This window comes from Bacteroides fragilis NCTC 9343, assembly GCF_000025985.1.
Classification (GTDB): Bacteria; Bacteroidota; Bacteroidia; order Bacteroidales; family Bacteroidaceae; genus Bacteroides; species Bacteroides fragilis.
The window spans coordinates 4,613,477-4,728,819 of sequence record NC_003228.3 but is presented as its reverse complement, the minus strand read 5'-3'; the positions used below and the strand labels follow the sequence as shown (position 1 = coordinate 4,728,819).

103 protein-coding genes, 8 tRNA genes, 3 rRNA genes, 2 pseudogenes and 1 CRISPR repeat array (1 of these 117 cut by a window edge) are annotated in these 115,343 nt (G+C 42.8%); of the genes and pseudogenes, 109 read left to right on the top strand and 7 right to left on the bottom strand.

From position 1 onward, the window contains the following. The first annotated feature begins 107 nt into the window (after window positions 1-107). From rpsU to rpoC, 17 genes are all read left to right on the top strand, one after another. Window positions 108-299: a 30S ribosomal protein S21 gene (rpsU, locus tag BF9343_RS19545; protein ID WP_005782152.1), complete on the top strand. Its 192-nt coding sequence runs from the start codon at window positions 108-110 to the stop codon at window positions 297-299. Between the two features lie 73 nt (window positions 300-372). Then, window positions 373-1,254, top strand: a complete 882-nt coding sequence (gene xerC, locus BF9343_RS19540; protein WP_005804122.1) for a tyrosine recombinase XerC — start codon at window positions 373-375, stop codon at window positions 1,252-1,254. A 14-nt stretch (window positions 1,255-1,268) separates the two neighbouring features. Next, window positions 1,269-1,568, top strand: coding sequence for a ribosome hibernation-promoting factor, HPF/YfiA family (hpf, locus tag BF9343_RS19535; RefSeq protein ID WP_005782154.1), 300 nt, complete (start codon window positions 1,269-1,271; stop codon window positions 1,566-1,568). Window positions 1,569-1,666: 98 nt separating this feature from the next. Beyond that, window positions 1,667-1,740 (top strand) — tRNA-Thr (locus BF9343_RS19530). A gap of 74 nt (window positions 1,741-1,814) precedes the next feature. Next, window positions 1,815-1,897, top strand: a tRNA-Tyr gene (locus tag BF9343_RS19525). 31 nt (window positions 1,898-1,928) lie between these two features. Beyond that, window positions 1,929-2,001, top strand: a tRNA-Gly gene (locus BF9343_RS19520). Window positions 2,002-2,011: 10 nt separating this feature from the next. After that, window positions 2,012-2,083: transfer RNA gene (locus BF9343_RS19515), tRNA-Thr, on the top strand. A 50-nt stretch (window positions 2,084-2,133) separates the two neighbouring features. After that, window positions 2,134-3,318, top strand: coding sequence for an elongation factor Tu (tuf, locus tag BF9343_RS19510; protein ID WP_005782155.1), 1,185 nt, complete (start codon window positions 2,134-2,136; stop codon window positions 3,316-3,318). A gap of 53 nt (window positions 3,319-3,371) precedes the next feature. Then, window positions 3,372-3,444: transfer RNA gene (locus BF9343_RS19505), tRNA-Trp, on the top strand. Window positions 3,445-3,458: 14 nt separating this feature from the next. Beyond that, the gene (secE, locus tag BF9343_RS23295; protein ID WP_005782157.1) at window positions 3,459-3,650 is read left to right on the top strand and encodes a preprotein translocase subunit SecE; all 192 of its coding nucleotides are present in this window, start codon (window positions 3,459-3,461) and stop codon (window positions 3,648-3,650) included. A gap of 16 nt (window positions 3,651-3,666) precedes the next feature. Continuing rightward, window positions 3,667-4,209 carry a transcription termination/antitermination protein NusG gene (gene nusG, locus BF9343_RS19495; RefSeq protein WP_005782159.1) on the top strand — a complete coding sequence of 181 codons (543 nt, stop codon included), beginning with the start codon at window positions 3,667-3,669 and terminating at the stop codon, window positions 4,207-4,209. Between the two features lie 60 nt (window positions 4,210-4,269). Next, on the top strand, window positions 4,270-4,713 hold the full coding sequence (gene rplK, locus BF9343_RS19490) for a 50S ribosomal protein L11 (protein WP_005791514.1): 444 nt from the start codon (window positions 4,270-4,272) through the stop codon (window positions 4,711-4,713). Between the two features lie 15 nt (window positions 4,714-4,728). Continuing rightward, complete coding sequence (gene rplA / locus BF9343_RS19485; protein WP_005782161.1) at window positions 4,729-5,427, top strand: 50S ribosomal protein L1; 699 nt, start codon at window positions 4,729-4,731, stop codon at window positions 5,425-5,427. A 15-nt stretch (window positions 5,428-5,442) separates the two neighbouring features. Then, complete coding sequence (rplJ, locus tag BF9343_RS19480) at window positions 5,443-5,955, top strand: 50S ribosomal protein L10 (RefSeq protein ID WP_010993670.1); 513 nt, start codon at window positions 5,443-5,445, stop codon at window positions 5,953-5,955. A gap of 48 nt (window positions 5,956-6,003) precedes the next feature. Next, a complete protein-coding gene (rplL, locus tag BF9343_RS19475) occupies window positions 6,004-6,378 on the top strand; it encodes a 50S ribosomal protein L7/L12 (protein ID WP_005782165.1) in 375 nt (124 codons plus the stop codon). 104 nt (window positions 6,379-6,482) lie between these two features. Next, entirely contained in the window at window positions 6,483-10,295 is a 3,813-nt protein-coding gene (gene rpoB, locus BF9343_RS19470) for a DNA-directed RNA polymerase subunit beta (protein WP_005791521.1), read from the top strand. A gap of 146 nt (window positions 10,296-10,441) precedes the next feature. Next, window positions 10,442-14,725, top strand: a complete 4,284-nt coding sequence (gene rpoC, locus BF9343_RS19465) for a DNA-directed RNA polymerase subunit beta' (RefSeq protein WP_005791523.1) — start codon at window positions 10,442-10,444, stop codon at window positions 14,723-14,725. A gap of 76 nt (window positions 14,726-14,801) precedes the next feature. Here the strand turns inward: rpoC and BF9343_RS19460 are convergent, their stop codons facing one another. After that, window positions 14,802-15,938 carry an acyltransferase gene (locus BF9343_RS19460; RefSeq protein ID WP_010993669.1) on the bottom strand — a complete coding sequence of 379 codons (1,137 nt, stop codon included), beginning with the start codon at window positions 15,936-15,938 and terminating at the stop codon, window positions 14,802-14,804. 128 nt (window positions 15,939-16,066) lie between these two features. Next, on the bottom strand, window positions 16,067-16,576 hold the full coding sequence (locus BF9343_RS19455) for a hypothetical protein (RefSeq protein ID WP_005791527.1): 510 nt from the start codon (window positions 16,574-16,576) through the stop codon (window positions 16,067-16,069). Between the two features lie 191 nt (window positions 16,577-16,767). On the opposite strand from BF9343_RS19455, the gene BF9343_RS19450 reads away from it, so the two are divergent. The 38 genes from BF9343_RS19450 (at window position 16,768) to BF9343_RS19270 (ending at window position 37,504) form a co-directional block, all read left to right on the top strand. Beyond that, window positions 16,768-17,013, top strand: coding sequence for a GlsB/YeaQ/YmgE family stress response membrane protein (locus tag BF9343_RS19450; RefSeq protein WP_005791529.1), 246 nt, complete (start codon window positions 16,768-16,770; stop codon window positions 17,011-17,013). A gap of 62 nt (window positions 17,014-17,075) precedes the next feature. Further along, the gene (locus BF9343_RS19445) at window positions 17,076-17,336 is read left to right on the top strand and encodes a YtxH domain-containing protein (protein ID WP_005791531.1); all 261 of its coding nucleotides are present in this window, start codon (window positions 17,076-17,078) and stop codon (window positions 17,334-17,336) included. A 313-nt stretch (window positions 17,337-17,649) separates the two neighbouring features. Beyond that, entirely contained in the window at window positions 17,650-17,961 is a 312-nt protein-coding gene (locus BF9343_RS19440) for a DUF3467 domain-containing protein (protein WP_005791533.1), read from the top strand. Between the two features lie 247 nt (window positions 17,962-18,208). Continuing rightward, window positions 18,209-18,610, top strand: coding sequence for a 30S ribosomal protein S12 (gene rpsL / locus BF9343_RS19435; RefSeq protein WP_005675419.1), 402 nt, complete (start codon window positions 18,209-18,211; stop codon window positions 18,608-18,610). A 159-nt stretch (window positions 18,611-18,769) separates the two neighbouring features. Then, window positions 18,770-19,246, top strand: a complete 477-nt coding sequence (gene rpsG / locus BF9343_RS19430; RefSeq protein ID WP_005791536.1) for a 30S ribosomal protein S7 — start codon at window positions 18,770-18,772, stop codon at window positions 19,244-19,246. Window positions 19,247-19,299: 53 nt separating this feature from the next. Then, window positions 19,300-21,417 carry an elongation factor G gene (fusA, locus tag BF9343_RS19425; RefSeq protein WP_005791539.1) on the top strand — a complete coding sequence of 706 codons (2,118 nt, stop codon included), beginning with the start codon at window positions 19,300-19,302 and terminating at the stop codon, window positions 21,415-21,417. An 81-nt stretch (window positions 21,418-21,498) separates the two neighbouring features. Continuing rightward, the gene (rpsJ, locus tag BF9343_RS19420) at window positions 21,499-21,804 is read left to right on the top strand and encodes a 30S ribosomal protein S10 (protein ID WP_005782187.1); all 306 of its coding nucleotides are present in this window, start codon (window positions 21,499-21,501) and stop codon (window positions 21,802-21,804) included. An 18-nt stretch (window positions 21,805-21,822) separates the two neighbouring features. Further along, window positions 21,823-22,440 (top strand): 50S ribosomal protein L3, encoded by a 618-nt coding sequence (gene rplC, locus BF9343_RS19415; RefSeq protein WP_005782189.1) that lies wholly within the window; start codon window positions 21,823-21,825, stop codon window positions 22,438-22,440. Next, window positions 22,440-23,066, top strand: coding sequence for a 50S ribosomal protein L4 (gene rplD / locus BF9343_RS19410; protein WP_005782191.1), 627 nt, complete (start codon window positions 22,440-22,442; stop codon window positions 23,064-23,066). The genes rplC and rplD overlap by 1 nt, the downstream gene beginning before the upstream one ends. Window positions 23,067-23,082: 16 nt before the next feature. Beyond that, window positions 23,083-23,373 (top strand): 50S ribosomal protein L23, encoded by a 291-nt coding sequence (rplW, locus tag BF9343_RS19405; RefSeq protein ID WP_005791542.1) that lies wholly within the window; start codon window positions 23,083-23,085, stop codon window positions 23,371-23,373. Window positions 23,374-23,378: 5 nt separating this feature from the next. Continuing rightward, window positions 23,379-24,203, top strand: a complete 825-nt coding sequence (gene rplB / locus BF9343_RS19400) for a 50S ribosomal protein L2 (RefSeq protein WP_005791545.1) — start codon at window positions 23,379-23,381, stop codon at window positions 24,201-24,203. Window positions 24,204-24,223: 20 nt separating this feature from the next. Then, on the top strand, window positions 24,224-24,493 hold the full coding sequence (rpsS, locus tag BF9343_RS19395; RefSeq protein WP_005782197.1) for a 30S ribosomal protein S19: 270 nt from the start codon (window positions 24,224-24,226) through the stop codon (window positions 24,491-24,493). Window positions 24,494-24,528: 35 nt separating this feature from the next. Then, on the top strand, window positions 24,529-24,939 hold the full coding sequence (rplV, locus tag BF9343_RS19390) for a 50S ribosomal protein L22 (protein ID WP_004291236.1): 411 nt from the start codon (window positions 24,529-24,531) through the stop codon (window positions 24,937-24,939). 5 nt (window positions 24,940-24,944) lie between these two features. Further along, window positions 24,945-25,679 (top strand): 30S ribosomal protein S3, encoded by a 735-nt coding sequence (gene rpsC, locus BF9343_RS19385; RefSeq protein WP_005782201.1) that lies wholly within the window; start codon window positions 24,945-24,947, stop codon window positions 25,677-25,679. Between the two features lie 23 nt (window positions 25,680-25,702). Next, window positions 25,703-26,137: a 50S ribosomal protein L16 gene (rplP, locus tag BF9343_RS19380; RefSeq protein ID WP_005791549.1), complete on the top strand. Its 435-nt coding sequence runs from the start codon at window positions 25,703-25,705 to the stop codon at window positions 26,135-26,137. 5 nt (window positions 26,138-26,142) lie between these two features. Beyond that, the gene (gene rpmC, locus BF9343_RS19375) at window positions 26,143-26,340 is read left to right on the top strand and encodes a 50S ribosomal protein L29 (protein WP_005782204.1); all 198 of its coding nucleotides are present in this window, start codon (window positions 26,143-26,145) and stop codon (window positions 26,338-26,340) included. Continuing rightward, window positions 26,337-26,606 carry a 30S ribosomal protein S17 gene (gene rpsQ, locus BF9343_RS19370; protein WP_008770213.1) on the top strand — a complete coding sequence of 90 codons (270 nt, stop codon included), beginning with the start codon at window positions 26,337-26,339 and terminating at the stop codon, window positions 26,604-26,606. Before rpmC ends, rpsQ begins: the two co-directional genes overlap by 4 nt. Before the next feature lie 2 nt (window positions 26,607-26,608). After that, on the top strand, window positions 26,609-26,974 hold the full coding sequence (rplN, locus tag BF9343_RS19365; protein WP_004296340.1) for a 50S ribosomal protein L14: 366 nt from the start codon (window positions 26,609-26,611) through the stop codon (window positions 26,972-26,974). 20 nt (window positions 26,975-26,994) lie between these two features. Continuing rightward, window positions 26,995-27,315, top strand: coding sequence for a 50S ribosomal protein L24 (rplX, locus tag BF9343_RS19360; protein ID WP_005791554.1), 321 nt, complete (start codon window positions 26,995-26,997; stop codon window positions 27,313-27,315). Continuing rightward, complete coding sequence (rplE, locus tag BF9343_RS19355; RefSeq protein WP_005791556.1) at window positions 27,315-27,872, top strand: 50S ribosomal protein L5; 558 nt, start codon at window positions 27,315-27,317, stop codon at window positions 27,870-27,872. The genes rplX and rplE overlap by 1 nt, the downstream gene beginning before the upstream one ends. A 6-nt stretch (window positions 27,873-27,878) precedes the next feature. Beyond that, window positions 27,879-28,178 (top strand): 30S ribosomal protein S14, encoded by a 300-nt coding sequence (rpsN, locus tag BF9343_RS19350; protein WP_005791558.1) that lies wholly within the window; start codon window positions 27,879-27,881, stop codon window positions 28,176-28,178. 54 nt (window positions 28,179-28,232) lie between these two features. Next, the gene (gene rpsH, locus BF9343_RS19345; protein WP_005782213.1) at window positions 28,233-28,628 is read left to right on the top strand and encodes a 30S ribosomal protein S8; all 396 of its coding nucleotides are present in this window, start codon (window positions 28,233-28,235) and stop codon (window positions 28,626-28,628) included. Window positions 28,629-28,643: 15 nt separating this feature from the next. Continuing rightward, window positions 28,644-29,213 carry a 50S ribosomal protein L6 gene (gene rplF, locus BF9343_RS19340; RefSeq protein WP_005791561.1) on the top strand — a complete coding sequence of 190 codons (570 nt, stop codon included), beginning with the start codon at window positions 28,644-28,646 and terminating at the stop codon, window positions 29,211-29,213. A gap of 21 nt (window positions 29,214-29,234) precedes the next feature. Then, entirely contained in the window at window positions 29,235-29,579 is a 345-nt protein-coding gene (gene rplR / locus BF9343_RS19335) for a 50S ribosomal protein L18 (protein WP_005791562.1), read from the top strand. Window positions 29,580-29,584: 5 nt separating this feature from the next. Further along, the gene (rpsE, locus tag BF9343_RS19330; protein WP_005791564.1) at window positions 29,585-30,103 is read left to right on the top strand and encodes a 30S ribosomal protein S5; all 519 of its coding nucleotides are present in this window, start codon (window positions 29,585-29,587) and stop codon (window positions 30,101-30,103) included. Between the two features lie 10 nt (window positions 30,104-30,113). Then, the gene (gene rpmD, locus BF9343_RS19325; protein ID WP_004296332.1) at window positions 30,114-30,290 is read left to right on the top strand and encodes a 50S ribosomal protein L30; all 177 of its coding nucleotides are present in this window, start codon (window positions 30,114-30,116) and stop codon (window positions 30,288-30,290) included. A gap of 30 nt (window positions 30,291-30,320) precedes the next feature. Next, window positions 30,321-30,767 carry a 50S ribosomal protein L15 gene (gene rplO / locus BF9343_RS19320; RefSeq protein WP_005804135.1) on the top strand — a complete coding sequence of 149 codons (447 nt, stop codon included), beginning with the start codon at window positions 30,321-30,323 and terminating at the stop codon, window positions 30,765-30,767. 4 nt (window positions 30,768-30,771) lie between these two features. Next, window positions 30,772-32,118 carry a preprotein translocase subunit SecY gene (gene secY / locus BF9343_RS19315; protein ID WP_005782223.1) on the top strand — a complete coding sequence of 449 codons (1,347 nt, stop codon included), beginning with the start codon at window positions 30,772-30,774 and terminating at the stop codon, window positions 32,116-32,118. 14 nt (window positions 32,119-32,132) lie between these two features. Then, window positions 32,133-32,930 (top strand): type I methionyl aminopeptidase, encoded by a 798-nt coding sequence (map, locus tag BF9343_RS19310; RefSeq protein ID WP_005791569.1) that lies wholly within the window; start codon window positions 32,133-32,135, stop codon window positions 32,928-32,930. A gap of 3 nt (window positions 32,931-32,933) precedes the next feature. After that, a complete protein-coding gene (infA, locus tag BF9343_RS19305) occupies window positions 32,934-33,152 on the top strand; it encodes a translation initiation factor IF-1 (protein WP_002558052.1) in 219 nt (72 codons plus the stop codon). Between the two features lie 8 nt (window positions 33,153-33,160). Next, window positions 33,161-33,277, top strand: coding sequence for a type B 50S ribosomal protein L36 (ykgO, locus tag BF9343_RS23290; protein ID WP_002558051.1), 117 nt, complete (start codon window positions 33,161-33,163; stop codon window positions 33,275-33,277). 33 nt (window positions 33,278-33,310) lie between these two features. After that, window positions 33,311-33,691, top strand: a complete 381-nt coding sequence (rpsM, locus tag BF9343_RS19300) for a 30S ribosomal protein S13 (RefSeq protein ID WP_002558050.1) — start codon at window positions 33,311-33,313, stop codon at window positions 33,689-33,691. An 11-nt stretch (window positions 33,692-33,702) separates the two neighbouring features. Then, the gene (gene rpsK / locus BF9343_RS19295; RefSeq protein ID WP_004296327.1) at window positions 33,703-34,092 is read left to right on the top strand and encodes a 30S ribosomal protein S11; all 390 of its coding nucleotides are present in this window, start codon (window positions 33,703-33,705) and stop codon (window positions 34,090-34,092) included. A 119-nt stretch (window positions 34,093-34,211) separates the two neighbouring features. Beyond that, window positions 34,212-34,817, top strand: coding sequence for a 30S ribosomal protein S4 (rpsD, locus tag BF9343_RS19290; RefSeq protein ID WP_005791575.1), 606 nt, complete (start codon window positions 34,212-34,214; stop codon window positions 34,815-34,817). An 11-nt stretch (window positions 34,818-34,828) separates the two neighbouring features. Further along, complete coding sequence (locus BF9343_RS19285; RefSeq protein ID WP_005782229.1) at window positions 34,829-35,821, top strand: DNA-directed RNA polymerase subunit alpha; 993 nt, start codon at window positions 34,829-34,831, stop codon at window positions 35,819-35,821. Window positions 35,822-35,824: 3 nt separating this feature from the next. After that, window positions 35,825-36,310 carry a 50S ribosomal protein L17 gene (rplQ, locus tag BF9343_RS19280; protein WP_005791577.1) on the top strand — a complete coding sequence of 162 codons (486 nt, stop codon included), beginning with the start codon at window positions 35,825-35,827 and terminating at the stop codon, window positions 36,308-36,310. A gap of 138 nt (window positions 36,311-36,448) precedes the next feature. Next, window positions 36,449-36,856, top strand: a complete 408-nt coding sequence (locus BF9343_RS19275) for a hypothetical protein (RefSeq protein ID WP_010993667.1) — start codon at window positions 36,449-36,451, stop codon at window positions 36,854-36,856. A 108-nt stretch (window positions 36,857-36,964) separates the two neighbouring features. Further along, window positions 36,965-37,504 (top strand): hypothetical protein, encoded by a 540-nt coding sequence (locus BF9343_RS19270; RefSeq protein WP_005791581.1) that lies wholly within the window; start codon window positions 36,965-36,967, stop codon window positions 37,502-37,504. A gap of 31 nt (window positions 37,505-37,535) precedes the next feature. On the opposite strand, the gene BF9343_RS19265 is transcribed toward BF9343_RS19270, so the two are convergent. Next, window positions 37,536-39,350 (bottom strand): MutS-related protein, encoded by a 1,815-nt coding sequence (locus BF9343_RS19265; protein WP_005814370.1) that lies wholly within the window; start codon window positions 39,348-39,350, stop codon window positions 37,536-37,538. Window positions 39,351-39,908: 558 nt separating this feature from the next. Here BF9343_RS19265 and BF9343_RS19255 point away from each other — a divergent pair. The 14 genes from BF9343_RS19255 to BF9343_RS19190 all read left to right on the top strand — a co-directional run bounded on the left by BF9343_RS19255 (window position 39,909) and on the right by BF9343_RS19190 (window position 57,934). Next, window positions 39,909-40,541, top strand: a complete 633-nt coding sequence (locus BF9343_RS19255; RefSeq protein ID WP_005791585.1) for a DUF6563 family protein — start codon at window positions 39,909-39,911, stop codon at window positions 40,539-40,541. A 198-nt stretch (window positions 40,542-40,739) separates the two neighbouring features. Further along, a complete protein-coding gene (locus BF9343_RS19250) occupies window positions 40,740-42,725 on the top strand; it encodes a urocanate hydratase (RefSeq protein WP_005791587.1) in 1,986 nt (661 codons plus the stop codon). 68 nt (window positions 42,726-42,793) lie between these two features. Continuing rightward, window positions 42,794-43,696: a glutamate formimidoyltransferase gene (gene ftcD, locus BF9343_RS19245; protein ID WP_010993666.1), complete on the top strand. Its 903-nt coding sequence runs from the start codon at window positions 42,794-42,796 to the stop codon at window positions 43,694-43,696. A gap of 6 nt (window positions 43,697-43,702) precedes the next feature. Next, a complete protein-coding gene (gene hutI / locus BF9343_RS19240) occupies window positions 43,703-44,956 on the top strand; it encodes an imidazolonepropionase (protein WP_005797648.1) in 1,254 nt (417 codons plus the stop codon). Between the two features lie 34 nt (window positions 44,957-44,990). Next, complete coding sequence (locus BF9343_RS19235; RefSeq protein ID WP_005791594.1) at window positions 44,991-45,620, top strand: cyclodeaminase/cyclohydrolase family protein; 630 nt, start codon at window positions 44,991-44,993, stop codon at window positions 45,618-45,620. Next, window positions 45,617-47,113, top strand: coding sequence for a histidine ammonia-lyase (gene hutH / locus BF9343_RS19230; RefSeq protein WP_005797649.1), 1,497 nt, complete (start codon window positions 45,617-45,619; stop codon window positions 47,111-47,113). The genes BF9343_RS19235 and hutH overlap by 4 nt, the downstream gene beginning before the upstream one ends. 310 nt (window positions 47,114-47,423) lie before the next feature. Continuing rightward, window positions 47,424-48,068 carry a TetR/AcrR family transcriptional regulator gene (locus tag BF9343_RS19225; RefSeq protein ID WP_008661364.1) on the top strand — a complete coding sequence of 215 codons (645 nt, stop codon included), beginning with the start codon at window positions 47,424-47,426 and terminating at the stop codon, window positions 48,066-48,068. A 50-nt stretch (window positions 48,069-48,118) separates the two neighbouring features. Next, window positions 48,119-49,471 carry a TolC family protein gene (locus BF9343_RS19220; protein WP_032576421.1) on the top strand — a complete coding sequence of 451 codons (1,353 nt, stop codon included), beginning with the start codon at window positions 48,119-48,121 and terminating at the stop codon, window positions 49,469-49,471. Between the two features lie 28 nt (window positions 49,472-49,499). Beyond that, the gene (locus BF9343_RS19215; protein ID WP_005797650.1) at window positions 49,500-50,516 is read left to right on the top strand and encodes an efflux RND transporter periplasmic adaptor subunit; all 1,017 of its coding nucleotides are present in this window, start codon (window positions 49,500-49,502) and stop codon (window positions 50,514-50,516) included. Window positions 50,517-50,616: 100 nt separating this feature from the next. Next, a complete protein-coding gene (locus BF9343_RS19210; protein WP_005804147.1) occupies window positions 50,617-53,775 on the top strand; it encodes an efflux RND transporter permease subunit in 3,159 nt (1,052 codons plus the stop codon). Between the two features lie 18 nt (window positions 53,776-53,793). Then, complete coding sequence (locus tag BF9343_RS19205; RefSeq protein ID WP_005791607.1) at window positions 53,794-54,087, top strand: PG0541 family transporter-associated protein; 294 nt, start codon at window positions 53,794-53,796, stop codon at window positions 54,085-54,087. A gap of 116 nt (window positions 54,088-54,203) precedes the next feature. Next, entirely contained in the window at window positions 54,204-55,577 is a 1,374-nt protein-coding gene (locus BF9343_RS19200; RefSeq protein ID WP_005791608.1) for an SGNH/GDSL hydrolase family protein, read from the top strand. After that, window positions 55,564-56,460 carry an SGNH/GDSL hydrolase family protein gene (locus BF9343_RS19195; RefSeq protein ID WP_005791610.1) on the top strand — a complete coding sequence of 299 codons (897 nt, stop codon included), beginning with the start codon at window positions 55,564-55,566 and terminating at the stop codon, window positions 56,458-56,460. The genes BF9343_RS19200 and BF9343_RS19195 overlap by 14 nt, the downstream gene beginning before the upstream one ends. Next, window positions 56,447-57,934, top strand: coding sequence for an MBOAT family O-acyltransferase (locus BF9343_RS19190; RefSeq protein WP_041926344.1), 1,488 nt, complete (start codon window positions 56,447-56,449; stop codon window positions 57,932-57,934). The genes BF9343_RS19195 and BF9343_RS19190 overlap by 14 nt, the downstream gene beginning before the upstream one ends. A 345-nt stretch (window positions 57,935-58,279) precedes the next feature. Here BF9343_RS19190 and BF9343_RS24290 read toward each other — a convergent pair whose 3' ends face one another. Further along, the gene (locus BF9343_RS24290; RefSeq protein WP_010993660.1) at window positions 58,280-58,492 is read right to left on the bottom strand and encodes a hypothetical protein; all 213 of its coding nucleotides are present in this window, start codon (window positions 58,490-58,492) and stop codon (window positions 58,280-58,282) included. Between BF9343_RS24290 and BF9343_RS19180 the strand changes: the two genes are divergently transcribed. From BF9343_RS19180 to BF9343_RS19040, 25 genes and pseudogenes are all read left to right on the top strand, one after another. Continuing rightward, window positions 58,397-58,813 carry a transposase gene (locus BF9343_RS19180; protein WP_229091292.1) on the top strand — a complete coding sequence of 139 codons (417 nt, stop codon included), beginning with the start codon at window positions 58,397-58,399 and terminating at the stop codon, window positions 58,811-58,813. The genes BF9343_RS24290 and BF9343_RS19180 overlap by 96 nt on opposite strands. Window positions 58,814-58,890: 77 nt before the next feature. Then, window positions 58,891-63,201 (top strand): type II CRISPR RNA-guided endonuclease Cas9, encoded by a 4,311-nt coding sequence (cas9, locus tag BF9343_RS19175; RefSeq protein ID WP_009293010.1) that lies wholly within the window; start codon window positions 58,891-58,893, stop codon window positions 63,199-63,201. Window positions 63,202-63,216: 15 nt separating this feature from the next. Continuing rightward, window positions 63,217-64,116 (top strand): annotated as a pseudogene (gene rhuM / locus BF9343_RS24045) (RhuM family protein). Between the two features lie 119 nt (window positions 64,117-64,235). After that, complete coding sequence (gene cas1 / locus BF9343_RS19160) at window positions 64,236-65,168, top strand: type II CRISPR-associated endonuclease Cas1 (RefSeq protein ID WP_005791628.1); 933 nt, start codon at window positions 64,236-64,238, stop codon at window positions 65,166-65,168. Between the two features lie 3 nt (window positions 65,169-65,171). Continuing rightward, window positions 65,172-65,504: a CRISPR-associated endonuclease Cas2 gene (cas2, locus tag BF9343_RS19155; RefSeq protein WP_010993659.1), complete on the top strand. Its 333-nt coding sequence runs from the start codon at window positions 65,172-65,174 to the stop codon at window positions 65,502-65,504. A gap of 108 nt (window positions 65,505-65,612) precedes the next feature. Continuing rightward, a CRISPR array of direct repeats spans window positions 65,613-67,650; the repeat unit is 47 nt; unit sequence GCTGTTTCCAATGGTTCAAAGATACTAATTTGAAAGCAAATCACAAC. A 1,366-nt stretch (window positions 67,651-69,016) separates the two neighbouring features. Further along, a 16S ribosomal RNA gene (locus tag BF9343_RS19140) occupies window positions 69,017-70,545 on the top strand. Window positions 70,546-70,705: 160 nt separating this feature from the next. Continuing rightward, window positions 70,706-70,782: transfer RNA gene (locus BF9343_RS19135), tRNA-Ile, on the top strand. 28 nt (window positions 70,783-70,810) lie between these two features. Then, window positions 70,811-70,884 (top strand) — tRNA-Ala (locus BF9343_RS19130). Window positions 70,885-71,034: 150 nt separating this feature from the next. Next, a 23S ribosomal RNA gene (locus tag BF9343_RS19125) occupies window positions 71,035-73,921 on the top strand. Window positions 73,922-74,011: 90 nt separating this feature from the next. Further along, window positions 74,012-74,122 (top strand): 5S ribosomal RNA (gene rrf / locus BF9343_RS19120). The 16S, 23S and 5S rRNA genes sit together here with 2 tRNA genes alongside, the layout of an rRNA operon. A gap of 510 nt (window positions 74,123-74,632) precedes the next feature. Then, on the top strand, window positions 74,633-75,076 hold the full coding sequence (locus BF9343_RS19110) for a hypothetical protein (protein ID WP_008770318.1): 444 nt from the start codon (window positions 74,633-74,635) through the stop codon (window positions 75,074-75,076). Window positions 75,077-75,215: 139 nt separating this feature from the next. Further along, window positions 75,216-76,028, top strand: coding sequence for a MotA/TolQ/ExbB proton channel family protein (locus BF9343_RS19105; protein ID WP_005792006.1), 813 nt, complete (start codon window positions 75,216-75,218; stop codon window positions 76,026-76,028). A 27-nt stretch (window positions 76,029-76,055) separates the two neighbouring features. Next, the gene (locus BF9343_RS19100) at window positions 76,056-76,661 is read left to right on the top strand and encodes an ExbD/TolR family protein (RefSeq protein ID WP_005792004.1); all 606 of its coding nucleotides are present in this window, start codon (window positions 76,056-76,058) and stop codon (window positions 76,659-76,661) included. A 12-nt stretch (window positions 76,662-76,673) separates the two neighbouring features. After that, window positions 76,674-77,324: an ExbD/TolR family protein gene (locus BF9343_RS19095; protein ID WP_005792003.1), complete on the top strand. Its 651-nt coding sequence runs from the start codon at window positions 76,674-76,676 to the stop codon at window positions 77,322-77,324. 29 nt (window positions 77,325-77,353) lie between these two features. Next, window positions 77,354-78,169 (top strand): energy transducer TonB, encoded by an 816-nt coding sequence (locus BF9343_RS19090; RefSeq protein ID WP_005792001.1) that lies wholly within the window; start codon window positions 77,354-77,356, stop codon window positions 78,167-78,169. 2 nt (window positions 78,170-78,171) lie between these two features. Beyond that, window positions 78,172-79,119, top strand: a complete 948-nt coding sequence (locus BF9343_RS19085) for a PstS family phosphate ABC transporter substrate-binding protein (RefSeq protein ID WP_005791999.1) — start codon at window positions 78,172-78,174, stop codon at window positions 79,117-79,119. Between the two features lie 19 nt (window positions 79,120-79,138). After that, on the top strand, window positions 79,139-80,572 hold the full coding sequence (locus BF9343_RS19080; RefSeq protein WP_010993657.1) for a tetratricopeptide repeat protein: 1,434 nt from the start codon (window positions 79,139-79,141) through the stop codon (window positions 80,570-80,572). A 311-nt stretch (window positions 80,573-80,883) separates the two neighbouring features. Continuing rightward, a complete protein-coding gene (locus BF9343_RS19075) occupies window positions 80,884-81,738 on the top strand; it encodes an ABC transporter ATP-binding protein (RefSeq protein ID WP_025814814.1) in 855 nt (284 codons plus the stop codon). Beyond that, on the top strand, window positions 81,735-82,550 hold the full coding sequence (locus tag BF9343_RS19070; protein WP_005791993.1) for a hypothetical protein: 816 nt from the start codon (window positions 81,735-81,737) through the stop codon (window positions 82,548-82,550). The genes BF9343_RS19075 and BF9343_RS19070 overlap by 4 nt, the downstream gene beginning before the upstream one ends. Before the next feature lie 15 nt (window positions 82,551-82,565). Continuing rightward, on the top strand, window positions 82,566-82,934 hold the full coding sequence (locus BF9343_RS19065; protein WP_005804269.1) for a GntR family transcriptional regulator: 369 nt from the start codon (window positions 82,566-82,568) through the stop codon (window positions 82,932-82,934). Window positions 82,935-82,946: 12 nt separating this feature from the next. Further along, complete coding sequence (locus tag BF9343_RS19060) at window positions 82,947-83,744, top strand: hypothetical protein (protein ID WP_005791989.1); 798 nt, start codon at window positions 82,947-82,949, stop codon at window positions 83,742-83,744. Window positions 83,745-83,767: 23 nt separating this feature from the next. Continuing rightward, the gene (locus BF9343_RS19055; protein WP_041926274.1) at window positions 83,768-85,156 is read left to right on the top strand and encodes an erythromycin esterase family protein; all 1,389 of its coding nucleotides are present in this window, start codon (window positions 83,768-83,770) and stop codon (window positions 85,154-85,156) included. 35 nt (window positions 85,157-85,191) lie between these two features. Further along, complete coding sequence (locus BF9343_RS19050; protein WP_224223200.1) at window positions 85,192-86,046, top strand: ABC transporter ATP-binding protein; 855 nt, start codon at window positions 85,192-85,194, stop codon at window positions 86,044-86,046. After that, on the top strand, window positions 86,043-86,816 hold the full coding sequence (locus BF9343_RS19045; protein ID WP_005799183.1) for an ABC transporter permease: 774 nt from the start codon (window positions 86,043-86,045) through the stop codon (window positions 86,814-86,816). The genes BF9343_RS19050 and BF9343_RS19045 overlap by 4 nt, the downstream gene beginning before the upstream one ends. 132 nt (window positions 86,817-86,948) lie before the next feature. Continuing rightward, entirely contained in the window at window positions 86,949-88,472 is a 1,524-nt protein-coding gene (locus tag BF9343_RS19040; protein WP_010993655.1) for a hypothetical protein, read from the top strand. 490 nt (window positions 88,473-88,962) lie between these two features. Here the strand turns inward: BF9343_RS19040 and BF9343_RS19035 are convergent. Then, window positions 88,963-89,035: transfer RNA gene (locus BF9343_RS19035), tRNA-Met, on the bottom strand. A 238-nt stretch (window positions 89,036-89,273) separates the two neighbouring features. Between BF9343_RS19035 and BF9343_RS19030 the strand changes: the two genes are divergently transcribed. The 3 genes from BF9343_RS19030 to BF9343_RS19020 are packed head-to-tail and all read left to right on the top strand — an operon-like array spanning window position 89,274 to window position 91,303. Beyond that, window positions 89,274-89,870 (top strand): TetR/AcrR family transcriptional regulator, encoded by a 597-nt coding sequence (locus BF9343_RS19030; protein ID WP_005792010.1) that lies wholly within the window; start codon window positions 89,274-89,276, stop codon window positions 89,868-89,870. A gap of 12 nt (window positions 89,871-89,882) precedes the next feature. Then, window positions 89,883-90,629 (top strand): 3-oxoacyl-[acyl-carrier-protein] reductase, encoded by a 747-nt coding sequence (gene fabG, locus BF9343_RS19025; protein WP_005792012.1) that lies wholly within the window; start codon window positions 89,883-89,885, stop codon window positions 90,627-90,629. A gap of 8 nt (window positions 90,630-90,637) precedes the next feature. After that, a complete protein-coding gene (locus BF9343_RS19020; RefSeq protein ID WP_005792014.1) occupies window positions 90,638-91,303 on the top strand; it encodes an RluA family pseudouridine synthase in 666 nt (221 codons plus the stop codon). A gap of 148 nt (window positions 91,304-91,451) precedes the next feature. On the opposite strand, the gene BF9343_RS19015 is transcribed toward BF9343_RS19020, so the two are convergent. Together BF9343_RS19015 and BF9343_RS19010 are read right to left on the bottom strand one after the other, a co-directional pair. Further along, entirely contained in the window at window positions 91,452-91,694 is a 243-nt protein-coding gene (locus BF9343_RS19015) for a hypothetical protein (protein ID WP_005792016.1), read from the bottom strand. Between the two features lie 254 nt (window positions 91,695-91,948). Further along, window positions 91,949-93,292 carry a sigma-54-dependent transcriptional regulator gene (locus BF9343_RS19010; protein ID WP_005792018.1) on the bottom strand — a complete coding sequence of 448 codons (1,344 nt, stop codon included), beginning with the start codon at window positions 93,290-93,292 and terminating at the stop codon, window positions 91,949-91,951. Between the two features lie 93 nt (window positions 93,293-93,385). Between BF9343_RS19010 and BF9343_RS19005 the strand changes: the two genes are divergently transcribed. From BF9343_RS19005 to BF9343_RS18950, 12 genes and pseudogenes are all read left to right on the top strand, one after another. Then, window positions 93,386-94,225, top strand: coding sequence for a peptidylprolyl isomerase (locus tag BF9343_RS19005; RefSeq protein WP_005792021.1), 840 nt, complete (start codon window positions 93,386-93,388; stop codon window positions 94,223-94,225). 2 nt (window positions 94,226-94,227) lie between these two features. Then, window positions 94,228-95,490: a M16 family metallopeptidase gene (locus BF9343_RS19000; RefSeq protein ID WP_005792023.1), complete on the top strand. Its 1,263-nt coding sequence runs from the start codon at window positions 94,228-94,230 to the stop codon at window positions 95,488-95,490. Continuing rightward, window positions 95,474-96,799, top strand: coding sequence for an MATE family efflux transporter (locus BF9343_RS18995; protein WP_005804263.1), 1,326 nt, complete (start codon window positions 95,474-95,476; stop codon window positions 96,797-96,799). The genes BF9343_RS19000 and BF9343_RS18995 overlap by 17 nt, the downstream gene beginning before the upstream one ends. 3 nt (window positions 96,800-96,802) lie before the next feature. Beyond that, entirely contained in the window at window positions 96,803-99,103 is a 2,301-nt protein-coding gene (locus BF9343_RS18990; protein ID WP_005792029.1) for an ATP-binding protein, read from the top strand. A 113-nt stretch (window positions 99,104-99,216) separates the two neighbouring features. Continuing rightward, window positions 99,217-103,761, top strand: a complete 4,545-nt coding sequence (locus tag BF9343_RS18985) for a translocation/assembly module TamB domain-containing protein (RefSeq protein WP_010993654.1) — start codon at window positions 99,217-99,219, stop codon at window positions 103,759-103,761. A 27-nt stretch (window positions 103,762-103,788) separates the two neighbouring features. Further along, the gene (gene tamL / locus BF9343_RS18980; protein WP_005799192.1) at window positions 103,789-106,140 is read left to right on the top strand and encodes a translocation and assembly module lipoprotein TamL; all 2,352 of its coding nucleotides are present in this window, start codon (window positions 103,789-103,791) and stop codon (window positions 106,138-106,140) included. 126 nt (window positions 106,141-106,266) lie between these two features. Further along, window positions 106,267-107,169, top strand: coding sequence for a glycosyltransferase family protein (locus tag BF9343_RS18975; RefSeq protein ID WP_005792036.1), 903 nt, complete (start codon window positions 106,267-106,269; stop codon window positions 107,167-107,169). A gap of 805 nt (window positions 107,170-107,974) precedes the next feature. Beyond that, window positions 107,975-108,994, top strand: a pseudogene (locus BF9343_RS18970) (TonB-dependent receptor); the annotation flags it as partial. 227 nt (window positions 108,995-109,221) lie between these two features. After that, window positions 109,222-111,177 carry an ABC-F family ATP-binding cassette domain-containing protein gene (locus BF9343_RS18965; RefSeq protein ID WP_005799194.1) on the top strand — a complete coding sequence of 652 codons (1,956 nt, stop codon included), beginning with the start codon at window positions 109,222-109,224 and terminating at the stop codon, window positions 111,175-111,177. A gap of 15 nt (window positions 111,178-111,192) precedes the next feature. Beyond that, complete coding sequence (locus tag BF9343_RS18960; protein WP_010993651.1) at window positions 111,193-113,226, top strand: M13 family metallopeptidase; 2,034 nt, start codon at window positions 111,193-111,195, stop codon at window positions 113,224-113,226. A gap of 151 nt (window positions 113,227-113,377) precedes the next feature. Next, window positions 113,378-114,901 carry a bifunctional phosphoribosylaminoimidazolecarboxamide formyltransferase/IMP cyclohydrolase gene (gene purH / locus BF9343_RS18955; protein WP_005792044.1) on the top strand — a complete coding sequence of 508 codons (1,524 nt, stop codon included), beginning with the start codon at window positions 113,378-113,380 and terminating at the stop codon, window positions 114,899-114,901. Between the two features lie 74 nt (window positions 114,902-114,975). Then, window positions 114,976-115,343: the beginning of a rod shape-determining protein gene (locus tag BF9343_RS18950; RefSeq protein ID WP_005792050.1), read on the top strand. The gene runs 655 nt beyond the window's last position; 368 of the gene's 1,023 nt are visible here — the first part of the coding sequence; the start codon lies at window positions 114,976-114,978; its stop codon lies beyond the right edge, outside the window.

Genomic DNA, 115,343 nt, shown 5'->3' with positions numbered 1-115,343 from the left:
TTGAGAAATAATTGCCGAAAGTTTTGTGAATAAAGAAAGTATGTGTAATTTTGCGGCGCAATTTGACTGCGGAAATTTTAAACCATAACATATTTAATAATAACAAAATGATTGTAGTACCTGTAAAAGAAGGCGAAAACATTGAAAAAGCGCTGAAGAAGTTTAAGAGAAAATTTGAAAAAACTGGCATCGTTAAAGAGTTGAGAAGCAGACAACAGTTTGATAAACCGTCTGTAACTAAAAGACTTAAGAAAGAACGTGCAGTTTACGTGCAAAAACTTCAGCAAGTAGAAGATTAATAATTCGTAATTTCCTTTGAATTATTGAATTCTTTTCATACATTCGTTGCAGAATTATAGATGTAGCGATATTATGTTAACAGATTCTTTTCTTGATTATCTCCGGTACGAGCGGAATTATTCTGAGAAAACCGTACTGGCTTACGGCGAGGATATTTCGCAGTTGCGGGAGTTTGCTCAGGAAAGGATGGAGAAGTTTGATCCGGCGGAGGTGAAGCCAGAACTGGTTCGTGAGTGGATTGTTTCACTGATGGATCAGGGGTATACTTCAACTTCGGTAAACCGTAAGCTAAGTTCTCTCCGGTCATTTTATAAATATCTTCTCAGACAGGGAGAGGTGAGCGTCGATCCATTGCGTAAAATAACAGGACCGAAAAATAAAAAGCCACTTCCCTCTTTCTTGAAAGAGAGTGAAATGAATAAATTGCTGGATGATACAGATTTTGGTGAAGGGTTTAAAGGTTGTCGGGATCGTCTGATTATTGAGATGTTTTATGCTACGGGCATGCGTCTCTCTGAGTTGATCGGTCTGGATGATAAGGATGTGGATTTCTCTGCTTCTCTTCTGAAAGTAACGGGGAAGAGGAATAAGCAGCGTTTGATACCTTTTGGCGATGAGTTGAAAGAGACGATGCTTGAGTATGTTGATATAAGAAACGAAATGATTTCCGGAAGGTCGGATGCCTTTTTTGTAAGAGAGAATGGTGAGCGGCTTTATAAGAATCTGGTCTATAATTTAGTGAAACGGAACCTTTCGAAGGTGGTAACGCTTAAAAAGCGTAGTCCTCACGTGTTGAGACATACTTTTGCCACAACGATGCTGAATAATGATGCGGAGTTGGGTGCGGTGAAAGAGCTTTTGGGTCACAGTAGTCTGGCGACTACGGAGATTTATACGCATACCACTTTTGAAGAACTTAAAAAAGTGTATAAACAAGCTCATCCACGAGCCTAAAAAAGGAGGTAAGTATGGAAATTAGAATTCAATCGATTCACTTTGATGCAACGGAACAATTGCAGGCTTTCATTCAGAAGAAAGTGTCTAAGTTGGAAAAATATTACGAAGATATAAAGAAAGTGGAGGTGTCATTAAAGGTAGTTAAACCAGAAACTGCGGAGAATAAAGAAGCCGGCATTACGGTGCTGGTTCCGAATAATGATTTTCATGCAAGTAAAATATGCGATACTTTTGAGGAAGCAGTCGACTTGTGTGTGGAAGCATTGGAAAAACAGTTGGTTAAATACAAGGAAAAGCAACGAAATAAATAAAAATATCGCAAATATTTTGCGGGAAAGAAATAAATAACTAAATTTGCAGCCGTTTCGCTCGCGTTAGGACGTGACGGTTGCATTTTTTAAGTAAAAACGCCTCTTTAGCTCAGTTGGCCAGAGCACGTGATTTGTAATCTCGGGGTCGTTGGTTCGAATCCGACAAGAGGCTCAAGAAAAAGAAGAACCTAAATAAGTGGAATCGGGAGTTTTATTATCTATTTCAATGTTTGGGTTTCGTATAAAGGGCAAATACCAGAGTGGCCAAATGGGGCAGACTGTAAATCTGCTGGCTTACGCCTTCGGTGGTTCGAATCCATCTTTGCCCACAAAGAAGACAGAGTGAAAACTTTGGCAAATGCGGAAGTAGCTCAGTTGATAGAGCATTAGCCTTCCAAGCTGAGGGTCGCGGGTTTGAGCCCCGTCTTCCGCTCTCTTTTTTCGCTGTTATAGCTCAGTGGTAGAGCACTTCCTTGGTAAGGAAGAGGTCCCGGGTTCAAATCCCGGTAACAGCTCTGTAAGATGTAAATGCTGATTATTAATCAAATAAATAACAAGTAAAGCTATGGCTAAAGAGAAATTTGAACGTACCAAACCGCACGTAAACATTGGTACAATCGGTCACGTTGACCACGGTAAAACCACTTTGACTGCTGCTATCACTACTGTGTTGGCAAAGAAAGGTCTTTCTGAACTTCGTTCTTTCGATTCTATCGATAATGCTCCTGAAGAAAAAGAAAGAGGTATTACTATCAATACTTCACACGTTGAGTATGAAACTGCTAACCGTCACTACGCACACGTTGACTGTCCGGGTCACGCTGACTACGTAAAGAACATGGTTACTGGTGCTGCTCAGATGGACGGTGCTATCATTGTAGTTGCTGCTACTGATGGTCCGATGCCTCAGACTCGTGAGCACATCCTTTTGGCTCGTCAGGTAAACGTTCCGAAGCTGGTTGTATTCATGAACAAGTGCGATATGGTTGAAGATGCTGAGATGTTGGAACTTGTTGAAATGGAAATGAGAGAATTGCTTTCATTCTATGATTTCGACGGTGACAATACTCCGATCATTCAGGGTTCTGCTCTTGGTGCATTGAACGGCGTAGAAAAATGGGAAGACAAAGTAATGGAACTGATGGAAGCTGTTGATACTTGGATTCCACTGCCTCCGCGCGATGTTGATAAACCTTTCTTGATGCCGGTAGAAGACGTGTTCTCTATCACAGGTCGTGGTACTGTAGCTACAGGTCGTATCGAAACTGGTGTTATCCATGTAGGTGATGAAATCGAAATCCTCGGTTTGGGTGAAGATAAGAAATCAGTTGTAACAGGTGTTGAAATGTTCCGCAAACTTCTGGATCAGGGTGAAGCTGGTGACAACGTAGGTCTGTTGCTTCGTGGTGTTGACAAGAACGAAATCAAACGTGGTATGGTTCTTTGTAAACCGGGTCAGATTAAACCTCACTCTAAATTCAAAGCAGAGGTTTATATCCTGAAGAAAGAAGAAGGTGGTCGTCACACTCCATTCCATAACAAATATCGTCCTCAGTTCTATCTGCGTACTATGGACTGTACAGGTGAAATCACTCTTCCGGAAGGAACTGAAATGGTAATGCCGGGTGATAACGTAACTATCACTGTAGAGTTGATCTATCCGGTTGCACTGAACATCGGTCTTCGTTTCGCTATCCGCGAAGGTGGACGTACAGTAGGTGCTGGTCAGATTACTGAAATTATCGACTAAAACCAAATATTAATCAGTTCCCGGTAGTAATATCGGGAACTGATTATGTACAAACGGGAGTAGCTCAGTTGGTAGAGCACCGGTCTCCAAAACCGGGTGTCGGGAGTTCGAGCCTCTCCTCCCGTGCTAATATTTATGAAATGAAAAAAGTAGTAGCTTATATTAAAGAATCTTACGACGAACTTGTTCATAAAGTGTCGTGGCCTACGTATTCAGAACTAACTAACAGTGCGGTAGTTGTTTTATATGCTTCCCTGCTTATCGCATTGGTAGTGTTCGCGATGGACTTCTGTTTCCAGAATTTTATGGAAAAAATAATTTATCCACATTAAAAAGAGAGGAATTACGATGTCTGAGATTGAAAAGAAATGGTACGTTTTGCGTGCTATTAGCGGAAAAGAAGCTAAGGTGAAAGAGTATCTTGAAGCTGATATTAAAAACAGCGACCTTGGCGAATATGTGTCTCAGGTATTGATTCCTACCGAAAAGGTATATCAGGTTCGCAATGGTAAGAAAATTGTGAAAGAAAGAAGTTATCTTCCTGGTTACGTTTTGGTGGAGGCTGCTTTGGTTGGTGAGGTTTCTCACCATCTGAGAAATACTCCTAATGTGATAGGTTTCTTGGGAGGTTCCGATAAACCGGTTCCCCTCAGACAGTCGGAAGTGAATCGTATACTTGGTACAGTGGATGAACTGCAAGAAACGGGTGAAGACTTAAATGTTCCGTATATTGTAGGCGAAACTGTAAAGGTTACTTTTGGTCCTTTTAGCGGATTCAGTGGCATCATTGAAGAAGTTAATAGTGAAAAAAAGAAACTGAAGGTCATGGTAAAGATATTCGGGCGCAAGACGCCGCTTGAATTAGGCTTTATGCAAGTGGAAAAGGAATAACGCAGAATTGTTACGCTGTAGTTGTCCTTCGTTTAATGTTATATATAAATTAATAAAAAAATGGCTAAAGAAGTTGCTGGACTAATCAAATTACAGATTAAAGGAGGCGCGGCAAACCCATCACCTCCCGTTGGACCTGCATTAGGTTCTAAGGGAATCAACATCATGGAGTTTTGCAAGCAATTCAACGCCAGAACCCAAGACAAAGCAGGTAAGATTTTACCTGTTATCATTACTTACTACGCAGATAAGTCTTTCGATTTTGTAATCAAGACTCCTCCCGTTGCCATTCAGTTGCTTGAAGTGGCTAAGGTAAAGAGTGGTTCTGCTGAGCCTAACCGTAAGAAAGTTGCCGAGATTACTTGGGAACAGGTTCGTACGATTGCTCAGGACAAAATGGTTGACTTGAACTGTTTTACTGTGGAAGCTGCCATGAGAATGGTTGCAGGTACAGCTAGAAGTATGGGTATCGCTGTAAAAGGGGAGTTCCCGGTTAATAATTAATAAACTTCAATTGTAATGGGTAAACTGACAAAAAATCAAAAGTTAGCTGCAGGAAAAATTGAAGCAGGGAAAGCATACTCACTGAAAGAAGCTGCATCTTTGGTAAAGGAAATCACTTTTACTAAGTTTGATGCTTCATTAGATATTGATGTACGTTTAGGTGTTGATCCACGTAAAGCAAACCAAATGGTGAGAGGTGTCGTTTCACTTCCTCACGGTACTGGAAAGCAAGTACGTGTATTGGTACTTTGTACACCGGATGCTGAAGCTGCTGCAAAAGAAGCTGGTGCTGACTATGTTGGTCTTGACGAATATATTGAAAAGATCAAAGGTGGATGGACTGATATTGATGTGATTATCACTATGCCATCTATCATGGGTAAAATTGGTGCACTCGGTCGTGTACTCGGTCCTCGTGGATTGATGCCGAACCCGAAGAGTGGTACCGTAACTATGGATGTTGCTAAAGCTGTAAGAGAAGTAAAACAAGGCAAGATTGACTTCAAAGTTGATAAGAGCGGTATTGTTCATACTTCAATTGGTAAGGTTTCATTCACTGCAGAGCAGATTCGCGACAACGCGAAAGAATTCATCTCTACATTGAATAAGTTGAAACCGACTGCAGCCAAGGGTACATATATTAAGAGTATTTATCTTTCTAGTACAATGAGTGCGGGTATCAAAATTGACCCGAAATCAGTAGAGGAAATCTAATAAAACAGAGTAACAATGAGAAAGGAAGATAAAAATACGATTATTGAGCAGATTGCTGCTACAGTACAGGAATATAGTCACTTCTATTTGGTAGATACAACAGCTATGAATGCTGCTGCAACAAGTGAATTGAGAAGAGCTTGTTTCAAGGCTGACATCAAATTGATGGTAGTCAAGAATACATTGCTTCATAAAGCACTTGAAAGCATTGAAGGTGATTTCTCTCCTCTTTACGATTCTTTGAAAGGTACAACAGCTGTGATGTTTTGCAATGTTGCAAACGCACCTGCTAAACTGATCAAGGATAAATCTAAAGATGGTATTCCGGGACTGAAAGCCGCATACGCAGAAGAAAGCTTCTATGTTGGTGCTGACCAGTTGGATGCTCTCGTAGCTATTAAGAGTAAGAATGAAGTTATTGCCGATATCGTTGCCCTGTTGCAATCACCGGCCAAGAATGTTATTTCTGCTCTTCAATCAGGTGGCAACACCCTTCACGGAGTTCTCAAAACTCTTGGTGAAAGATAATTATAACACATTTTATTTAGTAAATTAAACATTAAAATCATACAAAAAATGGCAGATTTGAAAGCTTTTGCAGAACAATTAGTTAACTTGACAGTAAAAGAAGTTAATGAACTTGCAACTATCCTTAAAGAAGAATATGGTATTGAACCTGCTGCTGCAGCTGTAGCTGTTGCTGCTGGTCCTGCAGCTGGTGCTGCTGCCGCAGAAGAAAAATCTTCTTTCGACGTAGTATTGAAGAGCGCTGGTGCAGCTAAACTTCAGGTTGTTAAGGCCGTTAAAGAAGCTTGTGGTCTTGGCTTGAAAGAAGCTAAGGACATGGTAGACGGTGCTCCTAGTGTAGTAAAAGAAGGTTTGGCTAAAGACGAAGCAGAATCATTGAAGAAAACATTGGAAGAAGCTGGAGCTGAAGTTGAACTTAAATAACATTAGCCTGGTTATCAGGTAATTCGGTTAAGAATCCTTCACAAGAGGATTCTTAACCTTTTTGTGTATATATTTAAAATTAAGTTCTCCAAATTCATTGACAGATGTCTTCAAATACTGTAAATCAAAGAGTTAATTTTGCTTCGACTAAGAATCCGCTTGAATATCCGGATTTCCTGGAAGTACAATTGAAGTCATTCCAAGACTTTCTACAACTAGATACCCCACCTGAGAAGCGTAAAAAAGAGGGATTGTATAAAGTATTTGCCGAAAACTTCCCAATTGCCGACACAAGAAACAATTTTGTTCTTGAGTTTCTGGACTATTATATTGATCCGCCGCGCTATACCATTGATGATTGTATAGAGCGTGGGCTCACATATAGTGTTCCATTGAAAGCGAAACTCAAGCTTTACTGTACAGACCCCGATCATGAGGATTTCGATACAGTGATTCAAGATGTGTTCCTTGGTCCTATACCTTACATGACTGACAAGGCAACTTTTGTCATCAATGGTGCTGAGCGTGTAGTTGTGTCGCAGCTTCACCGTTCTCCGGGCGTATTCTTCGGTCAGAGTGTACATGCTAATGGTACAAAGTTGTACTCAGCCCGTATCATCCCGTTTAAGGGATCATGGATTGAGTTCGCTACCGATATTAACAACGTAATGTACGCTTATATTGATCGTAAGAAGAAATTGCCTGTTACTACGCTGTTAAGAGCTATCGGCTTTGAGAACGACAAGGACATTCTTGAGATTTTTAACCTGGCTGAAGATGTGAAGGTTAATAAGACTAATCTCAAGAAGGTAGTAGGTCGTAAACTGGCTGCGCGTGTCTTGAAAACCTGGATTGAAGATTTCGTTGATGAAGATACCGGTGAAGTTGTTTCTATTGAACGTAATGAAGTCATTATCGACCGTGAAACAGTAATCGAACCGGAACATATAGATGAAATAATTGACTCGGGCGTTCAAAACATCCTTATTCACAAGGAAGAACCGAACCAGTCCGACTACTCTATTATATATAATACCCTTCAGAAGGACCCGAGTAACTCGGAAAAGGAGGCTGTGCTTTATATCTACCGTCAGTTGCGTAATGCAGACCCTGCCGATGATGCCAGTGCCCGTGAAGTTATTAATAACCTGTTCTTCTCTGAAAAACGGTATGACCTTGGTGATGTAGGTCGTTATAGAATCAATAAGAAATTGAACCTGACGACAGACATGGACGTGCGTGTCCTCACTAAAGAAGATATTATCGAGATCATCAAATATCTGATTGAGCTGATTAACTCAAAAGCAGATGTAGATGATATCGACCACTTGAGCAACCGTCGCGTACGTACTGTAGGCGAACAGTTGTCCAATCAGTTCGCTGTCGGTTTGGCACGTATGTCACGTACCATCCGCGAACGAATGAACGTTCGTGACAATGAGGTGTTTACTCCGATTGACTTGATCAATGCGAAGACTATTTCTTCTGTGATCAATTCATTCTTCGGAACTAACGCATTGTCACAGTTTATGGACCAGACAAACCCGTTGGCTGAAATCACTCACAAACGTCGTATGTCTGCTCTTGGTCCTGGTGGTTTGTCTCGTGAACGTGCCGGATTTGAGGTTCGTGACGTTCACTATACACACTACGGACGCCTTTGTCCGATTGAAACACCGGAAGGTCCGAATATCGGTTTGATTTCGTCACTTTGTGTGTTTGCCAAGATCAATGATCTCGGCTTTATTGAAACTCCTTACCGTAAGGTAGATAACGGAAAGGTAGATCTGTCTGAGAACGGACTCGTTTACCTGACGGCTGAGGAAGAAGAAGCTAAGATCATAGCACAGGGTAATGCTCCGTTGAATGATGACGGTACATTTATCCGTAATAAGGTTAAGTCTCGTCAGGATGCCGATTATCCGGTTGTAGAACCTTCGGAAGTAGAGTTGATGGACGTTGCTCCTCAACAGATTGCTTCTATCGCTGCATCTTTGATTCCCTTCCTTGAACATGATGACGCTAACCGTGCGTTGATGGGATCGAACATGATGCGCCAGGCTGTTCCTTTGCTGAGAAGTGAAGCTCCAATCGTAGGTACAGGTATTGAACGCCAGTTGGTACGTGATTCACGTACTCAGATTGCTGCCGAAGGTGATGGAGTGATTGATTTTGTAGATGCTACTACTATTCGTATTCTATACGATCGTACAGAAGATGAAGAGTTTGTAAGTTTTGAGCCGGCATTAAAAGAATATAGAATACCGAAGTTCCGTAAAACGAACCAGAATATGACAATCGACCTTCGGCCAACTTGCAATAAAGGTGATCGTGTGACGAAAGGTCAGATTCTGACAGAAGGTTATTCTACTGAAAATGGAGAACTCGCTTTGGGTAAGAATCTGTTGGTTGCTTACATGCCTTGGAAAGGTTATAATTACGAGGATGCTATCGTGTTGAATGAACGTGTGGTTCGTGAAGACTTGCTGACTTCAGTACACGTAGAAGAGTATTCACTCGAAGTTCGTGAAACCAAGCGAGGAATGGAAGAGTTGACTTCTGATATTCCTAACGTGAGTGAGGAAGCCACTAAGGATTTGGACGAGAATGGTATCGTACGTGTCGGTGCACGTATTCAGCCGGGTGATATATTGATTGGTAAGATTACACCGAAAGGTGAATCTGATCCTTCTCCGGAAGAAAAATTGCTTCGTGCTATCTTTGGTGATAAAGCCGGTGATGTGAAAGATGCTTCTTTGAAAGCATCTCCTTCTCTGAAGGGGGTAATTATTGATAAGAAACTGTTCTCACGTGTCATCAAGAATCGTAGTTCTAAGTTGGCTGATAAGGCGTTGCTTCCGAAAATTGACGATGAATTTGAGTCTAAGGTAGCTGACTTGAAACGTATCTTGGTAAAGAAATTGATGGTATTGACAGAAGGAAAGGTATCTCAGGGCGTGAAAGACTACTTGGGAGCTGAAGTCATAGCTAAAGGCTCTAAGTTTAGTGCTTCTGACTTCGATTCACTTGATTTCACTGCGATTCAGCTGAGCGACTGGACCAATGATGATCATGCGAATGGTATGATTCGTGACTTGATCCTGAACTTTATCAAGAAGTACAAAGAACTTGATGCTGAACTGAAGCGTAAAAAGTTCGCTATCACAATTGGTGATGAACTGCCTGCAGGTATCATTCAGATGGCGAAAGTATATATTGCTAAAAAACGTAAGATTGGTGTAGGTGATAAGATGGCCGGACGTCACGGTAATAAAGGTATTGTGTCACGTGTTGTTCGTCAAGAAGACATGCCGTTCCTTGAAGATGGAACTCCGGTAGACATTGTATTGAACCCGTTGGGTGTGCCTTCTCGTATGAATATCGGTCAGATTTTTGAGGCTGTTCTCGGACGTGCCGGAAAGAATTTGGGTGTGAAGTTCGCTACGCCGATTTTTGACGGTGCAACTTTGGATGACTTGAACGAGTGGACAGACAAAGCCGGTCTACCACGCTATTGCAAAACTTATCTTTGTGATGGTGGTACAGGCGAACGCTTTGACCAACCAGCAACCGTAGGTGTTACCTATATGTTGAAACTCGGTCACATGGTTGAAGACAAGATGCACGCACGTTCTATCGGACCATACTCATTGATTACTCAGCAACCTCTTGGTGGTAAAGCTCAGTTTGGTGGTCAGCGTTTCGGAGAGATGGAGGTTTGGGCACTCGAAGGTTTCGGTGCATCGCATATTCTCCAGGAGATTCTGACAATCAAGTCGGACGACGTTGTTGGACGTTCTAAGGCTTACGAAGCCATTGTAAAGGGCGAACCCATGCCACAGCCGGGTATTCCGGAATCTCTGAACGTGTTGTTGCACGAATTAAGAGGATTGGGCCTGAGCATCAATTTGGAATAATGAACTAATGTGCCAATATGCCAATGTATCGATCAAGGTACATTGGCTGTGGCATTTCATAATTAGCATATTTTCTTATTGGCACATTGGCATCAGCCAATCGGCACATTATTTAGTTAATTAGCATATTATATAATTATAAAAGTATGGCTTTTAGAAAAGAAAATAAGATCAAGAGCAATTTCTCGAAAATCTCTATCGGTTTGGCTTCTCCGGAAGAAATCCTTGAGAATTCGAGTGGTGAAGTATTAAAGCCTGAAACCATCAACTATCGTACATACAAACCTGAGCGTGACGGTTTGTTCTGCGAGCGTATCTTCGGCCCGATCAAAGACTACGAATGCCATTGCGGTAAATATAAACGCATCCGTTATAAAGGTATTGTCTGCGACCGTTGTGGTGTAGAAGTTACTGAAAAGAAAGTACGTCGCGAACGTATGGGACATATCCAGCTTGTCGTGCCTGTAGCTCACATCTGGTATTTCCGTTCGCTGCCTAATAAGATCGGTTATTTGTTGGGACTCCCCACCAAGAAACTCGATTCTATCATTTACTACGAACGCTATGTTGTCATTCAGCCGGGTGTGAAAGCTGAAGACGGTATCGCCGAATTTGATCTGTTGTCAGAAGAAGAATACTTGGATATTCTTGATACTCTTCCTAAAGATAATCAGTATCTGGAAGATACAGACCCCAACAAGTTTATTGCTAAAATGGGAGCCGAAGCGATCTATGATCTGCTTGCCCGTCTCGATCTTGATGCATTATCCTATGAGTTGCGTCACCGTGCCGGAAATGATGCTTCGCAACAGCGTAAGAATGAGGCTTTGAAGCGTCTTCAGGTGGTAGAATCATTCCGTGCATCACGTGGACGGAATAAACCTGAATGGATGATTGTACGTATTGTACCGGTAATTCCGCCCGAACTTCGTCCGTTGGTTCCGTTGGATGGAGGGCGTTTCGCTACATCCGATTTGAACGATCTTTATCGTCGTGTGATTATCCGTAACAATCGTTTGAAACGATTGATTGAGATTAAGGCTCCCGAGGTGATTCTCCGTAACGAGAAACGTATGCTTCAGGAATCTGTCGATTCACTGTTTGATAATTCACGTAAATCCAGTGCAGTTAAGACTGATGCCAACCGCCCGTTGAAGTCTTTGTCTGACAGCCTGAAAGGTAAGCAAGGACGTTTCCGTCAAAACTTGCTGGGTAAACGCGTTGACTATTCGGCCCGTTCGGTAATTGTTGTTGGCCCGGAGTTGAGAATGCATGAATGTGGTATTCCTAAACTGATGGCTGCCGAACTGTACAAGCCGTTCATTATCCGTAAGTTGATCGAGCGAGGTATCGTAAAGACTGTGAAGTCTGCTAAGAAGATCGTGGACCGTAAGGAGCCGGTGATCTGGGATATTCTTGAACACGTAATGAAAGGTCATCCAGTATTGTTGAACCGTGCTCCGACACTTCACCGTTTGGGTATTCAGGCTTTCCAGCCTAAGATGATCGAAGGTAAAGCTATCCAATTGCATCCGTTGGCATGTACAGCGTTCAATGCCGACTTTGATGGTGACCAGATGGCTGTTCACTTGCCTTTGAGCAATGAGGCAGTACTTGAAGCACAAATGTTGATGCTGGCTTCTCACAATATTCTGAATCCTGCAAATGGTGCTCCTATTACCGTTCCTTCACAGGATATGGTGCTTGGTTTGTACTATATCACCAAACTCCGTAAAGGCGCAAAAGGTGAAGGACTCACATTCTATGGCCCCGAAGAAGCGTTGATAGCTTACAATGAAGGCAAAGTAGATATTCATGCTCCGGTGAAGGTTATCGTAAAAGACCTTGACGAAAATGGAAATATCGTTGATGTAATGCGTGAGACTTCAGTAGGTCGTGTGATTGTGAACGAAATAGTTCCGCCTGAAGTCGGATACATCAATACTATTATTTCAAAGAAATCATTGCGTGACATTATTAGTGCTGTAATCAAAGCTTGTGGTGTTGCTCGGACTGCTGACTTCCTTGATGGAATTAAAAATTTAGGCTACAAGATGGCTTTTCAGGGTGGTCTGTCATTCAACTTGGGTGATATCATTATCCCGAAAGAGAAAGAGACACTCGTTCAGAGAGGTTATGAAGAGGTAGAGCAGGTGATCAATAACTATAATATGGGTTTCATCACCAATAATGAACGTTACAACCAGGTAATTGATATCTGGACACATGTAAACTCTGAATTGTCTAATATCTTGATGAAGACTATTTCTTCAGATGATCAGGGTTTCAACTCTGTGTACATGATGCTTGATTCCGGTGCCCGTGGTTCTAAAGAGCAGATCCGTCAGCTCTCCGGTATGCGTGGTTTGATGGCAAAACCGCAGAAGGCAGGTGCTGAAGGTGGTCAGATCATCGAGAACCCTATCTTGTCTAACTTTAAAGAGGGACTTTCTGTGTTGGAGTACTTTATCTCTACTCACGGTGCCCGTAAAGGTTTGGCCGATACCGCTTTGAAGACTGCCGATGCGGGATACTTGACTCGTCGTCTGGTTGACGTTTCGCACGATGTGATTATTAATGAAGAAGACTGCGGTACGCTTCGCGGACTGGTTTGTACTGACCTCAAGAACAATGACGAAGTTATTGCTACTCTGTACGAACGTATCCTCGGACGTGTATCCGTACACGATATTATTCATCCTCAGACCGGTGAATTACTGGTTGCCGGTGGTGAAGAAATTACAGAAGATATCGCCAAGAAGATTCAGGAATCTCCGATTGAAAGCGTTGAGATTCGTTCGGTATTGACTTGCGAATCGAAGAAGGGTGTTTGTGCGAAGTGCTACGGTCGTAACCTGGCTACGAACCATATGGTTCAGAAAGGTGAGGCTGTCGGTGTAATCGCTGCCCAGTCTATCGGTGAACCAGGTACACAGTTGACATTGCGTACATTCCATGCTGGTGGTACGGCTGCCAACATTGCGGCCAATGCAAGTATTGTTGCTAAAAATAATGCCCGTTTGGAATTTGAAGAACTCCGTACGGTAGATATTGTGGACGAAACTGGTGAGGCTGCCAAAGTGGTAGTAGGTCGTTTGGCTGAGGTTCGTTTCATTGATGTCAATACAGGCATTGTACTTTCTACCCATAACGTTCCTTACGGTTCTACACTTTATGTAGCCGATGGTGAAGTGGTAGAAAAAGGTAAACTGATTGCGAAATGGGATCCATTCAACGCTGTTATCATAACCGAAGCTACCGGTAAGATTGAGTTTGAGGGTGTCATTGAAAATGTTACTTATAAGATTGAATCGGATGAAGCGACCGGACTTCGAGAAATTATTATTATTGAGTCTAAAGATAAGACTAAAGTTCCTTCGGCCCACATCCTGACCGAAGATGGTGATCTTATCCGTACATATAATTTACCTGTAGGTGGACACGTAGTGATCGAAAACGGCCAAAAGGTGAAAGCAGGTGAGGTAATCGTTAAGATTCCGCGTGCTGTGGGTAAGGCTGGTGATATTACCGGTGGTCTTCCCCGTGTTACTGAGTTGTTTGAAGCACGTAACCCGTCGAATCCTGCCGTCGTATCCGAAATCGATGGAGAGGTTACTATGGGTAAAGTGAAACGCGGTAATCGCGAAATCATCGTTACATCTAAGACCGGTGAAGTGAAGAAATACCTTGTTCCGCTGTCTAAGCAGATTCTGGTACAGGAGAATGACTACGTTCGTGCAGGTACTCCATTGTCCGATGGTGCTACGACTCCGGCTGATATTTTGGCTATTAAAGGTCCTACGGCTGTACAGGAATACATCGTGAATGAAGTTCAGGACGTATATCGTTTACAGGGTGTGAAGATCAATGATAAGCATTTTGAGATCATTGTTCGCCAGATGATGCGTAAAGTGACTATTGACGAACCGGGTGATACACGCTTCCTTGAACAGCAGGTAGTGGACAAACTCGAGTTCATGGAAGAGAACGACCGCATTTGGGGTAAGAAAGTGGTTGTAGATGCCGGAGATTCTGAAAACCTGAAAGCCGGTCAGATTGTCACAGCCCGCAAGTTGCGTGACGAAAACAGTATGCTGAAACGCCGTGACCTTAAACCGGTTGAGGTGCGTGATGCTGTTGCTGCAACTTCTACCCAGATTCTTCAGGGTATTACTCGTGCCGCATTGCAAACTTCAAGCTTCATGTCTGCCGCTTCTTTCCAGGAGACAACTAAGGTACTGAATGAGGCTGCTATCAATGGTAAGATAGATAAGTTGGAAGGTATGAAGGAGAATGTAATTTGCGGTCATTTGATTCCGGCCGGTACAGGTCTTCGCGAGTTTGACAAGATCATTGTAGGTTCTAAAGAAGAATACGATCGTATTCTGGCTAATAAGAAGACAGTGCTTGACTATAATGAAGTAGAATAATACAATTCAATTGACTATAGCTGAAAAAGAGCAATTGCCGTAAAGGTGATTGCTCTTTTTTTTAGTTTATGTTACGTTACCGGATGAAGCGATTGGTCAATTTGCTTTTTGACATTAGCCAAACGATGGCGTAACATGTCAGGAATACAATACAGGCCATACAAATAATTCGTACAGTATACGGCAGCAACTCTGTATCCAGTAAATCGTAAGCAATGAATACAAATACATAATGGCTCAGATAAATGCCGAATGCGAGTGATGCCATGTGTGATAATCTGTGGTTTGAAGGTACTTTTATCTTCTGTACGATTACAAAAACCGGGAAGGTCATCATAAATACGTTGATACCTGCAAAGTACCATACAATTTCCAGATAAGCATAATTTCCCGGGAAGTAATTTTGTGTGATGACGTACCCATAAGATGTGATCAGGTATCCTGTCAGAAACATTGGGATGGTAATACTCAATAGTTTCTTCCAACTCCATTTCAGTGGATATTTTGTGAGATAATAAGCTAGCAGAAGATATCCGATAAAACCGGAGAAATAATAAAAACTACCATAGTCATTCCAGTCACATACTCCCCATAGACCCATATTCCCGTAATTGCCCTGATAGCCTAGTGCTGGAGCGAACATTTTTACATACGGAGCAATCAGGCTGATTCCCCAAATGCCTAAGAATAATTTTAGTTCCTTCTTTGAAACTTTTTCCAACCAACCGCTGATAATAGGCATTATCAAATATAACCCAATCAACATATAAAGATACCACAACGGGACTGTGTCAAAATTGAAATTAAATATAAATGTATATAGTTTGAACCATAAAGCTTCAAGACTGTGATCTGGCATCGAGATCAGTGGATTTTGAGTATCGGGATTGATATAGTTCAGATATATGAAATACAAAACAGGCAAGACTAGTGACCAGAAAATCATTGGAGGGATCAGGCGTCCTATCCTTTTCTTATAGAACGCTGCCATGTCGGTTTGTACGGGTAATAGCAATACTCCGGTCATCATAACAAAAATGGGAACACACGGGCGCATCAGGCTTCCCAAAAACACTCCTGTTAAGAACGATTCCCGATTGGCATCAAATTGGCCGATAAATGCATCGCAACTATGCGAGAAAACAACAAAGAAACAGGCGAGTACCCTTAACAGGTCAATCCAACCTATATTCTCTTTCTTTTTTAATTCCATGATATAATTGATTTAAATGTGTTAATGTGAAAAATGTACAATCTGTGCTGCTGTCATTATTATTAAATTCATTCTATTGCCTTTACTTTGTTCAGGTTGGGTAATGTGTTCCCCCGATAGAAGCCGGTTTACTTTGGAGCGTCTTGGTTGAATGCGTCGGAAACCTTGTTTTTGTATTGTGTATACCGTTCACGGAATGATAATGGCAATCGTCTTCTATGTTTGCGGTGAAATTTCTGATATGTGTTCTGGTGAATGATTTCTCTCCACTCGGACGGTTCCATATTACTTTTATGGAGTCCGATAATTATTCTGATAGAAATGGTGTGAAATAATATATTTTTCCAAGTTGTTGCAAACTTCTCACTTGGGCTGCTATAGTGTAATGTTTCCGTGTCGAGTGTGATGCCTCCTTCATACGAAAAAGAAGTCGGGATCCTTTTTGCATTCACCGTCCGGTGAGATTGTGTGATGATTTCCCCTTCTGTGGACGAGGAGTAATTGGAATAGATTTCTTCCAGTAGTAACAGCTGTTTTTTAGTAAGCCGACAGAGCGCTCTAAGGAGCATGGGCAACAAACAGATTCCTTCGTCCGATATTTTAAATTGCTTTTTTATACTGTAATTAATATTTTTCATAGGCCTTAAGATTTTCTTTTGGACAAAGATAATCTCTTTTATCAAGTGTTACAATGTGTCTATTCGAAAAACAGATCAGATTTTACTGTTTTCAGCGTCCGGTTTATCAATAGTCGTTAATTCCCTCTTTATTTACCGAACATTCCTGTGCCTGCAGCGTTCCTATATCAAAACAATATAAATCAAGCATTATGAATTTTATCTGGTACATTTTGATAGGTATCCTTGCCGGTTATTTTGCCGGTAAGATAATGCGTGGAGGAGGATTCGGCCTTTTGGTCAATCTCTTATTAGGGATTATAGGCGGTGTGCTGGGCGGTTGGGTGTTTGCCCTTCTAGGACTGGCAGCAACCGGAATTATCGGTAGTCTGATTACTTCGGTTGTCGGCGCGATCTTATTTCTCTGGATAGCCTCCTTCTTCAGCCGCTCCCGGTGAGGGGAGTATTTCTCGCAACGAGACAGTATCGTTTATTGTGGTTATATAAAAATTAATAGTTTATGGGAAGTGGAAATGCAAAATTCCTGGTAGGACTTGGAATCGGTTCTGCCATCGGTGCGCTGGTTTATCATTTTTCGCGCACGGCGAAAGCTAAAAAACTGAAAAATGATGTGTTCAATGCTCTTCATGAAATAGAGGCTGATGCCGAACTGGCAGTAGTCGAAGCAAAAGACAAAGCCGTGAAGGCTGGTGCCAAAGTAGCCGGAAAAGTAGCTGATAAAGCGACTGAGGTGAAAGAAAAATTGACACCTAACTCTTGATAGTGAGCGGTAGATAATGAACGGTGAACGGTAAATTGGAATACACTAATTAATGTATTGAGTTTATCGTTCGCTGCTTATTGTTGATTACCGCTTTTAATATAGCCTGAGATAATTTAAAATCCATTCCTGTTTTTTCTTCAAATATCTGCTTTTTCCAGATATTGATTAAAAAATGCTTTGGATTCAAATAAAAAATTGTTTTCGTATGCCTTGCATTCTATGGAAAAGAGTGCAAGGCATTTGTCTTTACTATAAAACATAATCTGTATCTTTGTAGCAGAAGAATTAGAATCAATCAATAATAAAAGATATGGAAAATCAAAATCCCGATAATCAATTACAAATAGAATTAAAAGAGGAAGTGGCTCAAGGAACCTATGCGAATCTGGCTATCATTACACATTCAAGTTCGGAGTTTGTACTCGACTTTGTGCGTGTATTGCCCGGGTTGCCAAAAGCAGGGGTACAGTCGCGTGTGATTCTTGCTCCCGAACATGCCAAACGTTTGCAAAGGGCGCTTGAAGAAAATATAGCTAAATATGAACGTGCATTCGGTCCTATCCGATTGCAGGAAGACGGAGTGGATACTCCTCCTATATTAGATATAAAAGGAGAAGCCTGAAAATAAAAAGGGTGTAGCCATCCGGTGCGATGGGTGTAGCCATTCGAGAGGGAGGGTGTAGCCTTAATGTACGGATGGCTACACCTAAAAATCTTTCTGATGAAATGATTTTCCGGAAATAAGCTCTTAAAAATTAAAAAAAAGATGTAGTGCATTGATTATTCAAATATTATTCGTATTTTTGCAGCCCAAAATGTATAGTTACGAAATTAATATAACAATAATATAAATTAAAAAACAATTTAAAATGCCTACAATTCAGCAATTAGTAAGAAAAGGACGCGAAGTGCTGGTCGAGAAAAGTAAATCTCCGGCCTTGGATTCTTGTCCTCAAAGACGTGGCGTTTGCGTGAGAGTATATACTACTACTCCGAAAAAGCCGAACTCTGCAATGCGTAAAGTAGCTCGTGTGCGTTTGACTAACCAGAAAGAGGTGAACTCTTACATTCCGGGAGAAGGACACAACTTGCAGGAGCACTCAATCGTACTGGTTCGCGGTGGTCGTGTGAAAGACCTTCCGGGTGTACGTTACCACATCGTTCGCGGTACTCTTGATACAGCAGGTGTAGCCGGACGTACTCAGAGACGTTCTAAATACGGAGCTAAGCGTCCGAAACCGGGACAAGCAGCACCGGCTAAGAAGAAATAATCCGGAGTGATTCCGAATTCGATTTATTTTAATTAAAAGTAATAACTTTCGTTTTAGTTTGTTGGAATAAGCTATAAAGGTTGAGTAAATTCCCCGGAGGGGGAGTTGAAGACGTCAAGAAATAGACAACCAAGAACAAAAACATTATTTTTCGAACAAATGAGAAAAGCAAAACCAAAAAAACGCGTTATCCTTCCGGATCCCGTGTTCAATGACCAGAAGGTTTCTAAATTTGTAAACCATCTGATGTATGATGGAAAGAAGAACACTTCTTATGAAATCTTTTACGCTGCACTGGAAACAGTAAAAGCAAAACTTCCTAACGAAGAAAAAACTGCTCTTGAAATCTGGAAGAAAGCGTTAGATAACGTAACTCCTCAAGTTGAAGTAAAATCACGCCGTGTGGGTGGTGCAACTTTCCAGGTTCCTACCGAAATTCGCCCGGATCGTAAAGAATCAATCTCAATGAAGAACCTGATTCTGTTCGCTCGCAAGAGAGGCGGTAAATCTATGGCTGATAAATTGGCTGCTGAAATCATGGATGCATTCAATGAACAAGGCGGTGCTTTCAAACGTAAAGAAGATATGCACAGAATGGCTGAAGCTAACCGTGCATTTGCTCATTTCAGATTCTAATTACTATAAGAAATACCTATTTGATTAAAAACTTAAAGTAAAGGAAAAAGAAAATGGCAAAGAATGATTTACATTTGACTCGTAATATCGGTATCATGGCTCACATCGATGCCGGAAAGACAACAACTTCTGAACGTATCCTGTTCTACACCGGATTGACTCACAAAATCGGAGAGGTACACGATGGTGCTGCAACAATGGACTGGATGGAGCAAGAGCAGGAACGTGGTATTACTATCACTTCTGCCGCTACAACTACTCGTTGGAAGTATGCTGGTGATACTTATAAAATCAACCTGATTGACACTCCGGGACACGTGGACTTTACTGCTGAGGTAGAACGTTCACTTCGTATCCTTGATGGTGCTGTTGCTGCTTACTGTGCTGTAGGTGGTGTAGAACCTCAGTCGGAAACTGTATGGCGTCAGGCTGACAAATATAACGTACCGCGTATCGCTTACGTTAACAAAATGGACCGTTCGGGTGCTGACTTCTTTGAAGTTGTTCGCCAGATGAAGGCTGTTTTGGGTGCAAATCCGTGTCCGGTTGTTATTCCTATCGGTGCAGAAGAAAACTTCAAAGGATTGGTTGATCTGATCAAAATGAAAGCTATCTACTGGCACGATGAAACAATGGGTGCTGACTATACCATAGAAGAAATTCCTGCTAATCTCGTTGACGAAGCCAACGAATGGAGAGATAAAATGCTTGAAAAAGTAGCTGAATTTGATGATGCGTTGATGGAAAAATACTTTGATGATCCTTCTACTATTACAGAAGAAGAAGTATTGAGAGCTCTTCGCAATGCAACTGTTCAGATGGCTGTAGTTCCGATGTTGTGCGGTTCTTCATTCAAGAATAAGGGCGTACAGACTTTGCTTGACTATGTTTGTGCTTTCTTGCCTTCTCCGTTGGATGCTGAAAACGTAGTTGGTACAAACCCTGATACCGGTGCCGAAGAAGATCGTAAACCGAGCGAAGACGATAAAACTTCAGCTTTGGCATTTAAGATCGCTACTGACCCGTATGTAGGACGTTTGACTTTCTTCCGTGTATACTCTGGTAAGATTGAAGCCGGTTCTTATATCTACAACTCTCGTTCAGGTAAGAAAGAACGTGTTTCTCGTCTGTTCCAGATGCACTCAAACAAACAGAATCCGGTAGAAGTGATTGGTGCCGGTGATATTGGTGCCGGTGTAGGTTTCAAGGATATTCACACTGGTGATACACTGTGTGACGAAACAGCTCCGATCGTTCTTGAGTCAATGGACTTCCCGGAACCGGTAATCGGTATTGCTGTGGAACCGAAAACTCAGAAGGATATGGACAAACTGTCTAACGGTTTGGCTAAACTGGCTGAAGAAGACCCGACATTCACAGTGAAAACTGACGAACAGACAGGTCAGACAGTTATTTCCGGTATGGGTGAGCTTCACTTGGATATCATTATCGACCGTCTGAAACGTGAATTCAAAGTAGAATGTAACCAGGGTAAACCTCAGGTTAACTACAAAGAGGCTATCACTAAGACAGTTAACTTGCGTGAGGTTTATAAGAAACAATCTGGTGGTCGTGGTAAGTTCGCTGATATTATTGTGAACATCGGCCCGGTTGATGAAGACTTTACTCAAGGTGGTCTGCAGTTCGTTGATGAAGTGAAGGGTGGTAACATTCCTAAGGAATTCATTCCTTCAGTTCAGAAAGGTTTCCAGACTGCAATGAAGAATGGTGTGCTGGCTGGCTATCCGCTGGATTCATTGAAAGTGACTTTGGTCGATGGTTCATTCCACCCGGTTGACTCTGACCAGTTGTCTTTCGAAATCTGTGCTATCCAGGCATATAAGAATGCTTGTGCTAAGGCAGGTCCTGTATTGATGGAGCCTATCATGAAGCTGGAAGTCGTTACTCCGGAAGAAAACATGGGTGACGTTATCGGTGACTTGAACAAACGCCGTGGCCAGGTTGAAGGTATGGAGTCAAGCCGTTCAGGAGCCCGTATCGTAAAAGCAATGGTTCCGTTGGCAGAAATGTTCGGTTACGTAACCGCATTGCGTACTATCACTTCTGGTCGTGCCACTTCATCAATGGTATACTCTCATCACGCTCAGGTTTCTAGCTCTATCGCTAAAGCGGTATTGGAAGAAGTAAAAGGACGTGCTGATTTACTCTAAAATATCTTAAGCAGCAGGCTAGCGAATGACTCTTAGCCTGCCGCTTTATCTTATTTATAAATTTATTAATTAAAAGAACTAATGAGTCAGAAAATTAGAATTAAACTGAAATCTTACGACCACAACTTGGTTGACAAATCAGCTGAGAAGATCGTTAGAACAGTGAAGGCTACCGGTGCTATTGTTAGCGGACCGATTCCCCTTCCGACGCACAAGCGTATCTTTACAGTAAACCGCTCTACTTTCGTTAACAAGAAATCAAGAGAGCAGTTTGAACTTTCTTCATTCAAGAGGCTGATCGATATCTATAGCTCAACAGCTAAGACTGTAGATGCTCTGATGAAGTTAGAGTTGCCGAGTGGTGTAGAAGTAGAAATTAAAGTGTAGTATTTAAAAATTAGTGAAATGCCAGGATTATTAGGAAAAAAAATCGGAATGACATCCGTTTTCAGTGCCGATGGTAAGAATGTACCATGCACTGTTATCGAAGCAGGTCCTTGTGTTGTTACTCAGGTAAAGACCGTAGAGAAAGATGGCTATGCAGCCGTTCAGTTGGGTTTCCAGGACAAAAAGGAAAAACATACAACTAAACCGTTGATGGGTCACTTCAAAAAGGCTGGAGTAACACCGAAGAGACACTTGGCCGAGTTCAAGGAATTTGAAAACGAGTTAAATCTGGGTGATACTGTTACAGTAGAACTGTTCGACGGCGCAGACTATGTAGACGTTGTTGGTACTTCTAAAGGTAAAGGCTTCCAGGGTGTAGTTAAAAGACATGGCTTTGGTGGTGTAGGTCAATCTACTCACGGTCAGCACAACCGTGCCCGTAAACCGGGTTCTATCGGTGCTTGTTCGTATCCTGCAAAAGTGTTCAAAGGAATGCGCATGGGCGGACAAATGGGTGGCGACAGAGTTACTGTTCAAAACTTACAGGTATTAAAAGTAATCGCGGAACACAATCTTCTTTTGATCAAGGGTTCTGTACCGGGTTGCAAAGGTTCAATCGTATTAATTGAAAAATAATGGAAGTTAACGTATATAACATTAAAGGTGAAGACACTGGAAGAAAGGTTACGTTAAACGAATCTATCTTCGGAATTGAGCCCAATGACCACGCTATCTATCTGGACGTAAAGCAATTTATGGCTAACCAGCGTCAGGGTACTCACAAGTCAAAAGAGAGAAGCGAAATCAGCGGATCTACTCGTAAAATCGGTCGTCAGAAAGGTGGCGGCGGTGCTCGTCGTGGTGACATGAATTCACCGGTACTCGTAGGTGGTGGACGTGTATTTGGTCCTAAACCAAGAGACTACTACTTCAAGCTGAATAAAAAAGTTAAGACATTGGCTCGTAAGTCAGCTTTGTCGTATAAAGCTCAGGACAACGCAATCGTAGTGGTAGAAGACTTCAACTTTGAGGCTCCGAAGACTAAGGTTTTCGTTGAAATGACAAAAAATCTTAAAGTTTCTGACAAAAAACTGCTTGTAGTTTTACCAGAAGCAAATAAAAATGTATATTTGTCAGCTCGTAACATCGAAGGTGCTAACGTTCAGACTATCTCAGGATTAAATACTTACAGAGTATTGAATGCTGGGGTTGTTGTGCTTACTGAAAGCTCTTTGAAGGCTATTGACAATATCTTAATCTAAAAAGGAGGCTTAAATAATGGGAATTATTATTAAACCGTTGGTGACAGAGAAAATGACTGCAATAACTGATAAGCTGAATCGTTTCGGCTTTATTGTACGTCCTGAAGCTAATAAACTGGAAATTAAGAGTGAAGTTGAAGCCCTTTATAATGTTACGGTAGTTGATGTGAATACTGTGAAGTATGCTGGCAAAAATAAGAGCCGTTATACAAAAGCAGGTATCATCAATGGTCGTACGAACGCTTTTAAGAAAGCCATCGTGACATTGAAAGAAGGAGATACTATTGATTTTTATAGCAATATTTAATAAAAATGGCAGTACGTAAATTTAAGCCCACAACACCGGGGCAAAGACATAAGATTATTGGTACTTTCGAGGAAATTACTGCATCAGTACCAGAAAAGTCGCTTGTATATGGTAAAAAATCATCTGGCGGTCGTAACAACGAAGGTAAGATGACAATGCGCTACTTAGGTGGCGGTCATAGAAAAGTGATCAGAATTGTCGATTTCAAGAGAAATAAAGACGGTGTTCCGGCAGTTGTAAAAACGATCGAATACGATCCGAACCGTTCGGCTCGTATCGCATTGTTATTTTATGCTGATGGTGAAAAAAGATATATTATTGCTCCCAATGGATTGCAAGTTGGTGCGACTTTGATGTCGGGAGAGAACGCTGCGCCTGAGATTGGTAATGCGCTTCCGCTTCAGAATATCCCGGTCGGTACAGTAATTCACAACATTGAATTGCGTCCGGGTCAGGGTGCTGCTCTGGTTAGATCAGCAGGTAACTTCGCTCAGCTGACTTCAAGAGAAGGTAAGTATTGTGTAATCAAATTGCCTTCAGGTGAAGTAAGACAAATACTTAGCACTTGTAAAGCTACTATCGGTAGTGTTGGTAACTCAGATCATGGATTGGAAAGCTCAGGTAAGGCAGGTCGCTCTCGTTGGCAGGGCCGTCGTCCTCGCAACCGTGGTGTTGTTATGAACCCGGTTGATCACCCGATGGGTGGTGGTGAAGGACGTGCTTCCGGAGGTCACCCAAGATCTCGTAAGGGATTGTACGCTAAGGGACTTAAGACTAGAGCTCCGAAGAAACAATCGTCTAAGTACATTATTGAGAGAAGAAAAAAGTAATCTGATTAATTGAGTAAACTATGAGTCGTTCATTAAAAAAAGGTCCATATATTAACGTAAAACTCGAAAAGAAAGTGCTTGCTATGAATGAATCAGGCAAGAAAGTTGTCGTTAAGACTTGGTCCAGAGCTTCAATGATTTCGCCTGATTTTGTAGGCCATACAGTTGCAGTTCACAACGGAAATAAATTTATTCCTGTATATGTTACCGAAAATATGGTAGGTCACAAGTTGGGTGAATTCGCTCCAACTCGTACATTCAGAGGACACGCTGGTAACAAGAAAAAATAACAGGATTTATCTGAAATAATAAAGTAATAAATATAATGGGAGCAAGAAAAAAAATATCGGCTGAAAAGAGAAAAGAAGCCCTTAAAACCATGTATTTTGCTAAATTGCAAAATGTTCCTACTTCTCCTCGTAAGATGCGTCTCGTGGCTGACATGATTCGTGGGATGGAAGTGAACAGAGCACTTGGCGTTTTGAAGTTTTCTTCAAAAGAAGCAGCTGCAAGAGTGGAAAAATTGTTGCGCTCTGCAATTGCTAACTGGGAGCAGAAAAACGAACGTAAAGCTGAAAGTGGCGAATTATTCGTAACGAAGATTTTTGTTGATGGTGGTGCTACACTCAAAAGAATGAGACCGGCTCCGCAGGGAAGAGGATACAGAATTCGCAAACGTTCAAATCACGTAACATTGTTCGTTGGTTCTAAAAGTAATAACGAAGATCAAAATTAAGGTAGATGGGACAAAAAGTTAATCCAATAAGCAACCGTTTAGGAATTATCAGAGGATGGGATTCTAACTGGTATGGTGGAAATGATTACGGTGACTCTTTGCTGGAAGATAGCAAGATCCGTAAATATCTTAATGCAAGACTTGCGAAAGCAAGTGTATCAAGAATCGTAATTGAACGTACGCTGAAGCTCGTTACTATTACTGTTTGCACTGCTCGTCCGGGTATTATTATCGGTAAAGGTGGCCAGGAAGTTGATAAGTTGAAGGAAGAGTTGAAAAAGGTTACCGACAAAGATATTCAAATCAATATCTTTGAAGTGAAAAGACCGGAACTGGATGCTGTGATTGTTGCTAACAACATCGCTCGTCAGGTAGAAGGTAAAATTGCCTATCGCCGTGCCATTAAAATGGCTATCGCAAATACAATGCGTATGGGTGCGGAAGGTATCAAAATTCAGATTTCAGGACGTTTGAATGGAGCTGAAATGGCCCGTTCTGAAATGTATAAGGAAGGAAGAACTCCGTTGCACACTTTCAGAGCAGACATCGACTATTGCCATGCAGAAGCATTGACAAAAGTGGGTCTTCTCGGTATTAAAGTTTGGATCTGTAGAGGTGAAGTTTTTGGTAAGAGAGAATTAGCTCCCAACTTTACACAAAGCAAAGAGAGTGGTCGTGGAAACAATGGTGGAAACAACGGCGGCGGAAAGAACTTCAAAAGAAAGAAAAATAATCGCTAAACGAATTTGAATTTTAGGAAACTATGTTACAACCGAAAAAGACAAAATTCAGAAGACAACAAAAGGGCCGCGCTAAAGGTAATGCACAGAGAGGCAACCAGCTCGCTTTTGGATCTTTTGGTATTAAGGCTTTAGAAACTAAATGGATCACAGGCCGACAGATTGAAGCTGCTCGTATTGCAGTGACAAGATATATGCAACGTCAGGGACAGATTTGGATTCGTATTTTCCCGGATAAACCGATTACTAGAAAACCTGCTGATGTACGTATGGGTAAAGGTAAGGGTAGCCCCGAAGGATTCGTGGCTCCGGTTACACCAGGTAGAATTATTATTGAAGCTGAAGGAGTATCTTACGAGATCGCGAAAGAAGCTTTGCGTTTGGCAGCTCAGAAACTTCCGATTACTACGAAGTTTGTCGTGAGACGTGATTATGATATTCAAAATCAAAATGCGTAAGGTTTATGAAAATTGCAGAAATTAAAGAAATGTCTACTAATGATTTGGTAGAAAGAGTAGAAGCAGAAGTGGTTAATTACAACCAAATGGTTATCAATCATTCTATTTCTCCTTTGGAAAATCCTGCGCAGATCAAACAATTACGCAGGACGATTGCGCGTATGAGAACAGAGTTACGCCAAAGAGAACTTAACAATAAATGATCAGCTTGATGGAAGCAAGAAATTTAAGAAAAGAAAGAACAGGGGTTGTGCTGAGCAATAAGATGGAAAAAACCATTACCGTTGCTGCTAAGTTCAAGGAAAAACACCCTATATATGGTAAGTTCGTTAGCAAAACGAAGAAGTACCATGCTCACGATGAAAAGAATGAATGCAATGTAGGTGATACTGTACGCATCATGGAAACTCGTCCTTTGAGCAAGACTAAAAGATGGAGATTAGTAGAAATAATTGAAAGAGCTAAGTAATTATGATACAAGTAGAATCCAGACTTACAGTATGTGACAACAGTGGAGCTAAAGAAGCCCTGTGTATCCGTGTTTTGGGTGGTACAGGTCGTCGTTACGCTTCAGTGGGGGATGTTATTGTCGTTTCTGTAAAGAGCGTCATCCCTTCAAGTGATGTTAAAAAGGGTGCAGTGTCAAAAGCTTTGATCGTACGTACTAAGAAAGAGATCCGTCGTCCCGATGGTTCTTATATACGTTTTGATGATAATGCTTGCGTGTTGTTGAATAATGCAGGTGAAATTAGAGGTAGTCGTATTTTCGGTCCTGTAGCAAGAGAACTTCGTGCTACAAACATGAAAGTTGTGTCACTTGCGCCTGAGGTACTTTAATTTTGTAAAAGATTTAAGTAATGAGTAAATTACATATTAAAAAAGGCGATACAGTTTACGTAAATGCTGGTGAAGACAAAGGTAAAACTGGTCGTGTATTGAAGGTTCTTGTTAAAGAAGGACGTGCAATAGTTGAAGGTATCAATATGGTATCTAAAAGCACAAAACCAAATGCAAAGAACCCGCAGGGTGGTATAGTTAAGCAGGAAGCTCCTATCCACATTTCAAACTTGAATCCGGTTGATCCAAAAACTGGTAAAGCAACGCGTGTTGGTAGAAAAGTAAGTTCTGAGGGAACTTTAGTGCGTTATTCTAAAAAATCAGGAGAGGAGATTAAGTAATGAGTAATACTGCAAGCCTTAAGAAAGAATATGCAGAGCGCATTGCTCCTGCATTGAAGTCACAATTCCAGTATTCTTCTACAATGCAGATACCCGTACTTAAGAAGATTGTTATCAATCAGGGTTTAGGTATGGCTGTTGCTGATAAGAAGATTATCGAAGTGGCAATCAACGAAATGACAGCTATCACTGGTCAGAAGGCCGTAGCTACTATTTCGCGTAAAGATATCGCTAACTTTAAGTTGCGTAAGAAAATGCCGATCGGAGTTATGGTAACTCTGCGTCGTGAAAGAATGTACGAATTCCTGGAAAAATTGGTTCGTGTGGCTTTGCCGCGTATCCGTGACTTCAAAGGTATTGAAACTAAGTTCGATGGTAAGGGTAACTATACCCTTGGTATTCAGGAACAAATCATTTTCCCTGAAATTAATATCGATAGTATTACCAGAATTCTCGGAATGAATATTACCTTTGTAACCTCTGCGCAAACAGATGAAGAAGGTTATGCCTTATTGAAAGAATTCGGTTTACCGTTTAAAAACGCTAAAAAAGACTGATAAATTATGGCAAAGGAATCAATGAAAGCACGCGAAATAAAGCGTGCTAAATTAGTAGCCAAATATGCCGAAAAGAGAGCTGCCTTGAAGCAGATTGTGAGAACCGGAGATCCTGCTGAAGCTTTTGAAGCTGCACAGAAATTACAGGAGCTTCCTAAGAATTCTAATCCGATTCGTATGCACAATCGCTGTAAATTGACTGGTCGTCCTAAAGGATACATCCGTCAGTTCGGTGTTTCAAGAATCCAGTTCCGTGAGATGGCATCTAATGGGCTGATCCCAGGTGTTAAGAAAGCAAGCTGGTAAATATATTGTTTAAATATTGTCAGGGTAGTCCTGATTAATTTAATTATTTTTTATATGACTGATCCAATAGCAGATTATTTGACGAGGTTAAGGAACGCAATTAATGCAAAGCACAGAGTTGTAGAAGTTCCTGCTTCAAATTTGAAAAAAGAAATCACTAAGATTCTTTTTGAAAAAGGCTACATCCTTAATTATAAGTTTGTAGAAGATGGTCCTCAAGGAACTATTAAAGTTGCCTTGAAGTATGATTCTGTTAACAAAGTTAACGCAATCAAAAAACTTGAAAGAATATCTTCTCCGGGTATGCGTCAGTACACTGGTTACAAAGATATGCCGCGTGTTATTAATGGTTTGGGTATTGCTATAATATCTACTTCCAAAGGTGTAATGACAAACAAAGAAGCTGCTGAACTGAAAATCGGTGGTGAAGTATTGTGTTATGTATATTAATAGGAGGATAAAGCAATGTCAAGAATAGGAAAATTACCCATTAGTATTCCCGCTGGAGTAACAGTTACTCTGAAAGATGATGTGGTTACCGTAAAAGGACCCAAAGGTGAACTTAGCCAGTATGTGAACCCGGCTATCAATGTTGCTATTGAAGATGGACACATCACTTTAACTGAAAACGAAAATGCAATGCTGGATAATCCCAAGCAGAAACATGCATTTCACGGTTTGTATCGTTCGTTAGTACACAACATGGTTGTTGGTGTTTCTGAAGGATATAAGAAAGAATTGGAGCTTGTTGGTGTTGGTTACCGTGCTTCTAATCAAGGAAATATCATTGAATTAGCATTAGGATATACACACAATATCTTTATACAGTTGCCTCCTGAAGTCAAAGTAGAGACAAAATCAGAAAGAAATAAGAATCCTCTTATTCTTTTAGAGTCTTGTGACAAACAATTGCTTGGTCAAGTTTGCTCTAAGATACGTTCTTTCCGTAAGCCCGAACCGTATAAAGGTAAAGGTATTAAGTTTGTTGGCGAGGAAATTCGCAGAAAGTCTGGTAAATCAGCCGGTGCTAAGTAATTTACGTAAATTTGTATTATTATGACAACAAAAATAGAAAGACGAATTAAGATCAAATATAGAGTACGCAATAAAGTGTCAGGTACTGCTGCACGTCCGCGTATGAGTGTATTTAGAAGTAACAAGCAAATCTATGTCCAGATTATCGACGATTTGTCTGGTAAGACATTGGCTGCTGCCTCTTCACTGGGTATGACTGAGAAGTTGCCTAAGAAAGAAGTTGCTGCTAAAGTGGGTGAGATTATTGCGAAAAAAGCTCAGGAAGCAGGTATTACGACTGTTGTTTTCGACCGTAATGGTTACTTGTATCATGGGAGAGTAAAAGAAGTAGCTGATGCTGCTCGTAACGGTGGACTTAAATTTTAATCATTATGGCAGGAGTTAATAATAGAGTTAAGATTACTAACGATATAGAACTGAAAGACAGATTAGTTGCTATTAATCGTGTTACTAAAGTAACCAAAGGTGGTAGAACTTTTAGTTTCTCTGCAATTGTAGTTGTAGGTAACGAAGAAGGTATTATCGGTTGGGGACTTGGTAAAGCTGGTGAAGTAACAGCAGCTATCGCTAAAGGTGTTGAATCGGCTAAGAAAAATCTGACAAGAGTGCCTGTACTGAAAGGTACTGTTCCTCACGAACAGTCAGCTAAGTTTGGTGGTGCTGAAGTATTCATCAAACCTGCTTCTCACGGTACTGGTGTTGTAGCCGGTGGTGCTATGCGTGCCGTATTGGAAAGTGTTGGTGTAACTGACGTTTTGGCTAAATCAAAAGGATCTTCAAATCCGCATAACCTTGTAAAAGCCACTATCATGGCTTTAGGCGAGATGCGTGATGCAAGAATGATTGCTCAGAACAGAGGAATTAGTGTTGAAAAAGTATTTAGAGGATAAGGAGGGAGATATGTCAACTATAAAGATCAAACAAGTTAAAAGTAGAATTGGTGCTCCGGCTGATCAGAAAAGAACTCTTGATGCACTGGGACTTCGCAAATTGAACCGTGTGGTTGAACACGAAAGCACTCCTTCAATTCTTGGAATGGTAGATAAGGTTAAACACTTGGTTGCCATTGTTAAGTAATTATTTGTTGAATATAAAACGAATTACAATATGAACTTAAGTAATTTAAAACCTGCAGAAGGCTCTACTAAAACAAGAAAAAGAATCGGACGTGGTCCGGGTTCTGGCTTAGGAGGTACTTCTACAAGAGGTCATAAAGGTGCTAAATCAAGATCTGGATACTCTAAGAAAATCGGTTTTGAAGGTGGTCAGATGCCTCTTCAACGTCGAGTACCTAAATTTGGTTTTAAGAACATCAATAGAATTGAATATAAAGCTATTAACTTAGAAACAATCCAGAAATTAGCTGAAGCTAAGAAGTTGGAAAAAGTAGGTGTTAATGACTTTATTGAAGCTGGATTCATTTCTTCAAGCCAGTTGGTTAAAGTATTAGGTAACGGAACTTTGACTGCTAAGTTGAGTGTAGAAGCTCATGCATTCTCTAAGAGTGCAGTTGCTGCTATCGAGGCTGCTGGTGGAAATGTAGTAAAACTCTGATTCAATGAGAAAAGCTATTGAAACATTAAAGAATATATGGAAAATTGAGGATCTGAGACAACGGATCCTCATTACCATATTGTTTGTGGCGATTTACCGTTTCGGTTCGTACGTCGTGCTTCCTGGAATCAACCCGGGTATGCTGACACAATTGCATCAACAAACAAGCGAGGGCCTTTTAGCCTTGTTAAACATGTTCTCAGGAGGAGCATTTTCTAATGCATCTATTTTCGCATTAGGAATTATGCCTTATATCTCTGCATCAATCGTTATCCAGTTGCTGGGAATCGCTGTGCCGTATTTTCAGAAACTTCAGCGAGAGGGAGAAAGTGGCAGAAGAAAGATGAATCAATATACTCGTTATTTGACGATTGCTATTTTGTTGGTTCAGGCCCCTTCTTATTTGCTCAATCTTAAAATGCAGGCTGGACCTTCCTTAAATGCTTCATTAGATTGGACTCTGTTCATGGTTACTTCTACCATTATTTTGGCAGCTGGAAGTATGTTTATCCTGTGGCTTGGTGAAAGAATCACAGATAAAGGTATTGGTAATGGTATTTCATTTATTATCTTGATTGGTATTATCGCTCGTCTTCCTCAGTCATTATTCCAGGAGTTGATTTCCCGTATGACCGACAAGACTGGTGGTTTGATCATGTTCTTATTTGAAATAGTATTCCTGCTGATCGTAATTGCCGGAGCTATTCTTTTGGTACAAGGTACAAGAAAAATTCCTGTACAGTATGCAAAGAGAATCGTTGGTAATAAACAGTATGGCGGTGCAAGACAGTACATTCCTTTGAAAGTGAATGCTGCCGGTGTAATGCCTATCATTTTCGCCCAGGCAATTATGTTTATTCCGATCACTTTCATTGGTTTTTCTAACACTAACAATGTGAGTGGTTTCGTTCATGCATTTACTGACCATACGAGTTTCTGGTATAATTTTGTTTTTGCAGTAATGATTATCTTATTTACGTACTTCTATACTGCGATTACCATTAACCCGACTCAAATGGCCGAGGATATGAAGAGAAATAATGGTTTCATTCCGGGAATTAAGCCAGGTAAGAAAACTGCTGAGTATATCGATGATATCATGTCACGTATTACTTTGCCGGGTTCTTTCTTTTTGGCTTTCATTGCTATCATGCCCGCATTTGCCGGTATCTTTGGTGTGAAGGCTGAGTTTGCTCAATTCTTCGGTGGTACGTCTCTGTTAATTCTTGTAGGTGTTGTTTTGGATACACTGCAACAAGTCGAAAGTCATTTGTTGATGAGACATTATGATGGTTTGTTGAAGTCTGGTCGTATCAAAGGACGCACCGGTAGTAGTGTAGCTGCATATTAATTCTTTGAGTAGAAATGATATTTCTTAAAACTGAAGATGAAATAGAGCTGCTCCGTCAGAGTAACTTACTTGTTGGTAGAACGTTGGCTGAAGTTGCCAAGCTTGTGAAACCGGGAGTTACCACTAAAGAGCTGGATAAGGTAGCGGAAGAGTTTATCAGAGATCATGGTGCTGTTCCTACCTTTAAAGGTTTTCCCAATCAATATGGAGATCCGTTTCCTGCTTCTTTATGCACATCGGTTAATGAACAGGTAGTGCATGGCATTCCGGGAGATATCGTGTTGAAAGACGGTGATATTGTATCGGTCGACTGTGGTACCTACATGAATGGTTTCTGTGGTGATTCAGCTTATACCTTTTGCGTTGGTGAAGTGGACGAAGAAGTTCGTCAGTTGTTGAAGGTAACTAAAGAGGCGTTGTATATTGGCATTCAAAATGCTGTGCAGGGAAAAAGAATCGGTGATATCGGATATGCTATTCAGCAATATTGTGAGTCCCATTCTTATGGTGTTGTGCGTGAATTTGTCGGTCATGGTATTGGTAAAGACATGCACGAAGACCCTCAGGTACCGAATTATGGTAAAAGAGGATACGGAACACTTTTAAAGAAAGGTCTTTGCATTGCGATTGAACCGATGATTACGCAAGGTGACCGACAAGTTATTATGGAACGTGACGGATGGACAGTGAGAACCAGAGATCGGAAATGTGCCGCACACTTTGAACATACCATTGCGGTAGGTGCAGGCGAGGCTGATATTCTGTCATCATTTAAATTCATAGAAGAAGTTTTAGGAGATAAAGCGATATAATATATGGCAAAGCAATCTGCAATAGAACAAGATGGAGTTATAGTTGAAGCATTGTCTAATGCAATGTTTCGTGTTGAATTAGAAAACGGACATGAGATTACTGCTCATATTTCTGGTAAGATGAGAATGCATTACATTAAAATCCTACCGGGTGATAAAGTCAGAGTCGAAATGTCTCCTTACGACTTATCGAAAGGAAGAATTGTATTTAGATATAAATAAAATAAGATATGAAAGTAAGAGCATCATTAAAGAAACGTACGCCAGAATGTAAGATCGTTAGACGTAATGGCCGTTTGTATGTTATTAACAAGAAAAATCCTAAGTATAAACAACGTCAAGGATAATTTATTATTTTTGCAAAAAAAATAATTTAGTATATGGCTATAAGAATAGTTGGTGTAGATTTACCTCAAAATAAGAGAGGTGAGATTGCGTTGACCTATGTATATGGAATAGGTCGTAGTAGTTCAGCAAAAATTTTAGATAAAGCTGGTGTAGACAAAGATCTGAAGGTGAAAGACTGGACAGATGATCAGGCTGCAAAGATTCGTGAGATCATCGGTGCAGAGTATAAGGTTGAAGGTGATCTTCGTTCTGAAGTACAATTGAACATTAAGCGATTAATGGATATTGGTTGCTACCGTGGTGTACGTCACCGTATTGGTCTGCCTGTAAGAGGTCAGAGCACTAAGAACAATGCGCGTACTCGTAAGGGTAGAAAGAAAACCGTTGCAAATAAGAAAAAAGCTACTAAATAATAATTGTTGATATGGCAAAAAAAACAGTCGCAGCTAAGAAGAGAAATGTTAAGGTAGATGCTAATGGACAATTGCATGTTCATTCATCTTTCAACAATATTATTGTTTCTCTTGCAAATAGTGAAGGGCAGATTATCTCTTGGTCGTCTGCAGGAAAGATGGGATTTAGAGGTTCTAAAAAGAATACTCCTTATGCAGCTCAGATGGCTGCCCAGGATTGTGCTAAAATTGCATTCGATCTTGGCCTGAGAAAGGTAAAAGCATATGTTAAAGGTCCGGGTAACGGTCGTGAATCTGCTATTAGAACGATTCATGGTGCCGGTATTGAAGTTACAGAAATCATTGACGTAACTCCGCTTCCGCATAACGGTTGTCGTCCTCCGAAAAGACGTAGAGTTTAAGATTTACCTTTAATAAAAATGATACTTGATTTTGTTTTTGGATTGCATTAATTTCTTCTCTGTAATCGCGGCTGCAACAAATTGAGTTCATGAATAAACAATTAAATATTTAAAAAGAAATGGCTAGATATACTGGACCAAAATCAAGAATAGCCCGTAAATTCGGTGAAGGTATCTTTGGAGCTGATAAAGTTTTGTCGAAGAAAAACTATCCTCCCGGACAGCACGGAAATTCAAGAAAAAGAAAAACTTCTGAATATGGTATTCAGCTTCGTGAGAAACAGAAAGCTAAATATACTTATGGAGTATTAGAAAAACAATTCCGCAACTTGTTCGAAAAGGCAGCTACAGCTAAAGGTATTACCGGTGAGGTACTTCTCCAGATGCTTGAAGGTCGTCTTGACAACATCGTGTTCCGTTTGGGGATTGCTCCTACGCGTGCAGCAGCTCGTCAGTTGGTAGGCCACAAACACATTACAGTTGATGGACAGGTAGTAAACATTCCTTCATACGCAGTTAAACCGGGTCAGTTGATTGGCGTTCGTGAAAGATCTAAATCTTTGGAAGTAATTGCTAATTCTCTCGCTGGTTTCAATCACAGCAAATATGCTTGGTTGGAATGGGATGAAGCTTCAAAGGTGGGCAAATTGCTGCACATTCCTGAAAGAGCAGACATTCCTGAAAACATTAAAGAGCATTTGATTGTTGAATTGTATTCTAAATAATAATTAATTTCATGGCGATATTAGCATTTCAAAAACCTGATAAAGTATTAATGTTGGAAGCGGATGCCAAATTCGGTAAATTCGAATTTCGTCCCTTGGAACCCGGTTTTGGTATTACCGTTGGTAATGCTTTGCGCCGTATCCTCCTTTCTTCATTAGAAGGTTTTGCTATCACCACTATCCGTATAGAAGGTGTTGAGCACGAATTTTCTAGTGTTCCTGGAGTAAAAGAGGATGTTACCAACATTATCTTGAATCTGAAACAAGTGAGATTCAAGCAAGTAGTTGAAGAATTCGAGAGCGAAAAGGTGAGCATCACTATCGAGAATTCTAGTGAATTTAAAGCAGGTGACATAGGTAAGTATTTGACTGGATTTGAAGTGTTAAATCCGGAATTAGTTATTTGTCATTTAGATTCTAAAGCAACTATGCAGATTGACATTACAATTAACAAAGGTCGTGGATATGTCCCCGCTGACGAAAACCGCGAATATTGTACCGATGTTAATGTAATTCCAATCGATTCAATCTATACGCCGATACGTAATGTTAAGTATGCTGTAGAAAACTTCCGTGTAGAGCAGAAGACTGACTACGAGAAACTGGTACTTGAAATTACTACCGACGGTTCCATTCACCCGAAAGAAGCGCTGAAAGAAGCTGCTAAAATTCTGATTTATCACTTTATGTTATTCTCTGACGAAAAAATTACTCTTGAAAGTAATGACGTTGACGGTAATGAAGAGTTTGATGAAGAAGTACTGCATATGCGTCAGCTGTTGAAAACTAAACTTGTCGATATGGATCTGTCAGTACGTGCCCTCAATTGCTTGAAGGCTGCTGATGTTGAAACATTGGGCGATTTGGTACAGTTCAACAAAACTGACTTGCTGAAATTCAGAAACTTCGGAAAGAAATCGCTTACCGAGCTTGATGATTTGCTGGAAAGTCTGAATCTGTCGTTTGGAACCGATATTTCTAAATATAAATTAGATAAAGAATAAAAAATGAGACATAATAAGAAATTCAATCATTTAGGTCGTACTGCTTCTCACAGAAGTGCTATGTTATCTAACATGGCTTGTTCTTTGATCAAGCACAAAAGAATCACTACGACTGTAGCAAAGGCGAAAGCTCTGAAGAAATTCGTTGAGCCTTTGATCACAAAGTCTAAAGAAGACACTACAAACTCTCGTCGTGTTGTATTTAGCAACTTGCAGGATAAACTCGCTGTAACAGAATTGTTCAAGGAAATCTCTGTGAAGATTGCTGACCGTCCGGGTGGTTATACTCGTATCATCAAGACTGGAAACCGTCTGGGTGACAACGCTGAAATGTGCTTCATCGAACTCGTTGACTACAACGAAAACATGGCTAAAGAGAAAGTTGCTAAGAAAGCAACTCGTACTCGTCGTTCAAAGAAAACTACTGAAGCTGCTCCTGCTGCCGAAGTACCTGCAACTGAAGAACCGAAAGCTGAATCAGCAGAATAATTCAACTATTATTCTTATAGATATAAAAAAGGCTGCTCTGAAAAGAGTGGCCTTTTTTGTTGATTTTACTAAAGATACATTAAAAACATTTGAAGGTGAACAGTCGGACTGAATAATCTGTTATATTTGCAGGCAGATATGGCAAAGTTCATTAAAATTATATTGTTCATGTTGTTTGCTGTGGCACTTCATAGTGTAGCTAACGACTATTTCGCAGAAAAACAGGCGGAACAAGATATCTATATGGCTATGTCAACAATGAAAGGGGATACGCACGAAACACTCAGCAGTCCCCAGACACCCTATTTCCCTGATGCCGAATTGGCCGGGACCGGTATTCAGACGCATCAGATCGCAATGTCGCGCATACAGCGTATACAGGCGGCCGAATCTATTTTTTCTTTAAAAGCCCTTGCTCAAAGGTTGGCAGACCGTGATGCTGTTTTATCTCAGCATTGGGGGAAGCTTTATGAAACCACTACTTCTTATTGTTGTCATCCTGTAAGCGAATACTATGTTTTCGCTCTAAGGCGTATTATTGTATAGGAGTTTAACTTATTAGTTCTATTATTATTTTATGTTGCCGTGCCTGTTAGTTATAGGTGTGGTAGTATTTATCAGCTATTATTTACTAATAATTTAAACTTCAATATTATGACAACCCAAGCTATCGATGCAACAATTTTTGCATCTTCACACCCAGATATTGCAAAACGCACCAGTGTTTCCGGACTTATCTTCTCTTGCATTATGTTATTGGCAGGAGTGATTGCATTTGTTTCTACTTTTGAGATGGAAGACCGTTCATCGACTATCAGTATGGGACTTATGGTACTAGGCACTGCCTTGTTTTTGATTGGCGTTTTCCGGTTGTTCTGGAAATCCAAGGAGATTGTTTACTTGCCGACGGGCAGTGTTGCTAAAGAGCAAAGTATCTTTTTTGATTTGAAACATCTGGATGAATTGACAGACATGGTGAAGTCGGGTGATTTCTCTATGCAATCGACTGCCAAAGGTGGTACAAGTGGAAATCTGCGTTTAGATGTAATGCTGTCCGAAGACAGAAAGTTTGCCGCCGTACAATTGTTCCAATTTGTACCCTATACTTATAACCCGGTTACATCCGTACGTTATTTCACGAATGGTGAAGCAGCTTCTATTGCCGCTTTCCTGACTAAGACAAAAGGACACTGATTCTAATTCAAGCTTCAATACGAAATGGGGATTAGTCGTCGATGACGGCTATTCCCATTTTTTTCATCAGGAAGCAGGCATTCATATTCTGCGCAATTCCATCTCTGAGCTTGTAGGAGAAAGTCAGTTCGTTGTTAGTGATGTCCGCTTCGAAACAATAGTTGTGGATATCTTTGGGGAATAGATCGATAAGAGAGCCTAGCAGGAGATCGTGAGTGGCAATAATGCCGTTCGCCTGTAAAGCCATGAATTGTTTGATCAGTGCGAAGGAGCCCTTTTGTTTATCCATCGAATTCGTTCCTTTCAGAATTTCGTCGAGTATGATGAACAGTTCCTCGCCGGAGTTCAGTTTATCAATAATGAGTTTCAGTCGTTTCAGTTCTGCAAAGAAATACGATTCATTGTCTGCCAATGAGTCGGTCGTGCGCAGGCTGGTGACGAGTTGTGCCGGATATAGCTTCATCTTCTCTGCCCAGACAGGGGCTCCGATACATGCCAGCAGATAGCTTACTCCTATGGTACGTAGATAGGTGCTTTTCCCTGCCATATTCGCACCTGTTATGATGATGAAGAAAGGACGCTTTGCGATCCGGATATCATTGCGTACACATTTATTTCGATTCATCAATGGATGACCCAATGCTTCGGCCTCCACGCAAAATGGTTTGGATGCAATTTCGGGGAACACATATCCGGGATGATTATACGCAAAACAGGCCAGCGAACAGTAAGCATCTATTTCGCCAATGGCTTCAAGCCAATCCGGCAGGTGGGCTACATAGTTTTCCTTCCAGGCTTCTATCTTCATGACTTGCCGCAATTCCCAGAAAAATAGTCCGTTCAGGACAAATTGCATTAACATATTGTTTCGTTGGTCCAGTGCATTCATGAGTTCGGTGAGGCGTTTTACGGCTTGTGAAGCCGTTTGTTTTTCACCTCCCACCAATTCCTTGATTTCCTTTAATGCGCTGCATCGCATTTTTTTCTCCTCAATAATGTGAATGAGTCGTGCATAGGTTGTCAGTATCAGCATCTTTTTACCGTAAACAGACTGCATCCGGCTAATACCTTTTGAGAATGAAGAACTGAACAATCCTATACTTGCGAAGACGATTCCCCATGTGGTGAATGAGATGATTCCGGCTATGGCCAGCCCGATGCAGACAGCATTGGCGGTGGGGATAAGGATAGCCAAAGTTCGGAAATACCATTTCTTCCGATAATATTCCGGACTCGAAGCCCAGTTCCTGATTTCTTCTTCGTCAGCAGTTTTACCTTTATGCAGCAATCCGAGTACACGGAAATGCTGGCGCATTTCTAACTCCGGAGCCAGTTCCCGTACTGCTTCCTGTCGTTTCTCTATCTCCGCTTTGCTCTTCAGGTGCATATTCATCCATTCTGCCAGTCTTTTTTTACCGGGTTGCGTGGCAGTCCGGTTTATGTACTGAAAGAGTGAATGTTCTCCAAATACGTCCAGGTCATAAGTATAAAGATGTGATGGATTGATAAACTCCTCCCCATTATCGAAAGCTGACGTATCGTATGTAAGGGCTTGTAATTCCTGTCGGTTGATTTCTATCTTCTTTTCAAGGTAATCTTTCTGATGAAACAACCGGTTGTGCAGTTTCACCAATAATATGAAGGGGATGAAGGTGATAGCCGCGATACCGCCGATCACCAGCCTGCCCTCGTCCCAGAAATAAATGATACCTGCAATTCCTGCCGCGAAAAGTATCAGTCGGAGTGTACCGATACGGTAAATGTGTTGTTTTACCTTTGCCAGCTTCGATTCCGATTCGAGAATAATCCGTTGATAAGTGTCTATGATGAGATTTAGTTGTTCCATATTTCCTTGATTGTTTGACCCGCAAAAATAATATATTTAGCGTGAGTACGGCGCTCTCTTGGCATGAGCTTGTTTTTGTCAAGAGCAGATTTACTTATTATTAACGTTGGAGCCGGTTTCCGCTTTCCTTTCAGGTACATTTCCCGTCTCTTCCGGAGATTCTTCATATTCTTCTTGGTATATCTCCGGATATCCCGGTCTTTTCTTGCCGAAGCTGCCGGGTAGAGAGTTTGCAGAGCTGGGATCCGAGTGAAATAGAGCCGCTGTTTCGTTTCGGCAGAGCCTTGCTTTAGGGCAAACGGAGCCTGAACTCATCTTTAGCTCCGTCTGTTATGGGGAGGTTGGTAAAGTGATTCCATAAAAAAGGGAGCAATAGCCTCCCTTTTTCATTCCTAATATAAATTGAACGTACTTTATGATTCTGATAGTAAAGATACGACATTGGAGAGCAAAAGTCAAGTGTTTTCTCCTTTTTCTTAAACTTTTCTTCTGAAAACTTGCTCCGATTCGTTAAAAGGTGTACCTTTCCGCCATGAAAGTCTTTAATAGGATGCGTTTATGAAGAAATTGTGTTTCCTGCTGTTGATGAGTTGGGTAGTGATGGATGTTACTGCGCAGAATGTCGTATATTCCAATCTGAAAGGGCTGCTCGCTTGTGAAGGAGATACGGTTGCCTCGCTGAAAGTGGAGAAACGTACAAAGAATCATATTCTGATGACCGGTGGTGCCGACTATAAGATCAGTGCTGGTCCGGATGATTCCATGTGCAAATACCTGAAGTCCCGCTGTTATGCCGTGCAGGCGGACACTTCCCTTTATGTGAATTGCAAGAGATTACGCTATAAGAAGTTTCGTTTCGGAGGTTGGTATGCTCCCGCCCTGCGCATTGGAGACCATATTTATTTTAGTGCCATTCCTTTAGGTTCCGTAGCTGCCGGCAGCGATGCCACGATGGATGTGATGCTGGGTGGTCAATTCGGCGATGCGATTGCTGCTTCCGCTTTAATATCCAAACGGGTATATTATGAAATAGATCCTGAAACCAATAAGGTAGGATTTGTCGGAAAAGAGCGGATGGAAGAACTGCTTGGGGGGCATCCTGATTGGAAAGCCGCCTATCTGAATGAAAATAGCGAGTCTGCCAAAGTTACCGACAAATATCTGCGACTGCTGAAGGCGGAAGAGAAGTAGCGTTTCGATCAGCAGCAGGGACTGCTGTCTTGCCACTATACAACCCTAACAGGCGGCTACTCATTTGCTTCTTTTTATTATTCTAACCTTTTGATAATAAATCTGCTGAAATCTTGGTAGATTCCCACCTTTTTTCTATATTGCGAAGAGTTATCAAATTGTAGAGCTGACAGTTTGTAATCCTTAATTCCTCTTATTATGAAAATGACTCTCAGCAATCAGTTACCTGAATATCCGGTATTCGCCGAAGGTATTCGCCGGGCGCCCGACCGTGGATATACCCTTTCGCCGGCACAGACCGTCACGGCCTTAAAAAATGCATTGCGTTATATCCCTGTGGAACTGCACAGAAAACTGGCTCCTGAATTTCTGGAGGAGTTGCGGACCCGGGGACGAATCTATGGGTACCGTTTTCGTCCGGCAGGCGACCTCAAAGCCAAACCCGTCGACGAATATCAGGGGAACTGCATTGAAGGCAAGGCCTTTCAGGTGATGATCGACAATAATCTTTGTTTTGATATCGCTCTCTATCCTTATGAACTCGTCACTTATGGCGAGACCGGGCAGGTATGTCAGAACTGGATGCAATACCGGTTGATAAAACAATACCTCGAACTCCTGACGCGTGAACAGACGCTTGTTATCGAATCGGGACATCCGTTAGGGCTTTTCCATTCCCGTCCCGATGCCCCTCGGGTCATTATCACCAATTCAATGATGGTAGGCATGTTCGACAATCAGCATGACTGGCATGAGGCAGCCCAGATGGGAGTCGCCAACTATGGCCAGATGACAGCCGGCGGATGGATGTACATTGGTCCGCAGGGTATTGTGCATGGCACATTCAATACTCTGCTGAATGCCGGCCGGCTCAAGCTAGGCATCCCTCAAGATAAGAACTTGAGTGGACATTTGTTCGTTTCCTCCGGTTTGGGTGGTATGAGCGGTGCCCAACCCAAGGCGGCCGAAATAGCCGGTGCTGCTTCGATTATAGCCGAAGTGGACCGCTCGCGTATTGAAACTCGTTACAAGCAAGGGTGGGTGGAGCATGTCACGACTGATCTCCATACCGCTTTCCGGATGGCACTGAGCGCTGCTGAACGGCATGAATCCTGTTCGGTGGCCTATCATGGCAATGTAGTAGATCTGCTTGAATATGCCGTTCAGGAAGATATTCCTATTGAACTTTTATCCGATCAGACCTCCTGTCACGCTGTTTACGAAGGTGGGTATTGTCCTGCCGGAGTTACTTTCGAAGAACGTACCCGGTTGTTGCATGAATCTCCCGAAGCGTTTCGTCAGTTGGTAGACGAATCCCTCCATCGTCATTTTGCAGTGATCAAGAAACTTGTTTCCCGCGGAACTTATTTTTTCGATTACGGCAACTCGTTTATGAAAGCTGTCTATGATGCCGGAGTCAAAGAGATTTCACGAAACGGAACCGATGAAAAAGACGGCTTTATCTGGCCGAGTTATGTGGAAGATATTATGGGGCCGGAGCTTTTCGACTATGGTTACGGTCCATTCCGTTGGGTATGTCTCAGTGGTAACCCCGAAGATCTTGCCAGAACGGACCGTGCTGCGATGGAATGTATCGATGTGAAACGTCGCGGACAGGATCTGGACAATTATAACTGGATACGGGATGCCGGCAAGAACCGGTTGGTGGTGGGTACACAGGCCCGTATATTGTATCAGGATGCTGTCGGTCGTTTGAAGATAGCTCTCCGGTTTAACCAAATGGTGCGTGACGGAGAAGTCGGGCCTATTATGCTGGGACGCGATCATCACGATGTGAGTGGTACGGATTCACCCTTCCGTGAAACCTCTAATATCAAAGATGGCAGCAATGTAATGGCCGATATGGCCGTACAGTGTTTTGCCGGGAATTGTGCCCGGGGCATGAGCCTGGTAGCTTTGCACAACGGAGGCGGAGTTGGCATTGGCAAAGCTATCAACGGAGGTTTCGGTATGGTGTGTGACGGGAGCCTGAGAGTAGACGAAATCCTTCGTTCTTCTATGCTTTGGGATGTGATGGGGGGAGTGGCCCGCCGTTCGTGGGCCCGCAATGAACATGCGATGGAAACCAGCGAAGCGTTCAATCTGTCACATGGTGATGCCTACCACATCACGCTGCCTTATCTGGCAGATGAAGAGTTGATAAAGAGAATAGTTGCGGAATAATGAGAATAAAAATAAATCTTGATCTGTAAGAATCCGTGTAATCTGTGGTGCCCTTAAAACGATGTAGTATGAACTGGAATAAAATAGTAGAATGCGTCCCCAACTTCAGTGAAGGGCGGGATCTGGAAAAGATAGATCGTATTGTCGCTCCGTTCCGTGCCCGGTCTGGGGTGAAATTGCTCGATTATAGCAATGATGAAGATCACAACCGACTGGTAGTAACCCTTATCGGCGAGCCGGAAGCTCTGCGTGATGCTGTTATCGAGGCTATTGGAGTGGCTGTGGAATTGATAGATCTTAATCACCACCGGGGGCAGCATCCCCGCATGGGGGCCGTTGATGTAGTGCCCTTTATTCCCATTAAAAACGTGACGATGGACGAAGCCGTCTCTCTTTCCCGGGAGATAGGAGAGAAGGTAGCCGGGCTTTATCACCTTCCTGTCTTCCTTTATGAGAAATCGGCGACAGCCCCTCATCGTGAAAATCTGGCAGCTGTTCGCAAAGGAGAGTTCGAAGGGATGGCCGAGAAGATGAAACTGCCCGAATGGCATCCCGATTACGGTCCTGCCGGATGCCATCCTACAGCCGGGGTAGTCGCTATCGGTGCCCGTATGCCGCTGGTGGCTTATAATATCAATCTGAGTACTGATAATCTTGAAATTGCAACCAAGATAGCCAAAAATATCCGTCATATCAATGGTGGTTTGCGTTATGTCAAAGCGATGGGGGTAGAACTGAAGGAACGGAACATTACCCAGGTGTCTATCAACATTACCGACTATACCCGTACGGCACTTTATCGTGCTTTCGAGTTGGTGCGCATCGAAGCCCGTCGCTATGGAGTGACCATTCTCGGTAGCGAAATCGTAGGGCTCGTCCCGATGGAAGCACTGATCGATACTGCTTCCTACTACCTCGGTCTGGAGAATTTCTCCATGCGGCAAGTGCTTGAATCACGTATAATGGAATAGAGAATCATGAGTGAGAACTTAATTATATTCAATGCCAAAGTAGTGACTCCGCTCGGCTTTTCGGCTCGGAAAGGGAAAGAGATGGCGGAACTGCGAATTTTGGAGAAAGCGACAGTCGAAGTTGTAGATGGGATCATTACCTATGTCGGTCCCAACCGGGGTGAAGTGCGTGATGGATATTATCATCACTTCTGGCATTACAATGCTCGTGGGAAGTGTCTCTTGCCGGGTTTTGTCGATTCACATACCCATTTCGTATTTGGGGGAGAGCGGGCCGAAGAATTTTCGTGGCGCCTCAAAGGGGAGAGTTATATGTCTATCATGCAACGTGGCGGCGGTATAGCCAGTACAGTACAGGCTACCCGTGAACTCTCTTTCATTCATTTGCGCTCTAAGGCAGAAGGACTCCTCAAGAAGATGACAGCCATGGGAATTACGACCGTCGAAGGCAAGAGCGGATACGGTCTGAACCGCGAAACGGAATTGTTGCAACTCAAGGTGATGCGCAGCCTGAATAAAGATGAGGGTGTACGGGTGGATATTGTGCCTACTTTCCTGGGTGCACATGCGTTGCCTGACGAATATAAAGAGCGTCCTGATGATTATATTGACTTCCTGATCCGTGAGTTACTTCCGGTGATTCAGCGGGATTCACTGGCTGAATTTTGTGATGTGTTCTGCGAAGAAGGCGTTTTCTCCATCGAACAGTCACGTCGTTTGCTTACAGCTGCCGGAGATTATGGTCTCTTACCAAAACTTCATGCCGACGAGATTGTCCCTTTGGGAGGTGCCGAACTGGCTGCCGAATTGGGAGCTGTATCTGCCGACCATCTGCTTCATGCTTCCGATGCCGGTATCGAAGCCATGGCGCGTAAGGGAGTGGTTGCCACACTCCTCCCGCTCACAGCGTTTGCCTTGAAGGAGCCTTATGCACGGGGACGCGACATGATTGATGCCGGATGTGCCGTAGCCCTGGCTACCGACCTGAATCCGGGCAGTTGTTTCTCCGGTTCCATTCCACTGACGTTTGCCTTAGCCTGCATTCACATGCAGCTCACTGTAGAAGAAGCAATTACGGCCCTTACCCTGAATGGGGCGGCTGCACTCAACCGTGCCGACTCTATCGGCAGTATCGAAGTGGGTAAAAAAGGCGACTTCGTAGTGCTCGACTCCGATAATTACCATATTCTTCCCTATTATGTCGGGATGAATTGTGTAAATACGACTATCAAAGGCGGAATGCTTTATCCGTCTGTCTGAATTGAGATATAAACCCGATAATACTTGAAGAATTATGTTAGCAGAATTGACCGTAAAAGAATTTTTAGATAAAGTAGCCGGTAGTGATCCTGTACCCGGAGGCGGCAGTGTGGCTGCTCTTAACGGTGCGGTGGCCTCGGCGCTGACTGCAATGGTGGCCGGACTTACCATCGGGAAGAAAGGATACGAAGAACATGAAGAGTTGATGAAGCATATTTCCCGTCTGAGCATCCGGCAGCAGGAGCTTTTTGTTGAATACATTGACCGTGATTCCGAGGCATACGACCATGTTTTCGGTTGTTTCAAGTTACCCAAATCTACAGATGAAGAAAAGGCCGCTCGTAGTGCTGCTATCCAGGAGGCCACTCGTTTTGCGGCCCTCGTTCCGATGCAGGTGGCGCGCAATGCCTGTGAGCTGATGGAGATCATAGCTGATGTAGCGCGTTTAGGCAATCAGAATGCCATTACGGACGCATGTGTAGCCATGATGGCTGCCCGTTCGGCAGTATTGGGCGCTTTGCTGAACGTCCGCATCAATCTGGGTTCGCTCAAGGATAAAACCTTTGTTGACGAGCTGAAGCGGGAAGCCGACCATTTGGAACAATTGGCATGCATGCGTGAGAAAGAATTACTTGAAGTTGTCAACCAAGAACTGAACCAATGAACAATGTTTATTATGTAGGCTCCGGTGAACTGACTTTCAGTATCATCGAACGCATCATTAACGAAAACCTGAAACTTGAACTGGCTCCCGAAGCCGAACAGCGCATCCGGAAATGCCGTGATTATCTCGACCGGAAAATTGCGGCTTCCACCGAGCCGCTGTATGGCATCACTACCGGTTTCGGTTCGTTGTGCAGTAAAAACATATCGTCCGATGAACTCAACACCTTGCAAGAGAATCTTGTGAAAAGCCATGCGTGCAGTGTGGGTGAGGAGTTACGCCCGGTCATTATCAAGCTGATGCTGTTGCTTAAAGCCCATGCTCTTTCCCTGGGTCACAGCGGGGTACAGGTCATCACCGTACAGCGCATTCTCGACTTTTTCAATAACGACGTAATGCCTATTGTCTACGATCGCGGATCCTTGGGGGCTTCGGGTGATCTGGCGCCGTTGGCCAACCTCTTTTTGCCTTTGATTGGAGTTGGCGATGTTTATTATAAAGGTAAAAAGCGGGAAGCCATCAGTGTGCTCGACGAGTTTGGTTGGGAGCCTGTGAGATTGATGAGTAAGGAGGGACTTGCTTTGCTGAATGGTACCCAGTTCATGAGTGCCAACGGAGTTTTTGCATTGCTCAAAGCCCGGAGGCTTTCAAAGAAGGCAGATATGATTGCTGCCCTTTCACTTGAAGCGTTCGATGGGCGCATCGATCCTTTTATGGAGTGTATTCAGCAGATTCGTCCCCATCCTGGTCAGATTGAGACGGGAGAGATATTTCGTCGCCTGCTGCATGGAAGTGAGCTGATAGCCCGTACCAAAGAACATGTACAGGACCCTTACTCTTTTCGTTGTATTCCTCAGGTGCATGGGGCAACGAAAGATGCCATCCGGTACGTCTCTTCTGTTTTGTTGACTGAGATAAATTCAGTGACGGACAATCCGACCATTTTCCCGGATGAAGATCAGATCATATCCGGCGGCAACTTTCACGGACAACCGCTGGCCCTCTCTTTCGATTTTCTTGCCATCGCAATGGCCGAACTGGGCAACATTTCCGAGCGGCGTGTAGCCCAGTTAATTATGGGGTTGCGTGGTCTTCCAGAATTTTTGGTCGCCAATCCGGGACTTAATTCCGGTTTTATGATTCCTCAGTACGCTGCTGCCTCTATGGTCAGCCAGAATAAGATGTACTGCTATGCGGCCTCGAGTGATTCAATAGTCTCTTCCAACGGTCAGGAAGATCATGTTAGCATGGGAGCCAATGCCGCTACCAAACTTTTCCGGATCATGGATAATCTGGAGCACATCCTTGCCATCGAGTTGATGAATGCTGCGCAGGGAATTGAGTTTCGTCGTCCGGCAAAAACTTCTCCCATCCTTGAGCGCTATCTGGCTGCATATCGTAAAGAGGTTCCGTTTGTAAAGGATGATATCGTGATGTACAAAGAAATTCATAAAACGGTAGCTTTTCTCAATCGGACCAGATCCGAGTATTAGTAGAGTCTTCTTTGTCATTCCTCTCACTTCTTCATTCATCGAAGTATATCCGCTGTTTATCGATTTTTCTCTTCCGATGGGCGGGAATACCTTTATAAGGGTATTTCCTCGCCCTATCTTTGTATCCTCATTCTCTGTTAACACTTGTTTTGATATTTGTTTCGGAAGTTATAATATTTATCAAATATGTGTGCTTAAATCAGGAAACTGAATTAACTCGTCGAGTTTTCTGCTTATCTTTGTTCAGTTTTTCGTTTTTATTGGACGAAAACGCTGATAATCGATAGTCTAACAACAAAAGAACGGGTTAATGATTGAGAATGCGAAAGAGAACTCACAAAGAGTAGAATTGAAAGACAGAATTATTGAGACAGCTTCGGAGGCTTTTACTACACATGGTATCAAGAGTATAACGATGGACGACATAGCCGCGTCCTTGGGTATATCAAAACGTACACTTTACGAAGTGTTTCAGGATAAAGAGAGCTTGCTGACCCAGTGTATTTTAAAACGTCAGGAAGAGATGAATGCTTTTCTGGCAGAGACCTTGGCCAACTCAAAGAATGTTCTTGAAGTCATTCTTGTGTGTTATCAGCGGAGCATTGAGACATTCCATCGGACTAACAAGCGTTTTTTTGAAGATATAAAGAAGTATCCGAAAGTACACAGTCTGCTGAAGAACTATCGGGAGCGGGACTCGGACAGTACGATCGAATTTTTTAAGATGGGCATTAAACAGGGCATATTCAGGGATGATGTCAATTTTGCCATTGTCAACCTGCTGGTTCACGAACAGCTCGACTTATTGATGAATACGGATATTTGCAACAAATACTCCTTCCTTGAGGTTTACGAAGCGATTATGTTTACCTACATCCGGGGAATCTCGACAGAGAAAGGGGCAAAGGTATTGGAAGATTTTATAACGGAATATAGAAAACAAAGGATACACTAAGACAGGGAATAAAGAGATTCCCAAAGAAGATAAACAACTAAAATTATTGTATGAACAAAATGAAATGTTTCTTAAGCAAAAAGATGCTTTTGGCGGTGGTTGTACTGCTCTCGGTGGGTTATGTACAGGCACAGGAGGCAAAGGACATCGTGCTACTGACGCTTGACAAAGCACTGGAAATTGCATTGAGCGAAAACCCCACAATGAAAGTGGCCGGCCAAGAGATTCAGCTGAAAAAAGAGGCTAAGAAGGAGGCATACGGCGGACTATTTCCGGAGGTTTCATTGACGGGTTCTTACTCGCGGACACTAAAAAAACAGACAATGGTGATGGACTTTGGCGGAGAATCGCAGACCATCCAGGTAGGTTCGGACAACTCGTATAACGGAGGACTCAATGTGAGTCTCCCTGTATTTGCTCCGACGCTTTACAAGAGTATCAATCTGACCAAGACAGATGTGGAACTGGCTGTTGAAAAAGCACGCTCGTCGAAACTAGACTTGGTGAATCAGGTGACCAAGGCATATTATCAGTTGTTGTTGGCCCAGGACAGCTACAAAGTGCTCCTGCAGAGTTATGCGCAGGCAGAAGCCAACTATGAAGTGGTGAAAGCCAAATATGAGCAGGGAACGGTTAGCGAGTATGATAAGATACGCGCCGACGTACAGGTGCGTAGCCTGAAACCCTCGGTAGTATCTGCCGGTAACGGAGTGAATCTTGCCCGCTTGCAGTTGCAGGTACTGATGGGTATGGATACGGAGGTGGAAATTGCTGCCGATGGTAATCTGAAGGACTATGAAATGGTGATGTTCCGTCGTCAGATGGAAAGCAACCAGTTGAATCTGAATAACAACAGCGATTTGAAGCAGTTGGACTTAAATGCCGACTTGTTGAAGAAAACACTGGCTGTGCAGCGAACCAATTTCATGCCGACATTGGCTGCATCGTTCAACTATTCGTATACATCGCTGAATAATGACTTCAAGATGTCGCATTACAAGTGGTTCCCATATTCTACTGTCGGTCTGAGTCTGAGTATCCCTTTGTTTAAGGCAAGTAACTTTACGAAGGTAAAGCAAACTAAGATCCAGATGCAGCAACTGGCCGAGAACCGCATCAACGTATATCGCCAACTCACCATGCAAGCCACCAGTTATCTGGATAATATGGCTGCAAGTACCGAGCAGGTAGTCAGCAACAAAGAAGGAATCGTACAGGCGGAAAAAGGACGTTTGATAGCCCAAAAACGTTATGAAGTAGGTAAAGGGACTATCCTTGAATTGAACGATTCGGAAGTGGCGCTGACACAGGCCCAGTTGACTTACAACCAGTCTATCTACGACTATTTGGTTGCTAAGGCTGATCTCGATCAGGTATTGGGAAGAGAAGAAGTAACAGAGTAACTAAACACACAACAATTAAAATTTGAATATGAAAAGATGTTTCCAATTAGTAGCCCTGCTCGCCGTTGTGCTATTGGGCTCGTGCACTGGAGGAAAAGACAAAAGTGCTGCTGAAAAAACAGAGGAAAAGCCAAAAGTGAAATTGGCCGATGTGACAGCACGCCCGGTAGAACAGATACAGGAATACACGGCAACCGTAGAAGCTGAAGTGAAGAATAACATTGCTCCGTCATCACCGGTGCGTATTGATAAAATCTTTGTGGAAGTGGGCGATCATGTGTCCAAAGGCCAGAAACTAGTGCAGATGGATGCTGCCAACTTGAAACAGACTAAGCTGCAACTGGACAATCAGGAAGTGGAATTCAATCGTATCGATGAACTGTATAAGGTAGGTGGTGCTTCAAAATCGGAATGGGATGCTGCAAAGATGGCCTATGACGTGAAGAAAACTGCTTATCAGAACTTGTTGGAAAATACTTCTCTGCTGAGTCCTATCAGTGGGGTGGTAACTGCCCGCAATTACGATAGCGGCGATATGTATAGCGGTGGTAATCCGGTGCTGACCGTTGAAAAGATTACTCCGGTCAAACTTTTGATCAATGTATCCGAGGTTTACTTCACCAAGGTGAAGAAAGGTGCTCCCGTGAATGTGAAGCTCGATGTCTACGGTGATGAGGCTTTCGAAGGCAAGATCAGCTTGATTTATCCGACGATCGATCCGTCTACCCGTACATTCCAGGTGGAGATTCAATTGCCTAACCAGAATCAGAAAGTACGTCCGGGAATGTTTGCCCGTGCCAGCCTGAATTTTGGTACGGAAGAGAACGTCGTTGTTCCCGATTTGGCTATTGTGAAGCAAGCTGGTGCCGGCGACCGTTATGTGTATGTATACAAGGATGGAAAAGTGACATACAACAAAGTGGAACTGGGACGCCGCATGGGTACCGAGTATGAATTGAAATCCGGTGTACCCAATAATTCTCAGGTAGTCATTGCCGGTCAGACCCGATTGATCAACGGCACTGAGGTAGAGGTAGAAAAATAATGAATCAATGTAACCGTATGTTGTGTACAGCTTTATAAGTTGAAAGCTATACAATCCGATGACATACGGCGCATTATCCACATTTTAATAATTAGCAAAAATGAGTTTATACGAAGGAGCGGTAAAAAAACCGATTATGACCTCCCTCTGCTTCCTTGCAGTGGTGATTTTTGGTCTCTTCTCTTTGTCAAAATTACCTATCGACTTGTATCCGGACATCGATACAAATACGATTATGGTAATGACCGCCTATCCCGGAGCCAGTGCTTCGGATATAGAGAACAACGTGACTCGTCCGTTGGAGAATACGCTGAATGCTGTCAGTAACCTGAAGCATATCACCTCCCGTTCGTCTGAAAATATGTCTCTGATTACATTGGAGTTTGAATACGGTAATGATATCGACGTACTGACTAATGATGTGCGTGACAAGTTGGATATGGTCAGCTCGCAGCTTCCGGATGATGTGGAGAATCCCATCATCTTTAAGTTTAGCACCGACATGATTCCGATTGTGTTGCTGTCGGTACAGGCCAATGAAAGTCAGTCGGCACTTTATAAAATCCTGGACGATCGCGTTGTGAACCCGTTAGCACGTATTCCCGGTGTGGGTACGGTATCCATCAGTGGTGCTCCCCAACGTGAGATCCAGGTATATTGCGACCCCGGCAAACTGGAAGCCTATAATCTGACTATCGAAACAATCAGTTCGATTATCGGAGCCGAGAATAAGAATATTCCGGGCGGTAACTTCGATATCGGTAATGAGACCTATTCGTTGCGTGTCGAAGGAGAGTTTGACGATTCGCGACAATTGGAAGATGTTGTGGTGGGTAGCTACAATGGAGCGAATGTCTATCTGCGCGATGTGGCCCGCGTGGTCGATACCGTGGAGGAGCGTGCTCAGGAAACATATAATAATGGGGTAAAAGGAGCCATGATTGTGGTGCAGAAACAGTCGGGTGCCAACTCTGTGGATATTTCAAAGAAAGTGGCCGAGGCTTTACCGAAGTTGCAGAAGAATTTGCCGAGCGACGTGAAGCTCGGAGTGATTGTCGATACATCCGACAACATTCTCAACACCATCGACAGTTTGGCCGAAACCGTACTGTACGCCCTTTTGTTTGTAGTTATCGTGGTGTTCCTCTTCTTGGGACGCTGGCGTGCCACATTGATTATTTGTATTACTATTCCGCTTTCACTGATCGCCTCGTTTATTTACCTGGCAGTCACCGGAAATACAATTAATATTATCTCGCTTTCATCTCTCTCTATTGCCATCGGTATGGTGGTGGACGATGCGATTGTGGTACTCGAAAATGTGACTACCCATATCGAGCGCGGTTCTGATCCGAAACAGGCTGCCGTGCACGGAACGAATGAGGTGGCTATTTCCGTAATTGCCTCTACACTGACCATGATTGCAGTGTTCTTCCCACTGACAATGGTAAGCGGTATGTCGGGGGTGATGTTTAAGCAGTTGGGTTGGATGATGTGTGCCATCATGTTCATCTCTACAGTAGCTGCTTTGTCACTGACACCGATGCTCTGTTCGCAATTGTTACGTTTGCAGAAGAAACAGTCTAAGACTTTCAAACTTCTTTTCGGTCCTATTGAGAAAGGTTTGGATGCTCTGGATACAGGCTATGCCCGCATGTTGAATTGGGCGGTTCGCCATCGTCCGATTGTCATCTTCGGTTGTATCGTGTTCTTTGTGGTCAGCTTGTTCTGTGCCAAGAGTATCGGAACCGAGTTCTTCCCGGCACAGGATAATGCCCGTATCGCGGTTCAGTTGGAGTTGCCTATCGGAACACGCAAGGAGCTGGCACAGGAGGTCTCAGAGAAACTGACTAACCAGTGGCTCAATAAATACAAAGGTGTAATGACCGTATGTAACTATACCGTAGGTCAGGCCGACTCAGACAATACCTGGGCCTCTATGCAGGACAATGGTTCCCACATCATTTCGTTCAATATCAGTCTGGTCGATCCGGGAGATCGTGACATCAGCCTTGAACAAGTCTGCGACGAGATGCGTGAGGACCTGAAGAAATATCCGGAGTTCAGCAAAGCACAGGTGATCCTGGGTGGTAGCAACACGGGTATGTCTGCTCAGGCAAGTGCCGACTTCGAGGTATATGGTTATAGTATGGAAGAAACCGACAGTGTAGCTGCACGTTTGAAACGTGAACTGCTGAATGTGAAAGGTGTATCGGAAGTAAACATCAGCCGTAGTGATTATCAGCCGGAGTATCAGGTAGACTTCGATCGTGAGAAGCTGGCTTTGCACGGACTGAACCTGGCAACTGCCGGTAACTATCTGCGCAACCGTATCAATGGTGCCATTGCCTCCAAGTATCGTGAGGATGGAGACGAATACGATATCAAAGTGCGTTATGCACCGGAGTATCGTACCAGTATTGAAAGTATCGAGAACATTCTTATTTATAACAGTCGTGGCGAAGCCGTACGTGTGAAAGAGTTGGGTAAAGTTGTCGAGCGCTTTGCTCCTCCTACTATCGAACGTAAAGACCGCGAACGTATTGTGACCGTTTCGGCCGTTATCTCGGGCGAAGCGTTGGGTAATGTAGTGAATGCGGGTAATGCTATCATCGATAAGATGGATATTCCGTCGAACGTAACGATTCAGGTAGCCGGTTCGTACGAAGACCAGCAAGATTCGTTCCGCGACCTGGGTACGCTGGCTATTCTTATTGTGGTACTGGTGTTTATTGTGATGGCAGCACAGTTCGAATCATTGACTTATCCATTCATCATCATGTTCTCACTGCCGTTTGCCTTCAGTGGAGTGTTGATGGCCCTTTTCTTTACAAAGAGCACGCTGAGTGTAATGAGCCTCTTGGGAGCCATCATGTTGATCGGTATCGTTGTAAAGAATGGTATTGTACTTATCGACTACATCACTCTTTGCCGCGAACGTGGACTGGCTGTGCTCAACTCTGTCGTAACAGCAGGGAAGAGCCGTCTTCGTCCGGTATTGATGACCACTGCTACTACAGTTCTCGGTATGATCCCGATGGCAATTGGTGGTGGACAGGGTTCGGAGATGTGGAGCCCGATGGCGATTGCCGTAATCGGTGGTCTGACTGTTTCCACTATTCTGACTTTGGTCCTGATTCCTACTTTGTACTGCGTCTTTGCCGGTACAGGTATCAAGCATCAGCGTAAGGTATTGAGACGGAAACGTGAGCTGGAGGCTTACTTTGAAGAGCATAAAGATGAAATGATTAAGAAATAATAAAGAAGAAATCAAGATATGAAATCAGTATTAATCACATTCGATCAGGCTTATTACGAACGTATCATTGCTTTGCTGGACCGTTTGGGTTGTCGGGGCTTCACCTATTTGGAGCGTGTGCAGGGACGTGGTTCGAAGACCGGTGATCCGCATTTCGGCAGCCACGCCTGGCCTAGTATGTGTTCGGCCATCATAACGGTGGTGGATGACAAGAAGGTGGACCCGTTGCTGGATGCGTTGCATCGGATGGACATGCAGACAGAACAGCTCGGTCTGCGGGCTTTTGTCACTAACGTGGAGCGAAGCATTTAATCCTTTGCCTACACAGATAACATCAGAGGAGAATCTGCGTGAATTTCATGCAGATTCTCCTCTCTTTTTATGGGTTTTATCTATCTTTGCAACTTCTTATTAAATTAAGAGCGTGCATGAAAAATTATTTGAAATATTCGTTATGGCTGACATTGATCGTCCTGTTCGCATTAATTGGAATGCACTGGCTGCCTGCTATAACGATCGACGGACATACGATGAGGCGTGTCGATTTGCTGAGTGATGTCCGTATGCCTGAACCTGATAAAGATGAAGTAGTGGCAGACAGTCTGCCGCCGGTCCCGGTTGTGAAACCTGCATTTGTAGATACGTGCCGCAGCGGAATGACTTGTATCGAAGATTATAGTGACTCGACGATGCGAGGGATGACTCCTTTTTATCGTGCGCTGGACGAAATTCAGTCCAAAGGTCGCTTGGTCCGTATAGCTGTGTTCGGTGATTCCTTTATTGAGGCGGATATTTTCACAGCCGATCTGCGCGAGATGTTGCAGAAGCGTTTCGGCGGATGTGGTGTAGGCTTTGTCACCATAACTTCGATGACCAGCGGCTATCGTCCGACGGTACGTCATTCTTTTGGCGGATGGTCTAGTCATGCAGTGACCGACAGTGTTTACTTTGATAAAAAGAAACAAGGTATTTCCGGGCACTATTTTGTTCCCCGTGAAAGAGCTTACGTTGAACTTCGCGGACAAAATAAATATGCTTCTTTACTCGATACCTGCCAGATAGCATCCATCTTTTTCTATAATAAGGGCGAGGTCAATCTTTCTGTATGTGTCAACCGTGGGGAAGCTGAAGCGCGGGACTTTTCTACTACTGGTCGTTTGCAGCAGATGAAAGTGAATGGTCGTATCGGTTCGGTACGCTGGGATATCAATCGGGCAGATTCCACTTTGTTCTATGGGGTGGCAATGGACGGCACACAAGGAGTTGTTGTCGACAACTTCTCTTTGCGTGGTAGTTCAGGACTTTCCCTTCGCAGCATACCATCCAAAATGCTGCAAGAGTTTAATGCCCAGCGGCCTTATGATTTGATTATTCTGGAATATGGACTGAACGTTGCAACCGAACGCGGAAGAAACTACGACCCTTATAAGAAAGGACTTCTCACAGCCATTAACCACCTGAAAGAATGCTTTCCGCAGGCCGGTTTTCTTTTGTTGAGTGTGGGCGATCGTGACTATAAGACTGATACCGGTGAACTGCGAACAATGCCCGGAGTGAAGAATCTGATCCGCTACCAGCAGAATATAGCGGCAGAGAGTGGTATTGCTTTTTGGAACATGTTCGAGGCTATGGGAGGAGAGGGTAGTATGGCCGAGCTGGTGCATGCCAAGCCCTCTTTGGCTAATTATGATTATACACACATCAACTTCCGGGGTGGACGTCACTTGGCAGGACTACTATACGAAACATTGATTTATGGAAAAGAACAGTATGAAAGGAGAAAGGCCTATGAGGCTGAATAGATGGCTGGGGGTGTTGATCCTTTTGCTTTCCGGTGTTTGGTCGGTTCGGGCACAGGACCTTTTGCCAGCCTGTCCGCAGGTGGATAAAGGCACGAAGGCTTGTAAGCCGATGCGTGAACCGGGATCATTGGGGGATACTGTTTCGGTAAAAATTGTTTTTCCCGTAGCTTTCAAAGGTGTAGGGAGGAATGAGGTCGTGGATAGTCTTGGGATACTGGCTCCGGTGCTCGAACATTTGCGGCTGGTGCAAAACGGGAGTTCGGAAGATACTGTGCGCATTGTTCATATTGGTGACAGTCACATTCGCGGGCATATTTTTCCTCGTACTACCGGTGCCCGTCTGACCGAAACATTCGGAGCGATCTCCTATACGGATATGGGGGTGAACGGAGCCACTTGCCTGACTTTTACGCATCCCGACCGTATTGCAGCCATTGCAGCCCTGAAACCCGAACTATTAATACTTTCGTTTGGAACGAACGAAAGCCATAACCGAAAATACAATTCGAATGTACATTACCGGCAGATGGAGGAATTGCTTGAACTGTTGCATGACAGTCTGCCTGATGTTCCTATCCTGATGACTACGCCTCCGGGATCTTATGAAAGTTTCCGTCAACGTCGTCGGCGTCGCACATACGCTATTAATCCCCGAACGGTAACGGCAGTGAACACGATTCATGATTTTGCCCGCCGCCATAAACTGGTGGTGTGGGATATGTATAATGTTGTGGGCGGAAGCCTGCGCGCCTGCAAGAACTGGTCAGACGCCCAATTAATGCGTCCGGATCACGTACATTATCTGCCTGAAGGCTATACGCTTCAGGGAGAATTATTATATGAAGCCATTATTAAAGCCTATAATGAATATGTTTCCCATTGATATTGATTTCAGCCGCCTGTTGGAGGCTTTCAAATATAATCCGGATGCGCCGATGATATTCAGCAGCGGAATTTTTCTTTGGCTGTTCGCTGCGTTTATGGTAATCTATACACTGTTGCAACATCGCAATACGGCACGGATTCTGTTTGTTGCTCTTTTCTCCTATTATTTTTATTACAAGAGTAGTGGAACCTATTTTTTCCTGTTGGCCATCGTTACTGTTACCGATTTTGTGATAGCCTGGCTGATGGATCGAACCGATGTCCGCTGGAAACGTAAGTTTTGTGTGGTACTCAGTGTATCGGTCAATTTGGGATTACTCTGCTACTTTAAATATACCAATTTTCTGGGTGGGGTCATTGCCTCGCTGATGGGAGGGGAGTTTACGGCACTTGACATCTTTTTGCCTGTCGGCATCTCCTTTTTCACATTCCAGTCGTTAAGCTACACCATTGATGTCTATAGGGAAGAGATCAAACCTTTGACCAGTCTGCTGGATTATGCCTTTTATGTCTCTTTCTTTCCACAGTTGGTGGCCGGGCCCATTGTCCGGGCACGTGATTTTATTCCGCAAATTCGTAAACCGCTCTATGTGTCGCAGGAAATGTTCGGCAGGGGTATCTTTCTTATTGTGGCAGGTTTGTTCAAGAAAGCGGTTATCTCCGATTACATAAGTATTAACTTTGTTGAGCGTATTTTTGATAACCCGACACTCTATTCGGGAGTCGAGAACCTGATGGGGCTTTATGGTTATGCTTTGCAGATTTATTGTGATTTTTCAGGATATAGTGATATGGCAATCGGCATTGCTCTTTTACTTGGTTTCCATTTCAATTTGAACTTTAATTCTCCGTATAAATCAGCGTCGATCACTGAGTTCTGGAGACGTTGGCATATTTCTTTGTCGAGTTGGTTACGCGACTATCTTTATATTTCTTTGGGAGGTAACCGTCACGGGAAGTTCCGTCAATACCTCAATCTGATTATTACCATGTTCCTTGGTGGACTATGGCATGGGGCTTCATGGAATTTTGTGCTTTGGGGTACTTTTCACGGAGTGGCACTTGCTCTTCATAAAGCATGGATGTCCATTATTGGGCGTAAAAAGGGGGAGACCAGTCACGGTATTCGCCGGGTATTGGGTGTTATCATTACTTTCCACTTTGTCTGCTTTTGTTGGATTTTCTTCCGTAATGCTGACTTTCACAATTCGATGGACATGCTGAATCAGATTTTTACTGCTTTCCGTCCACAGCTTTTCCCACAACTGATAGAAGGGTATTGGCGGGTATTTGCACTGATGGCAGTTGGTTTCCTGCTCCATTTTGCTCCGGATAGTTGGGAAAATGCCGTTTGCCGTGGAGTGATCAAGCTTCCTTTCTTAGGTAAAGCTATTGTAATGGTGGCTATGATTTATCTGGTCATCCAGATGAAGAGCAGTGAGATTCAGCCGTTCATCTATTTCCAGTTCTAGTAGTTATCGCCTTTACTTCTTGAAAGTATTTTAGCTTATTTTGATCTTGTCAATATGCAGGAAAGTCCTAGTGATGTTGTTATTTATTTTGAATAGAAGAATGTTATTCCTGAGCAATATTCTGGACGGGAAACCTGCAACAAGAGATTCTATGATCTTGTCGTTGTTCAAGATTTCCCTCTTTGCAGTAAAAAAAACTCTGAATATCCGTTGTCGTCACAGGATTTTGAAGCAGAGTAATCAGTACATCAACCGTAACTGGCGTATGGTGGCTGAAGGTATCCGTATGGCACAGTATTTATTTTGCGTCTTTTTTATAAAAGAGTTATATTGATAATTATCCGGTTAGTTGTAAGTTATTGAGGATTTCGTATAACGTTGACGGTGTTCTTCCGAAGCAGTAATACCGCAATCATTAGTGGTTATCTTCACTGGGATCAGTTTACCCATGCACAGGATTAGCTGCTTTTTGAAAAGAATATCGGTGCTTACGTCTGTATTGATAAAGTTGCCCTTTCGCGCGGTGAACTCTCCATACTCAGCAACAAGGCTTCCCATGGTGGCAAAGGCAGTATTGTCGCCATAATAAGAGGTATGGATATCTATATGGTAAGCTCTGTGTTATTCAGACTGTCCCGTCGTCGTTATCAAGTGCGTGACATCAAATTGGATATGACTCCCAATATGGAGCAGATTGTTCGTAGTTGCTTTCCTACCGCCAAACGAGTTATTGACCGTTTCCACAAGAAACTGGCTTATGAAGCTGTTCTGGAGACTTTAGTAGCACAAAAAAGGACGAGGCAAATGCCCCATCCTAAATGTTTTCACAACGGAATAGTCCTTATTGTGATTTGCTTCAAATTAGTGACCCAAAGATAATGAATAATTTTTATTATCATGTTTATTTATGGAAAAATATTAATATATTTGGGGTGTTGTGATAAAATGAGTTAAGTATGAAAAGGATATTGGGATTGGATTTGGGTACTAATAGTATCGGTTGGGCATTGGTGAACGAGGCGGAAAATAAAGACGAGAGATCGTCAATTGTTAAGCTTGGTGTGAGAGTAAATCCTCTGACAGTAGATGAATTGACCAACTTCGAGAAAGGAAAGAGTATTACGACTAACGCAGATAGAACACTTAAGAGAGGAATGAGGCGTAATCTACAACGTTACAAACTTCGTCGTGAAACTTTGACGGAAGTGTTGAAAGAACACAAATTGATAACAGAAGATACAATACTTTCGGAAAATGGTAACCGAACAACTTTTGAGACATACCGATTAAGGGCGAAGGCGGTAACAGAGGAAATCTCGTTGGAAGAGTTTGCGCGTGTATTGCTCATGATTAACAAGAAACGGGGTTATAAAAGTAGCAGGAAAGCAAAGGGAGTGGAAGAAGGTACGTTGATTGACGGTATGGATATAGCTCGTGAACTTTATAACAATAACCTTACACCTGGTGAATTATGCCTGCAACTTCTTGATGCTGGTAAGAAATTTTTGCCCGATTTTTATCGTTCTGATTTGCAGAATGAACTTGACAGAATTTGGGAAAAACAAAAAGAATATTATCCGGAGATTCTTACTGATGTATTAAAAGAAGAGTTGAGAGGGAAAAAACGTGATGCTGTTTGGGCTATTTGTGCCAAATATTTCGTTTGGAAAGAAAACTATACGGAATGGAACAAAGAGAAAGGCAAAACAGAACAACAAGAAAGAGAACATAAGTTGGAAGGTATTTATAGTAAACGGAAAAGGGATGAAGCGAAAAGAGAGAATCTGCAATGGCGGGTAAATGGTTTGAAGGAAAAGTTGTCGTTGGAACAATTGGTTATTGTTTTCCAAGAAATGAATACCCAAATCAATAACTCAAGCGGTTATCTCGGCGCAATCAGTGATAGGAGTAAGGAGTTGTACTTCAATAAACAGACTGTCGGGCAGTATCAAATGGAAATGCTGGATAAGAATCCCAATGCGAGCTTGCGAAATATGGTATTCTATCGCCAAGATTATTTGGATGAGTTTAATATGCTTTGGGAAAAGCAAGCTGTATATCATAAAGAACTGACAGAGGAACTGAAAAAAGAAATCCGTGATATTATCATTTTCTATCAACGCAGACTGAAGAGTCAGAAAGGATTAATCGGTTTTTGCGAGTTTGAAAGTCGGCAGATAGAGGTAGATATAGATGGTAAGAAAAAGATTAAAACTGTAGGTAATAGGGTGATATCCCGTTCTTCTCCCTTGTTTCAAGAATTTAAAATATGGCAGATATTAAACAATATAGAAGTAACTGTTGTCGGAAAGAAAAGGAAACGAAGAAAACTGAAGGAGAATTATTCTGCTCTTTTTGAGGAACTTAACGATGCGGAACAATTAGAACTGAATGGTAGCCGTCGTTTATGTCAAGAAGAAAAAGAATTGCTTGCCCAAGAACTTTTTATTCGTGATAAGATGACGAAGTCTGAAGTTTTAAAATTGTTGTTTGATAATCCACAAGAATTGGATTTAAATTTTAAAACGATTGATGGTAATAAAACGGGATATGCGTTGTTTCAGGCCTACAGTAAAATGATTGAGATGTCTGGGCATGAACCAGTTGACTTCAAGAAACCGGTTGAGAAGGTTGTTGAGTATATAAAAGCAGTCTTTGATCTTCTTAATTGGAATACGGACATTCTAGGTTTCAACTCGAATGAAGAGTTAGACAATCAGCCTTATTACAAACTCTGGCATTTATTGTATTCTTTTGAGGGGGACAATACACCAACAGGAAACGGTCGTTTGATTCAAAAGATGACAGAACTATATGGCTTTGAAAAAGAATATGCTACTATACTAGCAAATGTTTCTTTTCAAGATGATTATGGCAGTCTGAGCGCGAAGGCTATTCATAAGATTCTACCTCATTTGAAAGAAGGTAATCGGTATGATGTGGCTTGTGTATATGCCGGATACAGGCATTCAGAATCGTCATTAACCAGGGAAGAGATAGCAAATAAGGTGTTGAAAGACAGACTTATGCTTCTTCCCAAGAATAGTTTGCACAATCCTGTGGTGGAAAAGATTCTGAATCAGATGGTAAACGTTATTAATGTCATTATAGACATTTACGGTAAACCGGATGAAATACGTGTAGAACTTGCTCGTGAGTTGAAGAAGAATGCCAAAGAGCGTGAAGAACTGACTAAATCTATTGCACAAACTACCAAAGCGCATGAGGAATATAAGACACTTTTACAGACTGAGTTTGGTTTAACCAATGTAAGCCGTACTGATATTTTGCGTTACAAACTTTACAAAGAGTTAGAGTCGTGTGGGTATAAAACACTTTATTCTAATACGTATATTTCACGAGAAAAACTGTTTAGTAAAGAATTTGATATTGAACATATCATTCCGCAAGCACGGCTTTTCGATGATAGTTTTTCTAATAAAACACTTGAAGCTCGTAGTGTAAATATTGAAAAAGGGAATAAAACAGCGTATGATTTTGTGAAAGAAAAATTTGGTGAAAGCGGAGCTGACAATAGTTTAGAACACTATTTAAATAATATCGAAGACTTGTTTAAGTCGGGGAAAATATCGAAAACAAAATACAATAAACTGAAAATGGCTGAGCAGGATATTCCTGACGGCTTTATTGAACGTGACCTACGTAATACGCAGTATATTGCCAAAAAGGCTTTGTCCATGTTGAATGAAATTTCGCATCGTGTGGTTGCTACAAGTGGATCAGTAACTGACAAGTTGCGTGAAGATTGGCAATTGATTGATGTGATGAAAGAATTGAACTGGGAAAAGTATAAGGCATTAGGTCTGGTTGAATATTTTGAAGATAGAGATGGAAGGCAAATAGGTAGAATCAAGGATTGGACGAAACGGAATGATCATCGTCATCATGCGATGGATGCGTTGACGGTAGCATTTACAAAGGATGTATTCATTCAGTATTTTAATAACAAAAATGCCAGTCTGGATCCTAATGCAAATGAGCATGCAATAAAGAACAAATATTTTCAAAATGGCAGAGCGATTGCGCCCATGCCATTGAGAGAGTTTCGCGCAGAAGCTAAAAAGCATCTGGAAAATACTTTGATTTCGATTAAAGCGAAGAACAAGGTCATTACGGGTAATATTAACAAGACAAGGAAAAAGGGTGGCGTGAACAAGAATATGCAACAGACACCACGTGGGCAGTTGCATTTAGAAACAATCTATGGTAGTGGCAAGCAATATCTGACAAAAGAAGAAAAGGTTAATGCTTCGTTTGATATGAGAAAAATTGGAACTGTAAGCAAGTCAGCTTATAGGGATGCATTGTTGAAACGTTTGTATGAAAATGATAATGATCCGAAGAAAGCGTTTGCCGGTAAGAATTCGCTGGATAAACAGCCCATATGGTTAGATAAGGAACAAATGAGGAAAGTGCCTGAAAAAGTGAAAATTGTAACACTTGAAGCGATTTATACTATACGTAAGGAAATCTCTCCTGATTTAAAAGTTGATAAGGTAATAGATGTAGGTGTCCGTAAAATACTAATTGACAGATTAAACGAGTATGGCAATGATGCAAAAAAAGCATTCTCCAATCTTGATAAAAATCCTATTTGGCTGAATAAAGAGAAAGGTATATCTATTAAGCGAGTTACAATTTCAGGAATCAGTAATGCGCAGTCATTACATGTGAAAAAGGATAAGGACGGTAAACCTATATTGGATGAGAATGGTAGAAATATTCCTGTGGATTTTGTTAATACAGGCAATAATCATCATGTGGCAGTTTATTATAGACCAGTTATAGATAAGAGGGGACAATTAGTGGTTGACGAAGCTGGCAATCCCAAGTATGAACTGGAGGAAGTTGTGGTTAGTTTCTTTGAAGCAGTGACAAGGGCAAATCTTGGTCTGCCGATTATTGACAAGGATTATAAAACGACTGAAGGCTGGCAATTCCTTTTCAGTATGAAACAAAACGAGTATTTTGTTTTTCCAAATGAAAAGACTGGATTTAATCCGAAAGAGATCGATTTACTTGATGTGGAGAATTATGGGTTGATAAGTCCTAATTTGTTTAGGGTACAGAAATTCTCTCTTAAGAATTATGTTTTTAGACACCATCTAGAAACAACAATTAAGGATACAAGTTCTATTTTGAGAGGTATTACATGGATAGATTTTCGTAGCTCAAAAGGCCTGGACACTATTGTTAAAGTCCGTGTTAATCACATCGGCCAGATAGTGTCGGTAGGAGAATATTAATATAATGAATGATTTATGGACAAAAACAATAATAATCCTCCAATTCCATCTGATTTCTTTCTCTATAAAAACAGCAATGGAGAGGTGAAAGTCGAAATCTATATTTTTAATGAGACGGTTTGGCTACCGCAAGACAAGATCGCACAATTGTTTGGAGTGGACAGAAGCATAGTAACTGAACATCTGAAGAATGTATATAAAAGCGGGGAATTATCAAAAGGGGTAACTTGTGCAATTTTTGCACAAGTTCAAATCGAAGGCACAGGGCAGGTCACAAGACAGATTGAGTTTTACAATCTCGACGCTATCTTATCCGTAGGCTACCGTGTCAACAGTATTCAAGCCACACAATTTGGAATTTGGGCGAACAGTGTGCTGAAAGAATATCTGATTAAGGGGGGTGCCATGAACGATGAGCGATTGAAGAATCCGCAAATGTTGTTTGGTAAGGATTATTTCGAAGAACAGTTAGCCCGTATTCGTGACATTCGTGGCAACGAACAACGCTTCTATCAGAAAATAACCGATATTTATTCGTAATGCAGTGCCGACTATGAAGCGGGTAGCGATGTTACTAAGAAGTTTTTTGCAATTGTTCAGAATAAGTTGCATTGGGCAATTTCCAGGCAAACGGCGGTTGAGATTATTGTTTCTCGTGTGGACGCTGATAAGCCTAATATGGCATTAACTACTTGGAAGAATGCACCCAACGGAATGATACGCAATCCGGATGTTTCTATTGCAAAGAACTATCTCAATGAAATGGAAATGGATGATTTGAACCGCATTGTTTCGATGTATTTGGATTATGCGGAGCGTCAAGCAAAAAAAAGGACAAGTGATGTACACGAGAGATTGGGTGAAAAAGTTGGACGCATTTTTGCAGTTCAACGAATAAGCCGTCCTACAACATAGCGGACGGGTGAGCTATGAGATTGCCAAGGCATTAGCGGAACAGGAATATGACAAATTCCATGTTAGACAACTTCAGAGCTACAAATTGAACTTTGACAAACTTTTAAAAGGAATGAGTCATGATTAAGAAAACACTTTATTTCGGAAATCCGGTTTATCTATCGTTACGAAATGCGCAGCTAGTTATTAAACTGCCTGATGTAGAAAAAGCAACGGTTTTGCCGGAAACGTTGAAAAAGCAGGCGGAAGTAACGAAACCTATAGAGGATATTGGAATCGTCGTGTTGGATAACAAGCAGATAACTATCACTTCCGGTGTGCTGGAGGCTTTGCTTGAGAACAACTGTTCCGTAATCACTTGTGATAGCAGGAGTATGCCAGTCGGATTAATGCTTCCTCTTTATGGAAATACTACGCAGAATGAGCGTTTTCGTAAACAATTGGATACTTCGCTTCCTTTGAAGAAACAACTCTGGCAACAAACTATTCAAGCGAAAATCAACAATCAGGCATCTGTGCTTAAAGATTGTATGGACGAGGAAGTAAAGTGTATGCGTATTTGGGCTACCAATGTGCGTAGTGGCGATCCTGACAATTTGGAAGCACGCGCTGCTGCATATTATTGGAAGTCTTTATTCTCAGATGTTGATAGTTTCACTCGGGAACGTGAGGGAATTCCTCCCAACAACTTGTTAAACTATGGATATGCCATTCTTCGTGCGGTGGTGGCGCGTGGGTTGGTAATAAGCGGGTTGCTTCCTACGTTGGGTATCCATCATCACAATCGCTACAACGCTTATTGTTTGGCGGACGATATAATGGAACCTTATCGTCCTTATGTGGATGAGTTAGTGTTTAGTTTGATACAAGAGTATGGAAAAAATGCGGAGTTGACAAAAGAGATGAAAACTCGATTACTGACTGTTCCGACATTAGAAGTGATAATTGGAGGTAAGCGCAGTCCGTTGATGGTTGCGGTAGGGCAAACTACTGCTTCACTTTATAAATGTTTCAATGGAGAGCTTCGGAGAATTTCCTATCCCGAACGATAGATTATGGATCGTTTTAATGAATATCGTATTATGTGGGTGCTTGTTCTTTTTGATTTGCCAACTGAGACTAAGAAAGAAAAAAAGGCTTATGCCGATTTCAGAAAGAATCTACAAAAGGATGGTTTTACGATGTTTCAGTTTTCCATTTATGTGCGTCATTGTGGCAGTAGTGAGAATGCAGCAGTACATATAAAAAGAGTTAAATCATTTCTCCCAGAATTTGGGCATGTCGGAATCATGTGTATTACAGATAAACAATTTGGAGATATAGAGCTTTTTTATGGAAAGAAAGTGCAAGATGTCAATACGCCGGGACAGCAATTGGAGTTGTTCTAGAATACAAAATCTCGCATTAATGCGAGATTTTGTGTTGGAAACAGTCTTCTTTTTCTTTTTTCTAATTTATTCTTAACTTGTTGAAGAACATTATGTTATGCGGAGTAAGCTGTTTCCAATGGTTCAAAGATACTAATTTGAAAGCAAATCACAACTGGTGAATGCCACACAAATGGCTAAGTCTGCTGTTTCCAATGGTTCAAAGATACTAATTTGAAAGCAAATCACAACCATTTCATTAATCACCTCTTTAAGACACTGCTGTTTCCAATGGTTCAAAGATACTAATTTGAAAGCAAATCACAACATGTGCATATTCTGCGTTATAACTAAGCAGCTGTTTCCAATGGTTCAAAGATACTAATTTGAAAGCAAATCACAACTTGAGAAATGCTAATAAAAGGTTAAAAGAGCTGTTTCCAATGGTTCAAAGATACTAATTTGAAAGCAAATCACAACTCTAATATTGTCGGTTCTGTTACTAAGTTTGCTGTTTCCAATGGTTCAAAGATACTAATTTGAAAGCAAATCACAACGCTTTTAATGAAGTGTTTAAACCGCAAGAAGCTGTTTCCAATGGTTCAAAGATACTAATTTGAAAGCAAATCACAACGATATTGTTGCTGCTCTTCGAGAGTTGGAGGCTGTTTCCAATGGTTCAAAGATACTAATTTGAAAGCAAATCACAACTAACCTGAGCAGCATAGTTTTGACCATTCGGCTGTTTCCAATGGTTCAAAGATACTAATTTGAAAGCAAATCACAACACTCAGAGATAGTGTCTGATAGTTCTGTTGCTGTTTCCAATGGTTCAAAGATACTAATTTGAAAGCAAATCACAACGTCAGTGGTAATATGCCAGTTCTTTATGCGCTGTTTCCAATGGTTCAAAGATACTAATTTGAAAGCAAATCACAACCTGTATAAGATTGAATATTCCTATCCTTAGCTGTTTCCAATGGTTCAAAGATACTAATTTGAAAGCAAATCACAACACCTGACCGTTGCACTTTCGGGTCAATTGAGCTGTTTCCAATGGTTCAAAGATACTAATTTGAAAGCAAATCACAACTTAGGATTACGAGTAAAAAGTTCAACAGTGCTGTTTCCAATGGTTCAAAGATACTAATTTGAAAGCAAATCACAACTACCCAATTGCGCAGATATTTGAATGGTTTGCTGTTTCCAATGGTTCAAAGATACTAATTTGAAAGCAAATCACAACCGGTACGCCAACTGGAATAAAGATTTGTGGGCTGTTTCCAATGGTTCAAAGATACTAATTTGAAAGCAAATCACAACTTATTCGAGAGATGCAGCGCATTGTTAAGAGCTGTTTCCAATGGTTCAAAGATACTAATTTGAAAGCAAATCACAACTTCTGCAACAATCGTACAGATTCCCAAGACGCTGTTTCCAATGGTTCAAAGATACTAATTTGAAAGCAAATCACAACTGCGGAATCCGCTTTTGACGAGGTATTTAAGCTGTTTCCAATGGTTCAAAGATACTAATTTGAAAGCAAATCACAACGTACACGCTTTTATGACTCTTACAATAACGCTGTTTCCAATGGTTCAAAGATACTAATTTGAAAGCAAATCACAACCCCGGCGATAAGGTCGAAATTTCGCAGGATGCTGTTTCCAATGGTTCAAAGATACTAATTTGAAAGCAAATCACAACAGTATTGGAATCTGATTCGTGATGGTTCTGCTGTTTCCAATGGTTCAAAGATACTAATTTGAAAGCAAATCACAACTTCGTTGCCGTTCGCTCCCCCGCCGCTATCGCTGTTTCCAATGGTTCAAAGATACTAATTTGAAAGCAAATCACAACGTGACTACCACTACTAAGGTATCCGGCAAAGCTGTTTCCAATGGTTCAAAGATACTAATTTGAAAGCAAATCACAACTCTCAGGGCATGAAGGATTGGGGTAATTGCGCTGTTTCCAATGGTTCAAAGATACTAATTTGAAAGCAAATCACAACTGATTGATCAAATAGCAGATGCCAAATCAGCTGTTTCCAATGGTTCAAAGATACTAATTTGAAAGCAAATCACAACATACTTGCTACATTTGCATATCTTCGAATCGCTGTTTCCAATGGTTCAAAGATACTAATTTGAAAGTAAATCATAACGCATCGCTTTGTCTTCATCAGATAGTATATGCTGTTTATGATGGTGTAGATAATAATTAAAAAGTACTCTACTTAGTAATTGAAAAGTATGCTACTAAGTGTATCTGATTAGACGGTTTAAATATAGTTACCATTAGAAGCTGTTTCGAATTGTGAATAACCATTTAATAGATTGTTTATCGGTTTGTTAATTGGATAATATTTTGTAATTTGTCCTTTGGTCTTTAACAGTAAGCTCCTCCCGCTTCCATTCCCAACCTTGCTTTTTAAAATTCCCTGCCCCCATACTTGCTTTAATCACAACTATCCCTTTCGGACCAGCACTTATCCCTTTTCCCAGAAAATACTCCCTTTTTCTCTATTTTCTTCATCCTCAATACTTTCTCTCCTTTTGTTTTTCCTCTTCCTATAACTTGATTTAACCCTCTGTTAAATCAAACCTTTTGTTTCCAAATAACAAGTCTTTTCGAAGCCAAAGCTTTGTTCTTTCCGCCCCTGAAATAAATGTCTCCCCAACTGCATTAACAATGTTAACGCGGTCTTCCATTCAATTCCCGTTCAGCCCTCGTTTGATTTCCCGTCCAACTCCCGTCAATTCCCTACCTGTTTTTCAGTTTATCTCTCTCCCAATCCCAATTCCTTCCGCGATATTCTTCCTCGAAACATCCCTTTTCCTCCCGCAAACACTTCTCCTTCCCCCTTTCTCGGCAAATCCCCTTTTCCCTCTCCCCTATAAATTTCCCCTATATAATATAATAATGTGTCCCTTTCCTTCCCCGACCTTTCCCTTTTCCATAATCAATTATCAGAACCTTCCTCTCCCTCAGCCCTTTACGTTTTTATTCAATTTTTTTTCAAAAAAATCCCCTTTTATATTTGTCTCTTATCTCCTAATGCCTTACTTTTGCATCCGCTTTCCAAGAGACGGACAGCATTTAATTTTGACATGTTGCAACGGCGTAGGACGTGCCTTACAGAATAACAAAAATAATTTTCTTTTTATTTGGATCATTATTATAAAAGTCGTTATCTTTGCAGTCCGATTCGCAGAGCGAGGGCCTTTGGCTGTCTTTTCTTTCCCTTTCGCACAGAGAGGCTTGGAAATAAAAGGCGGGCATTGAAAAAAAACTTCCCAAAACATTTGGCAGTTTAAAATAAACCCCTTACCTTTGCACCCGCTTTTGAAACGAAGCAGAATTTAAAAAGAAGAGTTCTTTGAAACATTGATAAACAATACAAGTAGTACAAGTCAAATTTAGAACCGTCAATACTTATTATATAGGTATATAAAAATGACCGTCAATAAATTTTCGACATCCTGAACAGAGCTAATATCATCCCTTATGGGATATATAACAATACTTTTACAATGAAGAGTTTGATCCTGGCTCAGGATGAACGCTAGCTACAGGCTTAACACATGCAAGTCGAGGGGCATCAGGAAGAAAGCTTGCTTTCTTTGCTGGCGACCGGCGCACGGGTGAGTAACACGTATCCAACCTGCCCTTTACTCGGGGATAGCCTTTCGAAAGAAAGATTAATACCCGATAGCATAATGATTCCGCATGGTTTCATTATTAAAGGATTCCGGTAAAGGATGGGGATGCGTTCCATTAGGTTGTTGGTGAGGTAACGGCTCACCAAGCCTTCGATGGATAGGGGTTCTGAGAGGAAGGTCCCCCACATTGGAACTGAGACACGGTCCAAACTCCTACGGGAGGCAGCAGTGAGGAATATTGGTCAATGGGCGCTAGCCTGAACCAGCCAAGTAGCGTGAAGGATGAAGGCTCTATGGGTCGTAAACTTCTTTTATATAAGAATAAAGTGCAGTATGTATACTGTTTTGTATGTATTATATGAATAAGGATCGGCTAACTCCGTGCCAGCAGCCGCGGTAATACGGAGGATCCGAGCGTTATCCGGATTTATTGGGTTTAAAGGGAGCGTAGGTGGACTGGTAAGTCAGTTGTGAAAGTTTGCGGCTCAACCGTAAAATTGCAGTTGATACTGTCAGTCTTGAGTACAGTAGAGGTGGGCGGAATTCGTGGTGTAGCGGTGAAATGCTTAGATATCACGAAGAACTCCGATTGCGAAGGCAGCTCACTGGACTGCAACTGACACTGATGCTCGAAAGTGTGGGTATCAAACAGGATTAGATACCCTGGTAGTCCACACAGTAAACGATGAATACTCGCTGTTTGCGATATACAGTAAGCGGCCAAGCGAAAGCATTAAGTATTCCACCTGGGGAGTACGCCGGCAACGGTGAAACTCAAAGGAATTGACGGGGGCCCGCACAAGCGGAGGAACATGTGGTTTAATTCGATGATACGCGAGGAACCTTACCCGGGCTTAAATTGCAGTGGAATGATGTGGAAACATGTCAGTGAGCAATCACCGCTGTGAAGGTGCTGCATGGTTGTCGTCAGCTCGTGCCGTGAGGTGTCGGCTTAAGTGCCATAACGAGCGCAACCCTTATCTTTAGTTACTAACAGGTTATGCTGAGGACTCTAGAGAGACTGCCGTCGTAAGATGTGAGGAAGGTGGGGATGACGTCAAATCAGCACGGCCCTTACGTCCGGGGCTACACACGTGTTACAATGGGGGGTACAGAAGGCAGCTAGCGGGTGACCGTATGCTAATCCCAAAATCCTCTCTCAGTTCGGATCGAAGTCTGCAACCCGACTTCGTGAAGCTGGATTCGCTAGTAATCGCGCATCAGCCACGGCGCGGTGAATACGTTCCCGGGCCTTGTACACACCGCCCGTCAAGCCATGGGAGCCGGGGGTACCTGAAGTACGTAACCGCAAGGATCGTCCTAGGGTAAAACTGGTGACTGGGGCTAAGTCGTAACAAGGTAGCCGTACCGGAAGGTGCGGCTGGAACACCTCCTTTCTGGAGCGATGTTGAAAACGACGTTCATTGGTTCTAAAATTGTACTACTGGTACTTGTTTATTTATAGAATATAGATCAACCGTCTATAGTAATATAGATAGAGATAAACAAGAGAAATGAAAGAAGCCGAGTCTAACAAACAGACAAGGGTTTGAACTCAGTCCTATAGCTCAGTTGGTTAGAGCGCTACACTGATAATGTAGAGGTCGGCAGTTCAACTCTGCCTGGGACTACCAACAGATAGATATTTTATCTTGTATGATTGGGGGATTAGCTCAGCTGGCTAGAGCATCTGCCTTGCACGCAGAGGGTCAACGGTTCGAATCCGTTATTCTCCACTCCGATACCGCAACCTAACATGCTTGCGTGTAATCAAACGATCTTTGACATGATGTACAGAAAAAAGTAAATTTAGTAAGAGCTAAAAGTATATATCGAACCATTTGGTTCAGATCCTTTTTAAGAAAAGGAGATGAATCTGGCGATAAAAGAAAGTAAATAAGGGCGCATGGCGGATGCCTTGGCTCTCGGAGGCGATGAAGGACGTGATAAGCTGCGATAAGCTTCGGGTAGGTGCAAATGACCTTTGATCCGAAGATTTCCGAATGGGACAACCCGGCATTCTGAAGGAATGTCATCCAACTTGGTTGGAGGCTAACGCAGGGAACTGAAACATCTTAGTACCTGCAGGAAAAGAAAATAAATAATGATTCCCCTAGTAGTGGCGAGCGAACGGGGATTAGCCCAAACCACCCATGTTACGGCATGTGTGGGGTTGTAGGACCACGCTCTCGCAAGACAGTTATTGAGAAGAAACGGCTGGAAAGTCGTGCCATAGACGGTGATAGCCCGGTATTCTAAGGTAACCGAAGCGTAGTGGTATCCTGAGTAGCGCGGAGCACGAGGAATTCTGCGTGAATCAGCCGGGACCATCCGGTAAGGCTAAATACTCCCGAGAGACCGATAGCGAACCAGTACTGTGAAGGAAAGGTGAAAAGCACTTCGAATAGAAGAGTGAAATAGTCCCTGAAACCATGCGCCTACAAGCGGTCGGAGCAGCTTAAGCTGTGACGGCGTGCCTTTTGCATAATGAACCTACGAGTTACTTTTTCCGGCAAGGTTAAGCATCTTGAGATGTGGATCCGAAGCGAAAGCGAGTCTGAACAGGGCGGATAGTCGGAAGGAGTAGACGCGAAACCAAGTGATCTACCCTTGGGCAGGTTGAAGGTTAGGTAACACTAACTGGAGGACCGAACCGATAAGCGTTGAAAAGCTTCCGGATGACCTGAGGGTGGGGGTGAAAGGCTAATCAAACTTGGAGATAGCTCGTACTCCCCGAAATGCATTTAGGTGCAGCCTTGAGAGTTACTAATGTGAGGTAGAGCGACTGATAAGATGCGAGGGCTTCACCGCCTATCAAGTCTTGATAAACTCCGAATGCGCATTAGTTCTATCTCAGGAGTGAGGGCATGGGTGCTAAGGTCCATGTCCTAAAGGAGAAGAATCCAGACCATCAGCTAAGGTCCCCAAATAAACACTAAGTTGAACTAACGAAGTCAGATTGCTAAGACAGCTAGGATGTTGGCTTGGAAGCAGCCATTCATTTAAAGAGTGCGTAACAGCTCACTAGTCGAGGAGTTTGGCGTGGATAATAATCGGGCATAAGTGTTTTACCGAAGCTATGGGATCCTAATGGATCGGTAGGGGAGCATTCCACTCAGCGTTGAAGGCGAAGCGTGAGCTTTACTGGAGCGTGTGGAAAAGCAAATGTAGGTATAAGTAACGATAAAGGGGGTGAGAAACCCCCTCGCCGCAAGACTAAGGTTTCCTGATCAACGCTAATCGGATCAGGGTTAGTCGGGTCCTAAGGCTCAGCCGAACGGTGAGGCCGATGGCAGAACAGGTTAATATTCCTGTACTACCTATAAGAGTGATGTGGAGACGGAGGAGTGACAACGCCGCGGACTGACGGAATAGTCCGTTAAAGGGTGTAGATGTTGATTATCCCAGGCAAATCCGGGATAAGAGTCGAACCTGATAGTATACCAATTTCCTCGGAAAACGGTAATAGTGCGTGTAAACATACTCCCAAGAAAATCCGCTAAACTTAATCTTATAGGTACCCGTACCGTAAACGGACACACGTAGTCGGGTTGAATATACTCAGGCGCTTGAGTGAATCACGGTTAAGGAACTAGGCAAATTGACCCTGTAACTTCGGGATAAAGGGTCCCTACCCGGTGACGGGAGGGCGCAGAGAATAGGTCCAGGCAACTGTTTAACAAAAACACAGGGCTGTGCAAAATTGAAAGATCACGTATACAGCCTGACACCTGCCCGGTGCTGGAAGGTTAAGAGGAGATGTCATCGCAAGAGAAGCATTGAATTGAAGCCCCAGTAAACGGCGGCCGTAACTATAACGGTCCTAAGGTAGCGAAATTCCTTGTCGGGTAAGTTCCGACCTGCACGAATGGTGTAATGATCTGGACACTGTCTCAACCGTGAGCTCAGTGAAATTGTAGTATCGGTGAAGATGCCGATTACCCGCGATGGGACGAAAAGACCCCGTGAACCTTTACTATAGCTTAACATTGAATTTGGGTAATTGATGTGTAGGATAGGCCGGAGACTTTGAAGCAGGCACGCCAGTGTTTGTGGAGTCGCTGTTGAAATACGGCCCTTTGGTTATTTGAGTTCTAACTCGCTGATGCGAGGACACTGTTTGGTGGGTAGTTTGACTGGGGTGGTCGCCTCCAAAAGCGTAACGGAGGCTTCTAAAGGTGCCCTCACGCCGATTGGTAACCGGCGGTAGAGTGTAATGGCATAAGGGCGCTTGACTGGGAGACTTACAAGTCGATCAGGTAGGAAACTAGAGCATAGTGATCCGGTGTTTCCGTATGGAAGGGACATCGCTCAAAGGATAAAAGGTACTCCGGGGATAACAGGCTGATCCCTCCCAAGAGCTCATATCGACGGAGGGGTTTGGCACCTCGATGTCGGCTCGTCACATCCTGGGGCTGGAGAAGGTCCCAAGGGTTGGGCTGTTCGCCCATTAAAGTGGCACGCGAGCTGGGTTCAGAACGTCGTGAGACAGTTCGGTCTCTATCTATCGTGGGCGTATGAAATTTGCGTGGCTCTGACACTAGTACGAGAGGACCGTGTTGGACTGACCTCTGGTTTACCGGTTGTGCCGCCAGGTGCATTGCCGGGTATCTAAGTCGGGATTGGATAAGTGCTGAAAGCATCTAAGTACGAAGCCAGCCACAAGATTAGATTTCTTTCAGGGTCGTTGTAGACTACAACGTTGATAGGACGCAGGTGTACAGGTGGTAACATCACAGCCGAGCGTTACTAATTGCCCGATGACTTTCTTTTATCCGCCTTCAATGGTTTATATATCCGTTTAGCTTCACTATTTATATAATAGACCGCTGAATTTACTTTTGTACATTATGTCTACCTTATTCAGGTGACTATAGCATCAGGGTTCCACCTCTTCCCATTCCGAACAGAGAAGTTAAGCCTGATCACGCCGATGGTACTGCGTAACAGTGGGAGAGTAGGTAGTCGCCGTTTTTTTCAGATGGTTCATCCCCTCCGGTCGAAAGACCGGAGGGGATGACTTGTTTTATACAGGGGGGAAGGAAAGGGAGCGCCAGGCTGCCCTCCGGATAACACTTTCTTAATGGAGATGGCTATGGGAAATCCGATAGCCTTTTCTTGTCCTATATAACGGTTATTGGAAGAGGTGGGTATCTCCGCATCCCTTGGGGGCACGGAGCCTTGCAAAAGAGGCGATTCAAGCGAATGAATGGGTTTTATATAGGAAGTTTCACTGCTTTGAATAATTTGTTTTATAGGAGGCGAAGTCAAAAGAACCTTTTCCAATATACTTTTTTTTAACTTGATTAATCTTTTATATAAAAGAAAGAATCTTTTAGTTAAAACAAAAACCGATTGAGAGTGTTTTAATGATAGAGTTCAATTTTTGATAATTAAAAGATGTAAATTGTGGTGACTCTATGCAATTAGTTACTATTTTTGTCCCGAAAATCGAAAAGAGAGTTTATCAATAAAAATAGGACGATGAGAACTTCTGTAAAATTCATATTAATGTTTGTTCTGCTGATGCTATCCTTTAGCATAAGTGGAAATGCATTGAATATTACGGAATGCTCTCATAAGTCGGTTAATTCCTGCCAGGTTTCCGCATCTTCTCTGGATACTAACTATTCTTATCGCTATGGCAGTGATATCACCGGTTTTGATAAATCACAAACTCTATCTGTCTCTGATGTTGAATTGGGTTTTAAACCTGTTTCTGAAACATACTCTTCTAATAACCTCCGTCTGCGCAGAATTCTTGAAGATTCTGACCTTTTCAAAGACACCATGCGTAAGTGGTGCCTGGTAAGAGAGAATTTGTTGGTATTAGACCAAAGTAAGTCTTATTATTCGGATAAAGATCCGCATTATGCGTCTATAAGCTGCCACTACTACATTTTTGCTTTGAGACGTATTCTTATTTAATTCCTAACTTACTATACTGCTGTGTTTGACAATACAGCCTCATTTTTAGCATGAGGCAGTAGGGTTTGGCCTGTGGTGTGTCTAATCGTATTTACTTTAAATTCTTAATAACAAATTCTTTAACAAAAAAAACTTTATTATGGAAACTACTCAAAAAAAGTCAACTAAGATTGTAGGTATCAAGAATGCCGGATTGGTTATTATCTGCTGTTTTATTATAGCAGTGTGTATCTATCATTTTATTTTGGGAAATCCCACTAACTTTATGAACAATGACCCTAACAACCATCCGCTTCCGGGAAACTTTATGGGAACCATTTACAAAGGTGGTGTGATTGTGCCTGTTATCCAAACGTTATTGCTGACTGTATTGGCATTGAGCATTGAACGCTATTTTGCTCTTCGTTCAGCTTTCGGTAGAGGTTCTTTGGTTAAATTTGTATCTAACATTAAAGAGGCTTTGTCGGTAGGAGACCTTCGGAAAGCTCAGGAAATCTGTGACAAACAGCGTGGCTCTGTAGCAAACGTTGTAACTTCTACACTACGGAAGTATGAGGAAATGGAGAATGAATCTTCTCTCTCAAAAGATCAGAAACTACTTGCCATCCAAAAGGAACTGGAAGAAGCTACGGCGCTTGAACTTCCAATGATGGAACAGAATCTTCCGATCATTGGTACTATTACTACTTTGGGTACTTTGATGGGATTGCTTGGTACGGTTATCGGTATGATCCGTTCGTTTGCCGCTTTGGCTGCAGGTGGTTCTGCTGATTCAATGGCCTTGTCGCAAGGTATTTCTGAGGCTTTGATTAACACAGCTTTTGGTATTCTTACCGGTGCGTTGGCAGTTATCTCTTATAACTACTATACAAACAAAATCGATAAGTTGACTTACAGTCTCGATGAGGTCGGTTTCTCTATTGTGCAGACTTTTGCAGCTACTCATAAATAATTTAGAATCTACTAAATTCTGACAATAATGGGCAGAGCGAAAATTAAAAAGAAAAGTACGTTCATCGACATGACAGCGATGAGTGATGTTACGGTACTGTTGCTTACTTTCTTTATGCTGACCTCTACGTTTGTGAAGAAAGAGCCGGTACAAGTGACAACACCCGCTTCGGTTTCGGAAATTAAGATTCCCGAGAAAAATATTCTTCAGATATTGGTCGATCCGAACGGAAAGATATTTATGAGTATGGACAAGCAGTCCGACCTGAAAGCGGTATTGGAGAGCATGGGACAGGAATATGGTGTCACATTTACTCCGGAACAGGAAAAGAAATTCATGTTGGCCTCTACTTTCGGAGTGCCGATGAAAAACATGAAAACCTATCTCGACCTGCCGACCGACAAACAGGACGCAGTACTGAAGAACGAAGGTATTCCTTGTGATAGTCTTGATAACCAATTCAAATCATGGGTGCGTAATGCACGCGCGGTGAATTCTGATTTACGTATTGCAATCAAGGCCGATGCGGATACTCCTTATTCTGTGATTAAAAATGTTATGAATTCACTTCAGGACCTCAGAGAGAATCGGTACAACCTGATTACTTCTCTGAAAACGACTTCTGAAAACTAAAAACGAACAACTATGAGTGCTGAAGTACAAGAAAGCGGTAAAAAGAAGGGGAATAGCAAACAGAAGAAGATGACGGTTCGCGTAGACTTTACGCCTATGGTGGATATGAATATGTTGTTGATCACTTTCTTTATGCTTTGTACCTCGCTGAGTAAACCTCAGACGATGGAGATAAGCATGCCGAGCAATGATAAAAACATCACCGAAGAACAGCAAAGCAAGGTGAAAGCTTCACAGGCAATCACTCTGTTACTGGGCCCCGATGACAAACTATATTATTATGAAGGAGAACCTAATTACAAGGATTATACTTCGCTGAAAGAGACGACGTATAAACCGGATGGATTACGGGGGATACTCCTGAAGAAAAATGCGACTGCTGTCAGACAAGTCAATGATCTGAAACAGAAAAAGCTGGAACTTAAGATATCAGAGGATGAATTTACGAAGCAACTTTCTGAAATAAAGAGTGGAAAGAATACTCCTACAGTCATCATTAAGGCAATGGATAATGCATCGTATAAAAATCTGATTGACGCTCTCGATGAAATGCAAATATGTAATATTGGTAAATATGTGATAACGAACATCGCTGAAGCCGACGAGTTTCTGGTGAAGAACTTTGAAAGCAAGGGTGAACTTTCACAGAATATTGCCGACTAAAATGTAACACCAAAAAATAGAAAAGTAAAATGGCAAAAATAGATTTAACTTCTTTTGAATGGTGTGAGCTGATTTTTAAAGGCAAAAATAAAGCTTACGGTGCCTATAAAATGCGTGCCGATTCACCCAAGCGTCACAACGTGGCAATGGTCATTGTGTTGATAATAGCTTTAGTAGGTTTTAGTCTTCCGACCTTAATCAAAATGGCTACTCCGAAGCAAAAAGAGGTAATGACGGAAGTTACCACTTTGTCGCAATTGGAGGAACCGGAAGTGAAGCAGGAAGAGATGAAAAGAGTAGAGCCGGTGGCACCACCACCGCCTGCTTTGAAGAGCTCTATTAAATTTACCGCTCCGGTGATCAAGAAAGACGAAGAGGTACATGAGGATGACGAGATTAAGAGTCAGGAAGAACTTACACAAACCAAAGTCGCTATATCCATTGCCGACGTGAAGGGTAACGATGAAGCAAACGGTAAGGATATTGCCGATTTGAAGCAGGTGGTTACTCAGGCAGAGCCGGCCGAAGAACAAGTTTTCGATATGGTAGAACAGATGCCCACATTCCCCGGTGGAACTACAGAATTGATGAAGTACATCGGTGAACATCTGAAATATCCTCCCATTGCGGCTGAAAACGGTACACAGGGAAAAGTGATCTGTCGTTTTGTGATTGGTAAGGATGGCCAAGTGAGGGATGTAACCATCGCGCGTTCGTTGGATCCATATTGCGACAAGGAAGCCATTCGTGTTATCAAATCAATGCCTAAGTGGATTCCCGGAAAACAGAACGGTAAAGCCGTAGCTGTAAATTTCACAGTACCTATTGTCTTTAAACTACAGTAATTATGACTAAAAAACAATTTTGGCTGATCGGTGCGTGGTCCTTGATTGCACTATCTGCTTGTAGCTCGAAACCCAAAGACGGACTGACAGACACTTATACATCGGGTGTAATAGCTATTACTGCTGACGAAAGTTTCCAACCCATTGTTCAGGAGGAAATTGATGTGTTCGAGGGATTGTTTCCTTTGGCCGGAATTGTTCCCCGTTATACTACTGAGGTAGACGCTATCAACCAGCTCCTGAAGGACAGTGTACGTTTGGCTATCACCACGCGTACACTGACTCCGGAGGAGATGAACTCTTTTCATAGCCGGAAATTTTTTCCCCGGGAGATAAAACTGGCTACTGACGGTTTGGCTCTGATTGTCAATAGACAAAACGCCGATTCGTTGATTTCAGTGCGTGATATCCGCCGTATACTGACGGGACAGGTACAAAAGTGGAAAGAGCTCTATCCTGCGTCGGGGTTGGGTGATATCCAACTCGTCTTTGATAACAAAAACTCAAGCACGGTACGCTTTGCGGTTGACTCCATTTGTAAGGGAGCTCCTCTGTCTGATAAAGACGTAAAGGCTCTGAAAACAAATCAGCAGGTGATTGACTATGTTGCACATACACCTGATGCAATCGGAGTGATTGGAGTCAATTGGCTTGGAAACCGAAGTGATACCACTAACTTGTCTTTCCGTGATGAGATCAGAGTGATGTCTGTCAGTGCAGACGATGTGGCTACGGTAGAGAACAGTTATAAGCCTTATCAGGCTTATCTGTACTATGGTAACTATCCGTTGGCACGGCCTATTTATGTATTATTGAACGATCCCCGTAATGCACTGCCCTGGGGATTCGCTTCTTTTCTCACATCTGACAGAGGGCAGCGGATTATATTAAAGTCCGGACTCGTTCCGGCTACTCAGCCGGTTCGTATTGTGGACGTGAAAGACGAATAATAACTAAAATTGAATTACAATGAAACGATTTCAACTGTTTTTAGTAGGAGCATTTGTAGCAGCCGGTCCGCTTTTTGCGCAATCGGCAGATGCTGATTGGCACAGTGAGGTTGCCAAAGTGAAAGAACTTATTCAGGCTAATCCGGCGCAAGCTTCCGAGGAAGCCGCACAATTGCTGAAAGGTAAAAATAAAAAAAATACGGATCTTCTGATTGCCATTGGACAAGCCTATTTGGAAGCCGGTAAAGTTAATGAGGCCGAAGCCTATGCTGCTCTTGGACAGAAAGCTAACAGCAAATCTGCTGCGGTTTCGGTGCTGCAAGGTGACATTGCCGTAGCTAAGAAAGATGCCGGAAAAGCTTGTCAGTTATATGAGCAGGCTATCTATTTTGATCCTAATTATAAAGAAGCCTATCTGAAGTTCGCTGACGTATATAAGGGGGCTAGTCCGCAACTTGCTATCGAGAAGCTGGAACAACTGAAAAACCTTGATCCTTCGTGCGTGGCTGCCGATAAAAAATTGGCAGAGGTTTATTATCTGAATAATAAATTTGATAAAGCGGCCGAAGCTTATGCGCATTTTATCAATACACCGGAGGCTACGGAAGATGATTTGACGAAATACTCTTTTGCGCTCTTTTTGAACCATGATTTTGAGAAATCACTTCAGATAGCTTTGATGGGTTTACAGAAGAATCCGCGTGATGCTGCATTCAATCGTTTGGCTATGTATAACTATACCGACCTGAAACGCTATGATGAAGCTATGAAAGCGGCGGATGCGTTCTTTAAGGAGTCCGATAAGGCAGATTTTTCTTATCTTGATTATATGTATTTCGGCCATCTGCTCAATGCCGTGAAGAAGTATGATCAGGCAGTTGAAGCTTATATGAAAGCGATCACGCTTGATCCCGCTAAAACAGATTTGTGGCGTGAAGTTTCTTCTTCTTATGAATTGAATAATGAATTTGCAAAGGCAATAGAGGCCTATAAAAAATATAGCGAATCGTTGAGTGCCGACAAGCGTACCCCTGACGTACAGTTCCAAATAGGAAAGCTTTATTACGAAAAGGGTACGCAATCGGATACGTTAACCGTTTCGCTGGATGAGCGGAAGGCGGCTCTTGTTTCTGCCGATTCCATTTTTACTGAGATTGCTAAAGTGGCTCCGGATAGTTATCTGGGTAACTTCTGGAGAGCACGTACTAATTCCGCGTTAGACCCGGAGACCACTCAAGGGTTGGCTAAACCTTATTATGAAGAGGTGGCTGCCTTCTTGATTGATAAAAATGACCCGAGGTACAACTCTGCTTTGATTGAGTGTTATAGTTACTTGGGATATTATTATCTGGTAGCTAACAAACTTCCTGAATCTAAGGAGTATTGGAATAAAATTCTGGCTATAGACCCCGCTAATGCTACTGCTAAACGTGCATTGGATGGCATCAAATAGTAATAATTTTAGTTGTTTGTCGTGTAGGAGGAGTGGAGAGTGATTCTTAGCTCCTCCTTTTTTAGTTTCTTTCTTATCCTATATCCGCTTTGGTTTCATCTTCTACTTTTAGAGCGTTGCTATAAGTATTGGTTTTGATTTTATGATTTTCCTTTCGTATCGATAGAATATCGAATGTATAGCGCTGATAATAAGTGAAATAAGAAAATTATCTAAAAAAACATTGCCAATTCGGTTGTAATATTCATATATTTATCTGCTTTTGTGGTGTACTATTGTACTAATACACATAAACTCATAAATAAATGAAGATGATTACAGTAGAAAATCTTTCCTTTCTTTATCGTAAATCGAAGCGTGCCGTTTTGCATGACTTCTCTCTGTCACTTGAAAAGGGGCGGGTTTACGGATTACTTGGCAAAAATGGTGCAGGCAAATCTACACTACTCTATCTGATGAGTGGGCTGCTCACTCCTAAAAGTGGAAAAGTGGTCTATCATGATGTTGACGTACGCCGCCGGCTTCCCATCACTTTGCAGGATATGTTTTTGGTTCCTGAAGAATTTGATCTTCCTCCGGTTTCGCTAATTAGCTATATAGAGTTAAACAGTCCGTTTTATCCCCGTTTCAGCAAAGAGGATATGGTGAAATATCTGCACTATTTTGAAATGGATATCAATATTGATCTGGGGGCACTCTCTATGGGGCAGAAGAAAAAAGTATTCATGAGCTTTGCGCTAGCCACTAATACATCTTTGTTGTTGATGGACGAACCGACCAATGGACTTGATATTCCTGGTAAAAGTCAGTTCCGGAAGTTTATTGCTTCGGGTATGACAGATGATAAAACGATCTTGATTTCTACCCATCAGGTGCGTGACATTGATAAGGTGCTCGATCATGTGTTGATTATGGACAATAGTCGGGTATTGCTGAATGAATCTACTATGAGTATTTGCGATAAACTGTTTTTTACTGAAAGCGAAAACCGGGAGTTGTTACAGTCGTCTTTGTTTTCCACTCCCTCTATTCAAGGTAATTTTTTGCTTTTGCCTAATGAATCGGGCGAAGATTCAGAGATTAACCTGGAATTATTATTTAATGCTACCTTGGCAGTTCCCGAAAGGATTTCTGCATTGTTCCACTCTAAACAAATAGAATTATGATACGAGATACTTTTTTCAGTCAAACGCGTTTTGTGAATCTTTGCCGTAAAGAGATGGTGGAGAATTGGAAGTCCAATCTGCTTCGTGTTGCGTTGATGTATGGTGCTATGGCGGTGATAATGTTATGGAGCGGATATTTAAGTTACCGGGCAGTAGGTCAAGATACAGATAGTACCTGGGAGTTCAATCTGGTGATTTTTATGTGGGGGCTTTGTGTATTCGGTTGCTTGAGTGCTTCGTTCACAATGGAGAGGATGAAATCGAAAACCGGGCGGCTCTCTGTTCTGATGACTCCTGCTACATCGTTTGAAAAATACTTTTCCCGTTGGTTGGTATTTACGGTTGTTTTCTTAATTGTTTTTCTGATTACTTATAAACTGGCGGATTATACAAAAGTATTGGTATACTCTTTGGTTTATCCGGAAAATAACGCAATTGCGATTACTCCGTTATCTCATCTGTTTGGTGAAAATACGGATTATTATACAGTATTCAAGCATACCCATACATTTGTATTAATGATTGCAAGCTATTTCTTCTGTCAGTCTTGCTTTGTACTGGGCAGTTCTGTCTGGCCTAAGAATTCGTTTATCAAAACATTTTCTGCCGGAATGATTATATTCATTGCTTATGTATTGATTGTGGTCGGATTTGCCAAGTTGATATGGCCGGATCAAATAAGTTACAATCCGGATATGAGCGAGGAGACTGCTTTTGCTTGTCTTTCGGCAATAGCTGTTCTTTTCACTCTGACTAACTGGACACTTGCGTATTTCCGTTTCAAGGAATCTGAGATTATTAATCGAATGTAACAAACTCTTACGTTTATGAATTTTAAAGAAAGTAAAGCCATTTATCTGCAAATAGCAGATCGAATCTGTGACGAGATTCTTCTCGGACAGTATCAGGAGGAAGAACGAATTCCTTCTGTAAGGGAGTATGCAGCTATGGTGGAGGTAAATGCCAACACGGCCATGCGTTCGTTCGATTATCTTCAGTCACAAGATATCATTTACAATAAACGGGGTATTGGTTATTTTGTTTCTTCCGGCGCAAAGGAGCTGATTTTTTCACTTCGTCGGGAGACTTTTCTGAAGGATGAACTTGAGCATGTATTCCGTCAACTCTATACACTTGGAGTTTCGGATGACGAGTTGTTGACTATGTACCGTAACTTTATGATGAAACAAAAATAAAAACGAAATTTTATGAAACGTACTACATATATATTTATTGGCATACTTGTTTCGGTACTCGTGATACTGATGGCAGGTGTCGTTTATATTTCTTTCCAGAAATCAGAAACTAATTCGTATACACTCACTTTGTCGGAGAAGATACTTAGAACAGAGTTTTCCGGTATCCGTGCTGTCAAAGTGTATGCAAACGACACGCGTCGTGTGTGGTTGGACGAAGCTTGTGTGAATGTTGTTTCTTCTACAGATGGAAAAACCAGACTTTTAAGTCCGGAATCCGAATATCTGAAAATCAGTCAGAATGCAGATACATTGGTCATTTGCCTGGATTTGACAACTTATGATCTTCCTAAGCAAAAAAAGGAGTATCTTATTCCGGCCCTGCAAGCTAAAGGATTACAACTGACCATAGAAGCCGACTCTAATCTGGCTTTTGTGGCTAATGCTATTCGTGGATTACGTACGAGAATCGATAGGTTGCATGCCGACTCTTTGACTACATATATAAGAGGAGGGGAATTACGTTTGGACTCTTGTGAGATACGTGCTTTTTGTGTCGATGGAGATGGAGTGACATTTAATGCTCATCAATCAATTATTCCCCATCTCTATTTAGATTTGGATGGCGTCAGGAATTGGGGCGTTCATGAATCTGTAATTGGTACTGAACATCTGACCGGAAGTGGAGTTTATCATAATAACTTGCAGAGGGGTGAGTGTAAAAAGATGATCTGGACTCCGAAGAAAGAGGACGCCGAATTGAGATTAACTATACGGGAGAAGGGAAGTTTGATACTTCAAGAAGAATAAAAGAAGAAATTATTAATACATAATTGAAGGAAGGATGTAGTAGAGAGTATTTTAGTTTTCTTGCTGCATCCTTTTTCAGTTATTTGAAGTTGAAAGCTATGAAGAATTTTCGAGTGGCAATACGGAGGTCTTATTTATCGGTCATCCTTTTGCTTTTGGCATTGGTATGCTATCTTTTGTATCCTTTGGAAATACCGGCTCTTTCTTCAGAATCGGCTATAGAAATTGATCGGTATGTTCATTCCGTGCCATGTACTGTACAGATGCCGGATACCGCTACTGATTTCTTGTGCTTCTTGGATGAAGAGTTAAAAAACAAGCAAATCTTATTGTTAGGTGAGCAGTTGCATCAGGATGGAGCCACCTTGCAAATGAAAACCAGGATGGTTCGTTATTTACACGAGAAATTAGGATATAATGTTATACTATATGAAACTGGCTTATATGACATGTATCTTATGAATCAGGATGGTCGTCAGCGGATGAATCCATCTAAAGCTGTATGGACATTTTGGTGGGGGAGTAATGAGACAAAATCATTATGGGAATATTATCGCTCCCATCCTTCTATTGCCTTGGATGGCTTCGACTGCCAGTTAACCAATTATGGACAAGGAAGGAAACACATGGAATCCGTTGAGAAGTATTTAAATGGTTACTCTTCTTCTCTTTCGGATTTCCCGTATGTGCAACGCTTCTTCTTGCAGATGAGTGAGTTTAATGGAAACTGGAATTATTTCGGATACCGGCTTGATAGGATGTTAAAAGACTCCATTGCTCAGGATTTTAATAAATTGGAAAATAGAATTCATGAGGAGTCAAGATATTCTATGGAAGATGGTTTGCATCAGCGTTATATTGCAGGACTGAAACTACGGTATGAGAGCATATGGAAGTATCGGAATGTCGGTGATTTAACACGAATGAACCTACGCGATTCTATTATGGCCGATAATTTGACTTGGTTGGTAGACTCGGTTTATAAAGACCAAAAAGTGATTGTATGGTGCGCTAATGTGCATGTATTCAACCGGGGGAGGATGCAGGTTGACTCGACCAGATTCACCTCTATGGGACAAAGGTTAAAAATACATTTTGGAGACCGGATGTATACAATAGCATTTACTTCGTATGCACGAAGAAACACTGACGGCGGCATACGGGATCCGCTTAGTACGTTGTCACTCGAGTATTTGCTACATCAGAGAAAAGTCGGGTTTGCTTATTTAAATTTCAATGAACTACCCGTGGATAGCAGATGGAGACAAGCGTTTATCTCGGGTTTGGATCAAGGTGCAAGTCTTTCGGAAGTTTGGAGCGAACAAATGGATATGCTATTCTATATCGACCTGAATTATGATGTATATTACGATAAAACTTTTATAAATAAAATGTATAAATGGGCAAAATAGAGATAAGAAATCTCTGTTTCCGATACGGCAAACAGATGGTACTCAATAATCTGAATCTGGATATTCCGGAAAATGCACTCTATGGATATTTAGGTAATAATGGTTCCGGAAAGACAACTACGATTCAAGTATTACTTGGCTTAGCTCGTCCTGTTAAAGGTGAGGTATTATATGATGGACAGCCATTTCGAGATCAGAGAGAAAAACAATTAAGGAAGATAGGCTTATGCCCGGGAGAACCATTCTATTATGATAATCTTACGGGGTATGAACACCTTGCGTATTTAGACCATATTTATCATTGTGGAAGGACCGCTATCAATAAAGTATTGGCAATCACGGGAATTGAGAATGCCAGAAACAAGAAGCTTCGACACTATTCCACGGGTATGATACATCGATTGGGAATGGCTATGGCTTTATTGCATGATCCGGATATACTGTTTCTGGACGAACCGCTCAATGGACTTGATCCGGAGGGGATACATTCTATAAGAGAGTTACTTTTACAGCTGCATCAAGAGGGTAAGACCGTTTTTTTATCCAGTCATTTACTTGATGAAGTAGAAAAAACTTGTACCCATGTTGGTATCCTTCAGCATGGCTGTTTATTGTATCAAGGAGATTTATCGGAATTACTAAACAGTATAGAGAAAAGAATCCATATCAGGTTGGACAAGGTGGATTTGTTACATTCGGTATGTAAAGAGGTCCAAATTGACAGCCGGATCAAGTCGGAGTCAATATTGGAAGTTATCCTTTCCAATGATACTACCTATGACAGGCTTATTGAGCTACTGGGGCAGGGCGGTTATCATATATCTGCTATTCAACCTTTGGAGAATACTTTGGAATCGGTTTATTTAAAATTAACTTCACAAACAAAATGAGGATATTAAGAGACTTACAAAATGTCATAGCATCAGAATATTATAAAACACGTCACGATGTAGCTGCAAAGTTATTTCTATTCTTCCCGGTGTTGTTGACAGTAGCTTTCATTGTGTATGATTTATGGAATCTGAGTCAGGAAGGCTATGACGGTACGAACTTGTGGATATACAATATCGGACGTACGTTATTCATGTTTTACGGTATGTTGTATCCATTAATGGCAGCCTTGTTTTGTGCGGCCTATATAGGAAAAGAGTTTAAAAATGACAATTACCTTCTCTTGTTTTTATTTCCTGTTCCCAGAGGCACTGTTTATGTAGCTAAACTTATTTACCTTCTATCAATGACATTCTTGTCAGTTCTTATCGCCTATGTTGCTTTTATGTTACCAGGCTTTATTTTGGGCGTTTGTTTACCGTCAATGGGCTTTCAAAATTTTGATGTGAGAATTTTAGTGATTTCTGTCTTCTTTCGTGTTTTTATTGGGCTATTGCCTATCCTTGTTATTCAATATGTGTTTAGTTTCTTGTTTAAGAATTATGCTTTAGCACTGGGATTTAGTTTTTTTATGACTGTGTTTTCGATGATTGCGAGTAATTGGCGTTACATTAATTTTATTCCGTATTCCTCCATTTTACATGCATACTCTTCATTTATGCAGCAAACGGTTTATTATTGGAAATCATTTGAAACCATTAATATCAGTTATTTTATAGTCTTTTCTATCGTGGGTTATATTTTATATAGGTATAAAAAATGGCGGTAGGATGATTCCTGGTAGTGAAGGGGTGAAGTTCTTTCCAGCTTACCGAAATGAATGAAGTGATTTTGTTCGGCAAGTGGTAAGAATGCTTATATTTGCAATATTCGTTCTTGTTAACCTAAAATTTACTTTACCATGATAGGATATAGAAACTTACTGATATCGTTATTTTGTAGTATGGCTGTTTCTGCTGCCGGACAGCCGCGCTTAGTAAAAAGCCTTGTGCCTGATATGCCATCGCAAGCTCCCGATTACTTTTGCACGTGGAATTTACAAGGCTATGTGGCCAGCTATAAAAGTACTGAACTGACCAGGGCTGCTATGACTGAAGATTATTTATTTGGGGACGGGCTTTATCAGAATTGGGTGGATTGTTATCCTGCAATCCGAAAAGATCTTTACTTTGTAATGGACGATTCGTGGGATATTCCTAAAGATGTGAATGATTCACCCAATCTTTATTTAGGTTGCGTAGAACTGAGTTCTGATCGTTTTCCGTCTTTTCGTGGAGATGCAGTGGAGCGTTTGAAACAATTATCGGAACAGATCAAGAGTAAAGGCTGGAAAGGTGTCGGTGGATGGATTTGTGCCCAGAAGGCAGAGACGCATGCAGCTATTCCTGAAGAGGAGTATTGGAAACAACGAATTAAAGCGGCAAATGCTGCCGGATTTGATTATTGGAAAGTTGATTGGGGGAAGGAAGACAGGAATGGGGAATGGAGAAGAAAGTTGACAGCTATCGGCAAGCGATATGCTCCCCATTTATATATAGAACATGCTTTGCGAAATGAATTTATTGAGTTTAGCGATGTTTTTCGGACCTATGATGTCGAAAATATTACGGCGCAGCCGATAACTATCCGGCGTATTTGTGATTTATTGCCTTATAAGACAGTCGAGGGAGCGAAAGGAATTATTAATTGTGAAGATGAACCTTATATTGCGGTAGGTTTGGGCTGTGCTATCGGTGTGATGCGACATCCGTTCGCAGAGACTTTGCCGGATGGGGCACAAGATTTTGTGTTTCCTCCGGTCGGACGTGATATTAAGCGGCGTCTGGATGAAGTCGTGCGTGGTGTCAGATGGCATCGGATAGCTGAGCCGTTTGCAGTGGGTTACGGGACTTTCGCCATCGACAGTGTGAAGTTAACCGATCATTGGATTCTACAGGAAAATGAGACTTGGAATAAGGGGCGTACGGTGGGTGCAGATGTAACGGCCGATGCACCGGCGCGGGTTGCTCGGAATATGAAGTTACCGGAGGTATCCGGAGCTCCTTTGTCGGTTTGTCCGTTTGTGTTGGCTTCCCGATACCCCAATGGCGCTGTAGCCGTTTCTACTATAGGCCGTAATGTAGGACGTGAGTATGTAACCGAAAAGGTTGCTGTTTCGATATCCGTCGACCGTTGGGACATACCTATCGGACTATTTGGTTATTTCAAAGAAGTGACAATGGTGTTTCCTTCTCCATTGAAAACAGGAAAGCATACGGTTTTTGCGCAGGATCTGGCCGGTGAGAATCCGGTGGACATTACTTCCAATGTTGTAATCAAGGATAATCGATTGATAATTCCGGGAGAAGTAATTAGCCGGGTAGGACTTATGAATGCTTCAGAAGGAGATTGTTCTGATCCGGGGATGGTGATAAGGGTTATGTAGTTGAAGGATACGAATCTGGTCTCTCACTAAGATTTCAAACAGATACATCATTACTCTTAACATCTTGCCTTTAAGTCTATTATAACAAATCTCGGTTTCTTTACCTCAGCACAGATACGCGGGTTCATGGGCTCGGATATGGGGGATCAGATAGAGAACATACCATTTTTTATTAAATAGTAATGAAAAACAGAATGCTCTAAACAGGATATCTGGTTAAGAAACGCCCATCTTACCATTATTAATTAGTATCTTAGCTATTGATATACTCCCAAATCAGCGGGTGGAAGATGCGGGTGGAAGATGGAAGATTGAAATTCATTTTCTGTAAGAGAGCAAGCCGATATTCCGAATTCATCATTCTTATTATAGAATCCCTCAGGAATTATGGAAGATCCCGGAATCCTGATTCCGGCTCTGCTCCTTATCTCGATATAAAATAAGAAAGGCTGATAATTAATCGATTATCAGCCTTTCTTCTTCTATTTAGTTGCGGAGGCCTGACTCGAACAGACGACCTTTGGGTTATGAGCCCAACGAGCTACCAACTGCTCCACTCCGCGATGTTTCTGTTTTGTGAGTGCAAAGGTACGGCTTTTATTTGAACTACCAAATATTTCGGCATTTATTTTTTTATAAAAGAGCTACTTTTATACTATATACTTGAGGATCAGTGCTGAACTAGATTGATTTTTTTTATCTGTTTTCACATACAATTGTTAATAATTTATTTGTTTTCTTGTGTGGACGAAAGAAAAGAATTACTTTTGCACAAATAATTCAGCAATGTGCAATTAACCTATGACCGTATCAAAGACAAAAGCCAAGTTAGTAGACGTTGCCCGTCAGCTTTTCGCAAAGATGGGAGTGGAGAATACTACAATGAATGATATCGCTCTTGCTTCTAAAAAGGGTAGACGTACGCTCTATACTTATTTTAAAAGTAAGGATGAAATCTATTTGGCTGTTGTAGAGTCTGAACTGGATATTCTGTCGGATATGATGAAGCGTGTGGCAGATAAAGATATCTCTCCTGATAAAAAGATTATAGAGATGATTTACACCCGGCTGGATGCGGTAAAGGAAGTAGTATATCGCAATGGAACCCTTCGTGCTAATTTTTTTAGAGATATTTGGCGTGTGGAAAAAGTTCGGAAGCGCTTTGATGCAAAAGAAATGCAACTATTTAAAAGCGTGCTGAAGGAAGGACAGGACAAAGGAGTGTTTCATGTAGATGATGTGGAAATGACTGCTGCATTGGTACACTATTGCGTAAAAGGTATCGAAGTGCCTTATATCCGGGGACATATAGGAGCTAATCTGGATATGGAAACCCGAAAAAGATATGTTGCCAACATCGTGTTTGGCGCACTACATAGAACAGAAATTAATCAATAATTTAAATTTAGTATGGGATTATTAGATGGAAAAACAGCCATTGTGACCGGTGCGGCTCGTGGTATTGGTAAAGCTATTGCTTTGAAATTTGCTTCTGAAGGAGCAAATATTGCATTTACAGATCTTGTTATCGATGAGAATGCACAGAATACAGCAAAAGAAATCGAAGCAATGGGTGTGAAAGCCAAAGGATATGCGTCGAATGCTGCCAATTTTGAAGATACTGCAAAAGTAGTGGAAGAGATTCATAAAGATTTCGGCCGTATCGATATTCTGGTAAACAATGCAGGTATCACTCGTGACGGATTGATGATGCGTATGAGCGAACAGCAGTGGGATATGGTTATTAATGTGAACCTGAAATCTGCTTTTAACTTTGTGCATGCGTGTACTCCGATCATGATGCGCCAGAAAGCCGGAAGCATTATTAATATGGCTTCTGTAGTGGGTGTTCACGGTAATGCCGGACAAGCTAACTATTCAGCTTCAAAAGCAGGTATGATTGGTTTGGCTAAATCTATCGCTCAGGAGCTTGGCTCTCGTGGTATCCGTGCCAATGCCATTGCTCCGGGATTCATCATTACTGACATGACAGCCGGCCTTTCGGAAGAAGTGAAAACAGAATGGGCTAAGAAGATTCCATTGCGTCGTGGCGGTACTCCTGAAGATGTGGCTAACATCGCTACTTTCCTTGCTTCTGATATGTCTTCTTATGTATCAGGTCAGGTGATTCAGGTAGATGGTGGTATGAATATGTAATATTCGGTATGACCGTCATATACGAAGACAATCATATTATAGTAGTTAACAAGACCGCTTCCGAAATCGTTCAGGGAGACAAAACGGGTGATACTCCTCTTTCAGAAACTGTCAAGCAATATCTGAAAGATAAATATCAGAAACCCGGAAATGTCTTTATCGGTGTAACCCATCGGCTGGACCGCCCCGTGAGCGGTCTTGTTATTTTTGCGAAGACCAGTAAGGCTCTTTCCCGCTTGAATGAGATGTTTAAGAACAGTGAAGTGAAAAAGACCTATTGGGCCATCGTGAAGAATTGTCCGAAGCAACCCGAAGGAGAATTGGTTCACTATCTGGTGCGTAACGAGAAGCAGAATAAAAGCTACGCTTATGATAAGGAGGTTCCCAACAGTAAAAAGGCGATTCTGAACTATAAACTTATCGGACATTCGGATCATTACTTTCTACTCGAAGTTGATCTGAAGACCGGACGTCATCATCAGATTCGTTGCCAGTTGGCAAAGATGGGATGTCCCATCAAAGGTGATTTGAAATATGGTTCTGCACGTTCCAATCCGGATGGAAGTATTTGTTTGCATGCCCGGCATGTGCGTTTTGTTCATCCGGTGTCTAAAGAATTGATTGAACTCGATGCTCCTGTACCGGATAGTAACTTATGGCATGGATTTCAATGAAAAAGAGTGATGGTTTCATTTAGATGGATCCTCAAATAATTTCAACCGGAGCACAACTTTGGTTATCTACTTTCCTATATAAACGCAAAAAAGCCATTCCCTGAATAGACGAAGTAGGAATGGCTTTTTTGTTGTAGTGTGCTTACTATTATTCGGCAAACTGTGCAAATGCTCCTGATGCTGCGACCGTTATAGCGGTTGTGTCGGCTACTTCTTTCTTAGGCTCAGTTTTTGCAGTGTCTTTGACCTCTTTCTTTGGGTCTTTTTTCACCGGATCCTGTGCCATTGTAAAGAACGATCCACAAGCAAACATAAACATAGCTACTACTAAAACTAACTTTTTCATAATTATTTTCTTGTTAAAGTTCTGATTGTCTGTTTTTAATTTCATGTTAAGGTCTAGGTTAAAACCATCACAAACAAACATAAACATTGCTACTACTATAAAACTAACTCTTTAGTTTTATCTTTCATTTGGTTAAACACTTGTATTGAGTATTTCCCAAATCTTGTGCCAAAAAGAATACGTGTGAACTAATCTGTTGATTTGTAGGTGAGTAAAAAATGAATGGAAATGGGATGCAGTGTGGAATGTTGTGGAAAATGTGGAAAAGGGTGTGGAAATATTCCACACCTTGGTGTTCTTTAGAGGTCGATTCCGTATAGTTTCAGTTTATTGTATAATGTTTTGCGGTCAATATCGAGTAATTGTGCAGCACGGCTTTTGTTGTTTCCTGTTTGTCGGAGTGCTTCCAGTATATGTTCCTTTTCGGCATCTTCATCCCGTAATGTCATTTTGGGAGTTGATAGTTGTGTTTCCAGAATTTCACTACCCAGTTCTGCAAGGCCTATGAAACTGCCTTGAGCAAGCAATGTGGCGCGTTTGATGATATTCTTCATCTGCCTTAGGTTGCCGGGCCAGTGATATTCGAGTAATGCCTTTGAAGCATTGGCATCGAAGCCGATCAGTTGCTTGTCAAGCTCTTTATTAGCCTGGTCGAGGAAGAAGTTGGCAAAAAGAAGGATGTCTCCGCCACGTTCTTTCAGAGTAGGCATGCGCAAAGTAAATTCATTGATTCGGTGGTAGAGGTCTTCGCGGAATGTACCTTTTTCGATGGCTTGTTCCAGGTTCTCGTTGGTTGCAGACACCAGACGGATATCGACAGTAATTTCTGAGTTTGAACCAACAGGGCGTATTTTACGTTCCTGTAGTGCACGAAGAAGTTGAATTTGTATTTCGTAACTCAGGTTACCGATTTCATCAAGAAAGATGGTACCCCCGTTCGCTGCTACAAAAGCACCGGTTTTATCAGAGAGAGCACCGGTGAAGGAGCCTTTGATGTGACCGAAGAACTCAGAAGCGGCCAACTCTTTGGGGATGGAGCCACAGTCGATGGCAATAAACGGTTTGTCGCTACGTTTGCTTAATTGGTGAATACGATGGGCTACATACTCTTTTCCCGTTCCACTGGCACCGTTGATCAGGACTGACATGTTGGTGGGAGCTACCAGGCTGACATAGTTATAGAGTTGTTTGGCAGCATCACTTTCTCCTTCCAGATAGGAATGAGATTCTTGTTTGGTTTTAGGGCTTTTCTCCGTGAGGGGAGTTTTGGGAAGAGGAGCTTCTTTCTTTTGAAGTGCTTCGCTCATTTTCTTAAGCAGCTCTTCGGGATTAACGGGTTTGGCAATATAGTCTTGTGCACCCAGTTTCATTGCTTGTACGGCTGATTGGATATCTGCATATCCTGTCATGATAATCAATGGGATATGGAGCTCTTTCTCACCCATCCATTTCAACAGGTGAATACCATCGTGGTCGGGAAGTCGCAAGTCGGAAAGAATCAGGTCTACCGGTTGTGCATCGATGTGCTTTTGCGCACGTGCAATGTTACTCACTGATGATACATTAAACCCTTTTTTGCCTAACCAGGTTTTTAGCATCATCCCGAACGTAATATCATCTTCAACTATCAGTATGGATCTCATGATGTTAGCTTTTGCCTCTTTTTGTGAGCTACAAAGGTAAGAGGTTTTGAGGTAAAGTCGTATATTTGCAGACTTAAATTAAATAAAAGCGTTATGAAACAGAATTTTTGGATATTATTAATTATACTGGCTTGCAGCGCAGTAGCTTGTAAGTCGGGACAAAAGAAAGATGGAAACATGGAAAAAGAAACTGTATTGAAGATTGAGACCTCTATGGGGGATATCAAAGTAAAGTTGTATAATGAGACTCCGAAACATAGAGATAATTTCATTAAACTGGCTAAAGACGGAACATATAATGGAACGTTGTTTCATCGTGTCATAAAAGACTTTATGGTGCAAGCGGGTGATCCGGAATCGAAAAATGCTCCGAAAGGTAAGATGTTGGGTTCCGGTGATGTAGGTTATACGGTTCCGGCTGAATTTGTATATCCGAAGTATTTTCATAAGAAAGGCGCTTTGTCTGCTGCCCGACAGGGAGATGAAGTGAATCCCAAGAAAGAGTCATCCGGTTGTCAATTCTATATTGTTACCGGAAAAGTGTTCAATGATTCGACACTTCTGAATATGGAACAACAGAAGAATCAGAATAAGGTAACTGAGGCTTTTAATGCTTTGGCGCAAAAACACATGAAAGAAATCTATAAAATGCGTAAGGCCAATGATCAGGACGGACTTTATGCTTTACAAGATACTCTGTTTATACAGGCTGAAGCGGAAGCTGCCAAACAACCCGATTTCCACTTTACTCCTGAGCAAATAAAAGCTTATACAACCGTCGGAGGTACTCCGCATCTGGATGGTGAATATACTGTTTTTGGCGAAGTTGTCGAGGGCATGGACATTGTTGACAAAATCCAGCAGGTAAAAACAGACCGCAGCGATCGCCCGGAAGAGGATGTGAAGATTATTAATGTTTCTGTTATTGAATAAATATGCTGCAAATCAACAGGCATATTCTGGATAATGGTTTGAGATTGGTTCATGCGCAGGACACCAGTACGCAGATGGTTGCGCTCAATATTCTCTATAATGTGGGAGCCAGAGATGAAAACCCGGAGCATACCGGGTTTGCCCATCTTTTTGAGCACCTGATGTTTGGCGGTTCTGTGAATATACCCGATTATGATGCTCCGTTACAATTGGCAGGAGGGGAAAATAATGCCTGGACCAATAATGACATTACCAATTATTACCTCACTGTACCCAGACAGAATGTGGAAACCGGATTTTGGCTTGAATCTGATAGAATGTTGAGCCTCGATTTCAGTGAACGCAGTCTGGAGGTTCAGCGGGGAGTGGTAATGGAAGAGTTTAAGCAGCGTTGCCTTAATCAGCCCTATGGTGATGTTGGGCATTTGTTGCGTCCGCTGGCTTATCGGGTTCATCCTTATCAATGGCCTACCATCGGTAAGGAGCTGTCTCACATAGCCAATGCTACATTGGAAGAGGTCAAAGATTTCTTTTTTCGTTTTTATGCACCTAATAATGCTGTTCTGGCTGTTACCGGCAATATTTCGTTTGAAGAGGCTTTACATCTCACAGAAAAGTGGTTCGGTCCTATCCCCCGCCGGGAAGTTCCTTTGAGGCAATTGCCTCCGGAGCCGGTACAAACGGAAGAACGCCGTTTGGTAGTGGAGAGAAATGTACCGCTTGATTCGCTTTTTATGGCGTACCATATGTGTGACCGCGCGGATAGCGATTATTATGCTTTTGATATCTTGTCGGATATCTTAAGTAACGGACGTTCCAGCCGTTTGAACCAGCATCTTGTGCAAGAAAAGCAATTGTTCTCGAGTATCGATGCTTATATATCGGGAACACTTGATGCCGGCTTGTTCCATATCAGTGGGAAACCGGCAGCCGGTGTGTCGTTGGAAGAAGCTGAGGCTGCGGTGCGTGAAGAGTTGAATGAACTGCAATCTGCTTTGATCCAAGAACAGGAACTCGAGAAGGTAAAGAATAAGTTTGAATCTACCCAGATATTCGGAAATATCAATTATCTGAATGTTGCCACCAATCTTGCCTGGTTCGAATTGAACGGGCGGGCTGAAGATATGGAAAAGGAGGTTGAACGCTATCGTGCCGTGACTGCCGACCGTTTGAACGCGGTGGCACAAACTGCATTCCGAGAAGAAAATGGAGTAGTACTTTATTATAAGAGTAGTAGAGGAGAGAAGGATGAGACTTATATATAAGAATCATTATAAAGCATTGTTTCTTCTTGGCCTTCCCATTGTTATCGGGCAAGTGGGGGTTATTGTGCTTGGCTTTGCCGATACCTTAATGATTGGTCATCACAGCACCAACGAACTGGGAGCAGCCTCCTTTGTCAATAACATGTTTACGCTTGCCATTATTTTCAGTACCGGATTTTCATATGGATTGACTCCTATTGTAGGGGGCTTTTATGGGACTCGTAGATTTGCGTCTGCCGGGCAGGCATTACGTTGCAGTTTGCTTGCCAATCTTTTGGTCGGTATTTTATTAACCGTAATTATGGGCATTCTCTATCTGAATGTTGAAAGATTGGGGCAACCGGAAGAGTTATTACCCTTGATCAAGCCCTATTATCTGATACTACTTGCCTCGCTGGTCTTTGTGTTGCTATTTAACGGATTCAAACAGTTTACCGATGGAATAACCGATACTAAGACAGCTATGTGGATACTTTTGGGTGGAAATGTACTGAATATCGTGGGGAACTATATCTTGATTAACGGTAAACTTGGATTTCCCGAACTTGGATTATTGGGTGCCGGAATCAGCACGTTGTTCTCACGTATTGTCATGGTGCTGGTATTTGCATTCGTGTTTTTTAGCAGCCGCCGTTTCTTACGTTATAAACTGGGATTTATTCGCTTGGGATGGTCGCGTACATTGTTCCGTCAGCTGAATGCCTTAGGATGGCCTGTAGCTTTTCAAATGGGGATGGAAACCGCTTCATTTAGCTTGAGCACAGTGATGGTAGGATGGTTGGGGACTATCGCCCTTGCCTCACATCAGGTAATGCTTACTATCTCACAGTTCACGTTTATGATGTTTTATGGGATGGGGGCGGCAGTAGCTGTGCGTGTCAGCAATTTCAAGGGTCAAAACGATATTGTTAATGTACGTCGTACTGCGTATGCCGGGGCACATATCATATTAGCTATGGGAGTTGTTCTGCTGTCTATTGTCTTCTTGTTCCGCTATCAGGTAGGAGGATGGTTTACCGACAATACCGAAGTCTCTGCGATGGTAGTTGTTCTGATGGTGCCTTTTCTGGCTTATCAGTTCGGCGATGGGATGCAAATCAATTTCGCTAATGCCCTGCGTGGTATTTCGGATGTAAAGCCTATGATGCTGATTGCTTTTATCGCCTATTTTATCATTTCTCTCCCGGCCGGATATTTCTTTGGATTTGTTATGGGCTGGGGATTACTCGGGGTCTGGATGGCTTTTCCTTTCGGACTGAGTAGTGCGGCCATTATGTTATGGTTACGTTTCAGATATAAAACAAGATAAGTTATGGCTATTCCTTCCCGTTTCACAAAAGTAAAGATCGCGGCGGGGTATACTTTGTTGCTGGTTGTGCTGCTGCTCTCCCTGTTGTTTGTACACAGGGAGATGGAGAAACTGTCTGATACGGACGATGTACAGAGTTTGCAGACGGATAGTTTGCTGCTTTTACTGAAAGAGAAAGATGAAAATACCATCCGGATGCTTCAGATCATTAATGAAGCGAACGAGAGTATGATTACTCCGGTTGAATTGGATTCCATCATTGCCGAACAAGATACAGTGATCACTCAACAGCGTGTGCAACATCGTATCATCACCAAGCGTGACTCTGTGATTACGAAACGAAAGAAAAAGGGTTTTTTCAGGAGGTTGGGCGAGGTGTTCGCTCCTTCGAAAGAAGATACGGCTGTGCTGGTAAATACAGCTGTGGAATTTGCGACCGACACCATTCTTGAACCTTACAATCCGATTGATTCACTACATCAGCGCATACGAACGGTGACCAAACGGAAGTCCAGGCCTGTGGTACGGCCCAACTACAATGCCCGTCTTCGCCGGATGAATAAGGAATTAACCACTCGTATTGACAGCATGATTACGACCTATGAGCAAGTAGTCACCCAACGTGCTATGGACAACGCATCCGAACAGCAAGAACTTCGGAACCGTTCAACTCGTACGATTGGCGGGATTGCCATTGCCGCCGTGTTGCTGTCCGCCTGCTTCCTGATTATGATCTGGCGGGATATCACCCGGAGCAATCGTTACCGGAAGGAATTGGAGGAGGCCAATAAGCGTGCGGAGGCGCTGTTGGAGGCTCGTGAAAAGTTAATGCTTGCCATCACTCATGATTTTAAAGCTCCTTTGGGGTCTATCATCGGATATACGGATTTATTGACCGGGTTGACTACGGATGAAAGACAGCGTTTCTATCTGGACAATATGAAAAGTTCCTCGCAACATCTGCTTAAACTGGTAAGTGACTTGCTCGACTTCCACCGGTTGGATCTGAATAAGGCAGAAGTCAACCGGGTTACTTTTAATCCGGCACAACTGTTTGAAGAGATACGTATTAGCTTTAAACCACTGACCGATGCCAAACATCTGACTTTAAGTTGCAGTATAGACGCCGAACTGGACGGACGCTTCATCAGTGATCCGCTCCGTATCCGGCAAATTGTAAATAATCTGCTTTCCAATGCTGTGAAATTCACAGCTAAGGGTAGCATTGCATTGAATATTACCTATCATTCGTCCAGTGTCCGCATCGAGGTGGTGGACACTGGTAAAGGTATGGCACCCGGTGACCGTGAAAAGATATTTCAGGAATTTACCCGGTTGCCGGGAGCGCAAGGTGAGGAAGGCTTTGGACTGGGGCTTTCCATTGTACACAAACTTGTGACCTTGCTCGAAGGATCGATTAGTGTTCAAAGTACCTTGGGTGAAGGGAGTCGTTTTATTGTCATTCTGCCGCTCTATCCTGTGGGGCCTGTGACAGGAGAGAAGCGGGAAGGAAATGTGTCTTCGGTTTCAACGACAGATCAAGCCGGTGAGGACGGGGTAATGGCATCTCCAAAATTAAACCGTGTTTTATTGATTGATGACGACCGGATTCAATTGGCTCTGACTGCCGCTATGCTTGAACAACAAGGCATTCAGGCTGTTTGCTGCCAACAGCCGGATGAGTTGATTGAGCAACTTCGTACGGCTACATTCGACGTGTTGCTGACTGACGTTCAAATGCCTGCCATCAATGGTTTCGATTTACTGAAACTATTGCGTGCATCCAATATACCTCAGGCGCGTACTATTCCGGTAATTGCTGTTACCGCCCGGAGTGAGATGAATGAACAGGACTTTCAGGAACACGGCTTTGCAGGATGTTTGCATAAGCCTTTTACGGTAAAGGAACTCTTGACGATTATCAGTGGTGAAGAAATGACCGGTTCGTCAGCTGAATTGACACCGGACTCCCTTAACTTTCGGGCGCTGACTGCTTTTTCCGAAGATGATCCGGAAGCTGCCTCTACCATTATTCAAACCTTTATTGAAGAAACGGAGAAGAACCGGAACCGGATGGAAAGCGCTATCCGAGCCACTGATGTGGATGGGATAGCCGGCATGGCTCACAAATTATTGCCTCTGTTTACATTGCTTGGGGCTTCCGAGGCACTTCCTCTGCTGTTATGGCTGGAGCAGCGTCGTGGCGAAGCCGTATCGGACGAAATGATACAAAAGGCGAATGAAGCTCTTCGACAGGTAGATATCGTAATGGCTGAGGCACGACGATATGCAGCAGGAGATTGACAATCGGTGATTGCCGTAAGTGTCTATTCGTATACAAAATCGTCGTCACTTTAATCTTTTTCCGGAAAATTTTGTTTCCTTTGTATCACTTTTTACATTGAGAGACAAGCTTCATGAAACGAAAATGGATCAAATGGGTAAGCTGGATTTTGCTTACCCCCCTCATACTCTTTGTGATACTGATGGTATTACTCTATATCCCTCCCGTACAGAATTTTCTGAGAAAGGAGGCTGCTGCTTATGTTTCCGAAGCAACCGGCATGCAGATCAATGTACGTCGCATCGATTTACGGTTCCCTTTAAATCTGTTGGTACGGGGAGTTGAAGTCATCCAGGCTCCCGATACATTGCTTTCACTTGAAAGCCTCAATGTACATGTGCAGGCACTTCCGCTTTTCCGTGGCAAGGTTGAGGTAGATGACATCAGCCTTCAGCAGGTAGCCGTTAATTCTGCCAACCTGATAGACGGTATGCGGCTGAAAGGTGTTCTGGGTAGCTTTAGGCTGGAGAGCCATGGAGTGGATCTACCCAATGAAATAGCCATTATAAACCGGGCCGAACTCTCTGATACTCATGTACAGTTGCTTTTGAATGATACCACTGCTACGCCTAAAGATACTACTCAAAGTGAGGTCCGCTGGAAAGTAGACCTGCGTCATTTGAAATTGAAGAATGTCTCTTTCAGCATGCAGTTACCGGCAGACAGTATGCGTTTGGCGGCTCATGTTGGAGAAGCACAAGTGAATGATGCGGAAGCCGATTTGAAGAATTTGCATTACGGGCTTCGTAGTTTTCTGGTATCGGGTACCTCGGTCAATTATGATGTGGGCACCGCGGAGCCGGCGGAAGGTTTCGATCCTTCACACATCGCTTTGCGCGATATTCGTATCGGACTCGATTCGATGTATTATCGCAGACGCAATATGAATGCTGTTATCCGTGAGTTTTCGATGAACGACCGTTCCGGATTAAGTGTCACTTCGCTTACCGGACGTGTGTTTGCCAATGATACCATTATCCAAGTGCCGAGTTTGAAACTGCTGACTCCACATTCCGAAATGGATCTTACTGCACAGACTTATTGGGAGTTGGTGAATATTCCTACTACCGGACGTCTGACTGCCCGCTTTAATGCGATGATCGGGAAACAAGACGTGTTGTTGCTGGCCGGTGGATTGCCGGATAGCTTCAAAGAGGCCTATCCCTTCCGTCCGTTGGTGATACGTGCCGGTACGGAAGGAAACCTGAAAGAGATGCAGATAACCCGGTTCAGTGCCGAGTTGCCCGGAGCTTTTTCACTTTCGGGCGGTGGAGAGTTATTGAATCTGACCGATAGCCTGGAGAGGTCCGCCATTATTGACCTGAGGATGCAGACACAGAATCTTAACTTCCTGACCGCTCTGGGCGGAACGAGGCCGGATAGTTTACTTGTTATTCCCAATCAGATGTCGTTGGTTGCGAAAGCCCGAATGAAAGGGCCTCAATATATGGCGCAACTCCTGCTGAAAGAAGGAGAGGGAATGCTGAATTTAGATGCTGCCTACAATGGAAGCACTGAGGCTTATCGGGCTGACCTGAAGGTGGACGCTTTGCAACTTCATCATTTCCTGCCCAAAGACTCGATCTACGAACTGACTACATCGGTCGCTGCTGTGGGAAGAGGGATCGATTTCACTTCTTATCGTACGACTGCCTCTTTGAAGGCCTCACTGCAATCGTTGCATTATGGGCGTTATCAGATTTCGGGAATTGAAGTGACCGGTGATGTAAAGAACGCACTTGCCACAGCCCGTTTAGTGAGTGACAACCGCTTGTTAAAGATGAATGCCAATGCCGAATATCACCTTGCCAAACCTTATATGGACGGAAAGCTTGATATGGATGTTACACAACTTGATTTGTATGAACTGGGGATTGCCCCTAAACCCCTGAAATATCCTTTAGCTTTTAATTTTACGGCAGAAGCCCGGCGCGACCGTATTTTCACTCATCTTACGGCCGGTGATATGAAGCTTAACCTTTCGGCACGTTCCAGCCTGGATAAGCTGATTAAACAGTCAGCACATTTTGCTGATGTGCTGGTCAAGCAAATAGATAAGAAAGAACTTGATCACGGGGAATTGCGAGAGGCGTTGCCGACCGCTATATTCTCGATGTCGGCCGGTAAAGAAAATCCGTTGGCCTATTATCTGGCAACGAAAGATATCGCTTTTCACGATGTGGGTGTGAAGTTTGGCACTGCTCCCGACTGGGGGATCAACGGAAAAGCCTCTATTCATGCATTGAAGATGGATACCTTGCAACTGGACACGATCTACTTTACTGTCAAGCAGGACACGACTCGCATGAGTTTGCACGGAGGGGTCATCAACGGCCCCAAGAATCCGCAGATCGTTTTTAAATCGAGCTTTGCCGGAGAAATACGCAACGATGATGCCGAACTCACGCTACGCTATGAAAATGCGAAAGGCGAAACCGGGGTACTTTTCGGTGTGAACGTCCGTCCATTGGTCGAAGGAAACGGAAAAGGCGATGGGCTTGCTTTTACGCTGATACCGGAAAATCCCATTATTGCCTTCCGAAAGTTCCACTTCGTCGATCATCACAACTGGATATACCTCCATAAAAACATGCGCTTGTACGCCAATGTCGATATGGCGGATGACGAAGACATGGGATTCAGGATAAAATCAAACCGGAGCGATACTGTATCGTTGCAGAACATTGATGTGGAGTTGCAACGCATCCGCCTGTCTGAGATCAGTGAAGTGCTTCCTTATCTGCCTGACTTGTCCGGGCTCTTCTCGGCTGAGGCTAATTACGTGCAGACAGCTACTTCCTTGCAAGTATCGGCTGAGGCTAATATTGATGAATTGACTTATGAACGTCAACGCATCGGCGACGTTGCACTCGGTGTGACCTGGCTTCCGGGTGAAAGAGGAAAACATTATATCAGTACTTATCTGACCCATGAGGGCGAGGAGATATTGATGGCTGACGGTTCGCTTCATCCTTCGGTGACCGGTAAAGACAGTATTGAGGTGAATGCCATCATGGAACATTTTCCGTTAAAGATAGCCAATGCCTTTGTACCGGATCAGGTAGTCACCCTTTCCGGCGATATGGACGGTGGGCTTCACATCACCGGTGATACAGACCGGCCGTTGGTCAACGGAGATCTGGTCTTGGACAGTGTGTCGGTCTTTGCCCGTCAGGCAGGGGCACGGTTTACGTTCGACAATCGTCCTGTACAAATCAAAAACAGCCGTTTGACTTTTGATAAGTTCGCTATATTCACTACCGGAAAGAATCCTTTCACGATTGATGGTACAGTCGATTTTCGGAATTTGACCGATCCCAGGGTTAATCTGTCCATGCTGGCAGAAAACTATATGCTGCTCAATGCTCCCCGTACAAAGGAGAGCCTGGTATATGGCAAAGTGTTTGTCGACTTCAATGCAACCGTGCGCGGACCGGTAAATGCGTTGGTGATGCGCGGCAATATGAATTTGCTGGGCAATACGGATGTCACTTATGTATTGATGGACTCGCCGCTTACCGTGCAGGACCGGTTGGGAGACCTGGTTACTTTTACTTCTTTCAGTGATACGACGACCGTACAGAAAGAAGAAGCCCCTGTTGTGTCACTTGGCGGACTCGACATGATTATGACTGTACAAATCGATCCCGGAGTCCGGTTGAAGGCCGATCTGAGTGCTGACCGTAGCAGCCGGGTAGAGTTGCAGGGAGGAGGCAATCTGAGTATGCAATATACACCGCAAGGTGATTTGTCCTTATCAGGCCGGTATACCCTTACGGGTGGTATGATGAAGTATGCACTTCCCGTGATACCCCTGAAAGAATTCAATATAAACAATGGCAGTTACGTGGAATGGACCGGTAATCCGATGGACCCGATGCTCAATCTCAAAGCTACCGAGCGCCTTCGCGCTTCCGTAGGCAGTGAGAACGGGCAATCGCGTATGGTCAACTTTGATGTGTCGATTGTAGTTAAGAACCGTTTGGATAACCTTTCACTGGCCTTTGAGATCGATGCGCCCGATGATGCGGAAGTGCAGAATCAGCTGGCTTCTATGAGTGCTGATGAACGGGGTAAACAGGCCATTGCAATGTTGGCTACCGGGCTCTATCTGGCTAATTCGGGAAGTTCCGGAGGTGGGGGACTGAATATGGGATCGGCATTGAACAGTATACTTTCCAGCCAGATCAATGCATTGGCCGGAAACCTGAAGAATGCCAGCTTCTCGATGGGAGTAGAAGACCACGATGCGGCTGATGCGGGAGGAAAACGTACCGACTACAGTTTCCGTTATTCGCAGCGTTTCTTCAATGACCGTTTCCAGATCGTACTGGGTGGTAAGGTGTCTACCGGAGCGCAGGCTACGAATGATGTCGAGTCGTTTATCGACAATATCTCTCTCGAATATCGTCTCGATACATCCGGCACCCGTTACATTCGCCTTTTCCACAATAAGAATTACGAAAGTGTGCTTGAAGGGGAGATAACGGAAACCGGTATCGGTCTGGTACTGCGTAAACGTATCGACAGATTGGGTGAGTTATTTATTTTCCGTAAAAAGAAGAAGACACTTCCTGAGACGCAAAAAGCCCCGTCTGACGGCGAAGCACATCAGTAATTGATTAACAACAGAGATTTAAACAGGATGATACGTAAAGAAACAGTTCATATAATATGGGGTACCATACAAGCCGGTCTTGTAATGTTGTTGTTGGGAGCATGTTCCACAACCAAGCACCTGCCCGAAGGGGAAATACTCTACACCGGATCGAAGACTATTGTTGAAAACGAGCCACAAGCGCCTTTGACAGAGGATGCGCTGACCGAACTTGATGCCGCACTCGATAAAGCTCCGAGTACAAAAATTTTAGGCTTTGTCCCCATCCCTTTCAAGATGTGGGCTTATAACAGTCTGGTTCGCTATAAGAAAGGTTTCGGACACTGGCTCTTCAACCGGTTTGCCGCCAATCCTCCCGTATTCATTTCTACGGTCAATCCGGAAATACGTGCCAAAGTAGGCACCAACCTGTTGCACGACTATGGCTACTTTAATGGGACGGTCCGATTCCAGACCGTGCCCGACAAGAAAGACAGCCTGAAGGCAAGTATACGCTATACGGTTGATATGAAAGACCCTTATTACATCGATACGGTTTATTACACTCGTTTCAATCCGCGTACGTTGAGAATCATGGAGAGAGGACGCAGAGGATCGTTGTTGACCCCCGGTGAACAGTTCAACGTGAGTGATCTGGATGCAGAGCGCAGCCGTATCAGTACTTTATTGCGTAATCGCGGGTATTTCTACTTTCGTCCGGACTATATGAAGTATCAGGCGGATACTCTGTTGAATCCCGGGCATGTCAGTCTCCGGTTGATACCTGTACCGGGACTTCCGGATGCGGCCCAGCGCCCGTATTATGTCGGTAAGACATCGGTCTTTTTGTACGGAAAGGGTGGAGAAGTGCCGAACAGTACACTCGAATACCGGGGACTCGATATTCATTATTATAAGAAGATGCAGGTGCGTCCGAATATGCTTTACCGTTGGTTGAATTATCAGGCTTATGTCCGCAATGATTCTTTGCGCAACTCTGCTCATAGCCGTTTATACAGCCAGTATCGGCAAACGCGTATCCAGGAACGCCTTTCGCAACTGAGTATTTTCCGCTATCTCGATCTGCAATATATCCCTCAGGACTCTACGGCAACTTGTGACACGCTGAACGTGCGTTTGCAGGCTACGTTTGATAAACCGTATGACGCGGAACTGGAATTCAACCTGACCACCAAGAGCAATAACCAGACAGGCCCCGGTGCATCTTTCGGCCTGACCCGTTACAATGTATTTGGGGGAGGAGAGACGTGGAATGTCAAGTTAAAGGGCTCTTACGAATGGCAGACCGGACAGAATAAAGGAAGTTCATTGATGAATAGTTGGGAGATGGGAGTATCTACTGCCTTGACTTTTCCCCGGGTCGTGTTCCCTTCTTTCGGAGGACGTGAGTATGACTTCCCGGCAACCACTACTTTCCGTTTGTATATCGATCAGCTTAACCGTGCCAAATACTATAAACTATTGGCGTTCGGAGGAAATGCCACTTATGACTTTCAGCCGACCCGTATCAGTCGTCACAGCCTGACACCTCTCCGGGTGACTTTCAATGTGCTGCAACACACAACGAAGGCCTTTGAGGAAATTGCTGATCAGAACAAAGCCTTGTACCGTAGTCTGCAGAATCAGTTTATTCCGGCAATGGAATATACCTATACTTTTGATAACGCGGCTTTGCGCGGAGTGCGTAATCCTATCTGGTGGCAGACTACGTTTACTTCCGCCGGTAACATAACTTCCGGTATTTATCGTATTTTCGGAAAGAAGTTCAGCCAAAGAGACAAGAAACTGTTCGGTGTTCCTTTCGCACAGTTTCTGAAGGTGAACAGTGACTTCCGTTATACCTGGAAGATCGATAAGAACCAGTCCATAGCCAGCCGTGTGGCTGGAGGAATTATCTGGGCGTATGGCAATACAAATACGGCACCTTACAGCGAGCAGTTCTATATCGGAGGTGCCAATAGTGTACGTGCTTTTACTGCACGCAGTATCGGACCGGGTGGATTCCGGCCGACAAAGACTTCGAAAGGGCTCTATCTGGACCAGACGGGAGATATCCGGATGGAAGCCAACGTGGAATATCGTTTCCGCATTTACGGTGACTTGCACGGTGCTGTCTTTCTGGATGCCGGTAACGTCTGGATGTTGCGTAAAGATGAAGAGGCACCGGAAAAGCAACTGCGTTGGAAGACTTTCGGCAAACAGATTGCGTTGGGAACAGGTGCCGGTATACGTTACGACCTCGACTTCCTGATTCTGCGTCTGGATTGTGGTGTGCCTTTGCATGATCCGTACGATACCGGCAAGAAGGGATATTACAATGTGACCGGTTCTTTCTGGAAGGGGTTGGGACTACACTTTGCCGTAGGCTATCCGTTCTAAAATAGTCGATGACGATGGGCGGCGTAAGAAAATTCTTCATACTTCGTTCTTCATTCTTCATTCTATTTTGTACTTTTGCAACGATATCTGATGAGACACATCACTAACCTTTTAATATTCACAGTTATGAAACCAACATTATTTGTGCTTGCTGCCGGCATGGGCAGCCGTTACGGAGGCTTGAAACAATTGGACGGACTGGGTCCCAACGGCGAAACTATCATGGACTATTCTATTTACGACGCCATTCGTGGTGGATTTGGTAAAGTAGTATTCGTTATCCGTAAAGATTTTGAGCAGGATTTCCGTGAAAAGATTCTGAGTAAATACGAAAATCATATTCCGGTGGAACTCGTATTCCAGGCATTGGACAACTTGCCCGAAGGCTTCACTTGCCCTGCCGACCGCGTAAAACCCTGGGGAACCAACCATGCTGTCCTGATGGGTAAAGACGTCATCAAAGAACCGTTTGCCGTTATCAATGCTGACGACTTCTACGGACGCGACAGCTTTGCTGTATTGGGTGCCGAACTGTCTCAGATGGACGGTAAAAAGAACGACTATTGTATGGTAGGTTACCGTGTAGGCAATACGCTTTCAGAAAGCGGATCTGTGGCTCGTGGCGTTTGTGAGACAAATGCGGAAGGCTATCTGACTACAGTGGTAGAACGCACTGCAATCGAGCGTATCGATGGTAAAGTATCGTTCAAGGATGAGAACGGCGAAATGCAGACAATCGGCGATAACACTCCGGTTTCAATGAATATGTGGGGATTCACTCCCGACTATTTCGCTTATTCGGAAGAGTATTTCAAAGAGTTCCTGAAAGAAAACGAAGGAAACCTGAAATCAGAATACTTCATTCCGCTGATGGTAAACAAACTGGTGAACGAAGGTACTGCCCGCGTAAAGGTTCTGGATACTACAAGCAAATGGTTCGGCGTGACTTATGCTGCCGACCGTCAGGGTGTAGTAGATAAGATTCAGGCATTGGTAGATGCAGGCGAATATCCTGATAAACTGTTCTAAAGCTAATTTGCTTATTTCTATAATGTAGATTTTGAAAGGGGCGTCTTTGCGAAGATGTCCCTTTTTTAATATCAGGCCGGATCACACCTCTTTGGTACGCTCCCTGCCGGTGAACTTTAAATCACCCTCCGGGAGTCGCGAGGGAGGAGATGGTCGGTTTGTCAATGTGTCAAATTGATAATCGTAACCCTCTGTTTCTCGTTTTTTCGGGCCACAATCCGGTAAAGTCTATAAAAACGGCCTACAGGCAAATATCCATTCATGGTTTTGATCTTGTTTCATCCCTAATGGAAATAAAAGGAAAGGAAATATGATTTTTTTGTTTCCTAATCTTTTCTTTGCGGAGCTTTTCCTGCTTTTCTGACACTTTGCAGCGGTCGGGCGGGGGGAGGCAACCAGGAGAAAATCAGTCACTCTTGTCGCCCGATTTGCATTACAATAGATGTAATCTGCCAAAACATATAGAGATATTCAGAAAAGAAGTAAACATTTTCGGGAAATGCTTACTTCTTTTCACCCGAAGACTTACTTCTTTTGGGGTAAATGCTTCCTTCTTTCCGAAAAAACAAAGGTGCAACCGGCTCAAAAGCCCGGATTTCCTGTAGAAAAAGCTTTTTACTGTACTCTGTTTCTTCTGCTTTCACCCGAATATGAAAAGGGCTTGTAAGCGAATTCTGCGATTCAGTGTCTTTTTGATGTCTATGTCTGCAAATGACTGTCAATTCTTTATGAGGAAATAAAGTGTGCAGGGCTCCGGGGCAGATGAGAAAAGGGTGAATGTCCGGTATGTGTCGGATATTTATATTCTTTATTCTCTTTCGATAAAAAGATTATGCGTCAGACGACGAGTGATGCTTCGGGCTGTTTCCGTTTCGACAGTCTTTCCTTTCCCCGGGGTACGCATTTCATTCTTCAGGCGCGTAAGAAAAAGGGAGGTACAGATGTGGCGCTGTTGGTCGATCGGGATTCCGTTCCTTCTGTACATTCTTCTCTTCCCGTTTATGCGGATTGGTTTCGTGCAGAGATGGATGAACCGGTTGTTCCCGAACAATCCGACAATGATCCTTCTCCGACCAGTGCGAATGTGTTTCAACGACCTTCTACCGCCCCTTTTTCCATGGAGCAATATTTAGACGAAGTTGTTGTTTCCACTAAAAAGATTGAGAAAAAGAAACGGTATGCAATCGAGTCTTTAATGGCTCACTCCGATTGGAATAAGACTTATCATGTGGACGAAATGACTCTTTCGCCTTATTCATCTACTAAAGATTTGTTGATTAATACTCCCGGAGTAGGGTGGGCACTCGATTCGAACTCAGGAGATTTCTTTTATATAACACGGTTGCGTGCAGGAAGAAGTTCCACTCCTCCTCCGGCTCTGTTAATGGTAGATGGGCTGGAAACTTCTTATTCCGAACTTGTCGGTATCCCTGTATCCATAGTTGAATCCATCGAGTTGGTAAAAGATGCCGCTCAGATGGCATATATCGGATCTAAAGCATCGAATGGCGCTATTTTGATTAGTACAAAATCAGGTTTAGGCACTGTTGGTAAGAAAGCATCCAATTTTAGGATAATTCGTCCCATAGGATATCAGGTGAAGCGTGAGTCTTATTCGCCTTCTTATCCGGTTGTTTATGGTGCAATAAATAACGGTGGGAATAGTTTCAGAACAATATACTGGTCACCGGATCTTCTGCTTGATAAAGCGGCTTCTCATTTGGAGTTCGGTAATCCGAAACAGGGTCGACTGACTCTTGTTGTTCAGGGAATCACACCAGATGGAAAGTTGATAAATTTGACTCGGACTTTAGGTAATGAATAATAAGTCTTTTTATCAGTATATTTAGAGTAATCGGGTGTTGTCTTTCTGTTCTGTCTCATACTGCTACATGAATGATCATTGTGAGGTAGATCATTTCATCGTGTTTTGTAGTGTATGTCTGTTTGGCTTTCAGTTTTAGAGGGGGTGTATATTTATTCCGTTTCTTTTTTCGCAGTCTGTATAAATGAGTATCTTTGCTGCCTCAATTCCCTTATTTATAGAAAGAAGTGATTTCAGTAGAAGGATTAACAGTAGAATTTAACGCCACACCATTGTTTGAGGACGTTAGTTATGTCATTAATAAAAAAGATCGAATAGCCCTGGTGGGTAAAAACGGTGCCGGGAAATCAACTATGTTGAAGATCTTGGCCGGATTGCAAAGTCCTACACGAGGTGTTATAGCTATTCCGCGTGATGTAACGATCGGCTATTTGCCACAGGTGATGATTCTTGCCGATAACCATACCGTGATGGAAGAGGCGGAATTGGCATTTGAACATATTTTTGAATTACAGGCCGACCTGGAACGCATGAATCAGGAATTGGCTGACCGAACCGATTATGATTCGGAAGAGTATCATAAACTAATAGACCGTTTCACGCATGAGAATGACCGCTTCCTGATGATGGGAGGCACTAACTTTCATGCGGAGATAGAGCGTACGCTGATAGGATTGGGATTCAGCCGGGAAGATTTTAATCGTCCGACCAGTGAGTTTTCCGGAGGATGGCGTATGAGAATCGAACTGGCCAAACTTCTGCTCAGGAAACCGGATGTGCTGCTTCTTGACGAGCCGACCAACCATTTGGACATCGAGAGTATCCAATGGCTGGAGACTTTCCTCTCTACCCGTGCCAATGCAGTGGTGCTGGTCAGCCATGACCGGGCCTTTTTAAACAATGTAACCACTCGTACCATCGAAATTACTTGTGGGCAGATATACGATTATAAAGTGAAATATGATGAGTATATCGTTTTGCGTCAGGAGCGTCGTGAGCAGCAGTTGCGTGCTTATGAGAATCAGCAGAAACAGATTGAGGATACAGAGGCGTTTATCGAGCGCTTCCGTTACAAAGCAACGAAGGCTGTGCAGGTGCAGAGCCGCATGAAGCAACTGGAAAAGATAGAACGGATTGAGGTTGACGAAGTGGATAACTCCGCATTGAGATTAAAGTTTGTCTGTTCCAGCCGTAGCGGAAACTACCCGGTGATCTGCGAAGACGTGAAAAAGGCCTATGGGGCACACGTTGTCTTCCATGATGTCAACCTGACCATTAATCGTGGTGAAAAAGTGGCCTTTGTAGGAAAGAACGGTGAAGGTAAGTCTACCCTTGTGAAGTGTATCATGAGTGAGATTGATTATGAGGGTAAACTTACACTGGGGCACAATGTGCAGATTGGATATTTTGCCCAGAACCAGGCACAGATGTTGGATGAGAATCTAACGGTCTTCGATACTATCGACCGGGTGGCAGTGGGAGATATCCGTCTGAAAATACGTGATATTCTGGGAGCCTTTATGTTTGGTGGAGAGGCATCGGATAAGAAGGTGAAAGTGCTTTCGGGAGGTGAGCGTACACGTCTGGCAATGATAAAGTTGCTTTTGGAACCTGTCAACTTCCTGATTCTCGACGAGCCTACCAATCATTTGGATATGCGTTCGAAGGATGTGCTGAAAGAGGCTATCCGAGAGTTTGACGGAACGGTGATTATAGTTAGTCATGACCGTGATTTTTTGGATGGACTTGCGACTAAAGTATATGAGTTTGGTGGTGGCGTGGTGAAAGAGCATTTGGGAGGTATCTATGATTTTCTTCAAAAGAAGAAAATAGAGAACCTGAATGAACTTCAGAAGGCGAATCCGTCATCCGCCTCGCCCGCAAACGGTAAGAAAGAGGAAGGAGCCGAAGAAGGAATATCCGAGAATAAGTTATCATACGAGGCTCAAAAAGAACTCAATAAAAAAATAAAGAAACTGGAGCGCCTGGTAGCAGACTGTGAAGCTGCTATCGAACAGACAGAGTCGGCTATTGCTATTCTTGAAGAAAAGATGGCTACGCCCGATGGTGCTTCGGACATGTCGCTATATGAACAACACCAAAAACTGAAACAGCAACTTGACCATACGGTGGAAGAGTGGGAGCGCGTTTCGATGGAGTTGGAAGAGATGAATGAAAAATAATAGTTTATTAAGTGTATGAAAGTAATTAAGTATTTACCAATTCTTGCAATCTGTTGTATGGCAACAGGATGCAACAGTAAGAAAGAGGCCGTACTTACGTCCGGCATTGACCTTGCCAACCTTGACACAACTGCCCTGCCGGGCACCAGTTTTTATCAGTATGCTTGTGGCGGATGGATGAAAAACCATCCTCTGACAGATGAGTATTCACGTTTCGGTTCATTCGATATGCTCGCCGAAAACAACCGTCAGCAGTTGCGAGGACTGATTGAAGGGCTGGCTGCCGAAAAACATGAAGCCGGCAGCATTGCACAGAAAGTCGGTGAACTTTATAATATAGCTATGGACAGCGTAAAACTGAATAAGGAAGGCGCTGCCCCCATTAAACCCGAACTGGAGAAAATAGGTGCCATCAAAGATAAAGCTGAAATCTATCCGTTGATTGTAGAAATGCAGAAGAGAGGGATGTATCCGTACTTCATTCTGTATGTCAGTGCTGATGACATGAATAGCAATGAAAATATGGTGCATACCATGCAAGGTGGCCTGGGCATGGGCGAACGGGATTATTATTTGGAGGATGATGCGCAGACGAAAGAAATTCGTGATAAATACCAGCAGCATGTAAGTAAGATGTTCCAACTGGCCGGATATGATGAAGCTACTGCCCGGAAAGCTGTGAAAGCAGTGATGAATATCGAGACTCGCCTGGCCCAGTCGGCACGTTCGCAAGTAGAATTGCGTGATCCGCATGCCAACTATAATAAGAAGACTTTGGAAGAATTGCAAAAAGAGTATCCTTCTTTTGCATGGGATGTATTTTTCTCAACTGCCGGACTGAATAACCTGAAAGAAGTTAATATTGGTCAGCCTGATGCATTGAAGGAGGTGAATGCCATCATCGATACGGTATCACTCGAGGACCAGATTTTGTACTTGCAGTGGAATCTGATCAATTCGGCTGCCAACTATCTGAGTGACGACTTTATAGCCCAGGATTTTGATTTCTATGGCCGTACCATGTCGGGTAAGAAAGAGATGCAACCTCGTTGGAAGCGTGCTGTCAGCACTGTTGATGGTTCATTGGGCGAGGCTGTCGGACAGATGTATGTAGAGAAGTATTTCCCTGCTGCGGCTAAGGAGCGTATGGTAGCGCTGGTCAAGAATTTGCAGGAATCTTTGGGAGAGCGCATCAAGGGGCTGAGCTGGATGGGTGAAGAGACCAAAGAAAAAGCACTTGAAAAACTGGCGACTTTCCATGTCAAGATCGGGTATCCGGATAAGTGGAAAGACTACTCTTCTCTGGAAATAAAGGATGATTCATATTGGGCCAACATTGAGCGTGCCAACCAGTGGAGTTACAACGAGATGATCGGCAAATATGGTAAACCGGTCGATAAGGACGAGTGGTATATGACTCCGCAGACAGTAAATGCATATTACAATCCAACGACGAATGAGATCTGTTTCCCGGCCGGTATACTTCAATATCCTTTCTTTGATATGAATGCGGATGATGCCTTCAATTATGGAGCGATTGGTGTAGTTATCGGACATGAAATGACCCATGGATTTGATGATCAGGGTCGTCAGTATGATAAGGATGGTAACTTGAAAGATTGGTGGACGGCAGAAGATGCCAAGAACTTTGAGGCTCGTGCGGCGGTGATGGCTAACTTCTTCGACAGTATTGAAGTAGCTCCCGGTGTTCATGCCAATGGAGAGTTTACTTTAGGCGAAAACATTGCCGATCACGGTGGACTTCAGGTATCATATCAGGCATTCAAAAAAGCGACGGCTGCGGCTCCGCTGAAAATTGAAAACGGATTTACACCCGAACAGCGCTTCTTCTTGTCTTATGCCAATGTGTGGGCCGGAAACATCCGTCCTGAAGAAATCCTGAAGCGTACGAAGACCGATCCGCATTCGTTGGGTAAATGGCGTGTAGATGGAGCACTGCCTCAAATCGGTGCATGGTATGAAGCTTTCAATATTACTGAAAAAGATCCGATGTACTTGCCGGTAGATAAGCGGGTGTCAATTTGGTAATAGATTGTTGCAAATAAAATAAAAGTAAAAATGGCGCTGACTCATTCAATTGTGAGTCAGCGCTTTTTTATTAATAATTCACACCTTATTTATTACGTACGATAAACAATATTTCGTAACTTTGCGCACCAAATACTTAATAAGCAAATCAATGTCTGAGTCTAAAAGAATAAAAACCGCTTTGGTATCGGTTTATCACAAAGAAGGTTTGGATGAAATCATTACCAAACTGCATGAAGAAGGAGTAGAGTTCCTGTCAACAGGCGGAACTCGTCAGTTTATTGAATCGCTGGGCTATCCCTGTAAGGCTGTCGAAGATTTGACTTCGTATCCTTCTATTTTGGGTGGTAGAGTGAAGACGCTGCATCCGAAAATATTCGGAGGAATTCTTTGCCGCCGTGGACTGGAACAAGACATCCAGCAGATTGAGAAATATGAAATCCCTGAAATCGACCTGGTTATTGTAGACCTCTATCCGTTTGAAGCGACTGTTGCTTCGGGTGCTGATGAGGCTGCTATTATCGAAAAAATTGATATAGGCGGAATCTCTTTGATTCGTGCCGCTGCCAAAAACTTCAATGACGTAATTATTGTTGCTTCACAAGCTCAATATAAACCTTTGCTCGATATGTTGATGGAGCACGGGGCCACTTCTTCTCTTGAAGAACGTCGTTGGATGGCTAAAGAGGCATTTGCCGTATCTTCACACTATGATTCGGCTATCTTCAACTATTTTGATGCTGAAGAGGGTTCTGCTTTCCGTTGCTCTGCCAATAGCCAGAAGACGTTGCGTTATGGCGAAAATCCACATCAGAAGGGATATTTCTATGGAAACCTGGATGAGATGTTCGATCAGATTCATGGAAAAGAGATCTCTTATAACAACCTGCTTGACATCAATGCCGCTGTCGATTTGATCGATGAGTTTGACGATGTCACATTTGCTATTCTGAAGCATAATAATGCTTGTGGGCTGGCTTCTCGTCCTACTGTACTCGAAGCATGGAAAGACGCGTTGGCCGGTGATCCGGTATCTGCCTTTGGGGGAGTGCTGATCACGAATGCGGTTATTGATAAAGAGACAGCGGAAGAGATCAATAAAATCTTCTTTGAAGTTGTGATTGCTCCTGATTACGATGTAGATGCACTCGAAATTCTGGGACAGAAAAAGAATCGTATCATTTTGGTTCGTAAAGAGGCTAAATTGCCGAGAAAGCAATTCCGTTCTTTATTGAATGGTGTATTGGTTCAGGACAGAGACTTGAATATTGAAACAACTGCAGACCTGAAAACGGTAACTGATAAAGCTCCGACACCGGAAGAGGTAGAAGATATGCTGTTTGCTAATAAAATAGTAAAAAACAGTAAGTCGAATGCCATTGTTTTGGCCAAAGGAAAACAATTGCTGGCAAGCGGTGTGGGACAGACTTCACGTGTGGATGCACTGAAACAAGCTATCGAAAAAGCTAAGTCGTTTGGTTTCGATTTGCAGGGTGCGGTGATGGCATCGGATGCTTTCTTCCCTTTCCCCGATTGTGTGGAAATTGCGGATAAGGAAGGTGTGACAGCTGTGATCCAGCCGGGCGGTTCGGTGAAAGACCAGTTGACATTTGACTATTGCAACGAACATGGCATGGCAATGGTTACAACGGGTATCCGCCACTTTAAGCACTAATTAAAAACTTGTTGTATGCCGGACAACCCGTTATGGGCACACTGGTATATTGACGCATTAGAAATTTATTCATTATGGGATTATTCTCTTTTACACAAGAAATAGCAATGGACCTCGGTACGGCCAATACTATCATTATTACCGGTGGTAAGATTGTAGTAGATGAGCCTTCGGTGGTGGCCCTTGACCGTCGGACAGACAAGATGATTGCTGTAGGTGAAAAGGCCAAGCTGATGCACGAAAAGACGCACGAGAATATTCGTACCATCCGCCCGTTGCGCGACGGAGTGATTGCCGACTTCTATGCTTGCGAGCAGATGATGCGCGGACTGATCAAACAGGTAAATACTCGTAACCGCCTTTTCTCTCCATCGCTTCGTATGGTGATCGGAGTGCCTTCGGGTAGTACGGAAGTTGAACTTCGTGCTGTCCGTGACTCTGC

What these genes read in the sequence shown, in the direction of transcription:
- rpsU (WP_005782152.1), top strand. Translation starts at nt 108, where the DNA reads ATGATTGTAGTACCTGTAAAAGAAGGCGAAAACATTGAAAAAGCGCTG.
- xerC (WP_005804122.1), top strand. Translation starts at nt 373, where the DNA reads ATGTTAACAGATTCTTTTCTTGATTATCTCCGGTACGAGCGGAATTAT.
- hpf (WP_005782154.1), top strand. Translation starts at nt 1,269, where the DNA reads ATGGAAATTAGAATTCAATCGATTCACTTTGATGCAACGGAACAATTG.
- tuf (WP_005782155.1), top strand. Translation starts at nt 2,134, where the DNA reads ATGGCTAAAGAGAAATTTGAACGTACCAAACCGCACGTAAACATTGGT.
- secE (WP_005782157.1), top strand. Translation starts at nt 3,459, where the DNA reads ATGAAAAAAGTAGTAGCTTATATTAAAGAATCTTACGACGAACTTGTT.
- nusG (WP_005782159.1), top strand. Translation starts at nt 3,667, where the DNA reads ATGTCTGAGATTGAAAAGAAATGGTACGTTTTGCGTGCTATTAGCGGA.
- rplK (WP_005791514.1), top strand. Translation starts at nt 4,270, where the DNA reads ATGGCTAAAGAAGTTGCTGGACTAATCAAATTACAGATTAAAGGAGGC.
- rplA (WP_005782161.1), top strand. Translation starts at nt 4,729, where the DNA reads ATGGGTAAACTGACAAAAAATCAAAAGTTAGCTGCAGGAAAAATTGAA.
- rplJ (WP_010993670.1), top strand. Translation starts at nt 5,443, where the DNA reads ATGAGAAAGGAAGATAAAAATACGATTATTGAGCAGATTGCTGCTACA.
- rplL (WP_005782165.1), top strand. Translation starts at nt 6,004, where the DNA reads ATGGCAGATTTGAAAGCTTTTGCAGAACAATTAGTTAACTTGACAGTA.
- rpoB (WP_005791521.1), top strand. Translation starts at nt 6,483, where the DNA reads ATGTCTTCAAATACTGTAAATCAAAGAGTTAATTTTGCTTCGACTAAG.
- rpoC (WP_005791523.1), top strand. Translation starts at nt 10,442, where the DNA reads ATGGCTTTTAGAAAAGAAAATAAGATCAAGAGCAATTTCTCGAAAATC.
- BF9343_RS19460 (WP_010993669.1), bottom strand. Translation starts at nt 15,938, where the DNA reads ATGGAATTAAAAAAGAAAGAGAATATAGGTTGGATTGACCTGTTAAGG.
- BF9343_RS19455 (WP_005791527.1), bottom strand. Translation starts at nt 16,576, where the DNA reads ATGAAAAATATTAATTACAGTATAAAAAAGCAATTTAAAATATCGGAC.
- BF9343_RS19450 (WP_005791529.1), top strand. Translation starts at nt 16,768, where the DNA reads ATGAATTTTATCTGGTACATTTTGATAGGTATCCTTGCCGGTTATTTT.
- BF9343_RS19445 (WP_005791531.1), top strand. Translation starts at nt 17,076, where the DNA reads ATGGGAAGTGGAAATGCAAAATTCCTGGTAGGACTTGGAATCGGTTCT.
- BF9343_RS19440 (WP_005791533.1), top strand. Translation starts at nt 17,650, where the DNA reads ATGGAAAATCAAAATCCCGATAATCAATTACAAATAGAATTAAAAGAG.
- rpsL (WP_005675419.1), top strand. Translation starts at nt 18,209, where the DNA reads ATGCCTACAATTCAGCAATTAGTAAGAAAAGGACGCGAAGTGCTGGTC.
- rpsG (WP_005791536.1), top strand. Translation starts at nt 18,770, where the DNA reads ATGAGAAAAGCAAAACCAAAAAAACGCGTTATCCTTCCGGATCCCGTG.
- fusA (WP_005791539.1), top strand. Translation starts at nt 19,300, where the DNA reads ATGGCAAAGAATGATTTACATTTGACTCGTAATATCGGTATCATGGCT.
- rpsJ (WP_005782187.1), top strand. Translation starts at nt 21,499, where the DNA reads ATGAGTCAGAAAATTAGAATTAAACTGAAATCTTACGACCACAACTTG.
- rplC (WP_005782189.1), top strand. Translation starts at nt 21,823, where the DNA reads ATGCCAGGATTATTAGGAAAAAAAATCGGAATGACATCCGTTTTCAGT.
- rplD (WP_005782191.1), top strand. Translation starts at nt 22,440, where the DNA reads ATGGAAGTTAACGTATATAACATTAAAGGTGAAGACACTGGAAGAAAG.
- rplW (WP_005791542.1), top strand. Translation starts at nt 23,083, where the DNA reads ATGGGAATTATTATTAAACCGTTGGTGACAGAGAAAATGACTGCAATA.
- rplB (WP_005791545.1), top strand. Translation starts at nt 23,379, where the DNA reads ATGGCAGTACGTAAATTTAAGCCCACAACACCGGGGCAAAGACATAAG.
- rpsS (WP_005782197.1), top strand. Translation starts at nt 24,224, where the DNA reads ATGAGTCGTTCATTAAAAAAAGGTCCATATATTAACGTAAAACTCGAA.
- rplV (WP_004291236.1), top strand. Translation starts at nt 24,529, where the DNA reads ATGGGAGCAAGAAAAAAAATATCGGCTGAAAAGAGAAAAGAAGCCCTT.
- rpsC (WP_005782201.1), top strand. Translation starts at nt 24,945, where the DNA reads ATGGGACAAAAAGTTAATCCAATAAGCAACCGTTTAGGAATTATCAGA.
- rplP (WP_005791549.1), top strand. Translation starts at nt 25,703, where the DNA reads ATGTTACAACCGAAAAAGACAAAATTCAGAAGACAACAAAAGGGCCGC.
- rpmC (WP_005782204.1), top strand. Translation starts at nt 26,143, where the DNA reads ATGAAAATTGCAGAAATTAAAGAAATGTCTACTAATGATTTGGTAGAA.
- rpsQ (WP_008770213.1), top strand. Translation starts at nt 26,337, where the DNA reads ATGATCAGCTTGATGGAAGCAAGAAATTTAAGAAAAGAAAGAACAGGG.
- rplN (WP_004296340.1), top strand. Translation starts at nt 26,609, where the DNA reads ATGATACAAGTAGAATCCAGACTTACAGTATGTGACAACAGTGGAGCT.
- rplX (WP_005791554.1), top strand. Translation starts at nt 26,995, where the DNA reads ATGAGTAAATTACATATTAAAAAAGGCGATACAGTTTACGTAAATGCT.
- rplE (WP_005791556.1), top strand. Translation starts at nt 27,315, where the DNA reads ATGAGTAATACTGCAAGCCTTAAGAAAGAATATGCAGAGCGCATTGCT.
- rpsN (WP_005791558.1), top strand. Translation starts at nt 27,879, where the DNA reads ATGGCAAAGGAATCAATGAAAGCACGCGAAATAAAGCGTGCTAAATTA.
- rpsH (WP_005782213.1), top strand. Translation starts at nt 28,233, where the DNA reads ATGACTGATCCAATAGCAGATTATTTGACGAGGTTAAGGAACGCAATT.
- rplF (WP_005791561.1), top strand. Translation starts at nt 28,644, where the DNA reads ATGTCAAGAATAGGAAAATTACCCATTAGTATTCCCGCTGGAGTAACA.
- rplR (WP_005791562.1), top strand. Translation starts at nt 29,235, where the DNA reads ATGACAACAAAAATAGAAAGACGAATTAAGATCAAATATAGAGTACGC.
- rpsE (WP_005791564.1), top strand. Translation starts at nt 29,585, where the DNA reads ATGGCAGGAGTTAATAATAGAGTTAAGATTACTAACGATATAGAACTG.
- rpmD (WP_004296332.1), top strand. Translation starts at nt 30,114, where the DNA reads ATGTCAACTATAAAGATCAAACAAGTTAAAAGTAGAATTGGTGCTCCG.
- rplO (WP_005804135.1), top strand. Translation starts at nt 30,321, where the DNA reads ATGAACTTAAGTAATTTAAAACCTGCAGAAGGCTCTACTAAAACAAGA.
- secY (WP_005782223.1), top strand. Translation starts at nt 30,772, where the DNA reads ATGAGAAAAGCTATTGAAACATTAAAGAATATATGGAAAATTGAGGAT.
- map (WP_005791569.1), top strand. Translation starts at nt 32,133, where the DNA reads ATGATATTTCTTAAAACTGAAGATGAAATAGAGCTGCTCCGTCAGAGT.
- infA (WP_002558052.1), top strand. Translation starts at nt 32,934, where the DNA reads ATGGCAAAGCAATCTGCAATAGAACAAGATGGAGTTATAGTTGAAGCA.
- ykgO (WP_002558051.1), top strand. Translation starts at nt 33,161, where the DNA reads ATGAAAGTAAGAGCATCATTAAAGAAACGTACGCCAGAATGTAAGATC.
- rpsM (WP_002558050.1), top strand. Translation starts at nt 33,311, where the DNA reads ATGGCTATAAGAATAGTTGGTGTAGATTTACCTCAAAATAAGAGAGGT.
- rpsK (WP_004296327.1), top strand. Translation starts at nt 33,703, where the DNA reads ATGGCAAAAAAAACAGTCGCAGCTAAGAAGAGAAATGTTAAGGTAGAT.
- rpsD (WP_005791575.1), top strand. Translation starts at nt 34,212, where the DNA reads ATGGCTAGATATACTGGACCAAAATCAAGAATAGCCCGTAAATTCGGT.
- BF9343_RS19285 (WP_005782229.1), top strand. Translation starts at nt 34,829, where the DNA reads ATGGCGATATTAGCATTTCAAAAACCTGATAAAGTATTAATGTTGGAA.
- rplQ (WP_005791577.1), top strand. Translation starts at nt 35,825, where the DNA reads ATGAGACATAATAAGAAATTCAATCATTTAGGTCGTACTGCTTCTCAC.
- BF9343_RS19275 (WP_010993667.1), top strand. Translation starts at nt 36,449, where the DNA reads ATGGCAAAGTTCATTAAAATTATATTGTTCATGTTGTTTGCTGTGGCA.
- BF9343_RS19270 (WP_005791581.1), top strand. Translation starts at nt 36,965, where the DNA reads ATGACAACCCAAGCTATCGATGCAACAATTTTTGCATCTTCACACCCA.
- BF9343_RS19265 (WP_005814370.1), bottom strand. Translation starts at nt 39,350, where the DNA reads ATGGAACAACTAAATCTCATCATAGACACTTATCAACGGATTATTCTC.
- BF9343_RS19255 (WP_005791585.1), top strand. Translation starts at nt 39,909, where the DNA reads ATGAAGAAATTGTGTTTCCTGCTGTTGATGAGTTGGGTAGTGATGGAT.
- BF9343_RS19250 (WP_005791587.1), top strand. Translation starts at nt 40,740, where the DNA reads ATGAAAATGACTCTCAGCAATCAGTTACCTGAATATCCGGTATTCGCC.
- ftcD (WP_010993666.1), top strand. Translation starts at nt 42,794, where the DNA reads ATGAACTGGAATAAAATAGTAGAATGCGTCCCCAACTTCAGTGAAGGG.
- hutI (WP_005797648.1), top strand. Translation starts at nt 43,703, where the DNA reads ATGAGTGAGAACTTAATTATATTCAATGCCAAAGTAGTGACTCCGCTC.
- BF9343_RS19235 (WP_005791594.1), top strand. Translation starts at nt 44,991, where the DNA reads ATGTTAGCAGAATTGACCGTAAAAGAATTTTTAGATAAAGTAGCCGGT.
- hutH (WP_005797649.1), top strand. Translation starts at nt 45,617, where the DNA reads ATGAACAATGTTTATTATGTAGGCTCCGGTGAACTGACTTTCAGTATC.
- BF9343_RS19225 (WP_008661364.1), top strand. Translation starts at nt 47,424, where the DNA reads ATGATTGAGAATGCGAAAGAGAACTCACAAAGAGTAGAATTGAAAGAC.
- BF9343_RS19220 (WP_032576421.1), top strand. Translation starts at nt 48,119, where the DNA reads ATGAACAAAATGAAATGTTTCTTAAGCAAAAAGATGCTTTTGGCGGTG.
- BF9343_RS19215 (WP_005797650.1), top strand. Translation starts at nt 49,500, where the DNA reads ATGAAAAGATGTTTCCAATTAGTAGCCCTGCTCGCCGTTGTGCTATTG.
- BF9343_RS19210 (WP_005804147.1), top strand. Translation starts at nt 50,617, where the DNA reads ATGAGTTTATACGAAGGAGCGGTAAAAAAACCGATTATGACCTCCCTC.
- BF9343_RS19205 (WP_005791607.1), top strand. Translation starts at nt 53,794, where the DNA reads ATGAAATCAGTATTAATCACATTCGATCAGGCTTATTACGAACGTATC.
- BF9343_RS19200 (WP_005791608.1), top strand. Translation starts at nt 54,204, where the DNA reads ATGAAAAATTATTTGAAATATTCGTTATGGCTGACATTGATCGTCCTG.
- BF9343_RS19195 (WP_005791610.1), top strand. Translation starts at nt 55,564, where the DNA reads ATGAGGCTGAATAGATGGCTGGGGGTGTTGATCCTTTTGCTTTCCGGT.
- BF9343_RS19190 (WP_041926344.1), top strand. Translation starts at nt 56,447, where the DNA reads ATGTTTCCCATTGATATTGATTTCAGCCGCCTGTTGGAGGCTTTCAAA.
- BF9343_RS24290 (WP_010993660.1), bottom strand. Translation starts at nt 58,492, where the DNA reads ATGGGAAGCCTTGTTGCTGAGTATGGAGAGTTCACCGCGCGAAAGGGC.
- cas9 (WP_009293010.1), top strand. Translation starts at nt 58,891, where the DNA reads ATGAAAAGGATATTGGGATTGGATTTGGGTACTAATAGTATCGGTTGG.
- cas1 (WP_005791628.1), top strand. Translation starts at nt 64,236, where the DNA reads ATGATTAAGAAAACACTTTATTTCGGAAATCCGGTTTATCTATCGTTA.
- cas2 (WP_010993659.1), top strand. Translation starts at nt 65,172, where the DNA reads ATGGATCGTTTTAATGAATATCGTATTATGTGGGTGCTTGTTCTTTTT.
- BF9343_RS19110 (WP_008770318.1), top strand. Translation starts at nt 74,633, where the DNA reads ATGAGAACTTCTGTAAAATTCATATTAATGTTTGTTCTGCTGATGCTA.
- BF9343_RS19105 (WP_005792006.1), top strand. Translation starts at nt 75,216, where the DNA reads ATGGAAACTACTCAAAAAAAGTCAACTAAGATTGTAGGTATCAAGAAT.
- BF9343_RS19100 (WP_005792004.1), top strand. Translation starts at nt 76,056, where the DNA reads ATGGGCAGAGCGAAAATTAAAAAGAAAAGTACGTTCATCGACATGACA.
- BF9343_RS19095 (WP_005792003.1), top strand. Translation starts at nt 76,674, where the DNA reads ATGAGTGCTGAAGTACAAGAAAGCGGTAAAAAGAAGGGGAATAGCAAA.
- BF9343_RS19090 (WP_005792001.1), top strand. Translation starts at nt 77,354, where the DNA reads ATGGCAAAAATAGATTTAACTTCTTTTGAATGGTGTGAGCTGATTTTT.
- BF9343_RS19085 (WP_005791999.1), top strand. Translation starts at nt 78,172, where the DNA reads ATGACTAAAAAACAATTTTGGCTGATCGGTGCGTGGTCCTTGATTGCA.
- BF9343_RS19080 (WP_010993657.1), top strand. Translation starts at nt 79,139, where the DNA reads ATGAAACGATTTCAACTGTTTTTAGTAGGAGCATTTGTAGCAGCCGGT.
- BF9343_RS19075 (WP_025814814.1), top strand. Translation starts at nt 80,884, where the DNA reads ATGATTACAGTAGAAAATCTTTCCTTTCTTTATCGTAAATCGAAGCGT.
- BF9343_RS19070 (WP_005791993.1), top strand. Translation starts at nt 81,735, where the DNA reads ATGATACGAGATACTTTTTTCAGTCAAACGCGTTTTGTGAATCTTTGC.
- BF9343_RS19065 (WP_005804269.1), top strand. Translation starts at nt 82,566, where the DNA reads ATGAATTTTAAAGAAAGTAAAGCCATTTATCTGCAAATAGCAGATCGA.
- BF9343_RS19060 (WP_005791989.1), top strand. Translation starts at nt 82,947, where the DNA reads ATGAAACGTACTACATATATATTTATTGGCATACTTGTTTCGGTACTC.
- BF9343_RS19050 (WP_224223200.1), top strand. Translation starts at nt 85,192, where the DNA reads ATGGTACTCAATAATCTGAATCTGGATATTCCGGAAAATGCACTCTAT.
- BF9343_RS19045 (WP_005799183.1), top strand. Translation starts at nt 86,043, where the DNA reads ATGAGGATATTAAGAGACTTACAAAATGTCATAGCATCAGAATATTAT.
- BF9343_RS19040 (WP_010993655.1), top strand. Translation starts at nt 86,949, where the DNA reads ATGATAGGATATAGAAACTTACTGATATCGTTATTTTGTAGTATGGCT.
- BF9343_RS19030 (WP_005792010.1), top strand. Translation starts at nt 89,274, where the DNA reads ATGACCGTATCAAAGACAAAAGCCAAGTTAGTAGACGTTGCCCGTCAG.
- fabG (WP_005792012.1), top strand. Translation starts at nt 89,883, where the DNA reads ATGGGATTATTAGATGGAAAAACAGCCATTGTGACCGGTGCGGCTCGT.
- BF9343_RS19020 (WP_005792014.1), top strand. Translation starts at nt 90,638, where the DNA reads ATGACCGTCATATACGAAGACAATCATATTATAGTAGTTAACAAGACC.
- BF9343_RS19015 (WP_005792016.1), bottom strand. Translation starts at nt 91,694, where the DNA reads ATGAAATTAAAAACAGACAATCAGAACTTTAACAAGAAAATAATTATG.
- BF9343_RS19010 (WP_005792018.1), bottom strand. Translation starts at nt 93,292, where the DNA reads ATGAGATCCATACTGATAGTTGAAGATGATATTACGTTCGGGATGATG.
- BF9343_RS19005 (WP_005792021.1), top strand. Translation starts at nt 93,386, where the DNA reads ATGAAACAGAATTTTTGGATATTATTAATTATACTGGCTTGCAGCGCA.
- BF9343_RS19000 (WP_005792023.1), top strand. Translation starts at nt 94,228, where the DNA reads ATGCTGCAAATCAACAGGCATATTCTGGATAATGGTTTGAGATTGGTT.
- BF9343_RS18995 (WP_005804263.1), top strand. Translation starts at nt 95,474, where the DNA reads ATGAGACTTATATATAAGAATCATTATAAAGCATTGTTTCTTCTTGGC.
- BF9343_RS18990 (WP_005792029.1), top strand. Translation starts at nt 96,803, where the DNA reads ATGGCTATTCCTTCCCGTTTCACAAAAGTAAAGATCGCGGCGGGGTAT.
- BF9343_RS18985 (WP_010993654.1), top strand. Translation starts at nt 99,217, where the DNA reads ATGAAACGAAAATGGATCAAATGGGTAAGCTGGATTTTGCTTACCCCC.
- tamL (WP_005799192.1), top strand. Translation starts at nt 103,789, where the DNA reads ATGATACGTAAAGAAACAGTTCATATAATATGGGGTACCATACAAGCC.
- BF9343_RS18975 (WP_005792036.1), top strand. Translation starts at nt 106,267, where the DNA reads ATGAAACCAACATTATTTGTGCTTGCTGCCGGCATGGGCAGCCGTTAC.
- BF9343_RS18960 (WP_010993651.1), top strand. Translation starts at nt 111,193, where the DNA reads ATGAAAGTAATTAAGTATTTACCAATTCTTGCAATCTGTTGTATGGCA.
- purH (WP_005792044.1), top strand. Translation starts at nt 113,378, where the DNA reads ATGTCTGAGTCTAAAAGAATAAAAACCGCTTTGGTATCGGTTTATCAC.